The sequence below is a fragment of the Williamsia sp. Y853 genome (assembly GCF_056786495.1).
The window spans coordinates 682,705-798,047 of record NZ_JBXCJC010000004.1; the positions used below are offsets into that span (position 1 = coordinate 682,705).

General features: G+C 64.4%; 92 protein-coding genes and 1 riboswitch (2 of these 93 only partly in view). Of the genes, 39 read left to right on the forward strand and 53 right to left on the reverse strand.

All coding sequences use genetic code 11. The features are described from left to right. Together AC1TPF_RS23775 and AC1TPF_RS23780 are read right to left on the reverse strand one after the other, a co-directional pair. Positions 1 to 844, reverse strand: partial view of an ABC transporter substrate-binding protein gene (locus tag AC1TPF_RS23775; RefSeq protein ID WP_482145465.1) — the 5' portion only. The gene continues 188 nt to the left of window position 1, outside the view; 844 of the gene's 1,032 nt are visible here — the first part of the coding sequence; it begins with the start codon at positions 842 to 844; the stop codon falls past the left edge of the window. Between the two features lie 87 nt (positions 845 to 931). Continuing rightward, on the reverse strand, positions 932 to 2,287 hold the full coding sequence (locus AC1TPF_RS23780) for an 8-oxoguanine deaminase (RefSeq protein ID WP_482145466.1): 1,356 nt from the start codon (positions 2,285 to 2,287) through the stop codon (positions 932 to 934). A gap of 367 nt (positions 2,288 to 2,654) precedes the next feature. On the opposite strand from AC1TPF_RS23780, the gene AC1TPF_RS23785 reads away from it, so the two are divergent. Together AC1TPF_RS23785 and AC1TPF_RS23790 are read left to right on the forward strand one after the other, a co-directional pair. Next, complete coding sequence (locus AC1TPF_RS23785; RefSeq protein WP_482145467.1) at positions 2,655 to 3,812, forward strand: DUF222 domain-containing protein; 1,158 nt, start codon at positions 2,655 to 2,657, stop codon at positions 3,810 to 3,812. Beyond that, entirely contained in the window at positions 3,809 to 4,084 is a 276-nt protein-coding gene (locus AC1TPF_RS23790) for a hypothetical protein (protein WP_482145468.1), read from the forward strand. Before AC1TPF_RS23785 ends, AC1TPF_RS23790 begins: the two co-directional genes overlap by 4 nt. 72 nt (positions 4,085 to 4,156) lie before the next feature. On the opposite strand, the gene AC1TPF_RS23795 is transcribed toward AC1TPF_RS23790, so the two are convergent. Then, the gene (locus AC1TPF_RS23795; protein WP_482145469.1) at positions 4,157 to 4,792 is read right to left on the reverse strand and encodes an alpha-ketoglutarate-dependent dioxygenase AlkB; all 636 of its coding nucleotides are present in this window, start codon (positions 4,790 to 4,792) and stop codon (positions 4,157 to 4,159) included. 213 nt (positions 4,793 to 5,005) lie between these two features. On the opposite strand from AC1TPF_RS23795, the gene AC1TPF_RS23800 reads away from it, so the two are divergent. Together AC1TPF_RS23800 and AC1TPF_RS23805 are read left to right on the forward strand one after the other, a co-directional pair. Then, positions 5,006 to 6,367 carry a hemolysin family protein gene (locus AC1TPF_RS23800; protein WP_482145470.1) on the forward strand — a complete coding sequence of 454 codons (1,362 nt, stop codon included), beginning with the start codon at positions 5,006 to 5,008 and terminating at the stop codon, positions 6,365 to 6,367. Then, positions 6,360 to 7,379: a CNNM domain-containing protein gene (locus tag AC1TPF_RS23805; protein ID WP_482145471.1), complete on the forward strand. Its 1,020-nt coding sequence runs from the start codon at positions 6,360 to 6,362 to the stop codon at positions 7,377 to 7,379. Before AC1TPF_RS23800 ends, AC1TPF_RS23805 begins: the two co-directional genes overlap by 8 nt. 1 nt (position 7,380) lies before the next feature. Here AC1TPF_RS23805 and AC1TPF_RS23810 read toward each other — a convergent pair whose 3' ends face one another. Beyond that, positions 7,381 to 8,409, reverse strand: coding sequence for a zinc-binding dehydrogenase (locus AC1TPF_RS23810; RefSeq protein WP_482145472.1), 1,029 nt, complete (start codon positions 8,407 to 8,409; stop codon positions 7,381 to 7,383). Between the two features lie 68 nt (positions 8,410 to 8,477). Beyond that, positions 8,478 to 9,635, reverse strand: coding sequence for a pyridoxal phosphate-dependent aminotransferase (locus AC1TPF_RS23815; RefSeq protein ID WP_482145473.1), 1,158 nt, complete (start codon positions 9,633 to 9,635; stop codon positions 8,478 to 8,480). Between the two features lie 144 nt (positions 9,636 to 9,779). Between AC1TPF_RS23815 and AC1TPF_RS23820 the strand changes: the two genes are divergently transcribed. Continuing rightward, positions 9,780 to 10,625, forward strand: a complete 846-nt coding sequence (locus AC1TPF_RS23820; protein ID WP_482140215.1) for an LppU/SCO3897 family protein — start codon at positions 9,780 to 9,782, stop codon at positions 10,623 to 10,625. Between the two features lie 39 nt (positions 10,626 to 10,664). On the opposite strand, the gene AC1TPF_RS23825 is transcribed toward AC1TPF_RS23820, so the two are convergent. Together AC1TPF_RS23825 and AC1TPF_RS23830 are read right to left on the reverse strand one after the other, a co-directional pair. Beyond that, positions 10,665 to 12,317 carry a DNA repair helicase XPB gene (locus tag AC1TPF_RS23825; RefSeq protein ID WP_482140213.1) on the reverse strand — a complete coding sequence of 551 codons (1,653 nt, stop codon included), beginning with the start codon at positions 12,315 to 12,317 and terminating at the stop codon, positions 10,665 to 10,667. 73 nt (positions 12,318 to 12,390) lie between these two features. Continuing rightward, on the reverse strand, positions 12,391 to 14,733 hold the full coding sequence (locus AC1TPF_RS23830; RefSeq protein ID WP_482145474.1) for a helicase-associated domain-containing protein: 2,343 nt from the start codon (positions 14,731 to 14,733) through the stop codon (positions 12,391 to 12,393). Between the two features lie 6 nt (positions 14,734 to 14,739). On the opposite strand from AC1TPF_RS23830, the gene AC1TPF_RS23835 reads away from it, so the two are divergent. The 4 genes from AC1TPF_RS23835 to AC1TPF_RS23850 are packed head-to-tail and all read left to right on the forward strand — an operon-like array spanning position 14,740 to position 16,386. Continuing rightward, positions 14,740 to 14,928: a hypothetical protein gene (locus AC1TPF_RS23835; RefSeq protein WP_482140209.1), complete on the forward strand. Its 189-nt coding sequence runs from the start codon at positions 14,740 to 14,742 to the stop codon at positions 14,926 to 14,928. Between the two features lie 3 nt (positions 14,929 to 14,931). Next, positions 14,932 to 15,426, forward strand: a complete 495-nt coding sequence (moaC, locus tag AC1TPF_RS23840) for a cyclic pyranopterin monophosphate synthase MoaC (RefSeq protein WP_482140207.1) — start codon at positions 14,932 to 14,934, stop codon at positions 15,424 to 15,426. Beyond that, entirely contained in the window at positions 15,419 to 15,949 is a 531-nt protein-coding gene (locus tag AC1TPF_RS23845) for a MogA/MoaB family molybdenum cofactor biosynthesis protein (RefSeq protein ID WP_482140205.1), read from the forward strand. Before moaC ends, AC1TPF_RS23845 begins: the two co-directional genes overlap by 8 nt. After that, entirely contained in the window at positions 15,949 to 16,386 is a 438-nt protein-coding gene (locus tag AC1TPF_RS23850) for a molybdenum cofactor biosynthesis protein MoaE (protein ID WP_482140204.1), read from the forward strand. Before AC1TPF_RS23845 ends, AC1TPF_RS23850 begins: the two co-directional genes overlap by 1 nt. 140 nt (positions 16,387 to 16,526) lie before the next feature. Here the strand turns inward: AC1TPF_RS23850 and AC1TPF_RS23855 are convergent, their stop codons facing one another. Further along, complete coding sequence (locus AC1TPF_RS23855) at positions 16,527 to 17,609, reverse strand: iron-siderophore ABC transporter substrate-binding protein (protein ID WP_482140202.1); 1,083 nt, start codon at positions 17,607 to 17,609, stop codon at positions 16,527 to 16,529. Positions 17,610 to 17,659: 50 nt separating this feature from the next. Further along, a complete protein-coding gene (entS, locus tag AC1TPF_RS23860; RefSeq protein WP_482140200.1) occupies positions 17,660 to 18,937 on the reverse strand; it encodes an enterobactin transporter EntS in 1,278 nt (425 codons plus the stop codon). A 146-nt stretch (positions 18,938 to 19,083) separates the two neighbouring features. Between entS and AC1TPF_RS23865 the strand changes: the two genes are divergently transcribed. The 12 genes from AC1TPF_RS23865 to AC1TPF_RS23920 all read left to right on the forward strand — a co-directional run bounded on the left by AC1TPF_RS23865 (position 19,084) and on the right by AC1TPF_RS23920 (position 52,089). Then, a complete protein-coding gene (locus AC1TPF_RS23865) occupies positions 19,084 to 19,953 on the forward strand; it encodes a siderophore-interacting protein (protein ID WP_482140199.1) in 870 nt (289 codons plus the stop codon). 90 nt (positions 19,954 to 20,043) lie between these two features. After that, entirely contained in the window at positions 20,044 to 23,259 is a 3,216-nt protein-coding gene (locus tag AC1TPF_RS23870; RefSeq protein WP_482140197.1) for an amino acid adenylation domain-containing protein, read from the forward strand. A 41-nt stretch (positions 23,260 to 23,300) separates the two neighbouring features. Next, positions 23,301 to 30,944 (forward strand): amino acid adenylation domain-containing protein, encoded by a 7,644-nt coding sequence (locus tag AC1TPF_RS23875; RefSeq protein WP_482140195.1) that lies wholly within the window; start codon positions 23,301 to 23,303, stop codon positions 30,942 to 30,944. Then, positions 30,941 to 44,002, forward strand: a complete 13,062-nt coding sequence (locus tag AC1TPF_RS23880; RefSeq protein ID WP_482145475.1) for an amino acid adenylation domain-containing protein — start codon at positions 30,941 to 30,943, stop codon at positions 44,000 to 44,002. Before AC1TPF_RS23875 ends, AC1TPF_RS23880 begins: the two co-directional genes overlap by 4 nt. Positions 44,003 to 44,049: 47 nt before the next feature. Continuing rightward, on the forward strand, positions 44,050 to 44,811 hold the full coding sequence (locus AC1TPF_RS23885) for an SDR family oxidoreductase (RefSeq protein WP_482140191.1): 762 nt from the start codon (positions 44,050 to 44,052) through the stop codon (positions 44,809 to 44,811). Between the two features lie 97 nt (positions 44,812 to 44,908). Beyond that, positions 44,909 to 45,556, forward strand: a complete 648-nt coding sequence (locus AC1TPF_RS23890) for an isochorismatase family protein (protein WP_482140189.1) — start codon at positions 44,909 to 44,911, stop codon at positions 45,554 to 45,556. After that, positions 45,540 to 47,189, forward strand: a complete 1,650-nt coding sequence (locus AC1TPF_RS23895; RefSeq protein WP_482140187.1) for a (2,3-dihydroxybenzoyl)adenylate synthase — start codon at positions 45,540 to 45,542, stop codon at positions 47,187 to 47,189. The genes AC1TPF_RS23890 and AC1TPF_RS23895 overlap by 17 nt, the downstream gene beginning before the upstream one ends. A 51-nt stretch (positions 47,190 to 47,240) precedes the next feature. Beyond that, positions 47,241 to 47,507, forward strand: coding sequence for a phosphopantetheine-binding protein (locus tag AC1TPF_RS23900; RefSeq protein WP_482140185.1), 267 nt, complete (start codon positions 47,241 to 47,243; stop codon positions 47,505 to 47,507). Positions 47,508 to 47,593: 86 nt separating this feature from the next. After that, positions 47,594 to 48,868: a lysine N(6)-hydroxylase/L-ornithine N(5)-oxygenase family protein gene (locus AC1TPF_RS23905; protein WP_482140183.1), complete on the forward strand. Its 1,275-nt coding sequence runs from the start codon at positions 47,594 to 47,596 to the stop codon at positions 48,866 to 48,868. Between the two features lie 292 nt (positions 48,869 to 49,160). Beyond that, positions 49,161 to 50,141, forward strand: coding sequence for a FecCD family ABC transporter permease (locus AC1TPF_RS23910; protein WP_482141411.1), 981 nt, complete (start codon positions 49,161 to 49,163; stop codon positions 50,139 to 50,141). After that, entirely contained in the window at positions 50,138 to 51,235 is a 1,098-nt protein-coding gene (locus tag AC1TPF_RS23915; RefSeq protein WP_482140181.1) for a FecCD family ABC transporter permease, read from the forward strand. Before AC1TPF_RS23910 ends, AC1TPF_RS23915 begins: the two co-directional genes overlap by 4 nt. Positions 51,236 to 51,255: 20 nt before the next feature. Then, positions 51,256 to 52,089 (forward strand): ABC transporter ATP-binding protein, encoded by an 834-nt coding sequence (locus AC1TPF_RS23920; RefSeq protein WP_482140180.1) that lies wholly within the window; start codon positions 51,256 to 51,258, stop codon positions 52,087 to 52,089. An 82-nt stretch (positions 52,090 to 52,171) separates the two neighbouring features. Here the strand turns inward: AC1TPF_RS23920 and AC1TPF_RS23925 are convergent, their stop codons facing one another. The 8 genes from AC1TPF_RS23925 to AC1TPF_RS23960 all read right to left on the reverse strand — a co-directional run bounded on the left by AC1TPF_RS23925 (position 52,172) and on the right by AC1TPF_RS23960 (position 59,079). Further along, entirely contained in the window at positions 52,172 to 52,603 is a 432-nt protein-coding gene (locus AC1TPF_RS23925; protein WP_482140178.1) for a RidA family protein, read from the reverse strand. Then, entirely contained in the window at positions 52,593 to 54,185 is a 1,593-nt protein-coding gene (locus AC1TPF_RS23930; RefSeq protein WP_482140176.1) for a gamma-glutamyltransferase family protein, read from the reverse strand. Before AC1TPF_RS23930 ends, AC1TPF_RS23925 begins: the two co-directional genes overlap by 11 nt. After that, positions 54,182 to 54,538 (reverse strand): Rieske (2Fe-2S) protein, encoded by a 357-nt coding sequence (locus AC1TPF_RS23935; RefSeq protein WP_482140174.1) that lies wholly within the window; start codon positions 54,536 to 54,538, stop codon positions 54,182 to 54,184. Before AC1TPF_RS23935 ends, AC1TPF_RS23930 begins: the two co-directional genes overlap by 4 nt. Positions 54,539 to 54,569: 31 nt before the next feature. Beyond that, positions 54,570 to 56,024: an aldehyde dehydrogenase family protein gene (locus tag AC1TPF_RS23940; RefSeq protein ID WP_482140172.1), complete on the reverse strand. Its 1,455-nt coding sequence runs from the start codon at positions 56,022 to 56,024 to the stop codon at positions 54,570 to 54,572. A gap of 1 nt (position 56,025) precedes the next feature. Continuing rightward, positions 56,026 to 57,246: an NAD(P)/FAD-dependent oxidoreductase gene (locus AC1TPF_RS23945; RefSeq protein WP_482141409.1), complete on the reverse strand. Its 1,221-nt coding sequence runs from the start codon at positions 57,244 to 57,246 to the stop codon at positions 56,026 to 56,028. Further along, positions 57,240 to 57,626 carry a Rieske (2Fe-2S) protein gene (locus AC1TPF_RS23950; RefSeq protein ID WP_482140170.1) on the reverse strand — a complete coding sequence of 129 codons (387 nt, stop codon included), beginning with the start codon at positions 57,624 to 57,626 and terminating at the stop codon, positions 57,240 to 57,242. The genes AC1TPF_RS23945 and AC1TPF_RS23950 overlap by 7 nt, the downstream gene beginning before the upstream one ends. 93 nt (positions 57,627 to 57,719) lie before the next feature. Next, entirely contained in the window at positions 57,720 to 58,439 is a 720-nt protein-coding gene (locus AC1TPF_RS23955; protein WP_482140168.1) for an iron-containing redox enzyme family protein, read from the reverse strand. Positions 58,440 to 58,629: 190 nt separating this feature from the next. After that, on the reverse strand, positions 58,630 to 59,079 hold the full coding sequence (locus AC1TPF_RS23960; RefSeq protein WP_482141408.1) for a GlcG/HbpS family heme-binding protein: 450 nt from the start codon (positions 59,077 to 59,079) through the stop codon (positions 58,630 to 58,632). Between the two features lie 255 nt (positions 59,080 to 59,334). Between AC1TPF_RS23960 and AC1TPF_RS23965 the strand changes: the two genes are divergently transcribed. After that, on the forward strand, positions 59,335 to 61,014 hold the full coding sequence (locus AC1TPF_RS23965; protein ID WP_482145476.1) for a PucR family transcriptional regulator: 1,680 nt from the start codon (positions 59,335 to 59,337) through the stop codon (positions 61,012 to 61,014). Here AC1TPF_RS23965 and AC1TPF_RS23970 read toward each other — a convergent pair. The 8 genes from AC1TPF_RS23970 to AC1TPF_RS24005 form a co-directional block, all read right to left on the reverse strand. Further along, positions 61,005 to 62,402: an MFS transporter gene (locus AC1TPF_RS23970; RefSeq protein ID WP_482145477.1), complete on the reverse strand. Its 1,398-nt coding sequence runs from the start codon at positions 62,400 to 62,402 to the stop codon at positions 61,005 to 61,007. The two genes, AC1TPF_RS23965 and AC1TPF_RS23970, sit on opposite strands and share 10 nt — an antisense overlap. A gap of 163 nt (positions 62,403 to 62,565) precedes the next feature. Further along, complete coding sequence (locus tag AC1TPF_RS23975; RefSeq protein ID WP_482140164.1) at positions 62,566 to 63,273, reverse strand: YoaK family protein; 708 nt, start codon at positions 63,271 to 63,273, stop codon at positions 62,566 to 62,568. Positions 63,274 to 63,378: 105 nt separating this feature from the next. Then, entirely contained in the window at positions 63,379 to 64,965 is a 1,587-nt protein-coding gene (locus AC1TPF_RS23980) for a TRAP transporter large permease (protein WP_482140162.1), read from the reverse strand. A gap of 274 nt (positions 64,966 to 65,239) precedes the next feature. Further along, complete coding sequence (locus tag AC1TPF_RS23985; protein ID WP_482140160.1) at positions 65,240 to 65,836, reverse strand: transglycosylase family protein; 597 nt, start codon at positions 65,834 to 65,836, stop codon at positions 65,240 to 65,242. A gap of 7 nt (positions 65,837 to 65,843) precedes the next feature. Next, positions 65,844 to 66,042, reverse strand: a riboswitch (cyclic di-AMP (ydaO/yuaA leader). A gap of 303 nt (positions 66,043 to 66,345) precedes the next feature. Then, positions 66,346 to 66,594, reverse strand: a complete 249-nt coding sequence (locus AC1TPF_RS23990; protein ID WP_482140158.1) for a MoaD/ThiS family protein — start codon at positions 66,592 to 66,594, stop codon at positions 66,346 to 66,348. A 1-nt stretch (position 66,595) separates the two neighbouring features. Continuing rightward, positions 66,596 to 67,681, reverse strand: coding sequence for a GTP 3',8-cyclase MoaA (moaA, locus tag AC1TPF_RS23995; protein WP_482145478.1), 1,086 nt, complete (start codon positions 67,679 to 67,681; stop codon positions 66,596 to 66,598). A 76-nt stretch (positions 67,682 to 67,757) separates the two neighbouring features. Next, the gene (locus AC1TPF_RS24000; protein ID WP_482140155.1) at positions 67,758 to 68,270 is read right to left on the reverse strand and encodes a flavin reductase family protein; all 513 of its coding nucleotides are present in this window, start codon (positions 68,268 to 68,270) and stop codon (positions 67,758 to 67,760) included. An 8-nt stretch (positions 68,271 to 68,278) separates the two neighbouring features. Next, positions 68,279 to 68,530, reverse strand: coding sequence for a hypothetical protein (locus AC1TPF_RS24005; RefSeq protein ID WP_482145479.1), 252 nt, complete (start codon positions 68,528 to 68,530; stop codon positions 68,279 to 68,281). Positions 68,531 to 68,789: 259 nt separating this feature from the next. On the opposite strand from AC1TPF_RS24005, the gene AC1TPF_RS24010 reads away from it, so the two are divergent. Next, positions 68,790 to 69,203 carry a cold-shock protein gene (locus AC1TPF_RS24010; protein ID WP_482140151.1) on the forward strand — a complete coding sequence of 138 codons (414 nt, stop codon included), beginning with the start codon at positions 68,790 to 68,792 and terminating at the stop codon, positions 69,201 to 69,203. 22 nt (positions 69,204 to 69,225) lie between these two features. Here AC1TPF_RS24010 and AC1TPF_RS24015 read toward each other — a convergent pair whose 3' ends face one another. Both AC1TPF_RS24015 and AC1TPF_RS24020 read right to left on the reverse strand, forming a co-directional pair. Continuing rightward, positions 69,226 to 69,759: a DUF2771 family protein gene (locus tag AC1TPF_RS24015; RefSeq protein ID WP_482140149.1), complete on the reverse strand. Its 534-nt coding sequence runs from the start codon at positions 69,757 to 69,759 to the stop codon at positions 69,226 to 69,228. Next, entirely contained in the window at positions 69,756 to 71,528 is a 1,773-nt protein-coding gene (locus AC1TPF_RS24020; protein WP_482145480.1) for an MFS transporter, read from the reverse strand. Before AC1TPF_RS24020 ends, AC1TPF_RS24015 begins: the two co-directional genes overlap by 4 nt. Before the next feature lie 288 nt (positions 71,529 to 71,816). Between AC1TPF_RS24020 and AC1TPF_RS24025 the strand changes: the two genes are divergently transcribed. Genes AC1TPF_RS24025 through AC1TPF_RS24035 form a run of 3 tightly spaced genes read left to right on the forward strand, consistent with a single transcriptional unit; the run spans position 71,817 to position 76,047 of the window. Continuing rightward, the gene (locus AC1TPF_RS24025) at positions 71,817 to 72,608 is read left to right on the forward strand and encodes a DUF3027 domain-containing protein (protein WP_482145481.1); all 792 of its coding nucleotides are present in this window, start codon (positions 71,817 to 71,819) and stop codon (positions 72,606 to 72,608) included. Between the two features lie 36 nt (positions 72,609 to 72,644). Next, entirely contained in the window at positions 72,645 to 75,371 is a 2,727-nt protein-coding gene (locus AC1TPF_RS24030) for a sacsin N-terminal ATP-binding-like domain-containing protein (protein ID WP_482145482.1), read from the forward strand. Continuing rightward, entirely contained in the window at positions 75,337 to 76,047 is a 711-nt protein-coding gene (locus AC1TPF_RS24035; RefSeq protein WP_482140141.1) for a phosphatase PAP2 family protein, read from the forward strand. The genes AC1TPF_RS24030 and AC1TPF_RS24035 overlap by 35 nt, the downstream gene beginning before the upstream one ends. On the opposite strand, the gene AC1TPF_RS24040 is transcribed toward AC1TPF_RS24035, so the two are convergent. Beyond that, the gene (locus AC1TPF_RS24040; RefSeq protein WP_482140139.1) at positions 75,935 to 76,177 is read right to left on the reverse strand and encodes a DUF2530 domain-containing protein; all 243 of its coding nucleotides are present in this window, start codon (positions 76,175 to 76,177) and stop codon (positions 75,935 to 75,937) included. The genes AC1TPF_RS24035 and AC1TPF_RS24040 overlap by 113 nt on opposite strands. 147 nt (positions 76,178 to 76,324) lie before the next feature. On the opposite strand from AC1TPF_RS24040, the gene AC1TPF_RS24045 reads away from it, so the two are divergent. Then, on the forward strand, positions 76,325 to 76,777 hold the full coding sequence (locus AC1TPF_RS24045; RefSeq protein WP_482141407.1) for an Rv0880 family HTH-type transcriptional regulator: 453 nt from the start codon (positions 76,325 to 76,327) through the stop codon (positions 76,775 to 76,777). Between the two features lie 28 nt (positions 76,778 to 76,805). Here the strand turns inward: AC1TPF_RS24045 and AC1TPF_RS24050 are convergent, their stop codons facing one another. After that, on the reverse strand, positions 76,806 to 78,032 hold the full coding sequence (locus tag AC1TPF_RS24050) for a GNAT family N-acetyltransferase (RefSeq protein ID WP_482140137.1): 1,227 nt from the start codon (positions 78,030 to 78,032) through the stop codon (positions 76,806 to 76,808). 74 nt (positions 78,033 to 78,106) lie between these two features. Here AC1TPF_RS24050 and AC1TPF_RS24055 point away from each other — a divergent pair, with 74 nt between their 5' ends. Continuing rightward, the gene (locus tag AC1TPF_RS24055) at positions 78,107 to 78,943 is read left to right on the forward strand and encodes a TrmH family RNA methyltransferase (protein WP_482145483.1); all 837 of its coding nucleotides are present in this window, start codon (positions 78,107 to 78,109) and stop codon (positions 78,941 to 78,943) included. Positions 78,944 to 78,995: 52 nt separating this feature from the next. On the opposite strand, the gene AC1TPF_RS24060 is transcribed toward AC1TPF_RS24055, so the two are convergent. The 4 genes from AC1TPF_RS24060 to AC1TPF_RS24075 all read right to left on the reverse strand — a co-directional run bounded on the left by AC1TPF_RS24060 (position 78,996) and on the right by AC1TPF_RS24075 (position 83,487). After that, positions 78,996 to 79,814: a DUF6928 family protein gene (locus AC1TPF_RS24060; protein ID WP_482145484.1), complete on the reverse strand. Its 819-nt coding sequence runs from the start codon at positions 79,812 to 79,814 to the stop codon at positions 78,996 to 78,998. Between the two features lie 56 nt (positions 79,815 to 79,870). Further along, positions 79,871 to 80,983: a septation protein SepH gene (sepH, locus tag AC1TPF_RS24065; protein WP_482140131.1), complete on the reverse strand. Its 1,113-nt coding sequence runs from the start codon at positions 80,981 to 80,983 to the stop codon at positions 79,871 to 79,873. A gap of 145 nt (positions 80,984 to 81,128) precedes the next feature. Next, positions 81,129 to 82,262 carry a phosphoserine transaminase gene (gene serC, locus AC1TPF_RS24070; RefSeq protein WP_482145485.1) on the reverse strand — a complete coding sequence of 378 codons (1,134 nt, stop codon included), beginning with the start codon at positions 82,260 to 82,262 and terminating at the stop codon, positions 81,129 to 81,131. Between the two features lie 97 nt (positions 82,263 to 82,359). Continuing rightward, on the reverse strand, positions 82,360 to 83,487 hold the full coding sequence (locus AC1TPF_RS24075) for a citrate synthase 2 (protein ID WP_482140127.1): 1,128 nt from the start codon (positions 83,485 to 83,487) through the stop codon (positions 82,360 to 82,362). A gap of 94 nt (positions 83,488 to 83,581) precedes the next feature. Between AC1TPF_RS24075 and pdxH the strand changes: the two genes are divergently transcribed. Both pdxH and AC1TPF_RS24085 read left to right on the forward strand, forming a co-directional pair. Continuing rightward, positions 83,582 to 84,301, forward strand: coding sequence for a pyridoxamine 5'-phosphate oxidase (pdxH, locus tag AC1TPF_RS24080; protein WP_482140125.1), 720 nt, complete (start codon positions 83,582 to 83,584; stop codon positions 84,299 to 84,301). 29 nt (positions 84,302 to 84,330) lie between these two features. Further along, complete coding sequence (locus AC1TPF_RS24085; RefSeq protein WP_482145486.1) at positions 84,331 to 85,599, forward strand: MFS transporter; 1,269 nt, start codon at positions 84,331 to 84,333, stop codon at positions 85,597 to 85,599. A gap of 51 nt (positions 85,600 to 85,650) precedes the next feature. On the opposite strand, the gene AC1TPF_RS24090 is transcribed toward AC1TPF_RS24085, so the two are convergent. Continuing rightward, positions 85,651 to 86,985, reverse strand: a complete 1,335-nt coding sequence (locus tag AC1TPF_RS24090; protein ID WP_482145487.1) for an ABC1 kinase family protein — start codon at positions 86,983 to 86,985, stop codon at positions 85,651 to 85,653. A gap of 231 nt (positions 86,986 to 87,216) precedes the next feature. Between AC1TPF_RS24090 and AC1TPF_RS24095 the strand changes: the two genes are divergently transcribed. After that, the gene (locus AC1TPF_RS24095; RefSeq protein ID WP_482140121.1) at positions 87,217 to 87,642 is read left to right on the forward strand and encodes a pyridoxamine 5'-phosphate oxidase family protein; all 426 of its coding nucleotides are present in this window, start codon (positions 87,217 to 87,219) and stop codon (positions 87,640 to 87,642) included. Positions 87,643 to 87,685: 43 nt separating this feature from the next. Here AC1TPF_RS24095 and AC1TPF_RS24100 read toward each other — a convergent pair whose 3' ends face one another. The 11 genes from AC1TPF_RS24100 to AC1TPF_RS24150 form a co-directional block, all read right to left on the reverse strand. Then, complete coding sequence (locus AC1TPF_RS24100; protein ID WP_482145488.1) at positions 87,686 to 88,714, reverse strand: oxygenase MpaB family protein; 1,029 nt, start codon at positions 88,712 to 88,714, stop codon at positions 87,686 to 87,688. Positions 88,715 to 88,945: 231 nt separating this feature from the next. After that, positions 88,946 to 89,962 (reverse strand): ABC transporter substrate-binding protein, encoded by a 1,017-nt coding sequence (locus tag AC1TPF_RS24105; RefSeq protein ID WP_482145489.1) that lies wholly within the window; start codon positions 89,960 to 89,962, stop codon positions 88,946 to 88,948. Between the two features lie 16 nt (positions 89,963 to 89,978). After that, entirely contained in the window at positions 89,979 to 90,458 is a 480-nt protein-coding gene (locus AC1TPF_RS24110) for a cupin domain-containing protein (protein ID WP_482145490.1), read from the reverse strand. Beyond that, positions 90,455 to 91,561 (reverse strand): Rrf2 family transcriptional regulator, encoded by a 1,107-nt coding sequence (locus AC1TPF_RS24115; protein ID WP_482145491.1) that lies wholly within the window; start codon positions 91,559 to 91,561, stop codon positions 90,455 to 90,457. Before AC1TPF_RS24115 ends, AC1TPF_RS24110 begins: the two co-directional genes overlap by 4 nt. Then, complete coding sequence (locus AC1TPF_RS24120) at positions 91,558 to 92,676, reverse strand: LLM class flavin-dependent oxidoreductase (protein ID WP_482140111.1); 1,119 nt, start codon at positions 92,674 to 92,676, stop codon at positions 91,558 to 91,560. Before AC1TPF_RS24120 ends, AC1TPF_RS24115 begins: the two co-directional genes overlap by 4 nt. Further along, positions 92,673 to 93,488 (reverse strand): ABC transporter ATP-binding protein, encoded by an 816-nt coding sequence (locus tag AC1TPF_RS24125; RefSeq protein ID WP_482145492.1) that lies wholly within the window; start codon positions 93,486 to 93,488, stop codon positions 92,673 to 92,675. The genes AC1TPF_RS24120 and AC1TPF_RS24125 overlap by 4 nt, the downstream gene beginning before the upstream one ends. After that, positions 93,461 to 94,309 (reverse strand): ABC transporter permease, encoded by an 849-nt coding sequence (locus tag AC1TPF_RS24130; RefSeq protein ID WP_482140108.1) that lies wholly within the window; start codon positions 94,307 to 94,309, stop codon positions 93,461 to 93,463. Before AC1TPF_RS24130 ends, AC1TPF_RS24125 begins: the two co-directional genes overlap by 28 nt. Positions 94,310 to 94,504: 195 nt before the next feature. Next, complete coding sequence (locus tag AC1TPF_RS24135; RefSeq protein WP_482145493.1) at positions 94,505 to 95,365, reverse strand: 5-oxoprolinase subunit C family protein; 861 nt, start codon at positions 95,363 to 95,365, stop codon at positions 94,505 to 94,507. Next, entirely contained in the window at positions 95,362 to 96,033 is a 672-nt protein-coding gene (locus AC1TPF_RS24140) for a 5-oxoprolinase subunit B family protein (RefSeq protein WP_482145494.1), read from the reverse strand. The genes AC1TPF_RS24135 and AC1TPF_RS24140 overlap by 4 nt, the downstream gene beginning before the upstream one ends. A gap of 28 nt (positions 96,034 to 96,061) precedes the next feature. Beyond that, positions 96,062 to 96,283 (reverse strand): hypothetical protein, encoded by a 222-nt coding sequence (locus AC1TPF_RS24145; RefSeq protein ID WP_482145495.1) that lies wholly within the window; start codon positions 96,281 to 96,283, stop codon positions 96,062 to 96,064. Then, on the reverse strand, positions 96,280 to 96,570 hold the full coding sequence (locus AC1TPF_RS24150) for a hypothetical protein (RefSeq protein ID WP_482145496.1): 291 nt from the start codon (positions 96,568 to 96,570) through the stop codon (positions 96,280 to 96,282). Before AC1TPF_RS24150 ends, AC1TPF_RS24145 begins: the two co-directional genes overlap by 4 nt. 470 nt (positions 96,571 to 97,040) lie before the next feature. Here AC1TPF_RS24150 and AC1TPF_RS24155 point away from each other — a divergent pair, with 470 nt between their 5' ends. The 7 genes from AC1TPF_RS24155 (at position 97,041) to AC1TPF_RS24185 (ending at position 106,367) form a co-directional block, all read left to right on the forward strand. Beyond that, complete coding sequence (locus AC1TPF_RS24155; protein ID WP_482140103.1) at positions 97,041 to 97,982, forward strand: aldose 1-epimerase family protein; 942 nt, start codon at positions 97,041 to 97,043, stop codon at positions 97,980 to 97,982. After that, a complete protein-coding gene (locus tag AC1TPF_RS24160; protein WP_482145497.1) occupies positions 97,979 to 98,899 on the forward strand; it encodes a carbohydrate kinase family protein in 921 nt (306 codons plus the stop codon). The genes AC1TPF_RS24155 and AC1TPF_RS24160 overlap by 4 nt, the downstream gene beginning before the upstream one ends. A gap of 117 nt (positions 98,900 to 99,016) precedes the next feature. After that, complete coding sequence (locus AC1TPF_RS24165) at positions 99,017 to 100,339, forward strand: citrate synthase (protein ID WP_482140100.1); 1,323 nt, start codon at positions 99,017 to 99,019, stop codon at positions 100,337 to 100,339. A 3-nt stretch (positions 100,340 to 100,342) separates the two neighbouring features. Beyond that, positions 100,343 to 100,702, forward strand: coding sequence for an FKBP-type peptidyl-prolyl cis-trans isomerase (locus AC1TPF_RS24170; protein ID WP_482140098.1), 360 nt, complete (start codon positions 100,343 to 100,345; stop codon positions 100,700 to 100,702). Between the two features lie 136 nt (positions 100,703 to 100,838). Beyond that, complete coding sequence (locus tag AC1TPF_RS24175; RefSeq protein WP_482145498.1) at positions 100,839 to 102,311, forward strand: alpha-amylase family glycosyl hydrolase; 1,473 nt, start codon at positions 100,839 to 100,841, stop codon at positions 102,309 to 102,311. Beyond that, a complete protein-coding gene (locus AC1TPF_RS24180; RefSeq protein WP_482145572.1) occupies positions 102,311 to 104,983 on the forward strand; it encodes an MGH1-like glycoside hydrolase domain-containing protein in 2,673 nt (890 codons plus the stop codon). The genes AC1TPF_RS24175 and AC1TPF_RS24180 overlap by 1 nt, the downstream gene beginning before the upstream one ends. A 34-nt stretch (positions 104,984 to 105,017) precedes the next feature. Next, on the forward strand, positions 105,018 to 106,367 hold the full coding sequence (locus tag AC1TPF_RS24185) for a cryptochrome/photolyase family protein (RefSeq protein ID WP_482145499.1): 1,350 nt from the start codon (positions 105,018 to 105,020) through the stop codon (positions 106,365 to 106,367). A gap of 16 nt (positions 106,368 to 106,383) precedes the next feature. Here AC1TPF_RS24185 and AC1TPF_RS24190 read toward each other — a convergent pair whose 3' ends face one another. The 6 genes from AC1TPF_RS24190 to AC1TPF_RS24215 form a co-directional block, all read right to left on the reverse strand. Beyond that, complete coding sequence (locus AC1TPF_RS24190) at positions 106,384 to 107,133, reverse strand: enoyl-CoA hydratase-related protein (protein ID WP_482140090.1); 750 nt, start codon at positions 107,131 to 107,133, stop codon at positions 106,384 to 106,386. 94 nt (positions 107,134 to 107,227) lie between these two features. Beyond that, entirely contained in the window at positions 107,228 to 108,286 is a 1,059-nt protein-coding gene (locus tag AC1TPF_RS24195) for an ABC transporter substrate-binding protein (protein ID WP_482140088.1), read from the reverse strand. Positions 108,287 to 108,397: 111 nt separating this feature from the next. Further along, positions 108,398 to 109,267 (reverse strand): ABC transporter permease, encoded by an 870-nt coding sequence (locus AC1TPF_RS24200; RefSeq protein ID WP_482145500.1) that lies wholly within the window; start codon positions 109,265 to 109,267, stop codon positions 108,398 to 108,400. Next, positions 109,264 to 109,965: an ABC transporter permease gene (locus tag AC1TPF_RS24205; RefSeq protein WP_482141405.1), complete on the reverse strand. Its 702-nt coding sequence runs from the start codon at positions 109,963 to 109,965 to the stop codon at positions 109,264 to 109,266. The genes AC1TPF_RS24200 and AC1TPF_RS24205 overlap by 4 nt, the downstream gene beginning before the upstream one ends. A gap of 119 nt (positions 109,966 to 110,084) precedes the next feature. Beyond that, positions 110,085 to 110,933 carry an ABC transporter ATP-binding protein gene (locus tag AC1TPF_RS24210; RefSeq protein WP_482141403.1) on the reverse strand — a complete coding sequence of 283 codons (849 nt, stop codon included), beginning with the start codon at positions 110,931 to 110,933 and terminating at the stop codon, positions 110,085 to 110,087. Between the two features lie 120 nt (positions 110,934 to 111,053). After that, on the reverse strand, positions 111,054 to 111,698 hold the full coding sequence (locus AC1TPF_RS24215) for a TetR/AcrR family transcriptional regulator (protein WP_482145501.1): 645 nt from the start codon (positions 111,696 to 111,698) through the stop codon (positions 111,054 to 111,056). A 208-nt stretch (positions 111,699 to 111,906) separates the two neighbouring features. Between AC1TPF_RS24215 and AC1TPF_RS24220 the strand changes: the two genes are divergently transcribed. After that, a complete protein-coding gene (locus tag AC1TPF_RS24220) occupies positions 111,907 to 113,412 on the forward strand; it encodes a flavin-containing monooxygenase (protein ID WP_482145502.1) in 1,506 nt (501 codons plus the stop codon). A 34-nt stretch (positions 113,413 to 113,446) separates the two neighbouring features. On the opposite strand, the gene AC1TPF_RS24225 is transcribed toward AC1TPF_RS24220, so the two are convergent. Together AC1TPF_RS24225 and AC1TPF_RS24230 are read right to left on the reverse strand one after the other, a co-directional pair. Continuing rightward, positions 113,447 to 114,676 (reverse strand): ABC transporter permease, encoded by a 1,230-nt coding sequence (locus AC1TPF_RS24225; protein ID WP_482140080.1) that lies wholly within the window; start codon positions 114,674 to 114,676, stop codon positions 113,447 to 113,449. Beyond that, positions 114,673 to 115,343, reverse strand: the 3' portion of a protein-coding gene (locus tag AC1TPF_RS24230; protein ID WP_482140078.1) for an ABC transporter ATP-binding protein. The gene runs 226 nt beyond the window's last position; 671 of the gene's 897 nt are visible here — the last part of the coding sequence; the start codon falls outside the window, past its right edge; its stop codon occupies positions 114,673 to 114,675. Before AC1TPF_RS24230 ends, AC1TPF_RS24225 begins: the two co-directional genes overlap by 4 nt.

A 115,343-nucleotide genomic window follows, 5' to 3' on the forward strand; every position in this document is an offset into this window, starting at 1 on the left:
CGAAGCCCTGGTCTTTGCCGAAGACGTTGAGGGTCAGATCGGTGCCGAGAGCAGGATCGGCCACATTTGCCTGCCATCCGAGTCGTTCCGACCGAAGGAATCCGGCGAGCATCTCGGGATTCGTCTCGACGGTCTCGGTCTTGGCGAAGTAGACACCCGAGAACACCGCATAGCCGAAGTCGGCGAACAGGAAGGTGTTGGTGGCAATGCCTTTGGCCTCGAGTTGGGTGGGCTCGTTGATGACAAAGACGACCTGGCCGTCCACCTCCCTGTTGACCACGGGCGCGGGATCGAACTGAACCGGAACGACCTCGATACTGTCCGGGTCGATGTTGTTGATCTGCAACAACAGGTTGAACGACGTCTCATTGAGTGCGGCAACACCGATCTTCTTCCCGATCATCTCCTGCGGGGAATTGATGGGAGAGTCCGCGAGAGACAGGATGCAGAAGGGACTCTTCTGGAAACGGGTGCCGAAGACCTTGAGATCGGCGCCCTGGGTGATCGCGTTGGCGACCACATCGGCGTTGCTTCCACCGACCGCTGCCTTGCCGGACATCACCACGGTGTCAGGACTGACGTTGGGGCCACCGTTGAGGAAACCCACCTTGAGCTTGTTGTTCGCGTACAGGCCGGTGTCAGAGGCGATCCAGCTACCCGAGTGTTCGGTGGTCGGCAGCCAGCTGAGCTGGTAGTCGATGGAGGTGGTGCCGTCGGCCGCCACCGAAGTCGACGAATCGGAGCAGGCCGTGAGCAGCGTGGGCCCGCCGAGGGCGATTGCTCCGAGACCGAGACCGCCCTTGAGCAGACTGCGGCGGGACAGCGAGAATCCTGCGTGGGACATGGGGTTCTCCTTGTGGTGAAGACGTGTGCGGGGAGGGGCACTTGCGGTTGGCATTGGGAAGTGTGTGGCGAGACCGAGAGACCGGTCTCAGGTCAGGACGGCCGTTTGCATTCGCGTGGCGATACGGCGATGTTCACGCAACATATCGGGCAAGGCAGCAGATACCGGTTGTCCCTCGTCGACAACAACTTTGCCGTTCACGACGGTTGTCCATGCACGTGCGGGACCGCAGCGAAGTAATGCCTCAACGGGATCGGAGAGCGCTCCGGCCAAGGACACCGGGTCGAGGTGCCACGCGACCAGATCGGCGAGGGATCCCACTGTGAGCCGCCCCAGTTCGTCGTCCCATCCGAGGCATCGCGCCGAGCCGACGGTGGCGATGTCGAGGGCATCGCGGGCCGTCATCGCGGTAGGTCCACCCTGGAACCTGGCCAGTAGCAGGGCGGTTCGCGCCTCTAGCCACATCGAGGCGTGATCGGTGGACGCCGAGCCGTCGCAACCGAGACCAACGGCCATGCCGTGCTCACGAAGGGTTCGGACCTTGGCGGTTCCGCCGCCGATCAACATATTCGAACTGGGACAGTGGGCAACGCCGACGCCTGCCGACGCCAACCGCCGGGCCTCGACATCGCTGGGAAAGATGAAGTGCGCCACCCATGACCGAGGTCCGGCCCAGCCCACGTCCTCGAAGTGCTCGACCGGCGTACGGCCGTACTTTTCCAGGCAGTAGGTGTGCTCGTCGGTGTCCTCGGCTAGGTGCGTGTGCATGCGGACATCGTGTTTCTCGGCCAGCTCGGCGGTGGCACGCATGAGCGTGTCATCGACCGAGAAGGGTGAACACGGTGCGAGGCCGATACGTGTCATCGCGCCCGGTTTCGGGTCGTGGTACCGCTTGATCAGGCGTTCGGAGTCCTCGAGGATTGCCTCAGCGGTCTGCGTAACGCTGTCCGGCGGAAGCCCACCGTCCTTGACGGACAACGACATCGATCCGCGAGTCGGGTAGAACCGGAAGCCGATGTCATTGGCCGCGCGGATCTGGGCATCGATCAGATTGGGTCGTGGGTGCACATAGAGGTGATCGGTGGACGTGGTGCAGCCGCCGAGCAGCAACTCGGTGAGCCCGATGTACGTCGACACGTACACCGCTTCCTCATCGAGCATCGACCAGATCGGATAAAGACCCGTAAGCCAGTCGAACAGCGAACCGTTTACCACAGGACCGTAGGAACGGGTCAGATTCTGATAGATGTGATGATGGGTGTTGATCAGGCCAGGAGTCACCAATCGTCCGCCCAGAGATCGGATTTCGATCGCTTCGGGCTCGGTCCCGGCGGATCCGAAGGCGGCTACGCGGCCGTCCGACACCGCTAGCCAGGCGTCAGTGAGTTCGTTACCCGGCTCCAGCATGAGATGTCCGATATCACGAAAAAGCAGGTCGTACATTCAATCCTCCAGTGTGCCAGACAACTTTCGTCTGTGATGGCCCTCGCGCCCACCACTGGAGGTGAATGTCCTCTTCTGGAGGGGAGCTCCAGATCGTGTCCGGCGATGCCGGGCGGACTGTTCCGGCTCAATCGTTCTGGCCGGTAGTTCCTGAAGTTACGGTTGCCGTTTGTCTTTGGTGAAACGGCGATGTTAACGCTGCGTAACCGGTTTGGGCACAGGGTGGCGGTTAAGCGGAACCGGTTGATGGGTTGTACGCCCTTCGCTGCCCGCGCCTAGGCCTCCACGCGATTCGAACAAACATTCGACACATCGCGTTCTCCAGGGTATCCTGGTTGAAAGCTGGCGATCAGATGTGCTGGGGGGCATGATGACTGACGATCCGTCTGATGAAGTTACTGTTGGTTCTTCTTCGGTTCCGGTGTTGGTGCGCAAATATCTCGAGTTGGAGTTACTGGTTGCCGATATCGTGGACTGCACTGATTCCGATATGTCCGATGCGGAAGTCAATGAGCTTGTGCGGGTGCATGAACGGATCGCCCGTAAGCTCGAGCTCACCGGGTTGCGACACCTATTGGTGGTCTCGGATCGGTCGTCGTTTTCGAAGGCCGGGTATTCATCACTGTTTGGTTTCACCCGTGGCGAGTTGCGGCTGACCAAAGGCCAAACCATGTCCAGGATCCGCGGCCTGGAAGCTGTCGGCCGATTCCACACGATGCAGGGCGAAGAGCTGGCACCGAAATGCCCTGCCGCCGAACAAGCCTGGTCCCAAGGGTTAATCGGCGCCTCGCATATGGATGTGATGCTGGATGTACGCAAACAGATCCCCTCAGCTGCTGATCCGGCCGTGTATGACGTGGTCGATCAGTGGATGACCGAAGAAGCCGTCGAGTCCGATCCGACCCGCCTGGCTGCTGCGGGCCGTCAAGTGTTGGCCCGGGTCGATCCCGATGGCCGACTGACCGACGACAGTGATCGGGCCCGCAGACGCTCGGTGAGTATCGGCGATCAAGGTGTGGATCTGATGGCCAAAATCTCAGGCACCCTCGATCCAGAAACATTGGCATTGCTGACCACCGTGATGGATGTGTGGGCCGCACCGGGGATGAACAACCCTGCCGACCCCAACTCGCCCACCGGCGCGAGCGATGACCCCAAGCAAGATAAAGAGTTGATGAAGGCAGCCGCCGAACGTGACACCCGTTCGCGGGGCCAGATGCGTCACGACGCGCTCAAGGCAATCCTGAAGACCATTCTGGAATGCAACCTAATCGGCAAGTCCCATCGGGGATTGCCCGCGCAGATCATCATCACAATGACCAAACAACAACTCGAAGAGTGCGCCGGGATCGCGAAAACCGCTTCCGGGGTGGATATCCCGATCGGGGACGCACTGGAGTTGGCGGCCCGCTCCGACAAATATCTCGCGGTATTCGCCGACCACTCCGCTGAAGCCCTGTATCTGGGCCGGGCCAAACGGACCGCGCAGAAAGGTCAACGCCTGGCCCGCCGCATCACAAAATGATCGGTGATGGTCCGGATCAGTGGCAGACCATCATGATCACCGAGGGCCCCGACAAAGGACGGGTGGGGTGGATACCGCCGGTATCGGTGGACCCGGAACGCAAACCGCGGGTCAACCGCGCCCATCACGCCAACGAAACCGTCGCAGCGGCCTGGCAGAAGACGCTGGCCGACCGCCAGGTGGCGCTGACGCAACACCTAGAGAAACTCACCCGAGATCATGGCAACGAACCCGAACCCGAACCCGAACCCGACGCCGACGATCCCCAGTAAGTCGAATAGCGGCTATGGCGGATTTGTTCGGTGCTTCGTGGAGATGCGCCGCAAGTAGATCGCAGTCCCGGGCTACCAGACGCCTGGGGGACGGAACTGCACACTCACTCGAGGGCCGACGCCCGTGGTTTTCGGTACAGCGTGCTGCCAGGTGCGCTGACAGCTGCCGCCCATCACCAGCAGGTCGCCGTGGCCGAGTGTGAACTTCAGAGATGCGCCGCCGCCGATCGGGCGCAACAACAGTGCGCGTGGAGAACCCAGCGAGAGGATCGCAACCATGGTGTCTTCGGATTTGCCCCGGCCGATGGTGTCGCCATGCCAGGCGACGCTGTCATTGCCGTTGCGGTACAGGCACAATCCGGCCGAGGCGAATCCCTCCGGCAACTCTGCGCGGTAGTGGTCCGTCAGAGAGTCGCGGCACGTGCCGAGCATCGGATGTGGACCATCGCCGGCGTCGCGGTATTGGTGGACCAGGCGGGGGACATCGAGGACGCGGTCGTACATCTGCCGTCTTTCGGCGCGCCACGGAACCTCTGCGTGCAGTCGGTCGAAGACCTCGTCGGCGCCGCTGACCCAGGCCGGTCGCAGATCGACCCAGGCGCCATCGGAGAGCTCGCGGCGGATCACGTTCCCCGGCAGCGGATTCAGTGTGGGTTTGGAGGTGTCGCTCAGATCCTCGAACAGCGACACCTGACGTCCGGGACTCATGGGTCGACTCTACCGCGATTAGAACATATGTACGACAAAATTCCGTATCCGGTATGCTAGAGCGCAGTTTATTTACGAACCCATTACCATTGGTGCCCGTCCGGGCGCAGTGGTATTGACCCGCTTAACCGCAGAAAGAGCCATGGCCAGCGCACCGCGCACAGATAGACCCTTCGACATTGACCTGACGGCCGAAGCGGGGTCGACTCCGCGTTGACGCTCGTGTCCATCGCTCTCGGCATCCTCGTTGTATTTCTCATCTCCGCGCTCACCGGCTATTTCGTTGCCCAAGAGTTCGCATATATGTCAGTTGACCGGTCGCGCCTCAAGGCGCGCGCCGAGGCCGGCGACATCAGTGCCGCTCGTGCGCTCACCGTTACGCGGCGCACGTCATTCATGCTCTCCGGAGCGCAGCTGGGCATCACTGTCACCGGCCTGCTCGTCGGCTACGTCGCCGAACCCCTCATCGGCAAGGGCGTGGGTGAACTGCTGGGTGGGGTGGGCATCCCGACCGGTGTCGGCATCGCGATCGGCGCGATCATCGCCGTCGCCTTCTCGACGCTGGTGCAGATGTTGTTCGGTGAACTGTTCCCGAAGAACCTCGCCATCGCGCGCCCGGAACCGGTCGCACGGTGGTTGGCGGTATCGACAACGCTGTACCTCCGGCTGTTCGGTTGGCTGATCTGGCTGTTCGACCAATCGTCGAATCTGCTTCTGCGTGCATTGCGGATCGAGCCGGTTCACGACGTCGAACACTCGGCGACCGCACGCGACCTCGAACACATCGTCGCGAACTCCCGGGATGCAGGCGAATTGCCTGCCGAGTTGTCGACATTGCTCGACCGGATCCTCGACTTCCCCACGCAGACAGCCGAACACGCGATGATCCCGCGGTCCAGGGTGGGCACGGTGCATGCCGACCTGCCGGTAGCCGATGTGGTGGAACTGATGGGTACCGGCCACACCCGGTATCCGGTGATCGGTTCGACGTCGGACGACCTGTTGGGTGTGATCCACCTGCACGATCTGCTCGAGGACCCGACAACGGGGACCGCTTTGTCGCGTTCACGCCCGGCGGTGGTCGTGCCGACCACGTTGCCGCTCCCGCAGGTGCTGGCCCACCTGACCGAGGAATCCGATGCGATGGCACTGGTCGTCGACGAATACGGCGGTTTCTCCGGAATCATCACCGTCGAAGACATCGCCGAGGAGCTGGTCGGTGAGATCGCCGACGAGCACGATCCCGAAGGCGGTGCAGTCGTGGCGGGTAACGCCGAGGACGGCTGGACGATGCCCGGTGAACTGCACGTCGACGAGGTCGAGCGGATCGTTGGATACAGCCTGCCCGAAGGTGACTTCGAGACGCTGGCCGGTGCGGTTGTCGCCCAGTATGCCGGGCTGCCCGAGGTCGGAGAGCTCATCGAGATCGAACTCCAACCGGACCCGGCCGATCTGGCCAGTGATTCCGATGCTCCGGTACGCAAGCTGATCGCGGAAGTGACATCGATCGAATCGCATGTTCCCGCAACGCTCTTCGTGACGTTGACGGTGACGAAGGGAGTCGACGATGAGTAACCCCTGGGTCATCGTGGCCATCACGGTGGCGCTGATCGCCGCATCGGCATTTTTTGTCGCGGTGGAGTTCGCGTTGATCGCCGCCCGACGGCATCGACTCGAGGATGCGGCGCCGGACAGTCGAGCGGCGCGGGCGGCGTTGCGCAGTGCATCGGAGCTGTCGGTGCTTCTGGCCGGCTCGCAGCTGGGCATCACCGTCTGCACCCTCGCGTTGGGAGCGGTGACCAAACCGGCTGTGCACCATTGGCTCACCCCGATGTTCGACGGCTGGGGTGCCCCGCTGTGGCTCGCCGATGTTCTGGGATTCGTTCTCGCACTGCTCATCGTCACTTTCCTGCATCTTGTGGTGGGGGAGATGGCACCGAAATCATGGGCGATCGCACATCCCGAGAAGTCTGCAACCATGCTCGCGTTGCCGATGCGAGGATTCATGTGGCTCACGCGGCCGCTGCTGCTCACCCTGAACAGAATGGCGAACTGGCTCCTGGTGAAGGTTGGTGTAACGCCGGTGGATCAGGTTGACACAGGTCAGGATTCGGACGCGCTACGGCATCTCGTGGAACATTCGGCGACGGTGGGCACACTCGACGAGCGGTACCACGGCCAACTGGCGGTGGCTCTGGAACTCGAGAATCTGACCGTCGGTGAGCTGGTGAACCGAGGCGTGGCGCCGAGTTCCATCGATGTGGACGCTACTGCCGCCGACATTCGGGCGGCCGGATACGCCACCGGACACCTGCGGCTGCTGGTCAGCGGCAGTACCGGAATCGAAGGCGTGGTGCACGTTCGGGACAGCCTGACCGTGCCACCGATCACCACCGCCGGGGAGCTGATGCGGCCGGTGCTGACGCTGGATGCGGCTACCCCGGTCTACGAGGCACTGCAGACGATGCGTGAAACCCGCGGGCATCTGGCCGTGGTGACCGACGGGGCGCAGACCTGTGGCCTGCTGACCATGAACGACGTGGTGAAGAAACTGCTGCCGGCGCGGGGTGCCATCGCTGGCGCCTGACCTACGGGGTCATCAAGAGCAGTGTGCGTCCGAGGCTGCCGCGAGATTCGATCGTCGTGTGGGCCGCTGCGGCATCGGCGAGCGGAAAGGTCTGTCCGACATGGACCTTCAGTTCGCCGTCCGCGGCGATCCGTACCGCCCGGTGTAGCAACGCTTGCCAATCGATGGACGGATCGATGGCGAGTTGACGCAGCGATGTGACGGTCACGTCCGTCGCGGTGTTCTGGATGTCTGCGAAAGTTCCTGCCGCCGAACCATATCCAAGGAACCGGCCGCCGTGCCGCAGGGTGGCCGCGGCGATGGCTCCGAGCGATCCGCCGACCCCGTCGAACACCACGTCGACCCCGTCTCCACCGGCGACTTGGCGGACCTGCTCCGGCCAGCTGTCGGAGTCGTACCGCACGGTGGCTGTTGCGCCCAGAGCGGTCGACAATTGGGCTTTTGTCGCACTGCTCACGCCTGCGATCACCTCTGCACCCGCGGTGCGGGACAGCTGGGTCAACAGGGTTCCCAATCCGCCTGCCGCTCCGGTGATCAGTACCCGATCGCCGGGGGTGATCCGAGCGGTTTCAAATGCCGCCAAGGCTGTGCGCCCGTCGTGAACCAGGGCCGTGGCGTCCTCGAGGGCGAGGTGGTCGGGGATCGGTACGACCGTGTCGGCGTTGGCGAGCGCGAACTCGGCATAGCCGCCGATCGGTAGCCCGCCGGCAACTCCGCTCGCGGCGGTCCTGCTGATCACCCGCCTGCCGAGCAACGACCGGTCCTCGCCGTCCGCGACGTCGACAATCGTGCCGCCGACGCCGCCGCCGGGTATGTAGGGCAACGGCATCTCGAAGTGGTCGGTACCCCAGCCGCTGCGAAGGCGGGCATCGAGGAACATCACATCCGCAGCAGCCACCTTGATCAGGACTTGCCCGGCTGTCGGCGAGGGGACTGGGGCGTCGCCGAGGTGAAGCACATGTGGGTCACCGAATTCCTGAACTTCGATTGCGCGCATGGTCTTTCGGGACGTCGTATCGGTTGTATCCATGTACCAGACCGTAGAACTTCAAGCGCGCATGAAGTCAAGCCGAATGGTCGTCGTGGCGGTGGTCGACTTCAGGCCAGGGCGCGCAACCGTTCTGCGGCCTGTTCGATCACATTGTCGCGCTTGGCAAAAGCGAACCTGACCAGGTGGCTCCACTGGTCCTGGTGATCGACGAAGGCGCTGACCGGGACCGCCGCGACACCGATCCGCTCGGGTAGGTCGCGGCAGAACGCCGCGCCGTCGTGATAACCCAGCGGACGGGGATCGGCACAGACGAAGTAGGTGCCCTCACTGCGGTGGACATCGAAACCGACATCGGTCAGGGCGCTGGTGATGAGATCGCGGCTGCGCTGCAGGCGGGCCGCGGACTGGCGAACCCAGTCCATTTCGGTGTTCAGCGCCGAGGCCACAGCCGGCTGGAACGGTCCGCTGCCGACGTAACTCATGAACTGTTTGGCGGTCCGGGCCGCGGCGACGAGCTCGGCCGGACCACTGATCCAGCCGACCTTCCATCCGGTGCAGTTGAACGTCTTACCGGCCGAGCTGACCCGCAGCGTCCGTTCCCTCATGCCAGGCAGCGTTGCCAGCGGAGTGTGCGTGCGGTTGTCGAACAACAGGTGCTCGTAGACCTCGTCGGTCAACGCCACCACGTCGTTCTCGATGCAGGCGTTGGCGATGGCCTGCAGATCGTCGTCGGAAAGGACCGTACCGGTGGGGTTGTGCGGCGAGTTGACGATCACCAGCGCGGTATCGGACGTGATCGCACGGTCCAGTGCGTCGCGGTCGAGGGTGAAGCCGTCGCCGTCCGGAACCAGTGGGACGGTGACCCGGTTGGCGCCTGCCATCGCGGTGGCGGCGGCATAGCAGTCGTAGTACGGCTCGATCATCACCACATCGGTGCCCGCCTCGACCAGGCCGACAATGGCACCGGTGATGGCCTCGGTCGCGCCGACGGTGATCAGGACCTCGGTGTCGGGATCGTAGTGCAGGCCATAGTGGTCGAGTTGATGCTGGGCGACTGCCGTCCGCAGCGCCGGGATCCCGGCGCCGGGCGGGTACTGGTTGTGTCCGGTCGCGATCGCATCCTGCGCGACCATGAGCATGGTTTCCGGGCCGTCGGTGTCCGGGAAGCCCTGCCCGAGATTGATGGCATCGTGTTGGATGGCCAACTGGGACATCTCGGCGAAGATTGTCGACGAGAACGGTTGTAGCCGCTTGACGGTCCGCATGTCTGTTGGCCTCCTGGGATGTCAGATGCTCGCAGTCTCCAACGCTACCGCGGCGCGGGCGGCCGGAGCTGCTTCACCTCGGTGGCGCGGTCGTCAGCGGTTACGCTGATGAACCTCAGCATTTCGGTCATCGGAAGGTATCGCGTGTCAGATCAAGGTCCCTATCCCGGCGCGCCGGGTCCCAATGGTCCGGGTGGGTACAACCCGTATGGGGAGCAGAATCCCTATGGACAGCAGTACCCCGGTGGCACGCCCGGCCAACCGGGACCGGGTCAGTCATATCCACCGCCGCAGCCGGGTTATGGTCCCCCGTCCGGTCCGGCCTATCCGCCGCCGACGTTCCCCGGTCAGCCCTACCCGCAGCAGCCTGGCCAGGCCAATCCGCAGTATGGCCAGCCCTATCCGCAGCAGCCCCTCGCCCAGCCGTATGGCGCGGTCCCGCAGTACGGCAACTACCAGCAGCCCCCACCCCGCAAGAAGCGCACGTTGTGGGTGGTTCTGGCGGTGGTCGCGGCTGTTCTGGTCGCAGGCGTGATCGCTGTGGTGGCGCTGGCGGTTGTCCTCGCCGACGACATCGACGACGTCAAAGCCGGCGACTGCATCACCGTGACCGGCGCCAACTCGGATGCGGACTTCGACATCGTCGACTGCGGCAAGACCTCGCCGCTGAATTTCATCGTCGCGGAGAACCTTGATTCGCGGACCGAATCCTGTGGGGGAGAGCAGTATTCGGAGCTGACGCAGGCCGGTGAGGACGAAACGAAACTCTGTCTGGTCCCCAACTTCCAGGAAGGCAGCTGTTACGAGGTCCCGGTCGCGTCACTGACCGGGATGAAAGAGGTGCCCTGTGAAGTCGGGAGCAGCCAGATCAACACGGTGCTCAAGGTGCTGACCAGGGTCGACTCGACCACCGTCCCCGGTTGCCCCAGCGCGATAACGTTCGATCGTCCGAAGCCGCTCGGGTTCTGCTTCGGCAGTCCCGCCGACTGATCGCCCGACAACGCGTGCGGCAGATGAGCCGGTTGCCGATCAGCCGATGGCAGGGCCGAGCAGGTCGTCGGCGTCGGTGATCCGGTAGGCGTAACCCTGTTCGGCGAGGAAGCGTTGCCGGTGGGCCGCATAGTCGGCATCGACGGTATCGCGGGACACCACCGAGTAGAAGTGTGCCTGTCCGCCATCGGCTTTCGGCCGCAGCAGGCGGCCGAGGCGCTGGGCCTCTTCCTGTCGGGATCCGAACGTTCCCGAAACCTGGACCGCGACGGACGCCTCGGGCAGATCGATGGAGAAGTTGGCCACCTTCGACACCACCAAGATCTGTATCTCACCGGTGCGGAACTGCTGGAAGAGCACCTCACGTTCCTGGTTCTTGGTGGAACCCTTGATCACCGGCGCATTCAATGCTTCACCCAGTTCGTCGAGCTGATCGAGATACGCGCCGATCACCAGCGTCTGAGAACCCTGGTGCTGCGCGAGAATCGACTTCACCACATTGATCTTGGTGTGCGCGGTGGAGCAGAGTTTGTATTTCTCCTCCGGCTCGGCGACGGCGTATTCGAGGCGTTCGTTGTCGGTCAGGGTCACGCGCACCTCGATGCATTCGGCAGGCGCGATCCAACCCTGTGCCTCGATGTCCTTCCACGGTGCGTCGTAACGTTTCGGACCGATCAGGCTGAACACGTCGCCCTCGCGACCGTCCTCGCGCACGAGGGTGGCGGTGAGGCCGAGCCGGCGTCGCGACTGGAGGTCGGCGGTCATCCGGAACACCGGAGCGGGCAGCAGATGGACCTCGTCATAGATGATCAGGCCCCAGTCCCGGGAGTCGAAGAGGTCGAGGTTGCGGTACTCGCCCTTCGTCTTGCGGGTCATCACCTGATAGGTCGCGATGGTGACCGGACGGATCTCTTTGCGTTCGCCGGAGTACTCGCCGATCTCTTCCTCCGTGAGTGACGTCCGGGCGATCAGCTCGCGTTTCCACTGGCGTCCGGCCACGGTGTTGGTGACCATGATCAATGTGGTCGCCTGAGCCTTGGCCATGGCGGCTGCGCCGACCATCGTCTTGCCTGCGCCACAGGGCAGGACCACCACACCGGAACCGCCTGCCCAGAACGAATCGGCAGCCAACTGCTGGTAGTCACGCAGCTCCCAGCCGTTCTCGTCAAGCGAAATCGCATGGGCTTCGCCATCGACGTATCCGGCGAGGTCTTCGGCAGGCCAGCCGACCTTGAGCAGTACTTGCTTGAGCCGTCCACGTTCGGACGGATGCACGATGACGGTGTCGTCGTCGACGCGGTCCCCGAGCATGGGAGCGATCTTTTTGTTGCGCATGATCTCCACGAGAACCGCGCGATCGAAGCTCACCAGGGTCAATCCGTGGACCGGACTCTTGACCAATTGCAGCCGTCCGAAGCGGCCCATGGTGTCGACGACGTCCATGAGCAGCGGCTGCGGTACGGCGTAGCGCGAGAAGCTGACCAGCGCGTCTACCACCTGTTCGGCGTCGTGGCCTGCCGCGCGGGCGTTCCACAGCGCCAGCGGCGTCACCCGGTAGGTGTGCACGTGTTCGGGTGCGCGTTCGAGCTCCGCGAACGGCGCGATGGCGGCGCGCGCTTCGGCCGCTCGGGGATGGTCGACCTCGAGAAGCAGGGTCTTGTCGGATTGCACGATCAGGGGTCCGTCGGTCACAAGGATTCATTGTCCTGGGAAGTGCGCGTTTGTGCCACGTAGGGGTGACGTGGCTCTCTTTGCAGGCCGAAGGTCAATCGACCATTTCGACGGTGGTGATGCGGTGCAGCGAGAACCGGTGCTCGTCGTCGGTGCCGGGCTCGGTCGCGATCACCTGCCCGGCGCCGATCAATCGGGGGACCACTACGTGACGGCTCGCAAAGCCCTCCGCGTTGACGTATCCCAGCCGCACCGTGCTCTTGGAGTTCAGCGCTTTCTGCAGCAGTGCGGTGGCGGGCAGTCCGCCGCCGGTCACCGACGAGCCGCCCTTCCCGGGACGGACCAGAGTTGCGGAGTTGGCGGCATCCTGCGAACGCATGTGCGTGACCACTGCGCCGAGCCGATCCCGGCTGGGCAGAGACAGCGACGGTTTGCGGGCGCTCTGCCGTTCGCGTGGTGTCGGTAGCCGGGCGCCTCGGAACCGTAGGTCGACGAGTTCGCCAGTGGCGTCCTCGCCTGCCGGGGCGAACCCGGCTGCCCGGAGGTGATCGAGCACGCCGATCAACGGTTCCGATGTCACGGCGACGGTCGGGGCCAACGCACGTAGCGAGAGTTCCTCGGCTACCGGGGAGCTGAGCACCGCGGCCAGCGTCGTCGGATCCTCACATCGGATGAACGTGCTGGCGACGCCAACCCGGAGCTGTCCGTGTTTGCGGGCGACATCGTCGATCAGATAGGAGATCGACTGCGGCACCGGTGTTTTCGAATGAGAGGTGAAGAAGGTGAGCAACTCGGTGCCGGTACGTCCGGCGTCGAGTGCACGTCGGACGGTTGCTTCCGAGACCCGATACACCGATGCGGCGCCACCGGATTCGAGATCTGCGACCAGGCTGAGGTCGGCCATCAGTTCGGGTGTCAGCGGACCGGGTGCGGTGATCGTCTGATCTGCCTGGGCCAGGAAGTAGTCGATGGGGGCCGGAATGGACCGTGCCATTGCGGCCAGCGTCTGCGGCTCGATGTCCTCGGCCGGTCCGGCGGCGACGATCTCGCGACCCGCGGATGTCAGGGCGCCGTGGGCGACCAGGCCCAATGCCTGTGCTTCAGAGAGTGTCTCGGCAATTGTTGTCTGTGACAGTCGACGTATCCAGCGAGGATGGCGCCAGGCGATCTGTCGTCCGACCGATGTGGGACTGACAGCGGCACCGGGCTTGGCCTCGGCCAATGCCTGCAGCACCAGCATTCGTTCGGCGCGTGCGGCGCCCTCCGAAATCGAGCCGACCAACGCACCGATGGTCGTGCCTTCGGGGGTTCGGTCGCCGATCTGCCATGGGCGACGATGTAGATCGATCCACGCCGACGCGATCGAGAACCAGCGTCGTTCGGTGCTCTGATGGATCCAGCTGTCGGCGGAAGTTGTTGGTGCCCACGACGGTTCCAGACCGTCGGACAGGTCGGGCTCGGGGAAGCCGGAGTCGATCAGGCGCAGGCCCGCCAGCACTTCGAGCACCAGCCCCATCCGTTTCTCGTCCACGCCCACCGCTTTGGTCAGGCGGCGGATCTCGCGGACTCCCATCCCTCCTGCGCGCAGGACCGTGGCCGGCTGCGCTCCGAGGGTCTCGAGCACATCTGCGCTGTGCCGCAAGAACTCCATGGCCTCGCCCGCGGCCGCGGCGTCGACCTCGCCGAGACCGATCTTGCGGCCGCCCCCGCCGGTCAGTTCCGGTGGGCGCAGAGTCTTGGGCTCGGCCGGATCCTCGCCGCGCAGCAGCTGCCCGACCACCACCGGCAATTCGACGGTCTGATCGTCCACCACAACAAGCAGATCCTGGTGAACGAGTTGGGGAACCGGTCGGTCCGAGTCCGGTCCGAGTGCGGCGTCACGGGTTCGGCCGAGGCCGGGGCCGGTGGACAGCGTGGTCAACAGTTCGCGTTCGCGCTCACCGAGCGCGTCGATCGTCTTCCGGATCTCCTCGAGGCCGCGCATGTTGATTGGCGCGGTGGCCAGCGGTGCGCGCCAGGGCCACGCGGCCGGCATGTGCGGTCCGGTACGTAGTGCCACGCGTGGACCCCAGATCAGCGCCAGCGCGATCAGTGAATCGATCCGAGCGCTGATCGCGGCCGGATCGCCGCGCTGTGACAGGGCTTCGACGATGGCAGCGGCGGCGACGGGCTCGCCGCCGGACTCGCGTCGCAATGTGCTCAGGGTTTCGAGAACGGCCACCGCGAGCAGGTCCAGATCTTCGCCGGATCGGTTGATCGAGGCCGCCGACAACGCCCGCTGGGCGAGGACCACAACACCCGGAGGAGGTGGGCTTGCCAGGTCGGGCCGCGCCTGCAACAGATCAAGCAGTTGTTCGTCGCTGCGCGAGGCGAGGTCGTCGGCCAGGCTGATTGGCTGGTCGGGGCTCATCCAGTAGATGATATGCGCGCCGCTCATGGCACAATGACCGCCGTGGCTGAAAAGAAGAAGTACGTGGACAATGGTTGGCCTGAGGTTCCGGACGGCGAGCACGCCGTGAGTGAATTCACGTCCAATCGTTCCGGATCGCTGTCACCCTTTGGCGACATCACATTCCCGGTGGATCCGAGCGATCTTCCTTACCTCCATCCCCGCACCACGGTCAATCGCTGATCGGTGGATCCCTCATCGGATTCGGGGCGCCTGACTCATCTCGATGAGTCCGGGGCAGCGAAGATGGTCGATGTCGGAGGCAAGCCCGCGACCACCCGAAAAGCTGTGGCAACGGGCACTTTTGTGACCACCGCCGAAGTGATCGGGCTGCTGTCGTCTGGTGGTTTGCCCAAGGGTGATGCGTTGGCCACGGCCCGGATCGCCGGGATCATGGCGGCCAAGAAGACCCCTGAACTGATCCCGCTCTGTCATCAGGTGGCGCTCAGTTCCGTCGGCGTCGACTTCGAACTCGGTGAGAGCACCATCGGGGTGCGGGCCACGGCCGTCACCACCGATCGCACCGGCGTCGAGATGGAAGCGCTGACCGCTGTCGCCGTTACCGGTCTCACACTTCACGACATGGTCAAAGGGGTCGACCCCCGCGCGCAGATGACCGACATCGGACTTGCCGAGAAGACCGGCGGCAAGAAAGGTCATTGGAAGCGCGACGATGCATAGCGCCGATTCACCGGGGAATAGCGCCGGTTCACCGGGGTCTGAACACGCCGCGCCGCGCACTGCGGCGATCGTGGTGGCCTCGACACGGGCTGCAACCGGCGTGTATCCGGACCGCTGTGGGCCGATCATCGCCGGGTGGCTCAGTGAGCGTGGTTATGAGGTCGGGCAGCCGCAGGTAGTGCCTGACGGCGACCCGGTGGGTGAGGCGCTGCGTGGTGCTGTTGCCGCCGGAGTTGCCCTCATCATCACCACCGGGGGAACCGGGCTCACACCCACCGACCACACTCCCGAACAAACCGCAGCCGTGATCGACCGCGCCATACCCGGTCTGGCCGACGCCATCCGGCGCAGCGGACTTCCGAAGGTGCCCACCGCGGTCCTCTCGCGTGGCATCGTCGGTACTGCGGGACGCACACTGATCGTCAACCTCCCGGGCTCCAGCGGAGGTGTGCGGGACGGACTCGAGGTTCTCGAGCCGGTTCTGGACCACGCGATCGATCAGATCAACGGAGGTGATCACTGATGGCAGCCGTGGTGGCGTTGGCCGCCGTGACCGAGGAACCGTTGTCGACCGCTGTGCACGAACAACTTGCCGGTGACGCCGCCGATGGTGCTGCCGGGGCAATCGTGAGTTTTGTTGGTGCCGTGCGTAATCACGATGGTGGCCGAGACGTGACCGCTCTGAACTACAGTGCCCATCCGACCGCCGCCGAGGTGGTGGCAAGGGTCGTCGCCGAGATCGCAGCGGCCGCGGAAGGTGTACGTGCCGTGGCGGTGTCGCATCGCGTCGGCAACCTCGCCATCGGCGACGCCGCACTGGTGGTCGCCGTTGCAGCCGACCACCGGCAGGCAGCGTTCGCCACGTGTGCGCTCCTGGTCGACGAGGTCAAAGCCCAGCTGCCGGTGTGGAAACACCAGATCTTCGCCGACGGCACCGACGAATGGGTTGGTTCGGCCTGAGGGCTTGCCGGCTTCGGGTCGGCTCGGATATCGCAACAGTTCGGGATACAGCAATCGGCGCGGCGGTGAGATGTTCACCGCCGCGCCGATTCAACTTGTGGGCCCAGTTGTTTGTGGGCCGGTTGGCCTTACGTGTCCAGCTACTTCGCCGCAGCTTCCACGATCTTCGGGGTCATCTGATCTACGGCCCATTCGAGGCTGGGCGCTGACGGGAACGCCAGTGCGGCCGGGACCGACTCGGTCTTCGGGATCTCCACGACGGCACCACGTTTGACGGCAGGCATGTTGGTCCACAGCTGCTGATCACTGAGCAGACTCATCTGGTCCGAGGTGTCCGGGAAGACGATCAGCACATCGGCGTCGAGTTTCTCCAGGCTTTCGTAGCTGACCTGGGTCCGGCCATTGGTGCACGGGACGCTCTGTGCGTAGTCGGACAGCACCATGCCGAACTCCTTCATGACGCGGCCCAGGTTGTCGTCGGCCGAGCACAGGATGTAGACGTCGGATGCCGACGGCGAGATGAGGACGTTGAACGTCTTGCCCTTGAGCTGCGGGTTGGCCGCCGCGGCGTCGGAGAGCGTCGAATCTGCCGAGGCGATGACCTCTTCACCCTTGGCCTCGAGGCCAAGGGCTTTCGCGACCTTTCGGGTCGAGTCCTGCCAGGAATCGCCGTTCGCCTGGGTCGTGTACGACACGATCGGTGCCACGTCGGCGAGTGCGGCATTCGTCTGGTCGACCAGGCCGTAGAACGCGGTGCCGACCATGACGTCGGGCTCGAGGGCCAGAATTGCTTCGAGAGTGGACGACTGGGCGGTGCTCAGGTCCAACTTGGGTGTCCCGGCCGGGTACTTGCCCTGCGCCCAGGGGAACAGGCCGGTGCCGTTGGTTGTCGAGTCGGTCTGTGCGCTGGTGGGTATGGCGATCGGGGTCACGCCGAGTGAGAGGACGATGTCTGCGTCGGTCGGACTCAGTGCCAGGACCCGCTCGGGCTTCGATTCGATGGTGACGTCGCCGAACGCACCGCTCACGGTCACCGGGAACGAACCGGATGTCGACTCCGAGGAGGCCGCGGTGTCCGTTGCCTTCCGGGCATCGTTCGTCTGGTTGCCATCGCTGTCAGACCCGCAGGCCGCAAGGAGCGGAAGGAGTACCGTACCCGCGGCGACAACGCCGATCAGGCGGTTGCGCCACTGTATGTTCTTCGACCGTCGCTCCGACGTCATTCTTGTCTTCCTGTCGCTCAACGTGTTTCCACGAACATCTTAAGGAAGGCTCACCTTATCACCGGGGAATTCGGCGGTGAATACGTCCGCAGCGGACGCAACACCACCGCTCCGCAGAGTGAGATGACAAGCAGGATGCCGCTGTAGACGGTGACTGCGCTCGATGCCGCCATGAAACTGCCGACGGCACCGGCCAGCAGGGCGCCAACCGAGAGGCCTGCGACTTCCTGTGCGGCCCAGAGGCTGTTGACGCGGCCGAGTAGCGGGGCCGGGGTATTGGTTTGGATCAGGTTGTAGCGCAGCACTTCCTGGATCGTCGTCGCCGCTCCGAACGCGATCAGCAGTGGCACCGCAAGCAAGACGGTGGTGGTGAGGCCAACCGCACCCTGGAGGACAAAGCCAATGGTCAGTGCGGTCACCAGCACCAATCCGGGCCTGCGCAGGTAGGACAGCCAGCCACTCGTGAACGACGCGATCACCGCCCCGATCGCACCGGCGGCATAAAGCAAGCCGGTGGTCCGTGAATCTCCGGAGAATCGCTCGTCGACAAATGCCGGGATCAGTGCGAGCAGTCCGCCGCCGAGCATCGCGATCACACCGACCGCGATCACACCGCCGACAAGACGGTCACGACGCAGGAACTGGACGGCGGATTCGCGGGCGGCGGCAGCCTTGCCCTCGACTGGTTCCGTCGGCTCGTGGGTCGGCGCCGGAAGGCGGGGGAGCCCGGACAGGATGATGATCGTGATCACCGTTCCGATGGTGGTGATCCAGTAGTTCCACGACACCGACCAGGTCGCCACGATCACGCCGGCCAGGAGCGGGGACAGAACCGCGCCGAGTCGGACCGTCAGTGCATTGAGGGCGCCGACACCGATCATCTGGTCGGACGGGATCAGGCTGGGGATCACCGACAGCAGCGCGGCAACGCTGATCGATCCGAATGCCCCGTTGAGCACCGTCAGCACCGCGATTGCGGTGACCGACGGTGCCGGGAGTATCGCGTTGATGCCGAGCCCGATGAATGTCAGGCCCGCCATCGTCCGGGAGAACAGGATCAGGGTTCGGCGATCGTATCGGTCGGCGAGCACACCGCCTGCGAGCATGCCGCCGATCGTGGCGACACCGCCCAATGCTGACACCAGGCCGACGAGGAACGTCGATCCGCTGAGGTTGTACGTCTGGATCGGCACCGACACCGTCAGCATCCCGATCCCGAGCAGGGAAATCGTCCGAGCGATGAAGATCCGACGGAAGTTCACACTCTCGCGCAGTGGTCGAAGATCGAGGAGGACCCGGCGTTTGCTGGTGGTTCGTTCCGCTGTCACAGGTCAATACCTCTCGGGTGGCCCACGCCGGCGTAGCGCGTTCGGTGGTCCAGTGGTCATCGATGAATCATGTTTGGCTACCCTAAGGCGATCAGATCGTATCGCAGTGTTGTGTGCCACAACCCAATCGAAGGGGCCGCGCAGTCGTGACCACCGAACGACACGTCCCGCCGGAGCGGATGTCGCTGCCGATTGTGTTGCGGCACCTACACGTTGTCCGGGTTGTCGATGTGACTCCACATATGCGGCGCGTCACCCTGGGCGGTGAACAGCTCGGCGCGTTCAGTGCAGGCGGCTACGACCTCACGCCGTTCGCGACGCACAATCCGGACGACTACGTGAAACTCTTCTTCTCGGACCCTGAAACGAACGTGCTCACACTGCCCGAGCAGGACGACGGCCACCTCGACTGGCCGAAGCGTCCGGCGCCGACCTCGCGGTCCTACACGGTTCGCAGTTATGACGAGGTCGCAGGCGAGCTGGATATCGATTTCGTGCTGCACGGTCACGGTGTTGCGGGTGAGTGGGCCCGCGCGGTGCGGCCGGGCGACAGCATTCATCTCGCGGGACCGAAGGTGACGACCTCGCCGCCTGCTGGTGCGCCATGGTGGATCTTGGCAGGCGACGAAACCGCATTACCTGCGATCGCGCACTACCTCGATGCACCGCCGGCCGGTAGGCCGGTTCATGCGTTTGCGGTGGTGCCCGATGCTGCCGATGAGCAGGCCGATATCAACGGGATCACCTGGTTGCGGCGCCGCAACGACGTCACCGACGGTCAGCAGCTGGCCGCGGCGATCAACGAATTGTCGCTTCCCGACGGAGATGGCTGGATGTGGATTGCCGGCGAGGCCGGGACCGTTCGCGAGCTTCGCGCAGTGGCGAAATCACTGGGTGTCGGCAAGGCGATGCTCGATGCGAGTGGTTACTGGCGCCGGCCCGTCACCGGTGGTGTCCTCGAGCGGGTCCGCACGCTCCGTGCTCAGGCGACCGAAACTCTGGCCGGCAGACTGTAAGCAGTCCGAACGAGATCCCGATTGACCGGGCGTGCCTTGGTCAGGCTAACCTAAGGCTCGGTTGTCGTTTCGGGAAAGAGAAGTCGCATCGTGCAGCTCCGTCAGCAGGTTCTGCGCACCTCCAGCGCCTCGCAGAACGTCCTCTTGGCTCAGGCACTTGCTCCGGGGAATCCGACCTTTGTGGTTGGACAGTTCTTGCGGATGAGCGGCCCGCTCGACGTCGAGCGGCTCGTGCGGGCAACGGATTCCACACTGGCCGTCCTGGACGTGGCGACGGCCAGGTTCACGGTCGATGCCGATGGTGCGGCGATGACTCTGGGTTACCAGGCGCCCCCTACCGAGGTCGTGGATCTAGCGGCGGAGCAGTCACCGGAATCGGCAGTGCAGGAATGGGCGCGCCGTCGGCATTCGGTCGCCATTGATCCGGCATCCGAACCCTGTGTGCGGGCAACCGTGCTCATCCTGGGCTCGCAGACCCATCTTCTTCACCTGGCCGCCCACCATGCGGCCCTCGATGCCTTCGGTATCGCGTTGCTGATGCGCAAGGTCTCTGCGGTGTACGACGGCGCCGAACCCCTTGTGCCCTCCGTCGGGGATGTGGTCGACGACGACCTGCGGTACCGCGCGAGCGAGCAGTTCGACATCGATCGAGAGTTCTGGGCGCAGGAAGTGATCGGTTCAGATCCCGCTGCCTCGCTTGCACATCCGGATGCCGGTCCGGCCGCTATTGCGACATCGGTGCGGACCGAACGGATCATGGTGGCACCGCAGACCGTCGATGCGATGACCGGTTCGGGGTCGGGCGGCGGCACCTGGATCGAGGCACTGGCGGCAGGTGTTGCCGGTTTTGTGGCCCGCGTGACCGATCGCGATGACGTGATCCTGGGATTCCCGATGATGGCGCGGATGGGGACGTCTGCGACCCGGGTGCCGACGACGTCGGTGAATGTTGTTCCGCTGCGGATACATACCGCTCGGACAAGCAGCGCCCGCGAGATCATGGAGTTCTTTGCGCAGACCAGGTCGCGGATCGGTGCACACGCGAGATACCGCGGAGAAGACATCGCGCGGACGGTGAGGTCGGCCGGATCATCGCCGATCGTCGGACCGTCGATCAATATCAAACCGTTCGGCGACCGGATCCGCTTTGCCGGACTGGACGCATCGGTCGAATCCCTGGCTCGTGGGCCGGTGACCGATCTGAGCATCACCGCACAGCGCGTCGAACGTACCGGGGCGGTGGAGTTGTGCATCGACGCCGACTCCGAGCGGTACACAGAATCCGAACTCGCTGCGCTCGGCGTGCGTCTGGTCGCGTTCATCGACCGATTCTTTGCACCCGGACCACAGACCCGCCTCGGTCAGATACCGGTCGCGACGCCGCGTGAGGTCGACGCACTGCCGATCGCGGGGCGCAGTGTTGAGTCCGATTCGAATACAGATGTGCTGCAACTGATTCGAAGTGCGGCGAAGCGCACGCCGGATGCCATCGCGATCATCTCGGGTGATGATGCGATGCGCTACGACGATCTGGTCAACGCCACCGACCGCTTGGCCGACCGCCTGCGGCAGCAGGGTGTCGGTGCCGGCGACACAGTTGCGATCCTGTTGCCCCGCACGCCGAAGCTCGTTGTCGCCCTGCTGGCGACATTGGCAGCGGGTGCGGCCTACGTGCCACTCGATCCGCGCTTCCCGGCCGACCGGGTGGAATACATGCTCGGGCACAGCAATCCGCGGACCATCCTCACCACGACCGACTGCGCCGGGGTCTTGTCCGACCAGCAGCTCGCGCGCACGCTTGTCCTCGATGCGCCGGGCGGAGACGTTCGCCCGGATTCGGCCGGGTCGCAGCGGCGGTCGGGCACCGCCCGCCGGACACCGCATTCGGTGGCCTACGTGATCTACACGTCGGGTTCGACCGGATTGCCCAAAGGGGTTGCCATTAGCGACCGGGCGATGGCAAACCTGGTGCGCGACATGAGTGATCGATTCGGATTCGGCCCACAGACCGTGATGTTGGCGGTCACGACGATCTCGTTCGACATCGCGGTGCTCGAATTGTTCTCACCCTTGATCTCGGGTGGTTCGGTGGTACTGGCCGGCAATACCGAGATCCAGGATCCGCAGGCACTCGCGGACCGGATCTGTTCGAGCGGTGTGAATGTCATGCAGGCGACGCCTGCGCTGTGGGCCGGGTTGCTCACGCTCGGCCCGGCTCTGGATCTGAGCGGAGTCGATGTTCTGGTGGGCGGCGAACCGTTGCCCGAATCCGTTGCCGAAGAACTCGGTGCTGCAGCGCGAACTGTCTGGAACATGTACGGCCCCACAGAGACAACAGTGTGGTCGACGGTGGCCGCGGTGAGCTCCGGTGCCGACATCACCATCGGCAGGCCCATCGCCAACACCCGTGCATACGTCCTCGACAGAGCACTGCAACCGGTCCCGGTTGGCGCGGTCGGGGAGCTCTATCTCGCCGGTGACGGCGTCGCAACGGGATACTTCGGGCAGGTCGATCTGACGGCGGCCCGATTTGTTGCCGATCCAGATCAGCAGGGATGCCGGATGTACCGGACCGGTGATCTCGCGCGGTGGGGGACCGATGGTCGACTCGTCTGTCTCGGACGCACCGATGATCAGGTCAAGGTCCGCGGGTTCCGGGTCGAGCTCGGAGATGTGGAAACCGCGGTTGCCTCGATGAAGGGCGTGGATCGATGTGTCGCGCGGGTGATTCCGAGCGCCACCGGTGGGCAGTTGGTGGCGTACGTCCGCGTGATTGCCGGCGCGGCGGTCGACCGGGCGAAGATACGCGATGAACTGCGACTGATACTGCCCGAATACATGATCCCGGCAGCGATACTCGAAGTGGCCGGGTTCCCGCAGACGCCCAACGGGAAGCTCGATCGTAAAGCATTGCCTGAACCGGATTTCTCGTTGATGGTCACGGACTCCAGAGAACCCGAGAACGAGGTCGAGTCGGCGCTGTGTGCTGTCTTTGCACAGGTGCTCGGTGTGGCGCAGGTGGGCGTCGAGGACGACTTCTTCGGCCTCGGCGGCGACAGCATCACCGCGGTCCGGGTGGTCGGTGCCGCCGCCCGGGTGGGATTGAAGCTGACGGCGGCGCACGTGTTCGAATCGAGAACCGTTGCGGTACTCGCGCCGCTGGCCACATCGGTGACGGCTGCGACGCCCGTATCGGCTCCTCCGCAGGCCCACACGCGGCAGCGGGTGGCACCTGACACCGCAGTGTTCACCGGGCTCTCACAAGAAGAGCTCGACGAGTTCGAAGGCGAAGGCAACCTACTGTGACGACTGGCTCGCGACCCGCTACATCGTCCACGCTCGAAAACGTGGTGCCGCTGACCCCGTTGCAGGAATCGTTGGTCTATAAGTCCACGAATGCGGTTGGGACCGATCCGTATTCGATCGTCCTGTCGGTGCCTTTGCAGGGTGTGGTCGACGCGCAGCGGCTGCGGTCGGCGATTGCAGCGGTGATCGATCGGCATCCCGGTTTGCGCACCGGTTTCGCCCGCCGCAAGACCGGCGAGCCCGTGGGCCTGGTCCGGTCGTCGACCGAGTTCGGGTGGCAGGAGTTCGACGACTCCGACCGGCCCGAGCCCGAGCAGATCGAGCATCTCGCCCGCCTGGTCGCCGCCGAACGCACACACCGGTTCGACCTCACCGCACCGCCACTGTTGCGCGCGGCCCTGGTACGCACCGCCCCGCAGCAGTGCACCCTGGTGCTGACCGTGCACCACCTGATCGTGGACGGGTGGTCGCTGTATCTGCTGCTGGCCGATGTATTGCGTTCTTACGGAGACGATCTCACCGAGCCGTCAGACGGCACGAGCGCCTACTGGGGTTTCCTCAAATGGCTCGCGGCTGACCAGCAGTCGGGTGGGCAACGCCTGGAACAGTTCTGGAAGCCGGAGCTGGCCGAACTAGACGGTGGCACCTTGCTCGCCGAGCCGCGATCACCGGGCGCACGGTCGGAACTGCCGACCGAGTTCGAGGTGTCGGTGGAATCCGAGGTGGTCACCCGGCTTCGCGAAACGCTCGGTGCGGCAGGTCTGACGCTCAACACCGCATTGTCACTGGTGTGGGCGACTGTTCTCGGGAAACATCTCGGACGCAGCGATGTGGTGTTCGGCGCAACGGTCTCGGGGCGCCCGCCGGAGATCGAAGGCATCGAGTCGTCCATCGGAACCTTTGTCGACACCGTGCCCGTCCGGGTGCGGTTGTCGCCGTCATGCAGCCTGATCGACAACGCAATCACGCTGCAGCGAAAGCAGATTGCGCTGATGCCCGCGATGCACGTGGGTCTGGGTGTGCTGCAGCGCGCTGCCGGGGTCGGCGACCTCTTCGACACCATGCTGGTGGTCGAGAACTTCTTGATCGACTCCGCGGTGATCGACGAGGCACAACGCAGTGCGGGCCTGGATATGGGTGAGCCGGCCATCGCGGACGCCACCGAATTCCCACTGTCCCTCACCGTGGTCCCTTCACCGGCGTCCGGGATCCGGATCCTCGTCAAGTTCTCGCCGAGCCGGGTCGCCGAACAGGTGGTCCGGTCGTTGGTCGACCGGATGTGCATGGGGCTGAGCCTCTTTGCCGAAGCACCTGGGCGCTCGCTGGGCAGCATCGATTTCACGCTGTCTGGAGAGCGCGAGCAACTCGAGACGTGGTCGGCGATCACCCCCGGCGGGCCCACGCCGTCGGTGCCGGAGCAGATTCGAACCCGCGCGGCAGCCGGCCCTGACGCGACCGCGCTGGTGACCGAATCCGCAACGCTCACCTATGAAGACCTGCTTGCCCGCGTCGACGACTTCGCGCACGAGTTCGTCTCGCGTGGAATCGGCTGCGAGAGTGTCGTTGCGATTGCGGTGCCGCGTGGCATCGACGCGGTGGTGTCGATGCTGGCCGCACTAGAGGTGGGTGCGGCGTATCTGCCCATCGACCTGGAGTACCCGGCCGAGCGGATTTCCTACATGGTCTCCGATGCCGTACCCGCGCTGGTGGTCACCGACGATCCGCGAGTTGGTGCCTTCGCGGGCTGCCCGGTTGTCGATCCGGTGACGATCGAATCCCGAAACAGGCGCACCCCGAGAGCGGCCGGGACGTACATCCCGGCCGCGATTGCCTACGTCATCTACACATCCGGGTCGACCGGCACGCCCAAGGCGGTGCTGGGAACAGCAGGTGCGCTTGCCAACCGAATCGCGTGGGCGGCGCGGGACTGGTCGTTGCCCGCTGCCGATGTCCGGCTCGCGAAGAGCTCGTTCAGTTTCATCGACGGATCCACAGAACTACTCGGTGCGCTGGCATCCGGGGCACAGGTGGTCATGGCCGATTCCGGGAAGGCCAAAGACCCACAAGCCCTGGGACGGCTCATCGGTGACCATGTGGTCAGCCAGCTGACGGCGATCGGCGGACTGGCCACGACGCTGGTGGACACCACGCCGGTGCCATCGCTGCGCCGATGGATCCTGAGCGGTGAACCGCTCACCACCGATGCGGTGAATCGGATCAGCCGCGCGACGCCCGGTGCACAGCTGGTCAACTCGTACGGTTCGTCGGAGGTCGCCGGTGACGTGACCACTGCGGTGGTGACTCCGGGCGACCGGGTACTGGTCGGCTCTGCGGTACCCGGCACCGGGATCGCTCTGCTCGACATGTTCCTGCAGCCGGCCGCGCCGGGTGCGGTCGGCGAGGTGTACGTACGTGGTGCCCAGTTGGCGCGCGGCTACCGCGGTCGACCGGGCGCCACCGCGCAGGCCTTTGTAGCGGATCCTGCCGGGCACGGCACCAGGCTCTATCGCACCGGTGACCTCGGCCGCTTCGACGAGAACGGCCGATTGGAACTACTGGGCCGCAGCGACAGCCAGGTGACCATCCGGGGTCACCGCGTCGAACTGGCCGAGGTCGAGGCGGTCCTGGCGGCGTTGCCCGAGGTCCGGGCGGGTGCTGTTGCGGTCCGTGCCGACGCGCACGGCGACAACCTGCTGGCCGGGTACGTTGTGCCCGAACATGGTGGCGTGACAGGGCAGACGCTGCGCCAGGCGATGTCCCAGCGGCTGCCGGGACACCTGATCCCCACCGCGTGGACCCTGGTCGAGGACCTTCCGGTCCTCCCGAACGGCAAGCTCGATCGTGGGAGGTTGCCGGAACCCGTTGTCACCGGTGAGGGTGGTGGGCGCAGCGAACCGCGCACCCGGGCGGAGGCGCAGTTGTGCACCCTGTTCGCCGAGGTCCTGGGCGTTTCGATGATCGGACCCGAGGACAACTTCTTCGATCTCGGTGGGCATTCGCTGTCGGCCACCCGCCTGATCACCCGGTTGCGCGCGGCACTCGGCTCAGCGCTCACCGTCGCCGACATCTTCGAACGACCCACACCCGCACAACTGGCGGAACTTGTCGAGTCCGATGCCGGCACGGCCACCGAACCTCTTGTGGCGCAGACCCGGCCCGCACCGCTGCCTTTGTCGTTCGCGCAGCAGCGCCTTCGGTTCCTGCACCGGATCGAAGAAACCCGGTCGGCCTACACCCTGCGCTTCGCATTGCGGCTGCGTGGTCACCTCGACCGGGATACGCTGCGGCGGGCCCTGGCAGCGGTGGTGGACCGGCATGAGGCACTGCGAACGATCTTCCCGGAAGACGCCGAGACCGGTCACGCCATGCAGGTCATCCTTCCTGTCGGAACCGAGGTGGCGTGGAACGAGAGTTCCTGTGGCGACGGCGATGTGGCCGACAAGTTGCAGTCTCTCGGTGAGCAGACCTTTGATCTGACCTCGGAACTCCCGATCCGCGGCGAGCTGATCGACATCGGTCCGCAACACTGCGTGCTGGTGCTGCTGGTCCATCACATCGTCGCCGACGAATGGTCCGCGACGGCGTTGATGAATGACCTGGCCCGGGCCTATCAGGGTGAGTCACTGCCGATGCTGCCGGTGCAATACGCGGACTACGCGCTGTGGCAACGTCACGTCCTCGGGGAACCGGATCAGCCGACCGAACTCACCCGTGGGCAACTCGACTATTGGCGGGACCGGCTTGCGGGGATACCCGTTGAGCTGCCGTTGCCCTACGACCGGGCGCGTCCGGTACATGCGACGTATCGCGGCGGCACAGTCGAGTTCAGCATGGGTGCGGAAGAACTCGCTGCCCTGCGGCAGGTTGCGCGGGTCACCGGATCGACGATGTTCATGATGGTCCACGCGGCGACGGCCATTGCGCTGTCGGCGTCGGGCGCAGGCACCGACATCGTGGTCGGAACACCGGTTGCGGGTCGCACCGACAACGCTCTCGATGAATTGGTCGGGTTCTTTGTCAACACGCTGGTACTGCGCACGGACCTCGGTGGTGACCCGACCCTGGCCGAGGTGATCGCGACCATTCGCACCACCGACCTCGAAGCGTATGTGCATCAAGATGTTCCGTTCGAGCGAATCGTCGACGATCTGGATCCGGAGCGCTCGCTGGCGCGTCAACCGTTGTTCCAGACCCTGGTGCAGTACCGGAACGCGATTGTCGCCCCGAAGTTCCGGGGCACGGTCGCTGAACCGGTCTTTGCCGATTCCCGGACTGCAAAGTTCGATCTGACGTGTGAGTTCCGCGAATCGGCGCAGGGCCGCGGATTGACCGGAACATTCGAGTACGCAACCGATCTCTACGATCGATCGACCGTGGCGACGATGGCAGGACGGGTGCGGGCCGTACTCACGGCCATGGCCGAAGACCTGACCACCCAGGTGTCCTCGTTGCGATTGATCACCGCCACCGAATCGCAGTTGGTGCTGGCAGGCGCGCACCCCTGCACTCCGGTGGCGTCGTCGCTGACAGATGTGTTCGCGCAGTCCGTGCGCAACCATCCGGAATCGGTTGCGGTGCAGGACGCGAACGCGGCCCTGACCTACTCCGAGCTCGACCAACGGTCACGAACACTGGCGGCGACACTGGTGGCAGCCGGAGTCGGACGCGGCTGCTTTGTGGCGTTGATGATCCCGCGGACAACGGATCTGGTGGTGGCGGTACTCGCCACCCTGCGCGCAGGTGCGGCATATGTCCCGATCGATCCCGACTACCCGGCCGATCGAATCAGAATGATTGTGCAGGACTGTGCTCCGAGCGTCGTCGTGGTTGCCGGTGGCACCCGCCCACCTACCGGATTGCCGCCGCAGGCAACCGTGGTGGACCTCGAGACAGCCTGGCAGACCGTCGATTCGGCTGCGCCCATGCCGCTGGTGGTGCTGACAGAACAGGATCCGGCCTATGTGATCTACACGTCGGGCAGCACCGGTCGGCCCAAGGGTGTGGTCGTCTCGCACGGCAATGTGTGCGCCTTGCTCGGTGCCACCGCAGGTCGGTTCGAGTTCGGCCCGAGCGACGTATGGTCGCTCTTTCACTCCTACGCGTTCGACTTCTCTGTGTGGGAATTGTGGGGGGCACTTGCCTACGGGGGCCGGATCCAGGTTCTCGGTCGCGACGAGGCCCGATCGCCCCGGGCGCTGCTCGAGACGATCAACCGTGCCGGTGTGACCGTCCTGAACCAAACCCCTACCGCCTTCCGGCAGTTCGATGCGGCCGACACCGAAACGCCGGGTATGGCAGAGTCGTTGCGGTACATCATTTTCGGCGGCGAAGCCCTGGAACTCCCGGCGCTTTCCGGGTGGTTTGCACGGCACCGCCGCGTATCCGGTGACGCGCAGGCAGGTCCGGCTCTGATCAACATGTACGGCATCACCGAGACCACCGTCCACGCGAGTTGGCTCCAGATCACGGAGAACGACACCCGGGTGCCGTCGAGTTTGATCGGCGCCCCGCTTGCCGGATTCCGGGCGCGCGTACTCGACCACCTGCTGCGCCCCGTCGGTGTGGGCGTGAGCGGTGAGCTGTACCTCTCGGGGCCACAGGTCACCGCCGGGTATCTGCGGCGCGCCGGTCTCAGCAGCGTGCGTTTCGTCGCCGACCCCTGGGGCGCGGAAGGGGAGCGGATGTACCGCTCCGGAGATGTGGTCCGGTGGACCGATCGGGGCGCCCTCGACTACGTGGGACGCGCCGACCAGCAGGTCAAGATCCGCGGATTCCGTATCGAACTCGGTGAGATCGGGGCGGCGATCCGCGACGTCGAGGGCGTCCGCGACGCTGTCGTGGTCGACCGTGAGGGCCCCTCGGGTGCAACCATTTTGGTGGGTTACGTGGTTGCTGCGAGCAAACCCGATTCGGCTGATCCGGAATCAGCGGTCCTCACTTCTCGTGACCGCATATTCAGTGAGTTGAACTTCAGGCTTCCCGATTATATGGTGCCGTCGGCGTTGGTGTTCTTGCCCGACTTCCCGATGACACCGCACGGCAAGCTCGATCGCGGCGCACTTCCCGATCCGGACTTCACCACGAGTGTTACCTCGCGGGAGCCGGAGACCGACAACGAGCGGATCCTGTGTGAGGTGTTTGCCGAAACGCTTGGACTCGAACAGGTTTCGGTCGACGACGACTTCTTCGCGTTCGGCGGTGACAGTATCGTGTCGATCCAGCTCGTGAACCGGGCGCAGCGCCGAGGTCTGACCTTGGCGACACGGGATATCTTCACCCACCGAACCGTCGCCGCACTCGCGGCGGTGGCGACAAACGAGTCGCAGGACCAAGCCGATATCGATGCCGCGGTCGGCCCGGTTGCATTGCTGCCGATCATGTCTCGTCTACGTGAGCTGGGCGGATCGAGTACCCACATCAATCAGTCGATGGTGGTGCAGGTTCCGGTATCGGCCGACGGTGAGGTCATTCGCTCGATCGTGTCGGCCATGGTCGATCATCACGACGCCTTGCGCCTGCAGCTCACCGATATTGCAGGCATCCTGTGGTCGCTCGAGATCAGGCCACGGGGCGCGGTGTCGGGCGCAGACTGCGTGGAAGTGGTGCGAGTGTCCGATGACGCCGACCTCGGCGATGCGGTGGCCCACGCTTCCTCGGCCGCCCGCGATCGCCTCGATCCTGAAGCCGGCCGGATGCTGGCCGCGGTCTACCTCGACCGGCCCAGCACCCCGGGCCGGCTGGTTCTTGTCATCCACCACCTGGCCATCGACGGTGTGTCCCGTCGGATCATCCTCGAAGACCTGGAACAGGCGTGGGCGGACGTCCAGGCCGGCAGGCCGATCGATCTGCTGCCCGCGCGAACCACGTTGACGGAGTTCGCGGACCGGGTTTCGGCTGCGGCGCTCGACTCCGGTCGGCAGCGTGAGCTCTCGTATTGGCAAGATGTGCTGGCGCCCGGCGGCGAACTGGTTTCGGGTCCGGTGGCCGGGACGGTGGGCGAGCAGCGCATGGTCGAGGTCGCACTCGATACCGAGACCAGCGCTGCGCTGCTCACGTCGGTGCCGGCACTGTCCGGAGTCGAGGTGACCGCGGTCCTGCTCGGATCGGTTCGAGCGGTTCTCGGCGAGAGTGAACGTGAAATCGTCGTCGATGTCGAGCGTCATGGCCGTGAAGATCCCGATTCGGGTCCGTCGGTGGAACTGACGCGAACACTCGGCTGGTTCACCGCGATGGCACCGGTTCGGTTGCCCGCCTTCACATCTGTTGACGACGCGGTGGCGCAGACGGCGGCAGCGCTGGCCGCGGTACCGGGATCCGGACTCGGATATGGAATGCTTCGCCACCTCGATCCCCAGACCAGTGCGATTCTGTCTGAAACAGGCAGTGCCCAAGTGCTGTTCAACTACTTGGGGCGTATCCCGGTCGGCAAGGGTGGTGATTGGCTGCCGTCTGAAGAGTCACAGGCACTTGTTACCCCACCGGATACGGATCTTGGTGTCCCGTATGCGTTGGAGATCGAGATCGTGTGCATCGATGGGCCCGATGGCCCGGTACTGCGTGGCAGGTTCACCTACCTGCCGAGTGTCCTGGCCGAGGACGAAGTGGTGAGTGTGGCGCGGCGATGGATGTCGGTCAGTGGGCAATTGGCGGATCCCGCCACGAATTCGGTGGAGGTAGCACGGTGACCGACGTCAAGGAGTCTTACGGCAACGTGGACGAGACCGCAGCGCAGGGTCCGGTGACGCTGCCTGCCACGGCTGCTCAGCGGGATGTGTTCCTCGGCGCGCAGACCGCGCAGGACGCCACCCTCTACAACACCGGACTCTATGGAGAGGTGACGTCGGGTCCGCTCGACATCGATCGCCTCACCACTGCGATCGGCAGCGTGGTCGCCAAAGCTCCCACCCTGCACGTTCGGTTCACCATGGCGTCTGACGGAGAACTCCGGCAAATCGTCACGCCGCCGGGGAACACCATTCCCGACGTTGTCGATCTGCGCGCGGACGCAGATCCGCGTGCTGCCGCGATGGCGTGGATGCGAGCTGAGCTCGACCGGCCCCACGACGTCGCCACCGACGATCTGTTCGGGACCGCAGTCCTGCTGTTGTCGGACTCTGTGACCATCTGGTTCCTGCACGCACACCACATCGTCTGCGACGGTGTCGGACTGATGCAGCTCGGCCTCTCTGTGCGTCGTGCCTACCCCGCACCTGCCGAGTTCGATCCGGGACCGCGATGGTCGATAGAGGGCTACGTCAAGGCAGATCAGGACTATCGGAACTCCGATCAGTTCGACGCAGACCGGGCGTATTGGGTCGGGCAGATGGCCGACCTGCCGCCTGCCCCGCGTCTGTTGAATCGCTTTCTGCCGGCCGCGCAGGGGACCGAGCATGCTGCGGTGATCCTGAACACCGACCGCACGAAGGTCCTGCAGGACCTGGGCAAGGATCACGGTCTGTCGTTGGCGCAGGTGCTGATCGGTGTGCTCGCCGCGTTCACCCATCGAAGGACCGGTCTGTCCGACATCGTCTTCGCGCTGCCGACCACCGCGCGTGGGGTCAGTGAACTGCGAACCGTTCCGGCGATGGTGACCAGTGTCTTGCCACTGCGAATTCCCGTCGACGGTCGCGACACACTCACCGACATCGCCCGCAGAGTCGCCGACCGTCTCGCCGAGATGTTGAAGCACAGTCGGTTTCGGGGTGAAGACCTCGGCCGGGAACTACGCGGCCTCGACCCCGGGTACCGCATGTTCGGCGCCGGTATCAACGTCCTGTCCGCCTCCTCGAACGCGACCGTCGGAGGTTTGCCTGCGCAGTTCGTCCCGCTCGCATCAGGTCCGGTCGGAGACGTCGAGTTCCTCGCCGTGATTCAGCGGGGTCTCGAACCGATCCGCATCGCGTTGCGTGGTGTGGCCGACGCCAAAAATGATGTGCTCGAGATCAGCCGCGAACTGGAGGCGTTCTTCGAGGAACTGTTTGTCGACCCGACCGCCAGGCTGCAGGCACTGGGGTCGAGCGCTGTGGCGGTGTCCGGCGGCGAACCGCAAGCACTGCCACTGCTTCCGTCCCTGCACCGGGCGCGGCACCAGCCTGAGACCGTCGCAGCATTGCGGACCCGGACGGTGACCTTGCCCGCCGGATCCACCGCCGAGGTCGTCCGCGACGCGGCGTATTCACTGGTGAGCGCCCATCCGATCCTGCACAGCCGGTTGGCCGAACCCGCTGCGGGACTGTGGTCCCTGGAACCGGTCGATCCCGAAACCGCATCTTCTGGAGACGAGATCGACGTCCGCGCCGGCCGGATCCTGTGCGCGCACTGGCGATCCGACGAACTCACAGCACATCTGACGGTTGCCGCATTGTTCGTCGATGAGGTGTCGCTGGACGTACTGGCGGTCGAGCTGGAACAGGCCGCTTCGGACGCGCTTGCCGGACGGGCGATTCGAATCGATCCTCCCGCAACACACATCGCAGCGCTGGCCCGCGAACTCTCGGCCCGATCGCGCTCACCCCAACTGCTCGCCGAATTGCCCCGCTGGCTTGCGGTCCATGCCCCGGGCGGTCGGGTGGCGGCCGGGGTGACCCACCAGGGGGATTCGGATCAGACGGCGCAGACCGGATACGAGTCCGAATCACCCGTTGGCGCACCCGATGAGCTCGCACCCGAAGAACTCACCGCGGTGTTGTCAGCCGCGGCGGCTGCGACGATCGCGCGTTGGGATGCCGCCCGCGGTATCGACCGGACCGAGGTCGTCTTCGAAGTCGGCCAGGACATCCATCACAAGACCCCGTTCGGCCTGGACCTGTCCGGGACCGTCGGCCCGCTCCGTTCGGTGGCGCCCATCCGGTTGTCGACAGGTTCGGGGGCCGAGTCGGCGCAGCTCATCGAGACCGCCCGCGAGTTCTGGTCCGACGCAGCGGATGTGCGCTACGAGATTCTTCGTCACCTGCAGCCGCAGGCAGGCGCCGCCCTGGCGGCCTTACCACCGGTCGACTTGCGGGTCGAACGACTGGACACCGACGAACCGTTGCCTGCGCAGACGGCGATCAGACTGGCCCTGCGTCGCGGTGCTGACGGCTGGTCGGCGCATGTGCAGGGAAGGTTCTCGGCGGCCAGTGAACTCGAGTTCGAACAGCTTTCGACGATCTGGTCGCAGACCCTGACAGCTCTGTTGCCCGCGGCAGCGGCGCGGACGTCGCGCTACCTGGTACGGGTGACCCCCGAGCAGGACGAGGCCCTGATTTCACTGGCCGGAGAACACATTTCTGATGTGTGGCCACTGTCGCCGCTACAGGAGGGCCTGTTCTATCAGGCCCAGGTGGACAGCGGAAACGACATCTACACGGCACAGTTCTGGCTGGACGTCGATCACCAGCTCGACGCGGACCGGTTGCGGGTCGCCGCCACCGAGCTGATGAAACGCAATCCCGCAATCCGTGCGGGATTCACCGTCGACGGTTTTGATGCGCCGGTCCAATTCGTGGTCGACGATCTTGAACCCGCATTGGTCGAAGTCGATCTGTCGGGATACCCGGCTGCCGATCGCGAGGCGATGCTCGAAGCAGAGCTGCTCCGGGACCGGCGAACCCCGTTCACGCTCGATGCACCGCCGCTGTGGCGGATGACGCTTGTCCATCTCGACTCAGGTCATGACCGACTCGTGATCAATCGTCAGTTCATGCTGTGGGACGGCTGGTCGGGTGGCCCCTTTGTCTCCCAGCTGCTGGCACTTTATGCCGCAACGGATTGCGGCACCGTCGAAGCTCCGCATGCGACGTTCGGCGATTACCTTGCCTGGCTGGGTGGACAGGACCAGCAGGCCGCGCACGACGCGTGGGCGCAGATCCTCTCCGGTGTCGAAGAACCGTCGCTGCTCGCGCCGCGTGCGGCGGGTACGGTGACCGCGGCACCGGCGCGCATCGAACGCACTCTCGGAGCGGATCTTTCAGTCGCCCTCCGTGGGGCATCTCGTCTGGCGGGCGTCACGCTCAACGCAACACTCAATTCCGCTCTGGCGCTGGTGCTCTCACGTCACCTCGGTCGGGCCGATGTGATTTTTGGTTCCACCGTGTCGGGTCGCCCGACCGAGGTCCCCGGTCTCGAAGGAGTCATCGGGCTGTTCTTGAACACGATTCCGGTCAGGGTGGGGCTGCGGCCCGGGGAGACACTCACCGAACTTGTGCGCAGGGTGCAGACCGACCGGGTGGACTCGATGGCATACGACCATTTGGGACTCGCCGGAATCCAGCGCGCCGCCGGCGTCTCGACGCTGTTCGACGTCCTGTACGTGCTGCAGAACTTCCGCACCGAGGACGAAGAGGCCGAACAATCGCAGCGGCACGGACTGCTCGGTGAGGGCAGCCTCGATCACACCCACTACCCGGTCACCATCGTGGTGACGCCGAGCGAGGACATCCGCTTCCGGATCGAGTACCGGAAAGACCTGATCAGCGACAACCTCGCCGCCACGATCGCCGACGAGTTCCGTTCGGTCCTCGCGACGTTCGTAGATGCTCCCGGCACCGTCGCTGCTGCCGCGCTGCCCGTTGCGCTCCCGGCGGAACGACGGGAACCGCGCCAGGACGGCCTCGACCTCCAGGACCTCCCCGACACCACGATCTCCGAGATGCTCGCCGAGCGCGCGGCACTGATCCCGGCGGAAATCGCGCTCGTATTCGGGCAGCAGCGCGTCACCTACGCAGAACTCGACGCCCGGATCAATCGATTGGCCCGACTCCTGGCGGGCCAGGGTGCCGGTCCCGAGTCGATCGTGGCCATCGCGCTACCCCGCAGCATCGACACGGTGGTTGCGCTGTTCTCAGTACTCCGTTGCGGTGCAGCCTATCTGCCCCTGGAGCTCGATCATCCCGACGACCGTCTCGCGGCCATCCTCGACCAGGGCGATCCGATGGTGGTACTCACCGTCGCGGGCACGGCGCAGCGACTCGGCGGGCGAAATCTGCTGGTCCTCGACGACGCCAAGACCCGTGGACATCTGGCCGATCTGCCTGAATCACCGTTGACCGACGTCGAACTCGGGATGTTCGCGCCCGGAACACCCGGCCGCCTTCGGCATCCGGCCTATGTCATCTTCACCTCGGGTTCGACGGGTCTGCCCAAGGGTGTGTCGACGCCCTATCTCGGGCTGACGAACATGCAGCTCAACCATCGCAGTGCAATTTTCGATCCGACGGTTCAGGCTGTCGCTGAGTCCGGCAGGAGCGGGCGGCTTCGCATCGCCCACACCGTGTCGTTCGCGTTCGACATGTCGTGGGAAGAGCTGTTGTGGCTGGTCGAAGGCCACGAAGTCCATGTCTGCGACGAAGAACTCCGCCGCGATGCCGCCGGGCTGGTGGACTACTGCCGTCAGCACCTCATCGACGTCGTCAATGTCACCCCGACGTACGCCCACCATCTGTTCGAGGCCGGACTTCTCGCCGGACCGGAGGACGTCAGAACCCCGTATCCCGGGCATCGCCCGCCCCTGGTCCTGCTCGGCGGCGAAGCGGTTCCCGAGAACATCTGGCAACAGCTACGCGAAACCCCGGATGTGCTGGGCTACAACCTGTACGGACCCACCGAGTACACGATCAACACACTCGGCGCGGGCACCGACGAGTGTGACAAACCCACCGTCGGACATCCGATCAGCCGCACGCAGGCCCACCTACTCGATGCGTGGCTCCGGCCCGTACCCGAGGGCGTGGTCGGCGAGCTGTATGTGACCGGCGCCGGTTTGGCGCGTGGTTACCTCAATCGGGCCTCACTGACCGCTGAGCGATTTGTGGCCGACCCGTTCGCGGCGGCCGGGCAGCGGATGTACCGCACGGGTGACCTGATGCGATGGCGGGCCGACGGGAACCTGGAGTTCCTGGGACGCACCGATGATCAGGTGAAGATCCGTGGCTATCGGGTTGAGGTCGGTGAGGTCGAGGCGGTACTCGACGCCCATCACGACATCGTGCGGGCTGCCGTGATCGCTGCCCCGGATCCGTCGGTTCCCGGTACCAAACGCCTCGTCGCGTACGTGGTGCCCGCGACGGGCTTCGATGGCGATCTGGCCGCGTTGCGGGCGTACCTGGGAGGATTGTTGCCCGATTACATGGTCCCGGCGTTGTTCTCGGCGGTGGACAGCCTGCCGATGACCGTGAACGGCAAGCTGGACATCGCCGCGCTGCCCAAGCCGGAACTGGCCGTCGGTGGCGTGCGACGTGCGCCGCGGACCGACACCGAACGTGCATTGTGTGAGGCATTTGCCTCGATCCTCGACGTCGACGAGGTCGGTATCGACGATGACTTCTTCTCACTCGGCGGACACTCGATGTCGGCGATGCAGTTGGTCGGCAGAGTGGAGGTCGACGGACGCAAGCTTGCGGTCCGTGATCTGTTCGAGGCGCGGACTCCGGCCGCCCTGGCCGCACGTCTGCAGGGTGGAGATGTCCGGGCCGATCCGCAAACCTCCTCGTTGAGCGCCGTCGCGAACACGCCACGGCCCGAACTGGTTCCGCTGTCTCCGGCCCAGGAACGCCTGTGGCTCCTGAACTCACTCGATGGTGACGACCTGGCGTATCACTACGCGCATGTCGCGCGTGTCGGTGGAGTTGTCGACGAGAATGCGCTGCGCGCGGCACTTCTCGACGTGCTGGACCGGCACGAGGCGTTGCGCACGGTGGTTCGTATCGTGGACGGACAACCCACCCAACACGTCGTTGCGGCCGCCGATGCACTGGCATTCGATGTACTCGAGCACCGCGGCGCCGATGACACGGCTATCCGCACCAGTGTCGCAGCACATCTGACCCGGCCTTTCGATCTCGAACGCGGGCCGGTTCTGCGGACCTGCCTGGTCCGGGTTGGGGAGGCAGGCGAACACTCGGTGATCGCTTTGGCCCTGCACCATATGGTCACCGACGAGTGGTCGGACCGCCCGCTGCTGACCGATCTGACCATCGCATATCTGGCCCGGTTGTCCGGTACCGCACCTGAATTCGCCGACCTGCCGGTGCAATACGCCGACTACACCCTCTGGCAGCTCGAGCGGCTGGGATCGGTGTCGGATCCCGGGTCTCGCGCGGCGCGCCAGTTGGACTACTGGGAACAGACGCTGGCCGGCCTGCCCGATGAGATCGAGCTGCCACGCGATCGGCGTCGCCCGACGGTCCCGAACGGGGCCGGTGACATGGTCACCGCGCAGGTCGGACCCGAGGTCCGCGACGCGCTGCTGGCAGTGGGACGCAAGGTCAACGCCAGCATGTTCATGGTCACCCAGGCTGCGGTTGCCGCGCTGCTGAGTCGTCTCGGCGCCGGGACCGACCTGGCCCTCGGTTCGCCGATCTCCGGTCGAGGCGATCCGGCTCTGGCCGACCTGGTGGGTTTCTTCGTCTCGACGCAGGTGCTGCGGATGGACGTCTCGGGTAACCCGACGTTCACCGACCTGCTGGAGCGGACGCGTGAGGTCGATCTGGCCGCTTTCGAGAATCAGGATCTGCCGTTCCAACAGATCGTAGAAGCTCTGAGCCCGTCGCGTATCGCCGGTCGTAACCCACTCTTCCAGGTGATGGTCAGCTACCTGCAGATCGGTGGTGGCAACCCTGATTTCCTGGGTATGCCAACCGAATTCGAGAACCTGCAGGCGCAGCACGCCAAGTTCGACCTCGCGTTCACCTTTGTCGACGCCGACGCGTCGATGACCATCGGCGTCGAGTACTCGACTGAACAGTTCGACCGCTCCACAGCAGAGGGTTTCGTCCGCAGGCTGGTTGGTGTCCTCGAACAGATCGCCGCGCGTCCGGCCATCACAGTCGGCGATCTGACGGTGATCGACGCAGCCGACAACGAGGTGCTGGCCGCACTCCGGGGTGCTCGGGTTCCGGCACCGCCGACCTTGGCGGACCTGTTGGTCGCCCGCCCGCCGCAGCCGCAGCCGGCCTTGCTGACCCCCGGCGGCGGATCGGTGTCGCATGGCGATTTCCGCGGCTCCGTCGCACGTTTGTCGCGTCATCTCATCGCCTCCGGAGTTGGTCCTGAGTCCGTTGTCGCCGTGGCGATTCCACGCTCGGAAGAATTGCTGAGGACCATTCACGCCGTCGTCATGGCGGGCGCCGCCTACTTGCCGCTCGATGTGGATTATCCGGCGGACCGGTTGCAATACATGGTCGACGCCGCGACACCGGTCGTCGCGATCACGGTTGCCGACTGGGTGGGCAACATGCCCGCGGGCATCCCGGTCGTCGTTCTCGATGATTCGCTTGTGTCCGAAGCGCTCTCCGAACTGTCGGGTGATCCGATCACGGACGGCGAACGCACCGAACGGCTGTTGCCGGAACACCCCGCCTACGTGTTGTTCACCTCGGGGTCGACCGGTCGACCGAAGGGTGTTGTGGTCTCGCACCGGGCGATCGTCAACCGGCTGGTGTGGATGCAGAGTGTCTACGGCGTCGGGGCCGGTGACCGAGTTCTGCACAAGACGCCGATCAGCTTCGATGTCTCGGTGTGGGAGCTCTTCTGGCCGTTGGCATATGGTGCCACCCTGGTGATCGCCGAACCGGAAGCACATCGCGATCCGGCGTATCTGGCGCGGCTGATCGACGAGCAGCGAATCAGGTACGCACACTTCGTTCCGTCGATGCTCGAGGTTTTCTTGGCGTCCCCGGCGGTGACAGCGGTGCCGAATCTGGCCGAGCGTGGACTCGAGGCGATCATCGCCAGTGGGGAAGCGTTGCGGGCGGATGTCGCGCAGACGCTTCGTAACCGACTGCCGGGTGTGCGCCTGGACAACCTTTACGGACCCACCGAGGCAGCGGTGGACGTGAGTGCAGCAATCGGTGTGGGTGACGGAACCTTCGAGGATCCTGATCTGGTGAGTGCTTCACTGTCGCTGGGTGGACCGGTCTGGGGCACCGACCTGTTCGTCCTCGACACATTCCTCCGGCAGGTTCCCGAAGGCGTGATCGGGGAACTGTACCTCGGTGGCGTGCAGTTGGCCCGCGGCTATCACGCGGACCCGCGGCGCACGGCGGAACGTTTTGTGGCACACCCATTTGTGGTCGGTGAGCGTCTGTACCGGACAGGTGACCTCGTATGTGTGCGCCGTGACGGCGAGGGCCGGATCGGGCTCGATTATCGTGGCCGCTCCGATCAGCAGGTCAAACTGCGTGGTTTGCGTATCGAACTCGGTGAGATCGAAACGTCGATACTCGAAACCGGAGGATTGTCGGCAGCTGCGGTTGCCGTGCACGCGGATGACCTCGTGGGTTACTACGTGCTCGACCCGTCGTCGACGGAACATCCTGACGTCGAAACGATACGCAGCGCCATCGCATCTCGGCTGCCGCGCTACATGGTTCCAACGCACATGATCGAACTCGACGTTCTTCCACTGGGGCCGAGCGGCAAACTCGACAGGCGGTCACTGCCGGTTCCGGTCAGTGCGGCGCGTACCTCACGAGCTCCCGAAGGTGAGCTCGAGACGGTGCTCGGTGAGATCTTCGGCGACGTGCTGGGCTGGGACCCGGAGCAGGGACCGGTCGGTGCAGAGGATGACTTCTTCGCACTCGGCGGACACTCGCTGCTCGCGATCCGGGTCTGCAACGCGCTCGGCGAGAGGCTTGGCGTCTCGGTGGGGATGCGGGACCTCTTCGAGAAGCCCACGATCGCCCAGTTGGCCGAGCACCTGAAGGACAGTCGGGCCACGCAGACGCGTCCGCAGTTGGTGGCCCGTACCCGCTCTGATCGGCTTCCGCTGTCGTCCGGGCAGGCCCAGATGTGGACCATGTACGCCGTCAGTGGCGCCGACCCCACGTACAACGTGCCGGTGTTCTGGTCTCACCCCGGTCCGATCGACGAACAGGTTCTGGCGCAGGCGCTCGCCGATGTTGTTGCCCGGCACGAGGTTTTGCGCACGGTCTACCCCGAGGTCGATGGAGAACCGGTCCAGGTCATCAAACCGGCCGGGACGGTCACCGTGCCCGTCGAGTCGATTGCGGTCGGTGAGGCCGAGGTGGTCGCTGCGGTCATGTCGGCGGTGTCATACGGTTTTGAGCTCGATCGCGAGGTGCCGTTGCGGGCAACCGTTCTCAAGACCGGTGCCGGAGCAGATCTGGTGCTGCTGGTGCTGCACCACATCGCGACCGACGAGTGGTCGGTGGCGCCGTTGCAGCGAGACCTGACGGAGGCCTATCGGGCTCGATCGGCCGATGCTGCACCGGACTGGACCCCGCTCCCGTTGCAGTACGCCGACTATGTGCTGTGGCAACGTGATCTACTCGGTGACCCGAACGACGAACGCTCCAGGAGCTCAGTCGCCCTGGACTATTGGCGTACCCGGTTGGCAGGGGTTCCCGAAGAGCTTGCATTGCCCTACGACCATCCACGACCGGATCGGATGAGCAATCGCGGCGGCACCGTCTTCCGCCGGATCGATGCCGGGATCACCAGGCCGCTCCGAGAACTCGGAGCTCAGACCGGCGCCAGCATGTTCATGGTCATGCAGGCCGCGGTCGCAACAATGCTGCACCGCATGGGCGCCGGTACCGACATCGCGATCGGATCACCGATCTCCGGGCGTAGCGACGCGCAGCTCGACGACATGGTCGGCTACTTCCTGAATACGGTTGTGCTGCGCACGGATCTGTCCGGGCAGCCGTCATTCATCGAGTTGCTCGGAAGGGTGCGGGAGAGCGATCTTGCCGCTTTCGATCATCGCGACGTGCCGTTCGAGCAGGTTGTCGAGACGGTGGCGCCGAACCGTTCCCCGGCGATCCACCCGCTGTTCCAGGTGATGATCGTCTACCTGACCGGGACGCTGCCGGATACGTCGTCGTCCGGTATCGGTGCACCGGAACAACTTTCCGGCAACGGCACGGCGAAGTTCGAGCTCTCCTTCGATTTCACCGAAGACCAGGCCACCGGCGTTGTCGGCTGCGCGTTGCAGTACAGCAGCGATCTGTTCGAGCGGTCTACGGTGGAGGCGCTCGCGGAGCGCCTGATCGCGGTGCTGCGTACGGTTGCCGGGCGCATGGATGTGCCACTGCGTGAGATCGATGTCTTGTCGGCCACAGAGTCGGACAATGTGGCGGCATGGTCGACGGGTGAGCAAGTGGACCTGCCGCCGGGCACGATCAACGAACTGCTGGCCGACGCGGCATACCGGCATCCGGCTGCGGAGGCCGTCGCGTTCGGTGACCAGAGTTTGAACTATGCGCAGTTCGACATGCAGACGAACGCGTTGAGTCGCCTGCTCCTGCGCCGCGGTGTGCGCCCGGGGGATCGGGTTGCGGTGGCGTTGCCACGCAGTCTGGAATTGCCCGCGGTACTGACCGCGATCATGCGTACCGGCGCTGCCTATGTGCCGATCGATGCCGATTATCCACTCGATCGCATCGAGTACATCCGGGAAAACAGTGCGGTGGCACTGACAATCGCCGATTCCACGACGGTGTCGGCACTCGGTGATGCCGCCGATGTGGTGCTACTCGACGACGCCGCGCTGCGCGCCGAACTGGCCGAACTGTCGACAGAGCCGGTCAGAGATGACGAACGGGGCCGGGCAATCCTGCTCGGCGACGCCGCCTACACGATCTACACCTCGGGTTCGACAGGACGCCCGAAGGGGGTGGTCATCGATCATCGGGGCCTGGTCAACTTCCTGGTCTGGAAGCAACGGGCCACCGGAATCGATGCCAGCGACCGGATCTTGCAGAAGACCCCGTTCTCGTTCGACGCCTCGGTGTGGGAGTTCTTCGTCCCATTGATGATCGGCGGCACGGTCGTGATGGCCGAACCGGGTGGACATCGGGACCCGCAGTACCTGCTCGACGAGATCGAGCGGGCACAGCTGACAACGGTCGAGTTCGTGCCGTCGATGCTCAATGCTCTTCTGCAGTACGACTTCCCGAAAGAGGCCACCGCATCGGTGCGGCGGGTGTTCTGCGGTGGTGAGGCACTGTCTGCGGCAACCGCGGCCGCGGCACTGGCCCGGTTCGATGCAGATCTGTACAACCTGTACGGACCCACCGAGACCACGGTCGGTATCACCGGTGAACTGGTGACCGCGCAGGTCGTCGCCGGCGGACAGGGTTCGGGGGCGGGTCTGTCGATCGGGAGCCCGGCCTTCAACTCGGCGGCGCGAGTGCTCGACAACTCGCTACGGCCGGTGGCCGTCGGCGTCGTCGGCGAACTGTATCTCGGTGGTCCCCAGGTCGCGCTGGGTTATCACGGTCAGCCGGGCCTGACCGCAACCCGCTTTGTTGCCGATCCCTTCAGTGCAGTCGGCGAACGCCTGTACCGCACCGGCGATGTCGTCCGCTGGACCGAGCACGGTTCGATCCAGTATCTGGGCCGGATCGATGATCAGGTCAAGATTCGCGGCTTCCGTGTCGAGACCGAAGAGATCAGGTTTGTGCTGGAATCGCACCGGGACGTGCGAACGGCGGCAGTTGTTGTGCGCAGGCGTGGTTCCCTCGCAGAGCCCTACCTGGCGGCCTACGTCACGCGTACCGCTGCCGGGTCCGGCCGGGCAATCGAAGACGGGCTCATCACCCGGTTGCGGGACTTCCTGGCAGAGCGGCTTCCCGACTACATGGTGCCGGTTGCGTTCGCCGAACTGGACGAATTGCCGGTCACCGTCAACGGCAAGTTCGACGCCAGTGGCCTGCCGGAACCGGTGCCGTTCGCGGCGATCGATCACCGGGACCCGGCGACGGCGACCGAGATCCTTGTTGCCGAGGTGCTGCGAGAGGTCTTGGAGATCGGCCAGGAGGTGTCGATTTCGTCGAACGACGACTTCTTCGGTCTCGGCGGTCAATCACTGTCGGCGACAAGGTTTGCCAATGCTCTGCGCAGCAGGACCGGACTACCGCTGGCCCTACGGACCATCTTCGACCGGCGGACCGTCACCGGGATCGCCGCGGCGATCGACGCGGGAGTCCAGAGTGGACAAGGCCATCCGATCGCGGTGGAACTCGCACCGTCGGCACGGGGTCGCTACGTCTTTTGTGTGCACGCCATATCCGGGGTGGGGACCGTGTATTCGAGTTTGGTGCCGCATCTACCCGAAGGCCATGGCCTGATCGCGCTGCAGGATCCGGCCCATGGCGGATCGTCGCAGGACTTCGAGACCCTCGACGAGCTGGTGGCGACCTACACCGAGGTGATCCGCGAGCACCAGCCCGAGGGTCCCTATGAGCTGCTGGGCTTTTCGTACGGTGGACATATCGCCTTCGGGATCGCCCGCGAGTTGGAGGCTGCCGGTGCCACCGTCAGCGGCCTGACCATCCTCGACACTCCACCGGTCGCCGCTGACACGGTGAATACCTCCCCGGATCCAGATCAGCTCGAGCGCGAGGTGATTCGGATCTTTGCGCACTATGCCGCACTGTCGGCCGCGGACGTCGATGCGGTGGCCGGGTTGCCCCGGGATGAGGCACGAGCCCAGATCGCCTGTCGTAGTGCAGAATCGGGTGGACCGATGGCGGATTACAGCCTCGACGACGCCCGTGCGTTCATGGCTTCGTACGCACGCTGCCTGCGGCTGATGAAGCAGGCGCCGACACATGGTGAGGTCTCGGTGCCGATCGATCTGGTGTTGGGTTATCTGCACTTCGAGACCCAGGATGCGACCCGCGAACTCTGGCAGGGGCATTGCCGCAGCGTTGTGCGATCCTCGCACGTACCGGCGATGCACGACGACATGCTGACTCCGGACATCGTGGGGCAGTGGTACCGCGGGCCGGTTGAATGATCGTTGGTGATGGGTTCTCGATGCCCACGAAGAGAGGTTGGACTCGCATGTCTGTGCCAGGCGTCAGTGGCAAGACGGTCCTGATCACCGGTGCCGCCGGTGGTATCGGAACAGCAACAGCTCGAGCGTTTACAGAGGCCGGGGCCAATGTGGTTCTCACGGATATCGGCCCGGCGCCGATCGAATCGCCGTGGGATGCCGCAAGCGTCTATGTCCGGGCCGACGTCACGGACCCGGATGCCGTTGCGGGCTTGTTCGACCACGTCAAGGAACTCCATGGTCAGGTGGACGCGGTGGTCCATGCGGCAGGCGTGCTCACCACCGGGCCGGTGTCGGAATTGACTGATTCGGAATGGGATCGGGTCCTGACCGTCAACGCGACCGGGACGATGGTCGTGACACGGGCCGCTTCCCGCGTTCTGCGTGGCCCGGCCTCGATCACGGTTGTCTCCTCCAATGCCGGGGCTGCGCCCCGTGCGGGGATGGCGGCCTACGCGGCATCCAAGGCTGCTGCAACCGCATTCGTCCGATCTCTGGGGCTGGAGTTGGCGCCGCTGGGCATCCGCTGCAATGTCATCTCGCCGGGCTCGACCGATACCGCGATGCTTCGGGGAATGTGGGACACACCCGATGGGTCGGCGACCACCATCGCAGGCTCGCCGGAGAGTTTCCGGTTGGGGATCCCGCTCGGCCGCCTGGCGGATCCGAGTGAGATCGCCGGGTGTGCAGTATTTCTCGCCTCCGCTGCCGCCCGACACATCACCCTGCATGACCTGCGGGTCGACGGCGGGGCCACCTTGGATCAGTGAGCAGTGAGGTGTCTGACTGGTGCATTCAAGTTAAGTGTGCCTACACTAACTTTTGGCCAGTGTTTCGTGACCACATATAGAAAGTGGAGGACCGTCTGTGGCAATTCCGGCGATTGATCCGTATGAACTGCCGAGTGCATCGGTGATTCCGGAGAACAAGGCACCCTGGGTGCTGGCGCCGGAGCGCGCAGCTCTGCTCATACACGACATGCAGAACTATTTCATCGATGCCTATCAGGTCGATGCCGAACCGATGGCCACGGTCATGCCCAACATCGCGGTGATCAGGCAATGGTGTGCGCGACTGCAGATCCCGGTGATCTTCACCATGCAACCGGGCGACCAGCATCCTTCTCGTCGGGGCCTGTTGGCCGATCTGTGGGGTCCGGGACTGACCGTCGGCCGCGACACCGAGGTGGTCTCCGAGCTGGCACCGCTGAGCACCGACATCCAGGTGACGAAGTGGCGTTACTCCGCGTTCCAGCGCACGGACCTGCGTGAGCTGCTCTCACACCACGGTCGAGATCAGCTGTTGGTCACCGGCGTCTACGCGCACATGGGCTGCATGCTGTCCGCCGCCGAGGCCTTCATGACCGACATCCAGCCGTTCTTCATCGCCGACGCCACCGCCGACTTCAGCCGGGATGAGCACGAGATGGCGTTGTCCTATGCGGCCAAACGCTGCGCCGTGGTCACCACCACCGACGACGTGATCAGCGTCCTGCGCCATGCCGCCGCTGCCTGAGTCCGGCGGGAGTGCCTCCCTGTCAACCGAGTTGGACGGAGTGGTTCCGTATCCGCCGGAGGTGGCTCAGGGTTACCGCGACCGCGGGTTCTGGACGGGCGAAACCCACTGGGAGATGCTGGAAAGCTCTGTTGCCCGCAATGCCGGCATCGTTGCCGTGCGCGACGAACGCCGAACCGTGACGTACGGCGAACTGCGCGACAACGCACTCTCGCACGCCGACACCCTGTCCGCGATGGGGATCGGGCGCGGGGACCGGGTGGTCGTCCATTTCCCCAATGTCGTCGAGTTCGTCGAGATCACGTTCGCGCTGTTCGCAATCGGCGCGGTGCCGATCTTTGCGTTGCCCGCACACCGCCGTAGCGAGATCCGGTACTTCATCGAATTCGCCGAGGCTGCAGCGTATGTGACTGTCGACAAGGCGGCCGGATTCGACTACGGACGCCTTGCCGGTGAATTGAAGAGCGAGTTCGGTGACCTGCAGACGGTGGTGCTGCCCCACGGTGCGGAGAATCCGGCAGTCGGAGAACGCAATCCGTACCGGTGCGCTGCGTTGCCCTCGGATCTGGCTTTTCTGCAATTGTCCGGCGGGACCACCGGGCGTCCGAAGCTGATCCCACGCACACATGACGACTACCTCTATTCGGTACGCGAGAGCAACCGCATCTGCGGCGTCACCTCGGACACGGTGCTGCTGGTGGTCCTGCCGGTGTCGCACAACTTCACGATGAGTTCGCCGGGAATACTCGGTGCGTTCCACGCCGGCGCCACGGTGATCCTGGCCCCGAACCCCAGTCCGGACACCGCATTCGAACTGATCGAACGGCACCGGGTCACCATGGTCTCCCTCGTTCCGCCGGTTGCGCTGGCCTGGATGAACTCGTCGCTGCGGGAAACCCGTGACCTGTCGAGTCTGCAGACGATCCAGGTCGGTGGGGCCAAGTTCAGCCAAAGCGCGGCCGAGCGAATCGAAACCGACCTGGGCGCACGTCTGCAACAGGTGTTCGGAATGGCCGAGGGTTTGGTCAATTACACACGCCTCGACGACGACATCACCACGGTGACCACGACCCAGGGCCGTCCGATCTCGCAGGCCGACGAGGTCCGGGTTGTCGACGACAATGACCGCGACCTGCCGCGGGGGCAGGCCGGGCACCTGCTGACCCGGGGGCCGTACACGATCCGCGGTTATTTTCGGGCAGCCGAACACAACGCGAAATCCTTTACCGCCGACGGTTTCTACCGCACCGGAGACATCGTCACGCAAGACGAACGCGGCTATCTCACGGTCGTGGGCCGAGCGAAGGATCAGATCAATCGCGGGGGCGAGAAGATCGCACCCGAAGAGGTCGAGAACCATCTCCTGGCACACGAGTGGATCCACGACGTCTCGGTTGTCGGCATCCCCGACGACCATCTCGGCGAGCGCAGCAAAGCGTATGTGGTGTTGCGCGCCGAATATGCCTCCACACCACCGACTTCGCTCGCGATCAGGAAGTTTCTGCGAGAGCGTGATCTGGCGGCCTACAAGATCCCCGACGTTGTCGAGTTCGTGACGGAGTTCCCGCGCACCTCGGTGGGCAAGATCTCGAAGAACGATCAACGAACACCACGGCCGGAGCCGGCGCGTTGAAACGCCGGGCACCGAGAAGTGCACTGACAGAAATGGACAAGGGTGAGTGATGTGAGCGGTTCCACCGTGCTGTCGAGGCAGCGCATCGTCTCGGATATCGCCGAACTACTCGATGTGGCACCGGAAGAGCTGACCGAGGACACGAATCTACTTGATGCCGGACTGGATTCGATCCGCTTGATGTCGCTGGTCGAGAAGTGGCGCACGGCAGGCTCTCCCGGTGCCGATTTCGTGAATCTGGCTTCCGAGCCGGTGGTCGGTGTGTGGCTCGACGCGGTGGCCGTCGAAGAAGAACCCGGGTCAGCCCAGACCTGTTGAGCTCGATCAACCAAAGCAATGTGGTTGGGCCGGCGTGGTTGCAGATCAGTCGACCACCGGCGATGACCGGCGAGGAAGGAATGACAATGGCCATCGGCGATGGTTCTCCCGCGGACGTGGTGGGTGTGGGCTTCGGCCCGTCGAACCTCGCGTTGGCGATCGCGATCGATGAGCACAACCGATCGGTTGACTCGGATCGCCGGATCGTGGCGAAGTTTGTGGAGAAGCAACCACGTTTCGGCTGGCATCGGGGAATGTTGTTGCCCGGCACGACGATGCAGATCTCATTCCTCAAAGACCTGGTCACACAGCGCAATGCCTGCAGTGAGTACTCGTTTCTCAACTACCTGACGCAGCAAGGGCGGTTGTCCCACTTCATCAATCATCAGAGTTTCTTCCCGACCCGGGTCGAGTTCAGCGATTACCTGACCTGGGCGGCCCAGAAGGTCGACGCCGATGTGGCCTACGGCGCGCAGGCCAGTGGTGTGGAATGGGACGGCGAGTTCTTCGAGGTCAAGGTCGCCGGTCGGCCTTCCATTCGGGGACGCAATCTTGTTGTCGCAGCGGGTCTGACGGCGAGTCTGCCCGACGGCATACAACCGAGCCCGCGGGTGTTCCACAATCATCGGCTTCTCGATCATCTGGCCGCATTGCCGGAACAGAAGCACCACCGGTTTGTCGTGGTCGGAGCCGGGCAGAGCGCCGCGGAAGTCACCGCCTACCTCCACGACACGTATCCGGGGTCCGAGGTTCATGCGGTCTTCGGGAAGTACGGGTACACCCCGGCCGACGACAGTCCCTACGCCAACCGGATCTTCGATCCCGAAGCGGTGGTGGACTTCCATCAGGCCTCGGCCGGTCTCCGTCAGCAGTTGCTCGACTACCACCGCGGCACCAACTATTCGGCGGTCGACCTCCCGTTGATCGAAGAGCTGTACCGGCGGGAGTACCAGGAGCGGGTCAGCGGCAATCGGCGGCTGTTCGTCCGGGGCGCCTCCGAAGTCGGCAAGGTCATCGACTCCGAATCCGGGGTGTCGGTGCGGATCTGTCATCGTCCGAGTCAGGCGATCGAGGAGATCGATTGCGACGCAATCATCTTCTCGACCGGCTTCCGTCCGACGGGACTTGTCGACCTGCTGGGTCCGCTGGGCGATGAATGTGCGGCCGACGAACACGGACGGCCGGTTGTGGCCCGGGATTACCGGGTGATGACCAGCGATCGGGTCGGCGGTGCAATCTATCTGCAGGGCAACACCGAGCACACGCATGGACTGACGTCGTCGTTGTTGTCGAACCTCGCGGTGCGGTCCGGTGAACTCGTCACGTCGCTGGCCGGGGCCGGCGTCCCGAGCATGATCTAGTGCCCCGACACCGGTTCCTCCGCGGTCCGCTCGGACCGGCCGAGGAATGCACATGGAATGGTCATGACTAAGGTGAGCGTAACCAATTGTGACGTAGGTAATCCATGTGCGGAGAGGGTCGTGAGGTCGGCGGCGAAATGAAGGCAGAACACAACATCGGCCGGTTACCCCGGTGAATCTCCGTTCCGGTGCCATACCTCGGTCCGACCTCCGTAAAAGCAGTGAAGCCACCAGTGGGACGGACGTGGCGAAGAAGCGGCCGGACGGACTGGCCGCGACCAACACACGTCGAATGCTGGGCGCCCTTGTCGCCCTTGCCGTGCTGGCGGTGGTGTGTCTGCTCAGCGTTGCGATCGGATCCAGGGACATCCCGCTGGGAACCGTTTGGCAAGCGCTGTTCTCGCCTGAGAACTCCAACGATCACATCGTGATCCGTGAACTGCGCATCCCGCGAACGGTCCTCGGCCTCGTTGTCGGGATGGCGTTGGGGGTCTCGGGCGCACTCATCCAGGCAACCACCCGAAACCCGCTGGCCGACACCGGCATCCTCGGTATCAACGCGGGTGCGGCGTTTTCGGTCGCACTGGCGGTCAGCGTTTTCGGTCTGAGCGGCCTCATGTCGAACGTGTGGTTTGCCTTCATCGGCGTGATCGTCGTGATGGTGGTCGTCTACATCGTGGGATCCTCTGGGCGCGGGGGCGCCACGCCGATTCGGTTGACGCTTGCCGGCGTCGCGGTCGGAGCGGTGTTCCAGGGCGTCACCACCGGAATGATCCTGCTCGATCCGGCTGCCTTCGACCAGATGCGCAACTGGATCGCCGGATCGATCTCCGGGCGCGGCCTCGATGTCACCTATTCGATTCTCCCGTTTGTCGTGATCGGGCTGATCATGGCCGTGAGCGTGGCCCGATCGCTGAATGCGGTGGCACTCGGCGACGATCTCGCCCGTTCCCTTGGCGCCAACATCGTGCGGACGAGGATCATCGGTTTTGCGGCGGTGACCCTGTTGTGTGGTGCCGCGACCGCAGCGGCCGGACCGATCGGATTCGTCGGGCTGATGGTGCCTCACGTCGCACGCTGGATCGTGGGACCCGATCAACGTTGGATACTCGCGTACACCCTGATCGGCGGCCCGATTCTGATCTTGCTGTCCGACGTCGTCGGACGTCTGGTGATCCGTCCGGGGGAGATGCCGGTGGGTATCGTCACCGCGTTCGTCGGTGCTCCCGTGCTGATCTTCCTGGTCCGTCGCACGAAGGTGAGTGGGCTGTGAGCATCGATGTCCGCAAAACGCCGACCGCGACGGTGACAACCTCGAAGATCGACTTCGGCCGCCGCCTCGTGGTTGTGCGACTACCTGGCACCGGCCTGTCCGGAAGGTTCGATGTACGCGCCATCTCGGTGGTTGCCGTCCTGGCCGCGCTGGCACTCGTGGCGGCTGTGATCGCGCTCGGTACCGGCGACTATCCGGTCGCGCCCGGCCGTGTCGTCAACGCGATCTTCTCGGACGGCACCCGGCTCGAAGAGCTGGTGGTGATGAAGTGGCGGATGCCCCGGGTCTTGCTGGCCCTGGTTCTCGGTGCGGCGCTGGGCATCAGCGGCGCAATCTTCCAGTCGATCACCCACAACCCGCTGGGCAGCCCGGACATCATCGGGTTCAACACCGGCGCGTACAGCGGTGCCCTGGTGGTCCTGCTCGTGGTCGGCGGTACGGGTTACTACGGCACCGCGGCCGGCGCACTCGTGGGCGGGGTGGTCACCGCGTTGCTCGTGTACGTCCTTGCCTTCAAACGCGGGGTCCAGGGGTTCCGGTTGATCATCGTGGGAATCGCGATCAGCGCGATCCTGCAATCGGTGAACACCTGGCTGATTCTCAAGGCGGATCTGGAGGCAGCGATGTCGGCCGCGACGTGGGGTGCCGGCTCGCTCAACGGGCTCGGCTGGAGTCAGGCCGTACCGGTGTTCGTCATCCTCGGGGTTCTGATCGTGCCGACCGTCTGGGCCGCGTATCGGATGCCGGTCCTCGGCATGGGCGACGACGCCGCGAAAGCGCTGGGGATCCGCACCGAACGGACCAGACTCGGCCTGATCGTGCTGGGGGTCTCGCTGACCGCGGTGGCCACCGCCGCAGCGGGCCCCATCGCATTTGTGTCCCTGGCAGCGCCGCAACTGGCCCGGCGACTCACCCGTAGCGCCGGGGTGGCGCTGGTGCCTGCGGCCGCGATGGGTGCGCTGCTGCTCATCGTGAGCGACCTGATCGCCCAGCGGGCCTTCGCGCCGAACCAACTTCCGGTGGGAGTTGTCACCGTGTCGGTGGGCGGGCTGTACCTGGTGTGGTTGCTCGCCCGGGAAGCCCGACGACAATGACCCCCTCGACGAGGAGTGAGATGGACAAGGTTGACATGGCGGCGGCGGGTGGCGAGGCGGCGGTGGCGACATCTGACCGGCTACAGGCCCGCGACATCACCATCGGCTACGACAAACGGGTCATCAGTGAATCGCTGAGCGTCCAGATTCCGGACGGCGCGTTCACCGTGATCGTCGGGCCGAATGCCTGTGGCAAATCGACGTTGCTGCGGGCTCTCTCCCGCCTGCTGACGCCGACCAGCGGCTCGGTGTTGTTGGACGGCAAGGCGATCAACTCGTATCCGGCCAAAGAAGTGGCCCGCAAGCTCGGACTTCTGCCGCAGGCGTCCATCGCCCCTGACGGCATCCGGGTCGCCGACCTGGTGGCCCGTGGCCGGTATCCGCACCAGAAGCTGATCCGGCAGTGGTCGAACGACGACGAAACCGCCGTTGTCGATGCGATGGAGGCAACCGGTGTCACCGAACTGTCCGGACGCCTGGTCGACGAACTCTCCGGTGGGCAGCGACAGCGGGTCTGGGTCGCGATGGTGCTCGCCCAGCAGACACCGTTGATGCTGCTGGACGAACCGACGACATTCCTCGACATCGCCTATCAGATAGACCTTCTCGAGTTGTGCAGCGACCTCAACCGCAATCAGGGACACACCCTCGTCGCGGTCTTGCACGACCTGAACCACGCCTGCCGGTACGCCGACCACATCATCGTGATGAAGGACGGCCGGATCGTTGCCGAAGGGCGGCCCACCGAGATCGTGACAGCCGAACTCGTCCATGACGTGTTCGGGCTGCCCTGTCGGATCATCGATGACCCCGAGTCACATACGCCGCTGATCATTCCGCTCGTCAGGCGCTGACTGCCGTTGTATCCGATCCGGCCACGATCTCGAAGGCGGTGGTCGGATGAACACGTTGTCTCGCACCCACCGCCGGCCGACGCTACGGCGAGGCGGGGGTGATGTCGGCGGTGAGCGCGATCTCGACGGGCGCTCCGCCCGGCAGGACGTAGACACCGATGGCACTGCGCGCGGGTAGTCCGGCCGGGCCGAATCGCTCGACCAAGACCTCCGTGGCACCGTCGGCGACCCGGGACAGGTCGGTGAAATCCGGTGCGCAGGCAATGTAGACGACCATCTCGACGCATCGGAAACACTCGGTCTCGTCGATCATCGACGACACCGCGGTCAGGGCGTTGCCGACTGCGACCGCGGCCGCGTCGCGGGCGGCGGTCAATCCGACCTCCGCGCCCACGCGGCCGGTGATCAGCAGGATTCCGTCGCGACGCGGTGTCATGCCGGCGGTCCGGATCGTGTTGCCGGAGCGGGTCGCCGCCACGTACAGCCCTTGGGGGCGGGGAGCTTCAGCCGACACCGAGCGCCACCCCCTCTTGTCGCGGATCGCTGCCGCCGCTGAGGATCCCGCGTGGATCGAGCGAGATGATCTGGGCACTTCCGTCGGCACCCATCGGTGGCAACACCTTCACCTGATGTCCGGCGCGGGAGAGTTGTTCTCGGACACCGACATCGATCGACGCTTCGACACGAAGCTCCGGCGGTGCGCCGATGACATCGGCGTCGGAACCGGGATAGACGGTGAACCGTGGCGCCTCGACGGATTCCTGCGGGTCGAGTCCGTGGTCGAGAAGGTGGGACAGCAACTGCATGTTCCACTGCACCTGCCCGTCGCCGCCTGGCGTGTTGCCCACGTGCATCAGTTCGCCGGAGCGGCCGGTGACCACCCAGGCGTTGAGGGTGTGCAGTGGTTTACGCCGGGGTGCCACCTCATTGGGGTGCCCGTCGATCAGGTAGGCACCGCGGCCCAACCGATTGTTGAGCACGATGCCGGTGCCGGGAACCGTCATCTTCGCGCCGAAGGTGAAGGCGAGCGAGTGGATGAAGCTCACCGCCCGCCCATCGGAATCGACAGTCACCAATGACGTGGTGTCACCACCGCCGACCGCGAACTGCTGCGAGGGGGTCGTCAGCATGCGGGCCCGACCGGCAGAGATGTTGTCCGGGTGCAGAATTCGCGTCACTGCATCATTGTCGGATGCACTCCAGCGGAACCGGTCCTCGAACGCTATCCGCGCGGCGTTCGCGAACTGATCGATCGCGGCCGCACTCAGCAGGGGAGAGGCGCCGACATCGGAACACAATGCTGCCTGCTGCAGGACCATCCACCCGGGTGTGGGAAGTGGTGTCTGGTGGATCGTCGCCCCGGCGTAGTCGCCAGAGATGGCGGCCTCCGGATGCACGTCCCATCCCTGCGCCCACTCGTCGCCGGAAAACGGTGCGCCACCGTCCCGCAGGGTGCGGACGCACCGCTGTGCCAGGTCGCCCCGATAGAACGCGCGCGGATCGGCGGCGAGCTCCCGGATGGTCTTGGCGAGATCGGGCTGAGGTAGTCGTGTGCCCACCAGTGGTACCTGCCCGGCATCGGTGAACCGGCTGCTCAGGTCCCGGTCGCGCTGGATTGCGCCCAGTGCGGTGTGGACGTCGTTGCGGGTCTTGGCCGAACAGGGGAGTCCGCCGTTGGCCAGGACTGCCGCAGGTTCCCACAGTTCGGCGAGACTGCGGGTGGCGCCGTGTCGGTGCAGGGCGGCCAGCGCCGCGGGTGCGCCCGGCACGGAGACGGCGAGGGCTCCGTCGAGGGGGATGGCGCTCAGACCCCGTTCGCGATAGAACTCCGGGGTACCCCCGTCCGGACCGAAACCGCTTCCGCCGACCGTCCACACCCGACCGTCGGGTTCGGCGACCACGGCGAATGCGTCACCGCCGATGCCACATTGGCCGGGGAGCGTCAACCAGGTCACCGCGGCCATCGCGAGCGCGGCATCGATCGCATTTCCACCGTCGGCGAGGACCGAGGCACCGGCCTGGCTGGCCAAGGGGTGGCTCGACGAGACCATGGCACCGGCGGCCAGTGTCGGTGGCCGGAGCGACCTGGTGGTCATGACTTGCGGAGCTTGCGCCGGCGGGGCCCCTCCGGGGGCTCGTTGGGATCGATGCCGACGAAGATCTCCCCGTCGCGTTCCTGGACGGGATAGGTCTTGATCGGCTCGGTGGCCGGTGGACAGATGGGTTCGCCGGTCTCGAGGTCGAATGCGCTTCCGTGGCAGGAGCAACCGATGCCGTCCTGGACGAGCTTTCCCGACGACAACAGGCAGTCGAGATGCGAACAGTAGTTGGACGTGGCGTAGGCCTTCCCGTCCAGACGTGACACGGCGACCTCGTAGTCGTCGGCATAGAACCGACGCACGATGCCTTCTGGTACCTGTCCCGAGCGGGCAACTCTCTTGAATTCCAAGGTTTCCTCCAGTGCGTGGGACCGCAACGGGTCAGGGTGTGGGATTGAGATAGATGGTCTTTTCCGACTGGTAGAACTGCATCAGCGTCGGTCCGGCCTGTTCTTTGAACGTCTGGGTGCTCGAGTCCTTGTACCCGCCGAAGGGTGCGTTCATCGCCATACCGGTTGTCGGCTGGTTGATCTTGACCAAGCCGGTGCGCGAGCGGTTGGCAAAACTGTTGGCGTGGGCCAGGTTCTGCGTGACGATCGAGGCGGTCAGGCCGAACTCCGTTGCGTTGGCAAGCGTGAGCGCCTCCTCGAACGACGTCACCCGCTGGAATGCCAACAGGGGACCGAACACCTCTTCGGTCACGATGCGCATGTCCGGTGCGGTGTCCGTAAAAACTGCCGGGCGGACAAAGAAGCCGTCGCGCAGTTGTTCGTCGGCGCAACGGGTTCCGCCGGATACGAGGTGCGCGCCCTCGTCCGTTCCGATTTGGACGTAGTGCAGGTACTTGGCCAGCTGGGCCTCGCTGGCGAGGGGTCCCATGGCGACACCGGGTACGGTGCCTGCGCCGACGACGAGGTCCTCGGCCAATCCGACCACCCGCTCCAGGAGAGCGTCGTGGATGGTGGTGTCGGCGATCACCCGACTGGTGCCGGTGCAGGCCTGGCCCGAAAGGCCGAAGGCGCCTTTGACGATGAGGGCGGCGGCCTTGTCCAAGTCCGCGTCGGCCAGGACCACAACCGGGTTCTTGCCGCCCATCTCGAGTTGCACCCGCCGGGCCGGCCCGACCTCGCGGTGGATCACTCGCCCTACGTCCGTGGATCCGGTGAAGGTCACCGCATCGACCCGTTCGTCGGCGACGACTGCGGCACCGGCCTTTCCGTCGCCCTGGATCAGGGCGATCGCCTGCGGTGGCAGGCCCGCGTCGAGCAGTGCCTCGACCAGTCGTTGCCCCATCAGCGGCGTCAGTTCAGATGGCTTGAACAAGACCGCGTTTCCGGCGGCCAGGGCGGGCCCGATCTTGCGGGACGGGATGTTGAGTGGAAAGTTCCATGGGGTGATGGCGCCGATGACCCCGAATGGTTCCCGAACCGTGTAGACGAGACCTTCGCCCGGTGACGGATAGGTGGCGCCGGTCGCGCGTGTTGCCTCGCCCGCGTAGAAACGCAGGTTCATCGGGGTCCGGCTCACCTCCATCCGGGCCTCGGCGGCGGTTTTGCCCTCTTCCCGGATCAATTCCGAGACCAATGAGTCGGCGCGCTGCTCCAAGAGCGTGGCGGCGGCCTCCAGGATCGTCGCCCGGCGTTCGGGAGGGCTCTGTGACCACTCGGAGAAGCCGGCGACCAGGCCGTCGACGGCTGCGCGTACGTCGTCGGAGTCGGAGTCGGGGAACGAACCGATCACATCGGCCGGATCCGCCGGATTGCATCTGGAGAACCGTTTTCCGGACGTAGACGGAATCCATTGTCCTGCTACGAAGTTCATGCCTTCGATACTCATGTCAATTCACCATCTGTTCGTCGATTTCCCACAGATCCGCGTCTTCGTCGGCGAGGATCCGACGATCGACGGGTTGTCCTATCAGTTCCCGTGCGGCCATGATGTCCTCGCCACGATCGATCGCGAACGCCGCACGCAGGACACCTTCCTGCAGGTAGAAGGCGGCGAACTCGCCGGAATCCTGGTCTCCCCGGATGACGAGGTCGGTGGCGCCCTGGGTGCTGCCGGTCAATTGGATGTTCATCCCGTACTGATCGGACCAGAACCAGTGGGGATCGTCAGAGGCGGTTTCCCGGCCCAGGATCGCGTTGGCGACGACACCGGCCTGGCGGTTGGCGTTGTCGAAATGCTCGACCCGGCTCGAGCCGGCCTCGGACACGCGGCACGCGACGTCCCCGGCAGCGTAGATGTTGGGGATACCGGTGCGGCCGGATTCGTCCACGACGATTCCGCCTGCGGTCGAGAGCCCGCTGGCGGCCGCCACCTCGACGTTGGGTTCGATCCCGATCCCGACCACGACGGCGTCCGCTTCGACGATGTGCCCATCGGACAGGGTGATCCGGACTCCCGCATCCGAGGTCGTCACCTCGCGCACCAGCGCGTCGGTTCGGATCTCGACGCCGCGTTCGCGGTGCAAACCGGTGCAGAACTGCGCCATCTCAGATCCGAGGACCGCGACCAGTGGAAGCGGTCCGCGCTCGAGAACCGTGACCGAAACACCAAGACCGACTGCGGTCGAAGCGATCTCGAGTCCGATGAAGCCGCCGCCGATGATCGCGAGCCGAGCGCCCGGAACGAGACGCTGCGCCAGCGACATCGAGTCGTCGAGCGTTCGTAGATGGTGGACGAGATCAGGCCGGCTGCCGGTGGTCTCGATGGTGCGGGGACGTCCACCGGTCGCGAACACCACGGCATCGACGTCCAGGAGTTCTCCGGTATCGAGTTCGATGCTGCGGTCGGAAGGACTCACCCGCCGCACAGTTGTCCCGGTCCTCAGTTCGATCGCGTTCTCCGAGAGCCACTTCGGGGTCAGCAATGCAAGTGATTCGGCTGACTCGCGGCCCGAGAGGAACTCCTTGGACAGCGGAGGGCGCTGGTAGGGCGCATGCGGTTCGGCGCCGAGCAGGACGATGCGCCCGTCGAATCCGCGCCGGCGTAAGGTCCTGGCGACGACGGCGGCGACTTGACCTGCACCAACGGTCGCAACGGTGGTCGTCATGATGGATCATCCTCACGGGAGTCGTTGTGGCCGCGCCGGATGCGCGGCGTCGGATCGAGATAGACGGTGTCGTCGTAGATCGCGACACCGTAGGTGGGCTGGCAGAGGTCCTGGTCTTCCTCGTAGCCGGTTTCCAGGTCGAAACGCCATTGATGTCCGGGACAGATCACCCTCCCGTGGAGCAGGGTGCCCTTGATCAGCGAGCGGTCCTGGTGGACGCAGAGGTCGGCAAAGGCGTAGATCTTCTCGCCCGTACTGAAGAGGGCGATTCCGATACCGTCGACCTCGATGCGTAGCTTCCGGCGTCGCGTGACTTCTTTGGTGGTGGCCACCGCCACCCAGTGCTGGGGCGGCGCAGTGGACTGGGGTGCGTCGTCGAGCATGGGGGTTTTCCGTTTCTCCCGAGGTGGTCGAGTCCGTGGTGGTGGTCCGGCCCGCGCGAGGATCCGCGGGCCGGACCACAATTCGGCCGGGGATCAGGCCGACGCGAGCTCCAGGTCTGGCGCGACGTAGGTGTCGTACAGGCCCTTGGTGTAGGAGAAGCGCATCTCCGCGCCCCACCGCACCAGCTGCAGGCAACGCTGCTGCAACTGCGGGGTGTCCGCGCAGTCGAGAACGATCTGATATCCACGTTCGCCGTGAACCACGTCCGAGGTGATGTGCAGATCGAAGAACTCGATCTCGTCCTCGGTGAACCCGTAGACCTCACGCAGCGGGACGATCTGCTTCTTGTAGATGCTGGGCACCTGCGACTCCAGTCCGACCACCAGCGCAGCGGTCGCCACCACAAAATTCTCGCGAGACGACACCGCGTAGCACCACGACTGCAGGCCACGGGTGATGGCACTCATGTTGCTGGGATCCTCGATGCGTTCCTTGGTGGTGCCGCAGGCTTCACCGAACTTGATGAGGAGGTCGGTGTGCCGGATGTCGGCGAGTTCTTCCTCGTACATGTTCTGCAGGGTGAAATCTTTGGCATCGGTGTAATGGTCGGGGGTGTTGGAGTAGATGTTCGCCAGGTAGTCGGAGAACGGTCCGACGTAGTGGTAGTGGTTCTCGGCCCACCGGGCGAAGTGGTGCTTTTCGAGTTTGCCCTCCGCCCAGGCCTTGCTGAAGGAAGCGTTCTTGGCCTCACGGCCTTTGATCGCACCTTCCAGCGCGGTGCGGAACTCATCGCGTCCGAGCAATTCGGTCATGGTATTACCTCTCGAGGATGTTCGATTCGTGTGCAGGGCGCAATCGCGGGCAGCTCCGTTGCGGCCTTTGATGAGCGAAAACTGGTGATTTACACCTGGATTCGGTGCTATCGACGCTATCGGCGACCACTTCGCCAGGCCAGGTTCACAGTGGCCGGATCTGCAGGGCGATCACGGTCTATGTGCACAATCAGCTGGTCGCGACAGATGTGAGGGACTCGAACTCGGCCAGCATCGCGGCGCCGACGGCCTTGTCCTGTTCGCCGTTGCCGCCGCTGATCCCGACTGCGCCGACGATCTGGCCGTCGTAGATCAATGGAAAGCCGCCGACGAAGATGGCGAACTTCCCGGGCAGCATGTGGCTGATACCGAAGGCCTCGTTACCGGGGAGCGCGGGGCCGTTCGGCGGCTCGTTGAACAGATGCGTCGCCCGTTCGTGTCCTGCCGCGGTGAATGCCTTGGCGATCGCGATATCGACCCCGGTCAGCCGCGCTCCGGGAAGTCGGTGCAGGGCAATGACATTTGCGCTCTCATCACAGACGCAGAGCGTCTGTTTGACGCCGATCTCATCGGCCTTTGCGCGGCCGGCCATGAGAAGGGGCAGCGCGTCGTCGAGTGTGATCCGGTGTATTTGATGCATTGGGTCGCTCTCTTCGAGGGGGGTCCACCGAACGTCACGGTGGTAGGTGTGGTGTCCGATCGTGGCGGTCGCCATCGGGACATCTCATTTTTAGCAGCGCCGGAGCTCGGACGGCGTGGTGAAAGTGGCCTAGGATCAACACAATATGTGGGCATTGTGCACATCGTTTGAGTGCGAGTGACCCCGATAATGGGTGGATGCAGTGTGTCCGGCAACCGCCGGCGTCAAATTCCCTGTGGAAGAAGGCAGACCGTCATGGAACCCAGCCCTCGACTCACCGGCCGCGGCCTCCTGGATGAAACGCTGATGGCCGGTGCAACGGTGATCTCCGGAACCGGTAGCCTGGATCGTCCGCTGACATGGGCACTTCCGTTCAGTGAGGTCATGGGACGCTACGACAACCTCGACGCGGTTGCGGTGTACGCCCGCCCGGAGGCGATCGGGGGTAATCCGCAGGCATTGACCGCGCTCGCCGCGCGCGGTGCTGCGGCCTTGATCATCGACGGCTCGATCCCCTCGGCGATCGCCGCCATGGTCCTGCCTGAGGATATGGCTGTGGTCGAACTGTCGTTCCCGATCGGTTTCGCCGACCTGAATCGTCTTCTGGCAGAACGGTCACTGAATCAAGAAGTGCATGTCATGCGGTACTCGTCCCACGTGCACAGCACGCTCGCCGGGCTGCTGCATCGAGGTGCCGGGATGGCGATCCTGATCCGAGAGGTCTCGACGCTTGCCCAGTGTCCGGCGCTCGCGCTCGATGCCCGCGGTACCGTCGTCGCCCAACACGGCATGCCTGGGGACGAAACCGCATCAGTGTACGAACGACTGCGAAACAATCTGGTGGACCGGCAGAGTCGTACTTCTGGCCGGTCCGCACACGGCGCTACCACCTGCGTGGTCGAACTCGACGATGAGGAGCACCGGTATACCTGTACCGCGAGCTCCATCATGCTCGGAAAATGGTTCGAGGGCTGGGTTGTCGTACTGGCCGGTGGACCGTCGTCTCCTGGCCTGCACGATCTCGCTCAGCATGCGGTGGTCACAGAACAGGCGACAGCGATCGTCGGATCAGAGATGTTGCGACAACGCAGCGTCGACGAAGCCGAGGAACGTGCACGGGGCGACTTCGTACAGGCGCTTGTGCACGGCAGTTTTGCGAGCGAACACGACCTGCAGACACGTGCGGACTACCATGACGTCGACCTCACATCGACGTTCGGTGTCTTCGTGGTGCCGGTGCCGGTGCCCGCGCCGAAGGCGAACTCGTCCGATTCCGACCGGAGCGGGAGTCTGGTGAAGATCGCGCGTCACGTCGCGGGAGTACTTCCGGATCCGGCAGTCCGCTCGTACGTCACGGTGATCGGCGATGTGCTGGTGGTGGTTCGGACATTGAAGTCCCGCGACGACCGGGAGATCGAAGTCGAGATGGCCGAATACGCGGAGGCGATGGCTTTCGATGCTCAACGTCGCGGCAGACGCACCACAAGGGTGGCACACGGCGCTTCGGCTCTGGGTGTCGATCAGATCCGGGAGAGCTATCGGCAGGCACGGGTCGCGCTGGGTATCGGTCAGCGATTGCAGATGACCGGGTCGATCGCGTATCGCGACCTGCGTGGCTTCGGGGTCCTCGAACTCGTCTCCGGCACCGATCGTGGCCGACAACTCGTCCGAGATGTGTTGGGGCCGTTGCGCCCGGGCTCGGACCTCTACGACACCCTGGTCACATATCTCCGCGTCGGCGGCAACGTGAACGCTGCCGCGCGTGACCTCAATGTCCACCGGAACACGATGCTGTCCAAGCTGGACAGGATCACCCGGGCCCTGCGTATCGATGTCCGGGTGCCGGAGAACCAGTTCACGGTCTGGTTGGCAATCCGGCTGGAGTTGCTCGAACAGATCCACCATGCGGTGGACGGCGAGATCAATTACCGCTGAGGTTCTTTCAACGGCCGGGCCCCGACGTCTTCCGGATCGTGCCCGAGGAAGGTGGCGCCGAGACCGGCCGCTGCCACGATGGCACACACCCCGAAGAGTGCCGGATACGACCAGCTGTCGATCGCGATGGCGACCCACGCGGCGCCGAGTGCCGAGCCACCGAACCGGATGAGGTTGAACAGGCCCAGTCCGGTGCCCTGCGCGCCTGCGGGGGATCGTGTCGACCCTGCGGCGGCCGGTGTCTGGACCATCGCGATCCCGATACCTGTGGTGATCAACGCCCCGACCATGGCCGGGCGGTTGCCGTCAGATCCCCAGACCACCAACACCATCGCGACCTGGGCGAGAATCAGCACGCACAACCCGGCCCTCATCATCCGGCGAGCGCCGAGTGAGTCGGACGTGCGCCCGACCACTGGTCCGAGCAGGGCCATCGCCGTCGGCAGGGCGAACAGGATCAGGCCCGCTGCGGCCGTGGACTCACCGTGGTCGTTGAGATAGAGCGGCACGGCCAGCAGAGCTGAACCCAGACAGAACATTTGGGCGCACGCTGCGACGGCGCTACGGACGAAACGGGATTCGGCGGCCAACCGGACGTCGACGAAGGGTGCCGCGGCCCGACGCGCGTGCCAGATGAACCAACCGAGTAGGGCGCCCGCCGCACCGATCAAGCCGAGCACGACGGCCACGTGTACACGCGGCTGGGGCACCAGGGTCAGGCCCAGAACCAAGACTCCGGCCCCCAGCGTCAACGCGATGGCACCGGTCACATCCAGGCGCATGACACGTCCCGGATAGGCGGGTATCCAACGCATCGTGCCGGCAAATCCGATGAGCGCCACCGGGATCAGCGGGACGAAAACCCAACGCCAGCCCCATGTCCCGGCGATCAGGCCGCCCATCGACGGGCCGACGGCCTGCCCGATCCCGTTCACGCTCGCCCAGGCGCCGACTGCCCTGGCCCGCCGCTGCGGGCCGAATAGCCAGGCGATCAAGCCCATCACGGCGGGCGCGAACGCGGCGGCTGCGACACCACCGAGTGACCGCCACGCGATCAGAGCGGCCAGGCTCGGCGCGGTGGCAGCACCGGCGGAGCAGACGGCAGTGGCCAGCAGGGCACCGCAGTACACCCGGCGCCTGCCGAAACGGTCCCCGACATACCCGGCGAGCGGCATTGCCGCGGCAAAGGTGAGCAAGAAGCCAACGGCGACGAGAACCCCGTCTTCGAGAGGGGCGTTGAAGTCGGAAAGTATTTCCGCGAGTGGGACATTGACGATGTTGTTGCTGACCGTACCGACCAGCGTCCCGGCAAGCAGTGCCGAGAGGGCCAACGGGGTACCGGCGTCGTCTGTGTTTGTCGTCTTGGCCGGGCCGGCAGTGGTGGTCATCGGTTCCTCATCCCAGTCTCCCGGGCCGGGTGGCCGGCGCCGCACCCTACCTTCTCACCGCGTGGGGTGGTGAGCACTACCGCGAATGCTGCATCGTGCACATCATTTTCGTACATTCCTGTGCATACTGCACCGACCGGTTCGTGTGATGCCACGTCCGGATTCAGGCCGCGGAGACGCTGGGAACCGCTGCTTCGCGACGTTGTTCCCGTACCGCGAGATGACCGATGATCGCGGCGGTGATCATCAGGACCGCGGCCAGTGCCATCGGGACCGCAACGTGCAGGCGCAGCAGCAGTGCCCCGGCCACGGCGCCGAGGAAGATCGTGAGAATGGCGGCGAGCCGCCGGTTTGCGAGGCTGTGCCTGCTGCCCAGCATGAACGACTCACCGGCGAGCTGGGTGAGGGTGGAGGTGACGACCACCGTCGTCATGTCGGTCACTGCCAGTTTCCGGGCGACGGCCGCCTGGGAGCCCATCACGGCCGCTGTGGTTGCGGCGACCGCGATCTGGACAGGTTCGGCGTGCGAGTCGGCGAGGGCAAGGACCAGGGCACAGCCGGCGAGCGCGCTGCCCCCGGCGACCAGCAGGCCGGTGGTGCGGCGCAGGTGCCAGGTCTTCTCGTGACCCCGTAGAAGCAGGCCGGCCACGTACGCACCCGCCATGAACGCCAGCACCGCGAGCAATGGCCCGAGAATCGGTAGTCCGTCGGCTCCGGCCAATCCCATACCGAGGATGACGATGTTGCCGGTCATGTTGCCGGTGAACACCCGATCCAGGGCGAGGTAGCCGACCGCGTCGACGATGCCGGTGACGAATGTCAGGACGATGACGGGTATGAAGGCTGGTTCGAGACGGAAGCGCGGCGGCATGGTGTGTGGGCTCCTCGGTGAGCGTGGACGGGGGACGAGCGGACCGGTCGACACCGAATGCCCGCCACGGATACTCCGCGGCGGGGCACTCGAGACGGATCGGTGTCAGAGGAACAAGATGGCAAACAGCGTGCAGAGGACCAGGCCGCTGACGACGGGCAGGAAGCACTTGCGGGCCAGGTCGAGCACCGGAACGCGGGCGAATCCGGCCACGGCGACGAGTGATGACCAGGCAACGAGCGTGCCACCGCCCGACCAGATGTTGCCCATCTGACCGATCGCCGCAAGGGTCGAGGGATCCATGTCGACGGCTGGACCCAAAGCCCCGGAGAGTGAACCGGTCAGCGGCAGGCCACTGAAACCGGAGCCCTCCAGACCCGCGACCATGCCGATGAACAGGATGCCGAACGCCGTCACGAACGAGTTCTGCGGGAGGTGCGACTGGGCGGAGTTCACCAGATCGAACAGGATTGCCGGACCCGCCTGGTCGTCGGAGTAGCCGAGAATCGCGCCGGAGAAGTCGGCGTTTCCGATGAAGAAGAAGCCGGCGATGGGGAGCACGATGCCCATCGCTTTGAAGGCGAAGACCAGGCCGTCGATGAGGTGCTCGGACGTGGTCTCGAGAAAGTTGCCCTTGTCGGAGACCGCGGCGGCCGCGAAGAGCACGAGAGTGGCAATACCTCCGACGATGGCGGCTGCATCGCCGCCCTTCAGGGCCGGGACGACACCCACCTTCCCCAAGATGAGATAGACCACGAGGGCCAGATACACCAGTGGTACCAGCATCGCGAAGGTGCGAGCCATCGCCGACTTCGCAGGCGGTTGGTCGTCCACGACTGTTTTGCGCTCGATGACGGCAGTCGCAGTGGAGGGTGTGGCGGTGGCCGCGATCGCCACCGGTTCTGCGCCGTCCGGCCGTGGTCCAGCGGGTCCGCCGGCGGGCTCGGAGCCCGGTCCGCCGACACCACCGTCTTCGCCCAGCTCATCACGCAGGTCGTCGGCACCACGGTCCGCCTCGGCCTCCCATTCGACGAGCAGGTCCGGTGACGGGGAGCGCCAGTGTTTGCGCTGCATGACGAACGTGATGATGAGGGCGGTCAGGCCGACGATGAGCGAGAGGATCATCGCCTTGTCGGCCACCGTGTCGGTGTCCACACCCGCGCTTGTTGCAGAGATTCCGGGCGCGACCTTGATGATGTAGTCCGACGACAGTGCCATACCCTGACCGCAGATGGCGATGACCATACCCACCGACAGTGGCGACAGACCCGCGCGGATGGCCACCGGGATGAGCACTGCGCCCACGAGTGGAACCGCAGGTGTGGGCCAGAAGAACAACGAGATCACGTAGGTGACGACCGCCAGAACGATGAAACTGCTTGTGCCGGTACGCATCACGCGCCTGAATGGAGCGACCATCAGGCGGTCGGCTCCCATGTGACGAAGTGCGCCCAACATTGCCGTGACCATGGCGATGATGAGGAAGATGTTGAAAAGCTCTTTGGCGGCAACAAGACTGGCATTGAAGATCGATGCGAGACCGGTGATGATGCTGCCGGAGAAGACGAAAGCGGTCAGAAATGTGGCGATTACAGCAGGTACGACGATGTTCTTGCGCATTGCCATCGTGATGAGGATGACGATGATCCCGACGAGATACACCCAATGGGCGGCAGTGAGATGAGCGTTCAATGTGGCTCCTCCGGAAAACGCACCTGGGCCGATATGGTGCGGGGCTGTGCGACTTGAGTTTTCCGCCTGCACCGGTGCCCGGCAACGCGAACGTTGCACAGTCGTTCACGTCATAGATGTGCAATCTTCACGCATTGTTACGGGCGTGTTACTTCCATGTCTGCCCGGTAACGCCGGGTCATCTCCCCGGCCTGCTCCTGAATTTGGAAAAGGACCCCACACGGACGTTGCGTCGCGTGTGGGGTCCTTCGTCTAGGGGCTTCCTGAGGGTGGATCAGGAAGCGGGGAGGTAGCCTTTGTACTCGTTGAACAGTGCGACCTGATCAGGGGTGAGGTCGCCCTGGGCGTTGGCCTGATCGAGCAGGTCGTGCAGCGCGGGATCATCGATGGTGGCCTTGAGCTGAGCGACGATGTCGTCGGTCGCCTGTGACAGGTTCGGGAGCTCGGGCACGGCCGGGATTTCCAGGTTCGGAGCCGCGGTGGGAGCTTCGCGCTCGGTGGCGCCGCTCAGGCCGGTGCCGCAAGTGGGCCATGCGCCCTTGCCCTGCGAAGCGAGGACACGCTCGGCAACAGCGATCTGCTGCTCCTTGGAGGCCTGGTCTGCGGACGGGGCGAATTCGCCGCCGCCGTGGCCGGTCCAGGTGCTCGGGGAGAATTGCAGGCCACCCTGGTAACCGTTTCCGGTGTTGATGGCCCAGTTGCCGCCCGACTCACACTGTGCGACGCGGTCCCACTCTGAGTCGGTGGCCGCTCCGGCGTTGCCGCCGCCTGCGAAGGCGAGGCTGGCGCCGCCGCCGATGACGGCAGAGGTGAGGGCGATCTTGGCAACGGTGCGACCGGTGTTGGTCGGCTGACGATGACGTCCGGACATAAGGTTTACTTCCTCTCTCCACGCGCCTACGAAGTCAGCTGTCGGGTTCGAGCGAGAGGTTGCTCGGTTCCGCTGCGCGGAACTGCACCCCAAGGATTTCGTCGGTGTCGGGCGTTGCCGCCATCGACCGTCGGAATCCGGTGATCTCCAGGAGATGTTTGGGTCCCCCGCCCTCGTCCCTGAATTACGTTTGGAGTTTCTCGGAACGCGGGACGAGGTTGGGCGCGGCGATCCGAGAATATTCAGTTGCAATGTGGCCGATCAGTTCGACCGAGTGAGACGCTACGTGTTAATTCGCGCTTGCACACGCCTATCTGAGGCGCCCCAACTGTGCATCCCGAGGGGACTTTTGGCCCGGATTTGGCATATTTGCTGCTCACCGCTATGAGTGTCGTCCCGTGTCCGATCCGTGATCTAACCGTTATGTGAGTAACATCACAGCATCATTCAAAGGGAGGAAGCGCTCAAGTGGGTCAAATGACCCGATGTGCGGGCGGGTGTCCGGTTGCTCAACCGCCCGCGAACGGCGGGAGAACGTCAATTGTGTCGCCTCCGGCGAGGGTGCGCGACCGGTCTCGGACCGCTATCGACTCATGCAGATATGAGCATCGTTGCAACACTTCGGCCAATTGCGGATTCGCTTGGCCCAATTCATTTTCCAGATCGGCAAGAGTCGCTTTGTCAGTGAGGTGTATCACCATTTGTTCGACACCGGCAGCGGCTTGCGCGGCTGCGAAAAACCTGACGCAGATCTCCATGTCAGCCACCGATCGCAGACATGGGCCGAGAGGGCTGCAGAAAGCCTGGGTCATTGACCCCGTGGCCTGGCAATTTGCCCCAGGTTGCTTCTCGCCACCGCAAGGCAATGTGCTGATCTGAATTCTCAGTTGATCTCAGTAAACCTCGGATGTCGGTCTCCGAAGTGGCGAACAGGCAGTTGCGGAGCTGTCCGTCGGCCGTCAGGCGCGTCCGGTCGCAGTCACCGCAGAACGGACGTGTCACCGAGGCGATGATGCCGACCCTGGCCGGTTTGCCGTCCGGGGTGTGGTGACCTTCGACGAGCCACCGCTGCGCAGGCGCGGCCCCTCTGGGTGCGGTGTCCGGACGTAGTTCGAAGTCGGCTTGCAAGGTGTCGAGTATCTGATCGGCGGTGACCATCTTCGTGCGTGACCAGTGATGCTCGGCGTCCAATGGCATCTGTTCGATGATGCGCAACTCGTATCCTTCGGCCAGGCAGAACCGCAGGAGTTCGGGCGCATCGGCGAGACCGGTGTCGGGATCGAGGACGGCGTTCACCTTGACCGGCTGTAGACCGGCAGCGCTCGCCGCAGCCAGGCCCGCGAGGACGTCGGGGAGGCGATCACGGCGGGTGATCGAGGCGAAGCGTGCCGCGTCGACGGTGTCGAGGGAGACGTTGACCCGATCGAGTCCGGCCGCGGCGAGAGTCTCGGCGCTGCGGGCCAGACTCAGGCCGTTGGTGGTCAGCGCGATCTCGGGACGAGGCTCCAGAGCTGCCACAGCACTGATGATCTCGGTCAGGTCCTTGCGTAGTAACGGTTCACCACCGGTGAATCGGACCGCGCGGATACCCAGGTCGCGGACTGCGATACCGACGAGCCGGACGATTTCGTCGGAGGTGAGGACGTCGGCTCTGTCGAGCCAGTCGAGGCCCTCGGCCGGCATGCAGTACGTGCACCGGAGGTTGCAGCGGTCGGTCACCGATACCCGTAGATCCCGTACTGCCCGCCCGAAAGTGTCGATCATCGGTCCGGAAGTGGGCGTCACGGCGTCGGTCACCGGTCGCGCGTTGGGACCGGTCGGCATACCGAGGGCGATGGCTGTCACAGTCCCCAGCCTACGGTTTGCTGCACCTGCGTGGTGAGCACAGGCGGACACCGGGCGGTGTCGGAAGGAAAATCCGTCAGGAGCGACGCTGTAGAGCGCGGAATGCGCTTGCGTGGAACACCAGCGGCTCGTGGTCGGTGTCGGCGCGCAAGGCCAGCACCTTGAGGAGTACGAGGCTGTGATCGCCTGCCGGGATCTCGTTGTAGATCTCGCACGCGAGTTGGGCGACCGCGCCGCCGATGAACAGCGCACCGTCGGCAGTTGTTTCGAGGTTGAGTCCGTCGAACCTCTTTGCCGCCGGGCCCGCCAACTGCTTGCACTCGGCGTCCTGGTCGTGTGCGAACACCGACACTCCGAGGACGGCAGCGGAGTGCAGCTTCGGCCACGTCGTCGACTCGTTCTGCACACACAGCGATACCAGTGGCGGATCGAGGGAAACGGTGGCGAAGGAACTCGCCGCGATACCGATCGGGTCACCGTCGCCCTGATGGCATACGGCGACCACGCCGGTCGGAAAACAACTGTAGGCACGCCGCAGGGCCGAACCATCGCTGGTGGGCGTCAGGGCTCCGTCAATATGAAGGCTCATCTCGAGCGTCACTCTAGTGGGGGGCTGTTGTTGTCGCCGGACTGGTCGGCCTGCTGTTTCGCCCGGCGCCCTGATCGGAGGGCAAAAATCAGCCCGAACAAAAATCCCAAGGGCGCACACATGATGAGCAGATAGACGAACAGGGGAGCGGTTTCGCCGGTGATCGGCTCGGCGAGAAACAGTGCGATCAGGGCGATGAGCCCAATCGCGAACAACCCCACCGCAACCCGTAGCAGTCCGGCGCCTTCGGCTTTGCGCATGTGGTCAACGGTAGTGCAGTGCCGCATATGCAGCTGAAGGCGAGGTCGCTCACCTGCCAGACGAAGCCGAAGGCGGAGCTCGCTCACCTGCCGGACGAAGCCGAAGGCGGAGCTCGCTGTCACGGTTGCGCGATGGGGGAAACCATGGTGTTGGGAGCCTGGTCGAGGGGCTAGACTGATCAAACGCGTCTGGCTGGACCGCACTTGTCACAGCGGGCGCTTTCGTTTTGGGTCACGCGAACAGATGAGGGTGAGCACAGTGCCTACCGGCAAGGTGAAATGGTACGACGCGGAGAAGGGCTTCGGCTTTCTCTCGCAAGATGATGGCGAAGACGTCTATGTACGTTCGTCAGCGCTCCCCGCTGGAACCGAGGCGCTCAAGCCCGGCCAGAAGGTCGAGTTCGGCATGGCTGCGGGTCGTCGCGGTCCGCAGGCGCTCACGGTCAAGATTCTCGACCCCGCGCCGAGCGTTGCCAAGAACACCCGGGAAGCCCGCAAGGAGCAGCCCAAGCGGCATAGCCCCGACGAGCTCCACGGCATGGTCGCCGATCTGATCACCTTGCTCGAAGGCAAGGTGCAGCCCGATCTGCGCATTGGTCGCTACCCCGATCGCAAGACTTCACAACGTATTTCAGAGGTTGTCCGGGCCGTGGCCCGCGAACTCGAATCCTGATTCCACCCTCGGCGGGGCCGACCTACCCGGAAGCGGGTACGTCGACGCCGTCGGGGAGTGTGTCGATACCCCAGATGCCTCGTTGGATGAAGACGCCTGGTTCGGTCTCGATCTGCGACGGCTGGGTGATCTGGACAACGGCCAGAATCTTGTCCTCGGTCGATGGCAACGTGATGGTGCGTTTGGAATCGCTGAGGTAGATGGTCTCGGTTCCATTGTCGAAACCTTCGGCGGTCAGATACTGCACCACCAGGATCCACGGTCCGACAGCCAGTTCATGGGACAACGACACCATGAGCGTGTCCCCGACGGCAACGGGAACCCGCGTGGGCGGATTCGTCGCCGAGCCCTCACATTTGGACAGATCGATGGTGCAGTAGGCCAGCGGTTCGACGCGGACCAATGTGCTGCCGGAGGCCACCTGGAGGTACGGGATGTCGTCGCTCTTGTGGCCCGCGGTCAGTGCGGCAACCGAGCCGCCGACGATGGCTACGAACAGGACGGCAACAATCGCCGCGATGGTGGCGAACTTCTTTTCGCCTGCGGTCAAACTCATTCTTCGCGAGCACCCTTTTTCCGTGTGTTCTTGTTCCACGACTCCCGCACGGTGGGATCGACGTGGATTGCGCCGGTCGGCATTGTCATGTCAGGTCGCTTGCCGCCGAAACCGGGTACCAGGGTCGATCCCCGGTTGGTGACAAAGGTCTGGGCGAAGCCCAGGACCAGCAGAACGGTGACCACACCGAATCCGATGGACAGATTGGTCGGCAGCAACACGCCAAGGGAGGCCCCGAACACCCAGCCCATCTGCAGCACGGTCTCGGAGCGACCGAATGCGGACGCTCTGGACGCGTCTGGCAGATCGTCCTGGATGGACGAGTCCAGGCAGACCTTGCCGATTGCGCTGGTTCCGGATGCGATCAACGCGGCGATGATGACAAAGATGAGGTTGCCGAAGACCGCGGCGAGCAGCGCGACGAGTGCACACGAACCGGTGACGATCACAACGATGCGCTGAGGATTCGGGAGCTCGAGCCGGGTTCCGGTGGCATTGCCGATGAAGTTGCCGATACCGGCTGCCGCACCCACCGCGCCGAGCATCGCGACCTGCGCCCAACCGCTGCCGCCACCCTGCTGCGACTTTGCGTAGAAGGCGATGAACAGCGTCAGGAACCCGGTGAGGATGCGGATCGTCCCGTTGCCCCACAGTCCCACCAGGACATTGCGGCCCAACGGTTGCCGGATCGTTGCCGTCAGCGCTTTGACCGTCGACTTCTTGGTTTCGTCGGGTGACGGCATCTGGGTTCGGGCCGGCTCACCGTGGTACGTCAGCGTCGTCGGCACCTCACCCTCGGTGACCTCGACCCACGACGGGATCCGCATACACAGCACCGCACCGACGACGGTGATGATCGCCAGCCACACCATCGCGCCCGGAATGTGCAGCGGCAGAACCTTGCCGAGCGTCATCTCGAAGAAGGCGGCCACGCCGCCACCGACGATGGTGCCACCGACCAGGCCGAACGTGGTCAACCGCGAATTCACCCTCGGCAGGTCGATGGTCGGCGGGAGGACGCGTGGCGTCACCGCGGATTTGAGAACGCCAAAGGATTTGGACAACACCAACATTCCCAGGGCACAGGGGTAGAGCACCCATGGGTCGTATGTGAGTTGGCTCGAGGCCGCATCCCATCCGGAGTTGGCCATCACGAGCAGCGCCAGGATGGTCCGGCCGAGAAATGTTCCGGCCATGGCGATCCGGCGACCGCGTTGCAGTTTGTCGAGCAGTGGTCCGATCAGTGGCGCGATGATGGCGAACGGGGCGATGGTCAGCGCGAGATAGAGCCCGACCTTGCCCTTGGATTCGGCACTGGCCGCGGCGAAGAACAGGGTGTTGGCGAGCGCGATCGTCATCGCGGCGTCGACGGCGAAGTTGACGACCGTCGGGTACGTGAGCGCGGTCAGTCCGGATCGATCGGCGCCGTCCGCCGTGGCGGCCTGATGGATTTTCCCCAGGCCCTTGGACGTCAGTTCGCGACCGCGCATGGCCGCCACCCGTGTGACGGTGAGTTTGCGCGGCATGGCGCGGGCTTTGTCGTCGCTGTGGTAGTCGGTCTCGTCGAGCGGGGGCAGGTGCCGGTTCTGCGACGTCTGCTGTCGGGTGTCGTGGCGACCGGGTGCACCGGGTGGCGGGTATGCCCCGGACGGATCTTGTCGTGGGGGGTTGTTCCGCGGCGGTTGGTTCCGGGGCTGTTGCCTCGTTGGCTGTTGATTCGGGGGTGGCTGGTTTTGGGGCGGTTGGTTCTGGGGCGGTGGTTTCCGCATCCCGGGGCCTGCAGGCGGGGGACCGGGATGCGGTGCGCGCGGGGATCCGCCGTCCGCCGGGTAATTGGCAGAGCCCGGATGTGCGGTGGGCGTTTGGCGCGGACGCTCCCGGGGGTCGTGACCGGATGCACCAGCATGGCCGCGCGCGTCTCCGCCCCGGTCCGAGGGGGTCGCACGAGGATCAGGTGGTGGATTTCCTCGGTTCACTTTCCTGATTCTTCCCTATCTCGTGACCGCCGACCAACCCTCGTGCACTCCGGGCGGGTTGCGATACGGCACACTAGAGGGGTGAACGCGGTTACTGAACAGCCAGAAACAGCGACCGATGGTGCGCAGCCCGACAAACAGCGGGTTTCGTCGCTCCTGACCTCGGCCGTCGATCAGGCGCGGGCCGCCATCGACGCCGACGAACGGGAAATCGGGGAACACCTCGACGCGGTGACCGAGGCCGACTACACGGTGACCCACTACTTTGCGGCGAACGTGCCCGGATATCGCGGGTGGCAGTGGTGTGTGGTGTTGGCCGGGTGCCCCGACAGTGACGACGTCACCATCAACGAGGTCGCTTTGCTGCCCGGGTCTTCGGCACTGACCGCACCGGTCTGGGTGCCGTGGGATCAGCGGGTCCGGCCCGGCGATCTGCATCCAGGTGATCTGCTCGCCACGCCCGCCGACGATCCGCGGCTGGTGCCCGGCTACGTCGACAACGGTGATTTTGATCTCGTCGACGAAGAAGCGGCGGTCGGCGAGGCGATCGGGCTCGGCCGCAAGCGCTTGTTGAGCTACGAGGGCCGTATCGAGGCCGCGCAGCGTTGGGTCGACGGCGACCACGGTCCGGCCGCCGAGATGGCCCGCACCGCGAAGCACAACTGCGTCTCGTGCGCGTTCTATCTTCCGGTGGTGGGCTCCTTGCGTGCGGCGTTCGGCGTCTGCGCCAACGAGTTCTCTGCCGATGGGCATGTGGTCCACGCCGACTACGGCTGCGGGGCGCACTCGGATGTGAAGGCACCCGAGGGTGCAGGCAGTCCGGCTTACGACGCCTACGACGATGGCGCGGTCGAAATCCACGCGAATACCTGAGCTGCGCGTGATGGCGCACTCCTGCGGGTGCCGGTGATGACCGGGCCGGATCCGTTTGGTGTTGATCGGTTGCGGGATTCGATCCTGCAGTCGTGGTTGGCCTCGCCCACTCGTTTGCGTGAGGACACCGCTGCCGAATCCGATCTGGTCGGGGTCGGGTACCGCGATCGCCTGCTGACCGAGCTTGTTGCCAACGCCGCCGATGCTGCCACCGAAGCCGGTGTCGAGGGCCGGGTGGCGGTGTGGATCGACGGTGAAGATCTTCACGTGGCGAACACCGGGTCCCCACTCGACCGGTCGGGCGTGCAGGCGCTGACCGCGTTGCGGTCCTCGAGCAAGACCGGTCACGGTCTGGTCGGGCGTTTCGGGGTCGGATTCAGTGCGGTGGCCGCGGTCACCGACCACGTCCAGATCCGTTCTCGCACCGGATCCATCGAGTTCTCGGCGACGCGCACCAGGGCGCAGCTCGCCGGAACCGACTTGGCCGGGCATCCGGTGCCAACTCTGCGGCTGGCGTGGCCGATCGACACCCAACCGGCTCCTGGCTTCGACACCGAGATCGTGCTGGAACTCGATGGCGCGGTCGACGCGGTTGCCATGCTCACCGATTTTCGCGCCGAGAGTGTCGAGCTGCTGCTGGAACTGCCTGCCGTCGAGACGATTTCGGTTGGCGACAAGAACTTCACGCGGACCCGCGACGGCGATGTTGTCACCATCGGCGCCGAGCACTGGCGTGAATACGTCGCGCCACATGCCCGTTGGCTACTCCCGGTGCAGGGCGATCACGTTGTTCCGGTGTCATCCGGGGTGCTCCGGGCACCGACCCGGACCGATGTCGAACTCACGGTGCCTGCGATCTGTGTCGGCGACGTCCGTCTGACGGCAGATCGTCGCGGACTACATCCGGATGCCGATATCGCGACGCTCGCAACGGGCTACGCCGATTTCGCTGTTGCTCTGCCTGCGGTGGATCGGCTTGTGTTGGTTCCGGCGCCGGGTTTTGCCGCCGGTCACGAGGACGAGCGGTTGCGGACCGCGGTGATCGATGAACTGCGCGAGCATCGGTGGTTGCCCGGCGCCGACGGGAACGATCTGATTCCCTCCCGTTCCGAGGTGTTGGTCGACCTGACCCCGGGTCTCGCTGCGCTGATCGGCGAGATCGTCGCCACGTTGGTACATCCGGATCTGTCCGAACGGTCTGCGTTGAGTCGGTTGCGTTCGGTGGGGGTCACCGAGATCGGACTGGCCGACATCGCGGCGCGGCTGACCGGTGTGGTGCGCGAACCACGGTGGTGGGGAGAGCTCTACGCCGAGCTGTCGGTACTCGCGCAGGGGCAGGTGGACGAACTCGGAGCATTGCCGGTGCCACTGGTCGATGGCCGGACGATGCCCGGTGCTCGCGGCACCGTGTTGCCGCCGTACGCATCTGCCGACGCCGACGCCGACGACACACAGACGGCAGCACCGTCGTGGCTGCCCACCATTCACCCCGATGCGGTCCACGAACTGCTCGAGCGCCTCGGAGCCCGGCGGATCTCGGTGGGGGAGATGCTCGCCGACCCCGCGCTGCAGGCCGAGATCGAATCCGATCCGGGCAGTGAACAACTCGCCCGAAGTGTGCTGGGTCTTCTTCGCAGCGCCCCGGATTCGTCGGTCCCGGGATGGCTGGGCTCGCTGGAGCTGCCGACCATCGATGACGAACCCCGTCCGGCGGACGAACTCTTGCTGCCGGACAGTCCGTTGGCCGCTGTGCTGGTTGATGATTCACCGTTCGGAGTGGTCAGTCCGGAATGGGTGCAACAGTACGGGGCAGCGGCCCTGCGGGCACTTGGAGTCGGCTGGGACTTCACATTGGCCCGCGAGGAATATCCGACCGGTCCCGACCACGACCTGCCCGACGAATCGCAGTGGTGGGACACGCTGACCGATGCACCTCAAACATTGACTGCGGTCCGTGATCTCGACCTGGTCGACCCCGAGAAGTGGTCGCAGGCGCTCACGCTGCTGGCCGAATCGCCCGACGTCGCCGTGTTGCTCGCCGAACGCCGCGGCTATACGGCCTGGTGGCTACGACATTTCGCCGTGATCGACGGGATTCGGTTGGGCGGGTGGCGGGCGCCGAGCGACCGGGCCGCCCGGGGTCTGCTCGATCCACTGGAGCACCCACAGGCCGACGGTCTGGCAGGCGCCCTCGGCAGCATCGACGTGGAAGACACAGAGCAGGCACGGATGATGTTGCAGCACTTGGCCGATGTGGATCGAAGCATCACGCCATCGGTGGCGGCGGCGGTTCATACCGAAATGGCGCGTGCATTGCGCGATGGTCGTATCCGTCTCGATGACCTCGAACCGCCGGCGGGGTATCGCACCCTGGCCGGATCAGTGGCGCCGGAGGCGGTTGTACTCGACGCGCCGTGGATGGTGGCCGCACTGGACCCGGCCGTGGCCGTGTCGGTGCTGCCTGGCGAATACGCTCTGGCCGCCAATCTCGCTGATCTGCTTGATATCCCGACCGCAAGCGAGGAGTTCGTCGGAGGGCCGGTCGAGGCTGGGTCGGAATCGACCTGGGATGCGCAGCCCTGGGCCTTGGAGACGGCCCTGTCGCAAAACCGCGAGTTGCCCGTCGGACCCATCAGGGTGCACTCGGAACTGACCGTTGTGTTGCGTCGAGGGGGCAGCAGTGCCGAGTACCGGGTGCCGTGGTGGCGTGACGAGGATGGACTGATCCATGTTGATACAGAGTCCCGCGTCGTACCCGGCTGATCTGCCGGACAGCAGCGGTCTGGTGGCCGCGACCGACCGGGAGACATCGTTCGGTCCGGACCAGCACGTCCTGGACTGGATGGTCGATCACCGCACAGATACCTGGACCACGGTGATGAAGGCGATCACCACGTTGGGCAACACCTTGACGCTGTTCCTGGTCGCGATCGCTGTCACCGCTTTCTTCGCTCTCCGCAGCCAGTGGCGACTCGCACTCTTCGTCGGCCTCGGCTCGGCCGTGGGTTCACTGATGATGGTCGCCCTGAAGGAACTGTTCTCCCGCGATCGGCCGCCCATGCCAGAACGTTTGGTGGATCTTTCGACCCACTCGTTCCCGTCAGGTCATGCCATGTCGTCGACCGTGGTCTACGGATTGACAGCAGTGGCCATCTACCGGTTCAGCCCCTGGGTTCGGGCACACATGTGGGTCTTGTTGTTCGCGCCGTTGCTGGCGCTGGCCATCGGCGTCACCCGTGTGTACCTCGGAGCGCATTGGATGACTGATGTCGTCGCAGGATGGACGCTGGGGGCGCTCTTTGTGGCAGCTGCGACCTGGATGACCTTCAGGACAGGCCCTGTTGAGCCGCCGGGCTCCCGCGCCGCACCGCAAGCTTCTGCAGATACACAACAAAGCACCCGAACAGACCCACACCAAGGCCCACCAGACAGATCGTGAGTGTGGTGTCGGTGCCGAGGTCCCAGATCGCCACGACGAGGGTGGCGATCAGCCAGGCCGTCATCCCGACGACGATCACCGGACCGGGCGCGGTCCACCGGGCGGGGAGTTCGGGGATCTCTGCGTGCATGAAGTCAGGTTAAACCGCATTCGACCACACACGAATTCGTGCCGCCGTCGAGCGGTGCGCGAATTGCAGTTTCTGCAATTAAAGTCGACAGCTGCTCACTTGTGAGGTGAACAAATGAATATCGGCAGTTCAGCGCGCATTTCGATCATGCTCACCTATCCTCGAACCGTGGAGCAGAATGACGAGAAGTTGCCAAGTGATCTGGCGATAGCTGTAGTGCGGCTGACCAGGCATTTACGTGGACGCAGGGCGTCATCTGTCGTGTCGCTTACGCAGCTGTCGGCTCTGTCCACACTCAAGCGCGAGGGATCGATGACCCCGGGTGCCATCGCCGCACGCGAACGCGTCCAGCCGCCGTCGATGACGCGCGTGATCGCCTCGCTGGCAGACCTGGGAATGGTCAAGCGTGAGCCGCATCCGACCGACGGCCGGCAGGTGATCGTGACCCTGACATCGGCAGGGGACGCGCTGGTGGTCGACGAGGCGAACGCACGTGAGGAATGGTTGCGGGCTCAGCTCAAACGGCTCGACGACCAGCAGTTGGCCACCCTCCGCGGTGCGGTCGGCATCATCGAGTCGATCGTCACCGAAAGCGACTGAGCGTCGCCACCGGCGGTGGCCGGTGTTCTCAGAAGGACGTGCCGGCAACCGGTCGGCGGTCCGTGCTGAACGCCTGATCGATTGCGTGCAGGGTGGCGCCATCGACGGTCCACAGTCTTTCCGCGGCAGCGAAGTCGACTGCACGGTACGCACCGAGATAGAGACTGCCCAGCACCGAGATGTCCATTCGGACAGTGGGTTCGGCGTCGGTGGCACTGACCGTGGCTTTGCTGTCGGTGATCGACACATTCCAGCGCCCACCGGAGTCACGGAACGAATCGTTCACCTCGAGCACGAAGTCCGTGTCGTGACCGTAGTCGCGCAGCGAAAGGGCTTGCTCGACATCGAGTATGCGGAGCCACATGCTGTCGTGGATACCGGTGACCGTCGGTGCACGCAGATCGGTGAGTTTGAGGGGGAGAGGATCGTCCACCGGAGTCGTTGCAGTGAGCGCCGGTATCAGATCGAGTCCTGACAGGACCCGCCACAGCTCGGTGTGGGCCTCGTCGGTGACGGTGAAGAGCTCGGAAACCTCTGCGATGGAAACGGTTTCGGACTCGTGATGGATCCGGTAGCTGGCGTAACCGTCGGGGTGCACCAAGTAGTGGAGTCCGCTGCGCCCGTTACGGAGGATGGGGCGGTCGGCGAAGATCATGTTCCACCACACCGGCGTTCGGACGATCGCGCCGGGCCGGGTCGAAACCCAACGGTTGTGGATCTCGGGAACTGATGCGCGGACCTGGTCGGCGTCGGCAAACCGAATCCGCGAGTCTGCAGGCGCCGGTGCCCGCAGGGAGGCCTTCCGCAGGTCCAGACGCAACGTGTGGTCGAAAGCCGCGGGCCCGTATCCGAATCGTTCGTAGATCGTTCCCTCAGAGGCCGTCAGGATCGAGAATATCGACTGCTCGCGTTCCCACTGCTCGAACATCTCGGTGATCATCAGCCGGAGGATTCCGCGTCGACGGTGCGTAGCTGCGACCGACACCCAGGACAATCCGGGCAGGTCGACCTGGAGACCACCGGGGATCGACATCTTCATCCGGAAGAACATCGCCACACCCACGAGGACGGGACGTTCCGGATCGGAGGTGTCGTGGACCACGATGGCGTCGCCATCGGTGACCTTGGATCGGATGTCGGCCAGGGCTTCGTCGTCGAGCGGTTCGACAAATGCGAACGCCCGCGCATCGGCGATGGCGATGTCGGACCAGTCGGATTCGATTGCGCGACGAAGCGTCAGATTACCGTTGCTCACCCTTTCAACCTGTCACATCGACGGTCGGGCAGACTAGCCGGATGGTCGGATCGCACACTCACCCAGGCGGCGTCATGTCGGATCTCACAGTCGACGTGATCGACATCGACGACCCCACCGATCCGCGGGTCGATGACTTTCGAGACTTGAACTCCGCCGACCGACGACCTGACCTGCCCGTTCTGCCCGGCGGCCTGCCGGGTAAGGGGTTCGTCATCGCCGAGGGTGTGCTGGTCGCCCAGCGAATGGTTGCCTCCCGGTTCGCGCCGCATGCGTTCCTGGGCGTCGACAAGCGCCTGCAGGAATTGGCTCCCACCCTCTCCGCCGACGCGGTGGCCGGGGTGCCTTTCTATCGGGTCGGTGCCACCGTCATGGCGCAGGTGGTCGGATTTCATCTGAACCGCGGCGTCCTCGCCGTCGCCCGCCGTCCTGAGCCGATCACGCTCACCGATGTGCTCGTCGGCGCCCGGACGGTGGCCGTCCTCGAAGGTGTCAACGATCACGAGAACATCGGCAGCATCTTCCGGAACGCCGCGGGACTGGGGGTCGACGCGGTGATCTTCGGTGGCGCCTGCGCGGACCCGCTCTATCGGAGGTCGGTCCGGGTGTCGATGGGACATGTGCTGCTGGTTCCCTTTGCCCACGTCGAAAGCTGGCCGTCGGATCTGGAAGTGCTCCGCGACAACAACTTCCGGATAATCTCGCTCACGCCCGACAAAGCTGCCGTCCCGTTGTCAGAAGCAGTGGACGCCGAGCGGGTTGCCTTCATGGTCGGGGCCGAGGGTCCGGGTCTGTCGGAGACGGCGATGCGTTCCGGCGATGTGCGAGCACGTATCCCGATGGCGAGGGGGACCGACTCGCTCAATGTGGCGACGGCCGCGGCGCTCGCCTTCTACGAGCGGGCACGCTGAGCCCTCGCGTGACCTGATGCCGGGGTGCCGGGAGTCAGGGCTTCGCGCCTGCTCAGTGCTTGGGGCCGAACCCGAACCAGCGGGCGACCCGGCCCGGCTTGTGCTCGCTCGACTCGTGGTTGTCACCGCCGTCTGTCACCACGTTGCCGGTGGACCCGCTGCTGGTGGGCCCGCTGTTGGTGGACCCGTTGCCGGTGGACAATCCCAATTCGACATCGGCCTCTGTCGGTACATATCCCTTTGGCCGAATCGCGAAGCCTGAGACGACGATGTTCGCCGGATCGGAGTCCTCGTCGCCCAGTGGCGTGGTGAAGCGAAAGCCGAGCCATTCGCGGATCGCTTGTTCGGCGAACTCCTGTGGGTGAAATGGCAGTGCCTGTGGATCTGGTTGGGCGCCATCGGCGTACATCAGGGGATGCTCGCCGGCCCAGAACGCACCCTCGAATATGAAAGGCAGCCCGATGTTTTCGTGGATGGTGACCGGGTCTGCCGAGAACGAGCGGCGCAGTGTGCCGTTCTCCCAGCGGGCGAAGGCTCCCAGCGACGATTCCGGTTCGGTGTGCAGGACAATCACCTCGTCCGACGGGACCGCAGTGATCCAGGCCTCGGGCAGAGTGGACGGAGTGGTCGTCGAGAGCACCGGGCTGGTGACCACCACAAGCGAGCCGTAGACGCCGACGAACAGCTGATCATCGGCCGGAGTCGCGGCGGACGCAAGGTCTGTCTCACCGATGGGCAGAGCGGTGAGGTCCGGGCACAACGCGCCGGCAAGGCTGGCCGCCGCGGCGGGATCGTGTCGCAGGCCTTGCCTGATCTCGGCTACCGGATCGCTTGAGTTGATGAACCAGAGCATCGACGCCTTCGCTGCCAACTCAAGTCCTTTCGTCGGTGCCGACCTGTCTCACGTACGGAACAATTAAACGCCCTTCACGGGTTGCCGCTGCTGCGGACCCCGAGAAGTACATCCTCCCAGGCGGGTAGCGAAGGCTTGCGATTCCCGCGTCCGCGCTTGCGGTTCGGCTCCGACTTGTCCCCGGTCTCAGGGTTTTTGGGACCGGTCGTTGTGACCGGGCTCTGCGGTGCTTCGGGCTTTTCGGTGGTTACCGACGCCTCGGTCTGCTCCTCGGGCGTCTGCTCCTCCGGCGTTTGCTCGTCGGTGATCGCCTCGGGCAGATCGTCGGCTTCGTCAACCGGGTCGATCTGGGCGGCTGTCGGTTGGGGACGGGGCTCGGGCGTGGCCGGACGAGGTGCTCGGCGGGCCGTCTGCTCACCGGTGACCGAATCGGCGTCCACGGTGACCTCGCCAGACCCGTCGGACTTCACGGTCAGGCGCGCCGAACGCGAAATCGGTGATACCCGAGCCGCTTTCGGCGGTGTGTAGTCGAAGGCGAGTTCGGTTTCGTCGGAACCGGTGTCGTCGACGGTGGGCGAGAGCGCGGTCACGCTACGCAACGGCCGGCTCAGATCCGGATCGATCAACTCGTCGGCGACCTCGTCGATTGCTTCCACCGTGCCCGAGTTCGACCCGGGCAGATAACGCCAATGAGCGCGATTGACAGAGCGTCCGACGTGCCAGCTGACCTGGACGACCCAGCGGTTGTCCTCGGCTTTCCAGGCGTCCCATTCGGTGTTCTCGGGGTTGTGCCCGCGGGCACCGAGGGCAGCTGCAACAACCTCGCCGAGGGTGGACAGTGCAGGCCCGTCGTAGCGCAACGGGTGTGCCGCCGCCGCCAGTTCGGTCGCACGTGCGCGCTCGAGCAGCACCGGATGGGCAAAACGTTCAACACGACTCATCGACACCCCGGCGGCCGTAGCCACCTGTTCGACCGTGGCGCCCGCGCGGATCCTGGCCTGGATCTCACGGGGCCGCAGAGTGCTTTCCATCTCGATCTCGATCTGCCCCAGCCGGGTCAGATCGCCACGGGCAGCCGCACGCAGGGTGTCATCAGCAGGGATACGGAACTTCTCGCCCGACTCGGTGTCCTGACAGATCACCTTCTTGCCGTCCGGCTCAAGGCCGATGACTCGAAGCTCACGCATCTGCTTCTCCTTCACGACTCGGAGCCAGCCTCAACATCTGTGTCGGTGTGCATTGGCGTCAGCGTAATGCAGTCAAGCCCCAAAGGCGGGCATGACACGCATAAAAATGCCAGCTCAGCAGGGGTGGGCTGAGTGCGGGTGGCCGCTACAGTGCGCCGACGACGTAGTCGATGCACTGGGTCAGGCGACTCACGTCGTCGGGCTCGACGGCCGGGAACATGCCGATCCGAAGCTGGTTGCGGCCGAGCTTGCGGTAGGGCTCGGTGTCGACCACTCCGTTGGCGCGCAACACCTTAGCGACCGCTGCGGCGTCGACGTCATCGTTGAAATCGATGGTTCCGACGACCTGGCTGCGGTATGCGGCGTCCTTCACGAACGGGGTGGCGTACTCGCTTGCCAACGCCCAATCGTAGAGTCGCGAGCTGCTGTCCGCGGTCCGCGCGGTGCACCAGTCGAGGCCGCCGTTCGAGTTCATCCACTCGATCTGGTTGGCCAGCAACAGCAGCGATGCGACGGCCGGGGTGTTGTATGTCTGGTTCTTGCTGCTGTTCTCGACGGCGGTCGGCAGTGACAGGAAATCGGGGCACCAGCGGTCGGAGGCACCGATGGTGGCGACTCGTTCGAGCGCGGCCGGGCTCATCAGGGCGATCCACAGTCCACCGTCGGATGCGAAGGACTTCTGCGGCGCGAAGTAGTACACGTCGGTGTCGGCGACGTTGACGGGCAGGCCGCCTGCGCCGGAGGTGGCGTCGATGGCGATCAGGGCGTCGCAGGCCACCGCAGGGCGGCTGACGGGCACTGCCACACCGGTCGAGGTCTCGTTGTGGGCCCAGCCCACGAGGTCGACGCCGTCGAACTTGTCGGCCGCGATCGCGCTCACGCTCGGCGCGGTACCGGGTTCGGTCGAGATGACCACCGGGTCTTCGAGGAACGGAGCGTTTTTCGAGACGGTGGCGAACTTGTTGGAGAACTCGCCGTAGGTCAGGTTGAGCGAACGCTTGGAGATCAGGCCGAATGCGGCGGCGTCCCAGAAGGCGGTGGTGCCGCCGTTGGAGAGGACGACCTCGTAGCCGTCTGGGAGCGAGAACAGGTCGGACAGTCCGCTGCGGATCGCACCGACGACGTTCTTGACCGGGGCCTGCCGGTGGCTGGTACCGAATACCGATGCGCCGGTGTCGACCAGCGACTGCAGCTGCTCGGGGCGAACCTTGGACGGGCCACAACCAAAACGGCCGTCGCTGGGCAAGAGGTTGGCCGGAATGGAGATCGTTTCGCTCATGCGATCAGTCTAGAGTCCCGCCCTGCGCCCGATGATGGTGGGTTTTGGTGAGCGCGACCTGCGGGTTTACGCGCCAATAGCCACCATCATCGGAAAGCTACTTCGGTGCGATGACGTCCCAGCCGTCGACATCCTCGGGACGACGTGGGGCGGCGCCCACGTAGAGCGCGGCCGGACGGACCAGTTTGCCCAGACGCTTCTGCTCCATGATGTGCGCGCACCAGCCTGCGGTCCGCCCGCAGGTGAACATCGCAGGCATCATGTGGGTCGGGACCTCGGCGAAGTCGAGGATGACCGCGGCCCAGAACTCGACGTTGGTCTCGATCGCCCGGTCGGGGCGTCGTTCGCGGAGTTCGGTGAGCGCAGCCTGTTCCAGTGCCGAGGCGACCTCGTATCGCGGGGCATTGAGTTCTTTTGCGGTGCGGCGCAACACCCGGGCCCGGGGGTCTTCGGCGCGGTACACCCGGTGTCCGAATCCCATCAGTTTTTCTTTGCGGTCGAGGATGCCCTTGACCAGGCCGCGGGCGTCGCCGGTCCGGTCGACTTCTTCGATCATCGGCAGCACGCGGGCGGGCGCGCCGCCGTGTAGCGGTCCCGACATCGCGCCGATGGCGCCGGAGAGGGCGGCCGCGACGTCGGCGCCGGTGGAGGCGATGACGCGGGCGGTGAAGGTCGAGGCATTCATGCCGTGTTCGGCGGCGCTGACCCAGTAGGCATCGATCGCACGGATGTGTGCGGGGTCGGGTTCGCCCTTCCAGCGGGTCATGAATCGCGCTGTGACGGTGTCACATTCGTCGATGACCTTCTGTGGGACGGCGGGTTGATGGATGCCGCGGGCCGATTGCGCGACGTAGGACAGTGCCATCACCGAGGCACGTGCCAGGTTGTCGCGGGCGGTCTGGTCGTCGATGTCGAGGAGTGGTTGATAGCCCCAGATCGGTGCGAGCATGGCCAGGCCTGCCTGCACGTCCACGCGAACGTCGCCGGTGTGGATGGGCAGTGGGAACGGCTCGGCAGGCGGCAGTCCGTCACCGAAACGTCCGTCCACGAGCAGTGCCCAGACGTCGGAGAACGTGACGTTGTTCTCTACGAGGTCTTCGATGTCGACGCCGCGGTACCGGAGGTTGCCACCGTTCTTGTCGGGTTCTGCGATCTCGGTGGTGAATGCGGTGACACCCTCGAGACCTTCGACGAATCCTTCGGGTATTTCAACGTTGACTGCCATCGCTCGAGCTCCCTTGCCATTGCCCTGTATGCGTACTGATTAGGACTGTAGTGCCCGAGGCATTCTGGACGACCCGGGAGTAGCGTTATCGGCCGTGGAACGCAAACCGATCGACTTGGCCAACATGCGGATGGCCTATGCAGCCTCCGGCGGTGTCGGGCGCCCCGGATCCGGGGATGACGCAGCCGGTGCCGACGGGGTCAAGGACAACCTCGACCCGCTCTGGCTCGCAGGTGACCCGCCGTGGCTGGAGTTGTTCGGTAAATGGCTACGCGAAGCCGTCGATGCGATGATCCCGGAACCGAATGCCATGGTGCTCGGGACGGTCGATGCCGCCGGTCACCCGTCGACCCGCACGGTGCTCTGCAAAGGTGTGGACGCCGACGGGGTCACGTTCTTCACCAGTTACGAATCCGACAAGGGACGGCACCTCGACGGCGTGCCGTATGGGGCGGTGACGTTCCCCTGGATCGCGATGGAGCGCCAGGTCCATTTCCGTGGACCGGTGACGAAGGTGCCGGAAGGCCACACTGCGGACTACTGGTCCAAGCGGCCACGTGGTTCGCAGCTGTCAGCGTTCGCGTCGCAGCAGTCGGCGCCGATCGAGTCGCGGGAAGCGTTGGAGGACAAGGCCGCCGCCATCGAGGCACGGTTCGACGGCGAGCAACCGGTTCCGGTGCCGCCGCATTGGGGCGGTTACGTGATCGCCCCCGTCGAGGTCGAGTTCTGGCAAGGCCGCGCGAACCGGTTGCACAACCGGGTGCGGGCGTCGCTGGTAGACGGCCGGTGGAACGTCACGAGGTTGCAGCCGTAGATGTTTGACCACCTTCCGGTTCGCAGCAGGTGACCCGCCGGTTCCTGGCCGACACCACCCCGCTCAAGCACCCCCACTTTCGTCGCCTGTGGTGGGCGAACATTGTCACCGTCATCGGCGCGCAATTGACGGTGGTGGCTGTTCCGGCCCAGATCTACCAACTCACCGGCAACTCGGCGTACGTCGGGTTGACCGGCTTGTTCGGGCTGGTGCCACTGGTGATCTTCGGATTGTGGGGCGGCGCACTCGCCGATGCCATGGACCGTCGAATCCTGTTGATCATCACCACATGTGGGTTGATCGGTACCAGCGCATTCTTCTACGTGCAGTCGGCGATGGGGTTCGGCAACGTGTGGGTCATCCTCACGCTCTTCGCGTTGCAGCAAGCGTTCTTCGCCGTCAATCAGCCAACCCGCACAGCGATTCTCCCGAAGCTGATGTCGAATGCCGAACTGCCTGCTGCCGCTTCGCTGAACATGACGGTGATGCAGGCCGGTGCGATTGCCGGACCACTGGTCGGTGGAGCGCTGATCCCGGTACTCGGATACTCGCTGCTGTATTTGGTCGACACCGTGTTCCTCTTCGCCACGCTGTGGGCCGTCATCAAATTGCCGTCGTTGCGGCCGGGTGGAGGTGATCGGAAACCGACGTCCGCGGGCGTGCGCTCGATCATCGAGGGATTCGTGTTCCTGCGAGGCCAACCGGTCCTGATGGCGTCCTTCGTGGTCGACCTGATCGCCATGATCTTCGGAATGCCCCGGGCGTTGTTCCCGCAGATGGCACACGAGAGTTTCGGTGGACCTGAAAGTGGCGGAGTCGCATTTGCCCTGTTGTTCTCCGCAATTGCGCTCGGCGCGCTGGCAGGCGGCATCTTCTCCGGGTGGGTGTCACGGGTGCGCAGGCAGGGCCTTGCCGTCATCGTCTGCGTGATCATCTGGGGTGTGGCCATCATCGGGGTCGGGATCTGTGTCGGATTCGCCAACCACACCGCGCTTCCGATGCTGCCGATCGTGGTCGCGTTGCTCATGATCGGTGGTGCGGCCGACATGGCGTCGTCGGCGTTTCGGCAGTCGATTCTGCTGGCCGCTGCGAGCGACGAGATGCGTGGCCGTTTGCAGGGTGTGTTCACCGTGGTCGTCGCCGGTGGCCCCCGCATCGCCGATGTCCTGCACGGTGCTGCGGCCGTTTCGGTGGGGACCGCGGCCGCCACCGCCGGTGGCGGCGTCCTCGTCGTTGTCGGAACAGGGATTGCCGCCCTGGCGATTCCGGCCTTCGTCCGCTACCGAATCACCCGATGATGTGCTGTTTTGGTTGTCCTCACCTGGGGTTTTGTTCGCCAGAAGGGCACATTATCGGGTGCGGGCGGAGTCTTTGAGGAGTCCGGCGGTGTAGCCGACGACCTGGGGATCGGACATGGCTTTCCAGCTGGGCGCCAAAAGCTTCATATACCGCTCGACGTAGAGCAGTTGCTTGCCGACGAGGACCAGTTCTCGGGGTAGTCGGGCGTCGTAGGTCTTGGCCAGATTGGCGAGTTGCCTGCCCAGGTCGGCATACGACATGTCACCGAGATTGGTGCCACCGATGGGTGCGGCAACCCGGCGCAGATCCTTTGCGGTCTCGCGCACCGAACCCGGTTTGCCGAACGTTCCCAGCGCGGACAGTGCCTGCCCGGCCGCCTCATAGTTGCTGCGCATCAGGTTGCCGAGCAGTTCACGCACGATCAGCCGAGACCGGTCGTCGAAGCGGCCGACGATTCCCCAGTCCAAGAGGACGATTCGACCCTGTGGATCCACCAATACGTTCCCGGCGTGCAGATCGCCGTGAAAAATCCCGTCGGTGAAGGCGGATTCGAGCAGGGAGAGCAACAACGTCTTGACGATCTTGGTGCCGTCATGGCCGGCCTCACGGATGGCCTTCGCATTGTCGATGCGGATGGCATCGACGAACTCGAGCGTGATCACTCGCTCGGTGGTGTAGTCCCAGAAGACTTTTGGCACCCGGACCTGATCGGCGAAACGCGACCCGGAGATCGCGTCGGTCCATTCCTCCATCGCGGCGGCTTCGGTCCGGAAGTCGAGTTCGGAGTTGAGGTTTGCGGTGAAGTCTTCGATCACGGCCTTGGCACTGAGCATGCGGCCATACGGCGAGAACTCGACCACAGCCGCGGCCCGCTGCAGGATCTGCAGATCGGCCGCCAATCTCGCTTTGATCCCGGGCCGCTGGATCTTCACCACCACATGCTCGCCGGTGGACAGAACCGCGTTGTGCACCTGCGAGATTGACGCCGACGCGATTGGTTCGGGGTCGAATTGCGCAAACACCTCATCCGGGTCGCGGCCGAGCTGGTCGGTGAGTAGGCGGCGAACCTGATCCGGGTCGGCCGGTGGAACCCGGTCGAGCAACGTGCGGAACTCATCGGACAACACCCGGGGGAACACCCCGGGGCTCGATGCGATCAGCTGCCCGAGCTTGACGTAGGTGGGTCCGAGCGCGGCGAAGGTGTTGCGCGTTTCACCGGCTCCGGCTGCGGCCAGATCGTCGGATCCGACGGCGCGTGCGGCAAACCGGGCCCCACCGCAGACCGCCTGCCAGGCGGTTGCTCCGATCCGTGCTGCCTCGCTGGTCAGCGAAACCTTTTGAAGCGTCAGGGGCGCGGTTGGTGTTGTTGGTGTCGTGGCTGTCATGTGTCCTCCGCAGGTGAGGAGGTGCGGCTCGCTGTGCCCTCCCCAGACTTCAGGTGGTCAGGATGCTTCGGGGCCATGGTAGGGCATTTCTCCCCTAGCAGTAGAGGCGTCGACATGCGACGCTACAGAGGTGACCACGTTCGGTGGCCGGGCGGACGATCGCCCCGGCGGCGAGATCGAAGCGGTTGGCACAGTGCCGACCGGTCAGGTGGTAGGCGAGGAGATGAGTCGATGTTATTGGGTGGTCCGGTCCAAGAGATGACCGTCGACGAGTGCTGGGAGAAGTTGGCAGAGATCGAATTGGGACGGGTTGTCGTCTCTGTCGACGACGAGATCGACATCTTTCCCGTCAACTATGTTGCGAGCGAAGGTCGGATCTACTTTCGCACCGCACCGGGAAGCAAACTCCTGAAATTGACCATCAATTCGTCGGTTCTGTTCGAGGTCGACGCGTCCTCGCCCGCCGACGGCTGGGCATGGAGTGTGATCATCCGTGGAACCGCCCGGAACCTGGTGTCGGCCAGCGAGATTCTCGAGGCAGACAAGCTGGCGCTGACGCCGTGGATCGCGACGTTGAAGTACGAGTACGTCGAGATCACCCCCGGTCAGGTCACTGGTCGCAGCTTCGTTCTGGGCCCGGAGCCCGAGCGGTACTGATCCCCAAACCTGTTGGCATCGAAGGCTTTGATGTCAACAGGTCTCAGTGCGCGACCGGACATTCTCCGGTTTCATCGGATTGCCAGGGGAGTTGGGCCCGACGGGCCGCGGTCACCGGGCAGTAATGCATCGGCTTGTCGCGTACGGCCTCCGGTGGCAGGTTGCGTAGCGGTGTTTCGAGCAGTGGGGCGTCGGCCGGGACCCTGCCCGACAACCGATCCCACGCGTCGCGACAACGCGGATGCCGGCGGTAGCGCTCCGGTAGGGCTTGCATGAAGGCGTTGACCCCCTTGCCGAAAAGCCGGAACCGTTTCTCATCCTTCTCGGACCACGTGAAGCCCATCATCTCGCGCACCGCCGGGTGGTAGAGCCCGGTGGTCAGCCAGGTGAAGAACCGTTCCGTCGGCCGGACCATCAGTTTCCAGATCGGCAGTGGCATCGCCGACATCCACGGTGGCGGCGGGAGCTGGGAGATGTCGAGGACGGTGCGCACCGCGGGATGGTCCTCGAGGACGTTGCGGCACATGTGATCCCAATACTCGAGGAACTCTTCGTAGGTATCGGGGCAGGGGCGGGTGCTCACGCCGTACATCGCGTACCAGGTGAGTGATTCTTCGAACAACGCGCGCTTCTCGGCTTCGGTGATCGGCGGGCCGAACACTTCCGCGCACCTGATGTTGCCGTACCAGAACGTGGCATGCGCCCAATAGAAGACGTCGGGATCGAGTGCGTGATACCGGCTGCCATCGGGCATCGCGCCCTTGATCTCACGGTGGTAGTCGCGGACCTCGTGTCCGGTGTCGGTGGTGCCGTCGAACACAACCCCGATGATCGGATACAGCGACCGGTTCAGGCGCTGCCAACGCTCGCCGAAGAAGTCGGAGTGCTCCCAGACCGCGGCGCCGAGTTTCGGATGCATATTCTGCATCGACCCCGACCACAGGCCGATCAGCATGCCGTGCCAACCGCCGAAGAACTTCCAGGTCACGGAATCGGGGCCGAGTGGGTTCACCTCGGGCGTGGTCTGTGCGGACCTCTCGGCAGCCAACTCGGGCTCATGCACGTCGGTCATTGACGGCCTCTCGTCGCCGGTGCAGAACACCACACCTCTTGAGACGAAAGTTTAGAACCGTCTCATTGGGGTGTCAACGTGCCGGCTGGCGGTGAGGGACCGCCCGGCCGGAGCATTCGGACCATCAATTCGGTGGTGCGCTCGATCGGGCGGCTTCTGGCGCACCAGAATGCAGCTGTCCCCGCGCCGAATGTCGGCGCGGGGACAGCTTGCTTGGGGTGTGGACAGGCTCTAGCCGGTGGCGACGGGCACCGCAGCAAGATCCTGAACGTTGTCGGCAATGACGACCTGGTTCTTGAGGACCCCGAACTGCAGGTAGTTGTCGGCGACGGTCTGCAACTTCGCGACCTGCTCCGCGTCGAGTGCCGTTGGCACACGCTGCGACCGCTTGGCGACGAGCGCAGCGATGTTCTCCGGCCGTTTGGTCAGCTTGCTGTAGATCTGCACGTACTCGTCTTCGTTGTCGTTCGCCCACAGCAACGCCGTGTTGAAGCGGCCGACGAAGTCTTCCATTGCGGCCTTGGTGGCGGGGTCGGCGAGCGACTCGTTGTTCGCACTGAGGAGGCCGAGTTTGGATGAAATCCCTTCGGCGTCGCGGATGACGCGCGCGTTGTCGTCGATCTCGACCGCAGCGGTGTAGGGGTCCCAGGTGGCCCAGGCATCGATGGAGCCGGACTTGAGTGCGGCCGCGGCGTTGACCGGATCGAGGAAGCTGACCGTCACGTCGTCCGCGGTCAATCCTGCTTCTTTGAGAGCCGACAGGAGTTCGTAGTGTCCGATGCTGCCCTGGGTCGTGGGCGAAACAGTCTTGCCCTTCAGGTCGGCAACCGACTGAATGGACGAATCCTCGGGGACGATGAGCGCCAGGCCATTTGCGCCCTCGTTGACACTGGCGGCGACGACCGAGACGTCGGCGCCGGCCGCGAGTGCGTTGATCAGGGGAGCGTCGCCGGTGTAGCCGATGTCGATCGCTCCTGCCTTCTCGGCTTCGAGCAGCGGTGCGGCGGCCGGGAACTGCGCCCATTCCACCTGGTACTCGGCTCCATCGAGTGCGCCGGAGGCCTCGAGGATGGCCTGCTGGATTCCGGCTTGATCGCCGACCTTGAGCGTTACGGCCGAGAGATTGACGCTGCCATCGGAATTGGTGGTCGACTCGTCATCCGAGCATGCGGCCATGGACAGCGTCAGCGCTGCGGCGACACCTGCCGCGGTGGCCGAGAGTCGCAGTTTTCTGGTGATGTTCTTCATGGTGTGGCTGTTGCCTTCACTTCTCGTCTTCGAGGGGGTACAAGTCGGGCAGGTTGACGACGATCGCCTCCTGGGTGCTGCGGGCGATCACCACCACTGCGGGGTTCTTCGGGTCCGGATTCTCTTCGCGATGGGGTACGAACGGCGGGACGAAGATGTAGTCGCCGGCGGTCGTTGCGATCCGGACTTCTTCGACGCCATCGTGGAAAACAAACTCGGGGTTGCCGCTCCGAATGAAGATGGCGGTCTCGGATTCACCGTGGTGATGATTGTCCGAAGCCGTGTCTGGAGCGACGTGGGTTTCGCCCATCCAGATCTTCTCGGAGCCGACCGTGGTGCCACTGATCGCGGCAAAGCGCTGCATGCCTTCGGTTTGCGTCGTGTTGTCGTTGACGTCCGAGGCCTTCACATGGTGCAGGCGGGCGCGCAACGATTGCTTCCCGTAGTCGCTGCTCGTGGTGTGGAGATCCGGATGAAAACCGTCGTGCGTACTCATGAATGAATTGCTTCCTTTGGTGCTTGTACTCCGGGCAGCTGGCCCAGGTTCCACTGTTGGAGAAGATCGGTGACGTGGGTCTCGAGGGTCGACCAGACAGCCTGCCCCGCGTCGGCGACGCTCTGTGTCACCACCGCCCCTTCGATCGCCTGGACCACCTCGGCGACCGAGATCTCGGTGGCCGGACGTGCCAGTTGATAGCCGCCGTCACAGCCGCGCTGGCTGGTCACGATTCCGGCGCGTCGCAGTTGGCCCATGATGTTGACCAGGGAATTCAGCGGCAGATCCCAGGTGCGGGCGAGGGTTTCGCATTTGACCGGTCCGTCATCGTCGGACGCCAGCGTGGCGAGGGCCTTGAGGGTGTAGTTCAGGCGGGCCGAAATGTGGACCGGCGCAGTTCGTCTTGATCTCAGAGGTGCCTCCGCGGCAGTCGCGGCCGTGTCGGTGGTCCGGATGCCCTTGCAGACGTCCTCGAGGAACAACATGATGGTGGCGGCCACACTGCGATGCATCTTGTCGTTGAGGACGTCGTGACGACCGTCTTCGAATACCGAGATGCGGTATGAATCCGACTGGGTTGCAAGCGATGTGGCACGAGCCACGTCTGCGACGAGGTCCTTTTCGCCGTGGACGAACAGTACCGGTGCCGACGGTCCGTCGGTGTTGTAGGCGACCGGGATGGCGCCCAGGTGGCCCCAGCCGAAAGCCTCATCGGAATCGAGCCGGGCCCGGTGCACGGGGCAGGCCGACCGCAGATCCAGCTCCTCGGTGTGATCAGAAGTTGTTGGAGCGGCCTGGGATTCGGGGCCGGCGCCGCTGATCACCACGGCGTCCGCGTTCAGTGAGTCAGCAAGGTTCCAGGCGAGGGCCGCGCCGTTGTCGTGGCCAACGAGGATGCGCCCGCCTTCGGTGTACGGGGCGAACAGCGCCGCCACATCCAGCGCATCGGTGACGGGCGGTACCACCACGCGGTAGCCATCGAAAGCGATACGCGTGCTGAAGCGTTCGTACACTCCTGGATGCTCACCCCGACCGTGCAGCACCACAACGGTGCCGCGGACCGCGGCGGTGGGCTCGTAGACGAGGGGGTCGTTGTTGCTCAATGTGCTCCTGCCAATGCGGATTCCTGGCGCGCGGCAACACCGCGGCGTACCAGTGGGATCAGTTCTTTGCCCCACTCGATCACGTCGTCGTAGGGGTCGTAGCCGCGGATCAGCAGTGCATGCACACCGATGTCCACGTAGTCGAGCAGTGCGGCCGCAACGGTTTCGGGCGTGCCGACCAGGGCGGTGGAGTTGCCCTTCGCGCCGGAAGCCGCCGCCGTGGCAGTCCACAGGGCGCGATCGTGGCGATCGCCGGCAGCGGCCGCCTCGAGAAGGCGTTGCGAACCGACGTTGCTGGTGCCGTTCTTGTCGTAGCGGGCGCCGGTGAAGGAGTGACCGTTCGTGGATTTGATGCTCTCGAGGATGCGGTGGGCGCGCGCCCAGGCCTCTTCTTCTGTGCGCCCGATGATCGGACGGAAGGAGACGCTGAACTTGATGTCGTCGGTGCGGCCTGCTGCTGCCGCGGCTTCGCGGACCGAGTCGATCTGTTCTTTGGTCTGCGCCAGCGGTTCGCCCCACAGGGCGAAGACATCGGCGTGTGTTCCGCCGACCCGGTAGGCATCGGCCGACGACCCGCCGAAGTAGATCGGGATCCGGGGCGCTTGGACGGGGAAGACCTCCGACCGAACGTCGTTGACCTGGTAGTGATCTCCGCTGTAGTCGAACGGTTCGGTACTGGTCCAGACGAGTTTGAGCAGTTCGATGAATTCGGCGCTGCGTGCGTAACGCTCTGTCTTGGAGAGGAAGTCGCCGTCACGCTGTTGATCGGCGTCACTGCCACCCGAGATGATGTGCACGGAGGTGCGACCACCGCTGAACTGGTCGAGGGTGGCCAGGGCCCTGGCCGCGACCGTGGGCGCGACAAATCCGGGACGATGTGCGATCAGGAACTTGAGCCGCTCGGTGTGTGCCGCAGCGTATGCGGCCACCTGCAGGCCGTCGGGAGTGCTCGAACTGTGCCCGATGAGCACGCGATCGAATCCGGCTTCCTCGTGGACTTTGGCGAACCGGGCGACAAAGCCCGGATCAACGGCATCTGTCGTCGGCGCGTGGATCTCCGAGACGTGTTGAGTTCCGATCATGCCGATGATCTCGACGGCGGCGTCGTTGCTCACGAGTTGGCTCCCTGTTTGTTGGTGTCGCGTGTGTTGGCACCGAGTGTGTTGGTACCGGGGTCATCAGTGCCGAATGCGGTGGTGTGTACGCCCAGCCAGCCGAGAAGCTGGACGCGAAGCGCGGCGAGGTCGGGTGCGGCGATGTCGCGCGGGCGTGCGGTGTCGAGGGTCAGGTCGTGGGCGATCTGACCGTCTTTCATCACCAGTACCCGATCGGCGAGGATCAGGGCCTCTTCGACATCGTGGGTGACCAGCAGGATCGCGCAATCATGTTTGCGCCACAGCTGTTCGACGAGATCCTGCATCTTCAGCCGGGTCAGGGCGTCGAGCGCCGAGAAGGGTTCGTCGAGTAGCAGCAGATCAGGTGAGCGGACCAGAGCCCGGGCCAGCGAGGCTCGCTGTGCTTCGCCACCGGAGAGAACCTTCGGCCACACCGTTGCCCGGTGGCTCAGTCCGACCTCGTCGAGTGCGGCGAGTGCGGTCGCCTTGTTCGCGCCTTTGAGACCGAGAATGATGTTGCGCCAGACCTTCTTCCACGGCATCAACCGTGGAGCCTGGAACGCGACTGCCCGCGCCTGCGCCACGGTCACATCGCCGGAGATGTCGGCGTCGAGTCCGGCGAGAATACGCAGCAGTGTGCTCTTTCCGCAGCCGCTGGCACCGAGGAGGGCAACGAACTGACCGGGCTCGATGTCTAGATCGAGGTTGTCGATGACGTCCTTGTCACCGAAGGTTCGGGTCAACCCACGGACCGTGACCGGTAGTTCGTCGGTCCGGTCCGGGGTCACGCTCCGCTGAACGCCGGTCGCCATGACAGGAGGGTCCTTTCGAGGAATCGAACGATGAAGTCGGCCACCAGGCCCAAGAGCGCGTAGAGCACCAGACAGACGATGATGGCGTCGGTGCGGAAGAACTCACGGGCCGTGTTCATCTCGTAGCCGATGCCCGCGGTGGCGTTGATGGTCTCGCCGAACACCAGCGCCAACCAGGCCGATCCGAGCGAGTAGCGAAGGCCGGTCAGTGCATTGGGCAGGGCCGCGGGCAGTACGACGTTGCGCACCTGACCGAACCAGCTCAGGCCGAGGGTTCGTGCGGCCTCGATGAGGTTGGAGTCGACACCGCGGATACCGGCGTAGATGTTCAGGTACAGCGGGAAGGTCACTGCGAGCGCGATGAGCAGGATCTTGGGCTCTTCGCCGATGCCGAACCAGACGATCAGCAGTGGGATGAGTCCGATGACCGGAACGGTCCGGAGCATCTGGATGGGTGCATCGATGATGTCTTCGCCGAGGCGGAACAGACCGGAGATGGTGGCCAGCACGGTGGCGACCGCCAAACCGATGACCAGACCGAACAGGACGCGTTGCAGCGATGTGGTCACCGCGTCCTGCAGGCTTCCGTCTTCCCACATGTCACGCGCGGTCTGGAACACCTGCCACGGGGTGGCCAGTGTGTCCTCGTCCAGAACGCCGGTGTCTCCGAGGATCTGCCACAACACCACGATGGCGACGGGGCTCAGCGTCTTGATCGCCCAACGCGGAACCTTGCGCCTGCGCTTCGATCCACCTTCAGGTGTGAGGCGCGTTGTCGCGACCTTCCGGGTCGGTGAGACGGGTGGCGCATCTACGGTCATGACGTCTCCGTCCGCGCTGTCGTGGTGCAAGGCATACGGGAACGGTAATCCTGGCGTTGAAGGTTGGGAAAGACAAAGATTCACGGTGAGCAAAAGACCCGCGCCGGATTTTGAGCCGGGTCGTTGCGTATGCTAAACGGCATCGCAGCCTCGCGTCAGATGGCATCCAGGCCGCGAAAACCGATGTCACGGCCGCTAATCCGCGACGAATCGAACCTGCCTGCCCGGTACCAGCTGCGCTGCAGCGTCGATCGACTCCGCCACCAGGACCGCGACCACCGGATAGCCGCCGGTGGTGGGATGATCGGCCAGGAAGACGACCGGTTGCCCACCAGGCGGTATCTGCACCGAGCCGAGCGCAACCGGTTCCGACCGCAGTTCACCGGCGTCGCTGCGCAACCGCAACTCCTGATTCCCGTCGAGGCGTACACCGACACGGTCGGAGTTGGCGTTGACCGTCCAGATGCCCGTGTAGAGGCCGGCCGGATGTTCCAAGTGGGTGAGCCGTGGGCCTGCAGATGCATACAGCGGCACCGGACGGTGGGGATCGAGCACATCCCACGGTGCTTCGGTTGCCGGCGGCCAGGGCCCGGCCAAGACTCCGACGGCGAGTTCGTCGCCGGCGCGTAGCGGGGCCGGGCCCAGCCCCGACAACAGATCGGTCGACCTCGACCCCAGCACCGGTTCGACGTCGATGCCACCCCGTACCGCCACATAGGTCCGCAGGCCACTGCGTGGGGGCGGCACGAACAACTCCGCGCCTGCGAGAAGTACTGTCGCGTTGTGGTGTCCACGGTCGACGCCGTCGATCTGGGCGTCGGCGGGTGCCCCGGTGACCGCGATCAGCAGTTGGCGCCGGGCTGAAAGTCGCAAGCCGCCCAGCGTCACCTCGAGGCCGGCGGCGCGTTCGGTGTTGCCCACCAGCCGGTTTGCCAACTTGAGTGCCCGCCGGTCGGCAGCGCCGGACAGTGGGACGCCGAGGTCGCCGTAGCCCGGGCGGCCCAGATCCTGGACCGTGGTCAGTGGTCCCGGCGCGATCACCACGAGGTCGGTCATGAGCCCACACCCGCATCGGCGAACCGGACCACTGCGCCCGGGTTCAGTAGTGCCGGACGTTCGGAGTCGTTGTCCCACAACGTGATATCGGTGGTACCGAGAAGCCACCACCCGCCGGGACTCTCGCGTGGATAGACGGCGCTGTAACCGGCCGCGACCGCAACGGAACCGGATGGGACACGCGGCCGGGACTGCGCCCGACGGGGCAGGGATGTCAGGGCTGTTGCGGTCGAATTATGTTGCGGCACCAGGTAACCGAACCCAGGCGCGAATCCCATGAATTGCACTCGCCACAGGGTCTGGGAATGCGCGGCGATGACGTCGGCGACGGACAGTGCGCACCGCTCGGCTGCTTCGTCCAGGTCGATGCCGTTGTAGTGCACCGGAATCGCAATCGAATCGACGTGCTCTGTGGGGCCGGTGGAGCCTTCGGCGAAGTCGACGTGACGCAGCGCGCGCCGGATCGACAGTTCGTCAAGGCCTGCTCCGGGCTCGGCCTGCACCAGGACGGTCTCGGCAGCCGGGATCACGTCGAGGACGCCGGGCAGCAGCCCCACGGACATCGCGGCTTTCAGGACCGAATGCGCCTTGAGTGTCGCGATCGACGGGTGCGGCTCACCGCTGAAGTCGAGCAATACGGCATCACGCCCGGCGGGTAGTTCACGCATCCCGGGCCCTTCTGTCGATCCGTCGCTGTCATGTCGAGTAAATCAGCAGAGCGATCAGCGGGACCAGCAGGAACACGAGAATGCCGCAGCCGATTTGGGTGATGGATGGTCTTTTTGAGTTCAATCCGATCATCGCCACGAACAGGCCACACCAGATAAAGGGTGACACGAAGTAACCGGCGAAACAGATGGCGAGACCCAGGATCAGTCCGGTCGCGGTCCAGGGGCCGAAGAAGTGTCGCAGACTCATCGAGCGCCCATGATCAGATCAATGGCGGGAATCGTTGCGAGAAGGACACCCGCAACTGCAACCCCGTGCACTACAGCCAGTGCCGGCTTGATGCCGCGACGACGTATCAGTAGTAGTGCCGCACCGTCCGCCACAATGAACAGGATGATTGCGATGAGTGGGTTTGGCAGCGACTCGAAATCCGTACGGTGGCGCGACCACTTTTCCCACGACCCCATCACCGTCCCTGTCACAACAATCGTCAGGGAGGTTGACAGCAACCAGAAGTGGGCATCTCGTTCAGCCATGGACCGCTTGATCACCGTTCCCTGACCACGACAGTTGTAGGTGGATCCGATGCCGCCCCGGACGAGGTACCGTCGACGCGGGGCTGGGGGACCACTGCTCGACTTCCCGGTCCGGCTTTGTCCTCGAATAGATCATCGAAACCGTCGGGTTCTCGCCGACCAAGTGGTAGCTGCCGAGTTCGAGTATTGGCCCGCGCGGTCGGGTGTTGTCGGCTTGATCGAGCAGCAGTGTACGAGTGGCTCGCGTGATCGTTCCGAATACGATTCCGCCGAACTCACCTTCGCGGCGAAGTTCGATGGAATGACGAGACATGGACGTGTTCGTCTGCTTCGAGCTCACAATTGTTACCCACCGTTGCCCCCAGTGTTCAATGGATTGGCGAGACGCTACCAGGCAGCATGGCCGAGTATCTTGCCAACGGATTTGATGACACGGCAAAGAACGACGGCGGTGATGGCAGACTTCAGGCGTGGCTGGATACAGCATTGAATCGGACGGGTACAGCGCCGAGATCGCAACAGCGGGTGCCGGACTGCGCGCGGTGCGTTGCGGTGATCGGCTCCTCACCGAGACCTGGGAGATCGAACCGGGGGTCAAACCGCCGATGTCCGCCGGCTTGGTCCTCTCTCCGTGGCCCAATCGGACCGCCGACGGCACGTACACCTTTGACGGGGTGACCCATCACCTGCCGATCACCGAGGCCGGGCGCAACAACGCAAACCACGGCTTCGTTCGCATGGTCGACTGGAACATCCTCGACCAGACCGCGTCATCGGTGAAGCTGGGTGTTTCGGTGGGACAACATCCGGGATGGCCGTACGACCTCTATCTGACCGCCGACCATGTCGTCGGCGCCGACGGATTGGTCGTCACCCACACCGCCACCAACATCGGCGCCGAGTCGGCCCCATATGCCTTGGGGCAGCACACATTTGTCCGAGTGGGGGACGACCCGGCCGATGACTGTTCGCTGCAACTGGCAGCGCAGCAGTACCAGCCGCTCGACCCGGAGCGGCAGCTCCCGAGCGGAGATCCGCGCGATGTCGCCGGTACCGACTACGACTACCGGACCCCGCGGCCGCTTGCCGGGCAATGGCTGGACACCCCGTTCACCGCAATGGTCGCCGACGACGGCATCATCACGCACCGGCTGATCGGTCCGACCGGCACCACAGAGTTGTGGACAGACCTCAACTTCGGCTGGGTTCAGGCGTTCACCGCCGATCCCGCAAATGATCAGGCCTATCCCGGACGCGGGCGTGCCGTCGCGATCGAACCGATGACCGCACCTCCTAATACGCTGGCGTCGGGAATCGATCTGATCGTTCTGGAACCGGGGCAGGTCTGGACCGGACGCTGGGGCCTGCGGTATCAGGCTCCGGGTCGACATCGGGGAGTGGAGCAGGCGTGAAAGAGATCGTCGTATGCGGTGAGGGGTTGGTTGATCTTGTTCCGGGAGGTGATGATCCGCTCGCTCCACTGAAACCGGCGCTCGGCGGTGGCCCGTTCAACGTGGCCATCACGCTCGGGCGCCTGGGATCGGCGGTGTCGCTGTGTTCGCGATTGTCGACCGACGGATACGGGCAGGCGCTGACGGAGGCGCTGCGCGGCGCGGGGGTGAATCTGTCGCTGCTACAACGTGGCCCGGAACCGACAACCCTGGCGCTGGCGAGCATCGGGGCCGACGGATCGGCGCAGTACTCCTTCTATCTCGAGGGCACCGCCGATCGGCTGGTGACCGATCCGGGTCCGCTGCCCGGAACCGTCGGCGCACTGGCATTCGGGACCCTGTCGATGGTGCTGGAGCCGGGTGCGAGCGTCTACGAACAACTGTTGCGTCGCAGCCATGCGGAGGGACGGCTGACACTCCTCGACCCGAACATCCGGTCCGGTGTCATCGATGACCCGGATGGCTATCGCCGCCGTTTCGCCAGTTGGCTGCCCGACCTCGACATCGTGAAGGTCTCCGACGACGATGCGGCCTGGTTGGCCCTCGGCCCGGCCGGAACCGGCCCGGCGCAGTGGCTGGCGGCCGGCGTGGGCGCGGTGCTGATCACCCGCGGCGGCGACGGCCTGACCGCCATGACGACCGATTTCACTGTTGATGTCGAGGCCCCACCGGTCGCCGTCATCGACACGATCGGAGCGGGCGACACGATTTGCGGTGCGGTGCTCCACCAGCTGGGGGTCCGGCGCATGCTCGACCCGACGTTGATGCGTACGATGAGCCGTAATGACTGGTCAGAGGCGCTGGAGTTCGCTGCGAAGGCAGCCTCGGTGACCATCTCACGGTCTGGGGCGGACCCTCCATGGGCGGGCGAGCTGTAAACCGACTAAGTTGTTAACGGGTTGCACGGCCGGTTCGACCGGTTCGACGACTCTGGATTCAAAACATCTGTATCCGGTCCACAAGACCGGTCAGCCCGTCGAAAAGGGGAAGACCCAGTGTCCGCCGAAACAGTGTCCGCCAATGGAGCCGCAGCGGAGGCAAACGCCACGTTCAGCTATCCGGGCGGAGAGATCAAACTTCCCATCGTCAAGGCCACCGAAGGCAGTGACGGGGTCGGGTTGGGCAAGTTCCTTTCCGACACCGGGCTCACCACCTTCGACGGCGGGTTTGTCAACACCGCTTCGACAAAGTCCGCGATCACCTACATCGATGGCGATGCCGGAATCCTGCGTTACCGGGGGTATCCGATCGAGCAGCTCGCAAAGGGTTCGAGTTTCATGGAGGTCAGCTACCTGCTGATCAACGGTGAGCTCCCGACGCCGACCGAGCTCGACGGCTTCACCAACAAGATCAGCCGGCACACCCTGCTGCACGAAGACCTCAAGCGCTTCTTCGACGGCTTCCCGCGCAACGCGCACCCGATGCCCGTCCTGTCGAGCGCCGTCAACGCCTTGAGCGCGTACTACCAGGACTCGCTGGATCCGAAGGATCCCGAGCAGGTCGAACTCTCGACGGTCCGTCTGCTGGCCAAGCTGCCGACCATCGCGGCCTACGCCTACAAGAAGTCGGTCGGCCAGCCGTTCCTGTACCCGGACAACTCGCTGAGCCTGGTCGAGAACTTCCTGCGGATGACCTTCGGCCTGCCCGCCGAGCCCTACGTGGTCAACCCGGACATCGTCAAAGCCCTCGATATGCTCTTCATCCTGCATGCCGATCACGAACAGAACTGTTCGACGTCGACCGTGCGTCTGGTCGGGTCGTCGCAGGCCAACCTGTTCACGTCGATCTCGGGCGGCATCAACGCGCTGTGGGGCCCGCTCCACGGTGGCGCCAACCAGGCGGTCCTGGAGATGCTCGACGAGATCAAGGCGTCCGGTGGCGACACCAAGGCGTTCATGAACAAGGTCAAGAACAAAGAAGACGGCGTCAAGCTCATGGGCTTCGGACACCGCGTCTACAAGAACTACGACCCGCGCGCCGCGATCGTCAAAGAGACCGCGGACCAGATCCTGCAGCTCCTCGGCGTCAACGACGACCTGTTGGACATCGCAAAGGGTCTGGAAGAGGTCGCCCTCTCGGACGACTACTTCATCTCCCGCAAGCTGTACCCGAACGTGGACTTCTACACGGGTTTGATTTACCGTGCGATGGGGTTCCCGACCCGGATGTTCACCGTGCTGTTCGCTCTGGGCCGTTTGCCCGGATGGATCGCACACTGGCGTGAAATGAACGCCGACCCGACCGGAAAGATCGGCCGTCCGCGGCAGATCTACACCGGATACACCGAACGTGACTACTTGAAGATGGATCAGCGCTGAGCCATGAGTAAACCTGAGATTGAAATGCCGGAAGGCCCCGCACCCGCCGAACTGGTGACCACCGACCTGGTGATCGGAGACGGCCCCGAGGCTGTCGCCGGTGGCGTTGTCGACGTGCACTATGTCGGTGTCGAATACGAGACGGGCGACGAGTTCGACTCATCCTGGAACCGCGGTCAGTCTGCGAACTTCCCGCTCGACCGGTTGATCCCGGGCTGGCAAGAAGGCATTCCGGGCATGAAGGTCGGCGGACGCCGTCAGCTCATCGTCCCGCCGCTGCTGGCGTACGGCCCCGAAGGTGCCGGCCACCGGTTGTCGGGCAAGACCTTGATTTTCGTGATCGACTTGCTGGGTGTCGGCTAACCCGTTACCCAACTGTTCTTCTGAAAACCCTGCACGGTTCACGTGCAGGGTTTTCTCTTGTCTGCAGCACTTGCTACACCTGTACTTTCGACCGAACCCCTGCACGATGCCTCGTCACCGCGGATAGGTAGGCACAGTGATCGCACAGCCCTTCATCTACGAGATCAATACGTGGCCGTGGTTGGAGAATCTCGGCACCGACCTGGCCGGCGTACCCCACGACGTATGGGACACGATCGCCGACCTGGGCTTCGATGCGGTGTGGCTGATGGGGGTGTGGCAGCGTAGCCCGGCCGGTCGTTCCATCGCACTGGCGGACGCAGCGCTCGTGCAGACCTTCGAGGATGTCCTCCCGGACTTCACCGCCGATGACGTCGTCGGATCCGCCTATTGCATCTGTGACTATCGAGTTGATGACCGCCTGGGCGGAGCAGAAGGTCTGGCCGCAGCCCGGCGCGCGCTGGCCAAGCGGGGTCTATCCCTGATTCTCGACTTCGTCCCGAATCACGTCGCATCCGATCATCCCTGGGCCCACAGCAATCCCGACTATTTCATCACCGGCACCGAGGACGACCTACGTGATGATCCGACGTCGTTCGTGGAGGTCGATGGAACGATTTTCGCGAACGGACGGGATCCATACTTTCCGGCCTGGCGTGATGTGTTGCAACTCAACACATTTTCTCCGGAACTACGGGCTCAGACCGTTTCGACCTTGATGTCGATCGCCGAGCAATGCGACGGAGTCCGCTGCGATATGGCGATGCTGCCGCTTGACGATGTGGTGACCCGGACCTGGGGTGAGCGCGCGGGCGACCCGCCTGGCGACGAATACTGGACGACGACGATCGCCGCGGTGCGCCGGGTTCATCCGGACTTCACGTTCATCGCGGAGGCCTACTGGGACCTCGAATCTCAGCTTCAGGAGCAGGGATTCGACTACTGCTACGACAAGCGTCTCTACGATGCTGTCGCCGAACACGAGGGCGCTGAAGCTGTTCGGCAACAACTCCTCGCCGATACCGGCTATCAGCGCGGGCTACTCCGGTTCCTGGAGAATCATGACGAACCGCGCGCCGCGGCAACCTTTGGTGTGGACGAAGAAAAGGCAGTGGCCGTGGCGACATTCACTGCGCTCGGCGCCAAGCTGATCTACGACGGCCAACTCTCCGGTGCGGCCACGCGGTTGCCGGTGCAACTCGGTCGAGGCCCGGTTGTAGAGCCGAACAAGGATCTGGCCGAGTTCTATCACTCCTTGCTCAGGTCGCTGCGGGAGAAGGTTTGGCGCACCGGCGACCTGGCGCCGTGTGCCGTGGCCGGGTGGGAGGGTAATGATTCCTTCGGGGATCTGCTGGCGTGGACCCGCAGTGGCCAGAGTCGATGGCTGGTGGTGGTCAACGTCGGCGACAAACCGGCCACCGGCAAGGTGGCGACCCACTGGGATGATCTGCGCGGAAGTCAGTTCCGGCTGGTCGACAGCACCCGGGACATCGAGTATCTGCGCAGCGGTGACGACCTGAGTGATGAATTGTTCGTCGAGCTCGATCCGTGGCTGTGGCACCTATTTCGGATCGAACCCGCCGAACCTGTGACCGAGGAGCGTTCGTGATGGAGCATCGCCAGCCGCCCGGCGGAACGCGTGAACACGATCGACTCGCAGAGGCGACCGGTCGGCTCGAAGACGGCCTGCACGAGGCGAACCCGTGGTACGAGTGGGGTCCGTATCTCTCGGAGAGAGCCTGGGGCACAGTCCGGGAGGACTACAGCGACAACGGCGACGCCTGGTCGTACTTTCCGCATGAACATGCCCGATCGCGTGCCTATCGGTGGAATGAAGACGGCATGGCAGGCGTCTCGGACATCGGCCACGAGTTCTGCCTGGCGCTCGCGCTGTGGAACGGTGCCGACCCGATCCTCAAGGAGCGGATGTTCGGTCTCACCGGACCGCAGGGCAACCACGGTGAAGACGTCAAAGAATACTGGTGGTATCTGCAGGGATTGCCGAGTCATGCACTGCTGCAATGGCGTTACCACTATCCGCAGGCCGCGTTTCCCTATCAGGATCTGATCGACGAGAACGCCCGGCGTGGTCGGGAGGAGTTCGAATACGAACTCCTCGACACCGGTGTCTTTGATGACAACCGGTTTTGGATCGTCGATGTCACCTATGCCAAGGCGAGTCCCACGGACCTGATGATGCGGATCGACATCACCAACAACGGACCCGACGAACAGACCATCGAGGTATTGCCCACCGGCTGGTTTCGCAACACCTGGAGTCCGGACGGCAACGGTGACCTACCGGATCTGGCGATGCAGGACGGTGCGGTGGTGCTGGAACATCATCGGCTCGGCGGCTATCGGCTGCAGGCGGCGCTCGCCGGCGACGGTACCGAACCGCAGGTGTTGTTCTGCAACAACGAAACCAATATCCCGAAGATCTTCGGTGGCGAGCCGATCACGGCGTATCCCAAAGACGGGATCAACGACCACGTCGTCGCCGGTGCTGACACCGTGAATCCGGATCAGCGTGGGACGAAGGTGTCGTGGCGGTATCGGCTGTCTGTACCGGCGGGGCAGAGCGTCCAGTTGCGCCTTCGGCTCGCAGATGCCGAATCGGCTGTGAGCAAGGCCGATTGGTCCGGCTCGTTCTTCGTTGACACATTTGCCGATCGACAGCGGGAGGCCGATGAGTTCTACACCGCGCTGGCGCCCGCCGACATCGACACCGAACGCATGCGCATCCTCACCCAGGCCAGTGCCGGCCTGATCTGGAGTAAGCAGATGTACTCCTACGACGTGAGCCGGTGGCTCGACGGAGATTCCGCGCAGCCGTCGCCACCGCCAGGGCATCGGACCGGCCGCAACACCGGATGGTGTCACCTCGACGCCAACGACATCCTGGCCATGCCCGACCCCTGGGAATACCCCTGGTTTGCCGCCTGGGACTTGGCATTCCACGCGGTTCCCTGGGCCCATCTGGACCCGGCTTTCGCGAAGTACCAGCTGGTTGTGTTGCTGCGCGAATGGTTCCAGCACCCCAACGGCGCACTGCCGGCATATGAATGGAGCTTCGACGATGTGAACCCGCCGGTTCATGCGTTGGCCGCGCTCCGGGTCTTCGTCATCGACGGTGCCAAAGATGTTCAATTCCTCGAACGCGTCTTCCAGAAGTTGTTGCTCAACTTCACCTGGTGGCTCAACCGGGAAGATCCCGAGGGCAACAACATATTCGGCGGGGGATTCCTCGGCCTGGACAACATCAGTCCGGTTGACCGATCCCATCTGCCGCCCGGCAGCACGCTGGAACAATCCGATGGCACCGGCTGGATGGCGTATTACTCGAGTGCGATGCTTGGCATCGCCCAGCATCTCGCCGATTTCGATCCGGTCTACGAGGACATGGTCACCAAGTTCCTCGAACAGTTCGCATTGATCGGGGAGGCACTTGACCGGTCGGGCTTGTACGACCAGGAGGACGGTTTCTTCTACGACCGCCTCACCGACGCCACCGGAAACTGTTCGGCCATCAAGGTGAAGTCGCTGGTCGGGGTGATACCGGCCCTGGCCGCGGCGACGGTCTCGATCGACGACGCCAGCCGTGCCCAACGTCTCCGCAAACGTTTTCGGCGCCGATTCAGTGATGTGGAGGCGCAGAACCGTCGATCCTGGCGGATTCGGTCGGACGGGACGGGGCACACCAAGGTTCTGCTCTCCGTGCTCAACGCCGATCAGTTGCGCCGACTTCTGAACACGGTCTTCGACGAGGACGCATTGCTCTCGCCGTATGGGCTGCGGTCGTTGTCGAAGGCATACTCCGTGCCCTACGAACTACCGAATGCGGACGGGGCGATCATCGATTACGAGCCGGCGGAGTCGCGGACCGCGATGTATGGCGGCAATTCGAACTGGCGTGGACCGGTGTGGTTCCCGGTCAACTATCTGGCGATCCGCGCGTTGGTGCAGTACGGACGGTTCTTCGGGGAAGAAACCAGGATTCCGTTTCCCACCGGGAGCGATACCGAACACACCTTCTTCGAGATCGCCCACGAGATGGCCGAACGCCTGATCGCCATCTGGTTGCCCGACGCGAACGGCAGGCGTCCGGTCTACGGCGGGACGGAGATCTTCCAGAGCGATCCGGCCTGGAAAGACAACCTGCAGTTCAGCGAGTATTTTCACGGCGACAACGGTGCCGGCCTCGGAGCCACCCACCAGACCGGGTGGACGGCGTTGGTGATCGATCTACTGCTGCGTCCGCCGAACCACTCCCACCACTGACGCGTCGAGCGCACGCAACGTGCACGATGGAGGGATGAGCGAGCAACCGATTGTGCTGTGGCTGCGTCGGGACCTGCGGCTGAGTGACCTACCACCGCTGCTGGCCGCGCAGGGGCGGGAAGTGCTGGCCTGCTTTGTGCTCGACCCGACGCTCGAGGCGTCGTCGGGTGAGCGCCGGCTGTCGTTTCTCTACGATTCGTTGCGCGACATCCACGATCAGCTCGACGGTTCGGTGCTGGTCGTGCGAGGTGCCCCGGAGACGGTGATTCCGAAGATTGCCCGGTCGATCGACGCGGAGGCCGTGCATGTCAGTGCCGACTTCGCGCCGTACGGTATCCGGCGCGACGACAGGGTTCGAACGGCATTGGGGGACATACCGATGCGGGCGGAAGGCTCACCGTACGCGGTGGCTCCCGGGCGAGTCCTGAAAGACGATGGCGAACCCTATCGGGTGTTCACACCGTACTTTCGGCGGTGGCGCGATCACGGTTGGCGCGCACCGGCAGATAGCGGTGTCGGCAGTGCAACGTGGATCAACCCGGACGACGTGTCCGGAGTTCGTGGGATCAAGATACCGAAAGCCCAGGCCGAGTTGGACTTTCCCGCCGGTGAACGAGCCGCATACGAGCGCTTCGCGGAGTTCATGGCCGACGACATCGTGGACTACAACACCCACCGCGACCGGCCGGACCTGGCATCGACCAGTCGGATGTCGGCGTATCTGAAGTTCGGCAACATCCATCCACGCGCGATGCTCGCCGACCTCGACGCACGCGAAGGCGAAGGCCGCGCGGCATACGTTCGCGAACTGGCCTTTCGTGACTTCTATGCCGACGTACTGCATCAGCGTCCGGACAGCAGCTGGTGGAATCTGAACAAGAAATTCGATGCGATGGAACATGATTCGGGCGCTGACGCCGACGCGGATTTCGCCGCGTGGAGCGAGGGCAAGACCGGATTCCCGATCGTCGATGCCGGAATGCGGCAGCTGCTGGGTAGCGGTTTCATGCACAACCGGGTCCGGATGATTGTCGGATCGTTTCTGGTCAAGGACCTCCATCTGCCCTGGCAACGCGGCGCCGCCTGGTTCCTCGAACAGCTCGTCGACGGTGACATGGCCAGCAATCAGCATGGCTGGCAATGGGTGGCGGGGTGCGGCACCGATGCTGCCCCGTACTTCCGCGTGTTCAATCCGACCACGCAAGGCAAGAAATTCGACCCGTCGGGGGACTACGTGCGGCGCTGGATTCCGGAACTACGAGGGATCAGCGGAGCCGCGGTCCATGAGCCCGGCGCGCTACGTCCCGACGACTATCCCGAGCCGATCGTCGACCACAAACTGCAGCGCCAGGTGGCACTCGACCGCTACAAGAGCCTCCCCTGAACCGACGGGAAATCGGCTAGCGCGCTTTCCATTCGGGAAGGCGCCTGCTGAAGAACGCCTCGACGCCTTCGCGCATGTCATCGGAGGCGACGATGGTCTTTTTGGCGCGCTCGGTGGCCTGCCACCCCGCGGCATCGGCGCCGGTGTTCAGTTCGGCCAATGCTGCAAGGGTCGCCCGCACCGCAACCGGCCCGGACGCGTTGATGTCGTCGGCCAGGGTCAGCGCATCGGTCAGAGCCTGCCCGGGCTCGCTGACGATGTTGACCAGACCCAGATCGAAAGCCCGCTGCGCGGTCAATCCGGTGCCGGTGATCAGCAACTGCTTGGCGATGTTCGGTGGCAGTGCCCGGGTGACCCGGAACAGCGCACCCGACGTCGCAACCAGCCCGCGACGACTTTCCGGTAGTGCCATCTTTGCGGTGGTCGCAGCGACGATGAGGTCACACGCCAGCGCGATCTCCAGACCGCCGCCCATGCACGGACCTTCGACGGCCGCGATCAATGGCTTGATCCGTTTGCGTCTGATCACGCCGTACTCGCCGCCGCGGTCGGTGTGGGCGCCGACGCCCTCGCGCAGATCGGTACCCGCACAGAAGACCTTGGGGGTGCCGGTGATGATCCCGGTCCACAAGTCGTGGTCATCGTCGAGACGGTCGAGGGCCGCACTGATTCCGAGCGCCATCTCGACATTGATCGCGTTGCGCTTCTCTTCGCGCTCGAGGTGAACGATCAGCGTTCGTCCGTGGACTTCTTCGCGAATGGGCATGCACAGAACCTATCAACCCGGCAGAGGCTGAACACGAGATCGCCGGTGCACCCGAATATCTGGGCGCGCCGGCGATGTCGGTGATGTGGTGTTGTCAGACCCGCTTGTTGAGGTCCGGGCTCTCCGCGTAGACCTCGGTGATGAGCGACATGTCGAACATCTGGTCGGCGCTGACGTCGTACCCGGCCTTGGCCAGTGCCTCGATGTTGAGATCGATCATTGCCGGGGAAATGGTGAGCAGGCCATTGACTTTGGTCTCGTCGGAGACGATCAGCAGATTCTGGGCCTGCGCTTCCAGGGTCTGCTCAGCGACCTCGAGTCCGAGGTCCTTGCCGTACTTGGTCACTGCCAGCTCGGCAGATTTTGCCGGGTCGGCAACTGCGTCGTACCAACCCTGGATATCGGCTTTGAGGAAGGCCTTGAGCTTGTCGCGCTCGTTGTCGATTGTTTCCTGGCGCACCACAAGCGTTTCCGCGACGAGCGGCAGATTGAAGTCCGCGAACAGGAAGTTGGAGTTCGGGAAGCCACCCGCAGCCAACGTGATCGGTTCGTTGGTCACATACGAGACCCAGCCGTCCACCTCACCGGTGGTCAGTGGCGTGGGGTCGTACTGGACGGTGATCTTCTGGACATCGGACTCGGTCATCCCGTTGGCGGTGAGCAGTGCTTTGAAGACGTTCTCGTTGGAGGCCTGCACGCCGATCTTCTTGCCCTTCATGTCTTCCGGCGACAGAATGGGCGTCTTCTCACTGGACACGATGCAGAAGGGGTTCTTCTGGAACGTTGCGGCGATGGACTTGAGCTTGGCACCTTGCAGCACCACCGGTGCGGTCAACTGCGGTGAGGACATACCGATCCACACCTTGTTGGCCGTCAGTCCGGTCTCGATGCCGGTACCCGGGCCGCCGCCGGTGATCAGTTCTGGCGTTCCGAGTCCGGCTGCCTCGTAGTAGCCGTTCTCGATTGCGAAGTACTCACCGGCGAACTCGATGTTCTTCTGCCACGACAGCTGGACTTTGGGGTTGGTGGTGCTGCTTCCGTTGCTGTCACTGCCGCCGGAGCTGCAGGCGGCCAGCACGCTGGCACTGCCCACAGCGCCGCCGGCGATCATGGAGTACCGAAGAAACGATCGGCGGTCGAACGTGTAGGCCATGTGTTGACTCCTTGGTTGTGATTGCTCGACGCTGACGTTAGGGCGGTTCGGTTTCCGCAGTATTTCCGGCGCGAATTAGATTGTTACGAAGGAGCTTTGCCCGAACTGATGTCAGGTTGTCTTGGTGCCCATCTGCGCGAGGACGAGTTTTTCGGCGACACCGACCAGTGCGTACAACACAATCGACGCGACCGTGATGACCAGGACCGATGCCCATAGCTCGTTGTAGGCGGCCGCAGGCAGCGCTTGCTGCAGCGTCGCGCCGAGGCCCTTGTTGGTGCCCAGCCACTCGGCCACGGTGGCACCGATCATGGCGCCGGGCACCGAGACCTTCGCAGCGGCGAACAGTGCCGGTACCGCTGAGGGCAGCGACGCCATCCGCATCGCGGTCAAACGCGTTCCCCCGTAAGCGATGATCACGTCGTTGATCTGGCGAGGTGCGTTGGCCAGGCCGGTCATGATCATCACCAGTGCGGGGAAGAAGACCACGATGCCGCCCATCACCGCAACCACTGCCACTCCGCGCCCGACCACCAGCGTGATCAGCGGGGTCATCGCCACCAGGGGTACCGACCGCAACAGCATGGCGATGGGCATGAACGTTTGGGCGACGGGCCGGAACATCACGAACAGGGCGGCAGCGATGATCGCCGCACTCATGCCGCAGACGAAGCCGATTCCTGCGTCTTTCAACGTGATCCACAGGTTGTCCATGATCTCGGCGCGGTCGGTCGCCGAGGTCGGTTCGGTGAACAGGTAGTGGAAGACATCGATCGGGGTTTTGCCGATGATCGGTCCGATGTCGGGGAAGGCCAGCAGGAACAGCCACCAGATCACCAGGATCAGGATGAACGAGATCACCAGCGAGCCGATGAACTTTCCGATCTCCCACGTGATCGCCTTGGCGTTGCCCGAGTTCGCCCGTGCCGCAGCGTCGGCGGGGACCGGTGCCGACGGGGGAGCTGTTGTGGTGGCGGTCATTTGGTCCCTGCCATTCCGGTGCTGTAGCGGGTGACGTATACCGAGATGACGGCGACGATGGCGTAGCCGATGCCGGCGATCGCGCCGGTGAGCAGTGCGATCGCCCATACCGCCGGGATGTCACCGGCCTGCTGGGAGATGATCAGCGCAGGGCCGGCACCCTTTTCGGGCATGGCCAGGAACTCGCCGAGCACGGCGCCGAGCACGGCGGCGGGAGCGGCGATCTTCAATGCGGCAAAAGTCGATGGAAGCGCGGAGACGATCCGGACCCGGACGAGTTGGGCGATGGTGCCGCCGCCGTACACCTTGACCAGATCGAGGCTGGCCTGATGGGGTGATCGCAGTCCGGACAACGTGCCGATCATCGTCGTGAAGAACACCGAGATGGCGGCCAGGAAGACGATCATCGTCTGCACCTCGGCAAACGCCACCTGGACGATGGGTGCCACCGCGATGATCGGTGTGCAGTAGCTGATGATCGCCAATTGGGTTGCCACGCCCTCGATCAGCGGGATGACGACCACCAGCAATGCCAGGCCGATGGCCAGCACATTGCCCCACATGAAGCCTCGTAACGACAGTTCGATGGTCGGGCCGAAGTTGTTGACGTAGTAGTCCAAACCCTTGTCGTTGATCTTTTCGATCACGGCCCAGGGAGTGGGGATGGTGCCCTTGAACCACTCGAAGTGCCCGGCCATCGACCAGATGAGCAACACCGCGATGATGCCGATCACGCCTGCACCCCAACGTTTTCCGGCGAGCTGCGCGCGGTCGGCGAACTGTGCTCCCGCGGAACGGTTCTGCGCTGTCAGGGTGCTCACGCCACCCCCGCCGATCCCTTGCTGCCGAACAGGAGACCACTGAGGTGATCGTGCAGGGCGTGGAACTCGGGTGTCCGCATCATGTCCGGAACCCGCGGACGTGGCAGGTCGATCGTGACGGTCTCGAGGATGGTGCCCGGACGCGGACTCATCACGGCCACCACGTCGGAGAGGAAGACCGCTTCGCCGATCCCGTGGGTCACCATCAGCGTGGTCGCCGGCTTCTCGGTCCAGATGCGTAGGAGTTCGATGTTGAGTCGTTGCCGGGTCATGTCATCGAGGGCGCCGAACGGTTCGTCGAGGAGTAGTGCGGTCGGTTTCACGACCAGCGCGCGGGCGATCGACACACGCTGACGCATGCCGCCGGACAGCGTGGCCGGTTTCGCCTTCTCGAAGCCCTTGAGTCCGACTAGCTCGATGAGGTCGTTGATGGCTCCTTTGTCGACAGGCATCCCTGCGACCTGCAAAGGGAGTTTGATGTTCGCTTCCACGCTGCGCCACGGCAGCAGTGCCGAATCCTGAAATGCGATACCGAGTTCGTGCTGGGATTGGAGCTCTTTGGGCGAGAGTCCGTTCATCAGGGCAGTGCCTGCGGTGGACTCCTCGAGTCCGGCAAGGATTCGCAGAACCGTCGACTTGCCACAACCCGACGGGCCCAGCAACGAGAGGAACGCGCCCTCGGAGGTTTGCAGGTCCACATGGTGAAGTGCGGTCACCGATGACCCGCCGCGTAGGCCACTGGACTTGAACTCTTTGGTCAGCCCCGAAATGTCGATTCCGGTCCCCAAAGGGCGGCTCTTCGTGGCGGTGACGGAGGGTTGTGCGTCCGTCTGTGTTGCTCCCATGGAGTCGGCAGGGCTCATATTCGGGGACGGTAGGCGGCTCGGGTTTCTTCTGGATTACGTCGGCGTTACTGCGCTCATGCCTCGTTCAGCGCCTTCGAGAAACGCCGATGCCGGATCGTGTTACTTCTGTTCTGATTCGAGGATCGGAGCCAGGCCCGTCAAGATGGAGAACACACCGCGGATGGCTTCGGAAGCGGGTTGCGCGGACACCGAAGGATCGACAGCGCGCTGAATACCGAGTCCGATTCCGGTACTGAGCAAGAGGTTCGCGATGCTGTCCAGCGGGACCGGGAGGTGTTCGAGGCCGGTATCACCGATTCCGACGCCGGAAAGAAATGACCTCAATACGGCGGTGACCATCTCTTGAGCGTCGTTGCGGAGGGTGACCACCATCGCGGCGAGTTCGGGATCGTTACGGGAGAGGACGGCGAATTCCATCTCGAGCATGGTCCATCCGACGTCACCTGCGGTGTTCTCGATCCAGGTGCCCAGCGCGTCGATTCGCTTGTCGACGTCCACGTCTGTGGCGGCGATGTCTGCGATCTCTCCGAGTCTCTCATGATGGATGGCATCGAGAACCGCGCGGCAGAGGTGACGCTTGTCCTGAAAGTTCGAGTAGACGGCGCCCTTTGAGTAGCCTGCGGCCTCTGCGACATCGTCAACGCTGGTACCGGCATAGCCGCGGTGCAGGAACAGGCCTTGGGCGGCTGCGACCAACTCGGTACGAGTCTGGGCCTGTCGTTCGGCGCGGGTCAGTCGCGGCATGGTTGAACCTTAGCCGGGCATTGCGAGGTGATTGACGTACTCACAGTATCTGAATACCTTCGGTACTCGAGGTGGTGTGCGGCAGAGTTCACCACGTTCGTACATGGGGGGAGAAACTGATGGGGACCAGGAACAGAACGCAGCCGGTCGACGGCGCGATCGCGGCCCTTACCGTGCGGCATGCCCTGGCCGACGCGGAGATACGCGCATGACGGCCCCGAAGCGAGACCCCCGCGTGGTGATCATCGGTGCCGGGGTCGCAGGTATCGCGACCGCCTACACCCTGCAAAAGGCCGGGTTCACCAATTTCACGATCCTGGAGAAGGGCACTGACGTCGGTGGCGTCTGGCATTGGAATCGGTACCCGGGGCTGACCTGCGACGTGCCGTCGCAGATCTACCAGTTCTCGTTCGCTCCCAATCCGGACTGGTCGCAGATATGGGCCGGTGGGGACGAGATCCAGCGCTATCACCGTGACGTCGTCGACCGTTTCGGGCTGGACAAGTACCTGCGGTTGAGCACCGAGGTGGTCGGTGCCCGCTACGACGCGTCCGAGGGGCGGTGGCACGTCACGACCGGCGATGGTGCGACTGAGATCGCCGACTTCGTCATCTGTGCCACCGGGGTCCTGCATCATCCTGCGGTTCCGGATATTGCTGGGCTGCAGTCTTTTTCGGGTACGACCGTACATACTGCGCGCTGGGATGACGACCTCGTCACCGCAGGCAGATCGATTGCGGTGATCGGTACCGGATCCACCGGCGTGCAGATCGTGTCCGCCCTGCAGCCTTCTGCCGCCCGGCTGATCCACTTTGTCCGCTCACCCCAATGGATCCTGTGGGCGCCGATGCAATTACCGCAGCCGGCGGCGTTGGCGACAGTCTTGGCGAAATACCCCAGATTCCACGATTCCGTCCATCGGCAATTGCTCTGGGCTTCAGGGATTCTGGCCGATATCGTCACCAAACCGTCGTGGCGACGCCGATTGGTTCAGGCCTATGCCCGGTGGTCGCTGCGAGCGCAGGTAGGCAACCGGCCGTTACGCGAGGACCTGACCCCGGATTATCAACCACTCTGCAAACGGCAGGTCCTGTCGGGCAGCTACTACAAGGCGATCACCGCCGCCAACACGGAATTGGCCTCCGGCGCCATCGCAGAGATCACGCCGGATGGAATCCTCATGGAATCCGGGACACACCACGATGTAGACGTGATCGTTCTCGCCACGGGATTCAAGGCGCACAACTATATGCGGCCCATGCGCATCGAGGGCCGCGACGGCATCACCCTGGACGAAGCGTGGGCCGACGGCCCGCGTGCGTACCGGATGACCGCCATACCGGGGTTTCCCAATCTGTTCACCGTGCTCGGCCCCAACTCACCAACGGGCTCGATATCCCTGCAGTACACGGCCGAACTCACCGCTCGTTACATCACTCGATGGCTGGAGCAGTTCAGGGACAACAAAATCACCGCGGTGGAAGTCACAGAGCCGGCCACCGATCGGTTCAACCGGGAGGTCGCGGACGCGATGGGCCCCACGGTCTGGAACACCGGATGCAATTCCTGGTACTTCACGGACAACGAGACCATCGATCTGTGGCCCTTCGACCGCGCCACATTGACACGGATGCTCACCGCTCCGGACGAGGGCGACTACCTCATCCGCCGACCCCCGAAAGTGGTGGGTTCCGGCGAGCACTCGCCCAGGTGACGTCCATCAGAACCCCACCGCTTTCGGGTTGGGATCAGCCTTTGATCGCTTCGATCCACTTGACCCGCGCACCGGTGCGCAAGACGTTGCGCTGGTAGATCCGGGCGGCAAACCAGGTGGCCACCGCGCAGGCGATGATCATCAAGACCGCGCTACCGATGATCTGGAACATCGACGCATCCCCGGTGGCTATGCGGATCGGCATGATGGACGCCGAGAACGGTGGAATCCAGGCCAGGGTCTGCATCAGCGTGCTGTCGAGGGCGTTGATGCCGAAGATCGCCGCGTAGATGACCGCCATCGCGAGAATCGTCAGCGGCGCCGAACTCGAGCCGAGTTCTTCCTGCCGCGAGACCACTGCGCCGGTGGCGGCGTACAGCGTGGCGAAGAACAGGAATCCGAGGACAAACCAGACGAGCACCGCAACAAACATGGACCCGGCAGCTGAGGGCACGTCGAGCAGTCCTGTAGCGAGCGCGGTGATCAACGCGGCTCCACCGAGAACGATCACCTGCGCAAAGGCCATCGCCCCGATGCCGATGATCTTGCCCCACAGTAGATGCAGGGGCTTGATCGTGGCCAGGAGGATCTCGACGACCCGTGATGTCTTTTCCTCGACCACTCCGCCTGCGACCATGCCGCCGCCCTGCAGTACCGCGAACATCAGTAGCGACATGCCGGTCAGCGCTACTGCGATACGTTGTCCCTCATCGGGTTTGGCCGGTTTGGTCTCAGTGATCGTTAGGGATGAGTCGGCACTGATGGTGGAGAGGTCGACATCTTGCTGTGCCAGAGCCTTACTCAGCCCGTCTTGGCTGACTGCGGTCCGTAAGACGCCTTCGAGGGTGCCGTCGAGATCGTCTTTGGTGATGGCCTCGTAGTTGTTCCCCGAACCGGGGACCAGGGCGACCTTCACGTCTCCGTCTTCGGCCTGCGCGCGGGCGTCGTCAGGGCTGTCGATTGGGACGATCTCGATCTTCTCGCCGGAAGCGTCGCCGATCGCCACGATGGTCTGTGAGATGGCAGGGTCGTCGCCGACAAGACCCACCTTCGTGGGTTTGCTATTGCCTGCGAACATCGAGAGCACGATGATGCCGGCCACGATCACCACCAGCAGCAGAACGTTGGTGATGACAAACGATTTGGTTGCGGCGCGTGTGGTGATCTCACGGCCTGCGACAAGCCGGATCGCGCGCCAGGCACCGAGTCGGTGAGCGTGCGCTGACGTTGAATTGCCATTTGTACGAGGACTATTCGTGGTCACGCGCTTACCACCTCTCGGAACAGTTCGGTCAGGTCGGGTTTGGAGACGGCAAAGTGTGTCACCGGTCCGGTGCTCAATGCGGTCGTGAGCACCGCCTGCTCGTCGCTCTCAGGCGTCATCGTGACTGTGGTTGTGGTGCCGTTGTGGTTGCTGCTCTGCACGCCTGGGATCCGGTCGGCCCATCCGGGAGGAGCCTGCGGCGCAACGACATCGAGGCGGATGTCTCCGACCGAACGCAGTTCGTCCACAGTGCCCAGCGCGCGCATCGTGCCCTTGGTGATGATGCCAACCCGGTCGCAGAGTCGTTGCACGAGCTCGAGTTGGTGACTCGAGAAGATGACCGGAACACCCTGTGCGGCCTTTTCTTCGAGTACCTCACTCATCACGTCGACGGCGACCGGGTCGAGGCCCGAGAAGGGTTCGTCGAGAACGAGTACATCTGGGTCGTGGACCAGCGCCGCAGCCAACTGCACGCGCTGTTGGTTGCCCAGACTCAGGTTGTTGACGTCATCGTTGATCCGCTCGGCGATACCCAGTCGCTCGACCCAACGTCCGACCTGCCTGTCGGCCTCGCGGCGGGACAGCCCGTGCAGCTGGGCGAAGAACGAAAGTTGTTTGCCCACCTTCATCTTCGGGTAGAGACCTCGCTCTTCGGGCATGTATCCGA

Bases quoted from the DNA above. Each gene is read 5' to 3' on its own strand.
- AC1TPF_RS23780 (WP_482145466.1), bottom strand. From the start codon at position 2,287: ATGTACGACCTGCTTTTTCGTGATATCGGACATCTCATGCTGGAGCCG.
- AC1TPF_RS23785 (WP_482145467.1), top strand. From the start codon at position 2,655: ATGATGACTGACGATCCGTCTGATGAAGTTACTGTTGGTTCTTCTTCG.
- AC1TPF_RS23790 (WP_482145468.1), top strand. From the start codon at position 3,809: ATGATCGGTGATGGTCCGGATCAGTGGCAGACCATCATGATCACCGAG.
- AC1TPF_RS23795 (WP_482145469.1), bottom strand. From the start codon at position 4,792: ATGAGTCCCGGACGTCAGGTGTCGCTGTTCGAGGATCTGAGCGACACC.
- AC1TPF_RS23805 (WP_482145471.1), top strand. From the start codon at position 6,360: ATGAGTAACCCCTGGGTCATCGTGGCCATCACGGTGGCGCTGATCGCC.
- AC1TPF_RS23810 (WP_482145472.1), bottom strand. From the start codon at position 8,409: ATGGATACAACCGATACGACGTCCCGAAAGACCATGCGCGCAATCGAA.
- AC1TPF_RS23815 (WP_482145473.1), bottom strand. From the start codon at position 9,635: ATGCGGACCGTCAAGCGGCTACAACCGTTCTCGTCGACAATCTTCGCC.
- AC1TPF_RS23830 (WP_482145474.1), bottom strand. From the start codon at position 14,733: ATGAGCGGCGCGCATATCATCTACTGGATGAGCCCCGACCAGCCAATC.
- AC1TPF_RS23835 (WP_482140209.1), top strand. From the start codon at position 14,740: ATGACCGCCGTGGCTGAAAAGAAGAAGTACGTGGACAATGGTTGGCCT.
- AC1TPF_RS23845 (WP_482140205.1), top strand. From the start codon at position 15,419: ATGCATAGCGCCGATTCACCGGGGAATAGCGCCGGTTCACCGGGGTCT.
- AC1TPF_RS23850 (WP_482140204.1), top strand. From the start codon at position 15,949: ATGGCAGCCGTGGTGGCGTTGGCCGCCGTGACCGAGGAACCGTTGTCG.
- AC1TPF_RS23855 (WP_482140202.1), bottom strand. From the start codon at position 17,609: ATGACGTCGGAGCGACGGTCGAAGAACATACAGTGGCGCAACCGCCTG.
- AC1TPF_RS23885 (WP_482140191.1), top strand. From the start codon at position 44,050: ATGTCTGTGCCAGGCGTCAGTGGCAAGACGGTCCTGATCACCGGTGCC.
- AC1TPF_RS23895 (WP_482140187.1), top strand. From the start codon at position 45,540: ATGCCGCCGCTGCCTGAGTCCGGCGGGAGTGCCTCCCTGTCAACCGAG.
- AC1TPF_RS23905 (WP_482140183.1), top strand. From the start codon at position 47,594: ATGGCCATCGGCGATGGTTCTCCCGCGGACGTGGTGGGTGTGGGCTTC.
- AC1TPF_RS23910 (WP_482141411.1), top strand. From the start codon at position 49,161: ATGCTGGGCGCCCTTGTCGCCCTTGCCGTGCTGGCGGTGGTGTGTCTG.
- AC1TPF_RS23920 (WP_482140180.1), top strand. From the start codon at position 51,256: ATGGACAAGGTTGACATGGCGGCGGCGGGTGGCGAGGCGGCGGTGGCG.
- AC1TPF_RS23930 (WP_482140176.1), bottom strand. From the start codon at position 54,185: ATGACCACCAGGTCGCTCCGGCCACCGACACTGGCCGCCGGTGCCATG.
- AC1TPF_RS23940 (WP_482140172.1), bottom strand. From the start codon at position 56,024: ATGAGTATCGAAGGCATGAACTTCGTAGCAGGACAATGGATTCCGTCT.
- AC1TPF_RS23950 (WP_482140170.1), bottom strand. From the start codon at position 57,626: ATGCTCGACGACGCACCCCAGTCCACTGCGCCGCCCCAGCACTGGGTG.
- AC1TPF_RS23955 (WP_482140168.1), bottom strand. From the start codon at position 58,439: ATGACCGAATTGCTCGGACGCGATGAGTTCCGCACCGCGCTGGAAGGT.
- AC1TPF_RS23960 (WP_482141408.1), bottom strand. From the start codon at position 59,079: ATGCATCAAATACACCGGATCACACTCGACGACGCGCTGCCCCTTCTC.
- AC1TPF_RS23965 (WP_482145476.1), top strand. From the start codon at position 59,335: ATGGAACCCAGCCCTCGACTCACCGGCCGCGGCCTCCTGGATGAAACG.
- AC1TPF_RS23970 (WP_482145477.1), bottom strand. From the start codon at position 62,402: ATGACCACCACTGCCGGCCCGGCCAAGACGACAAACACAGACGACGCC.
- AC1TPF_RS23975 (WP_482140164.1), bottom strand. From the start codon at position 63,273: ATGCCGCCGCGCTTCCGTCTCGAACCAGCCTTCATACCCGTCATCGTC.
- AC1TPF_RS23985 (WP_482140160.1), bottom strand. From the start codon at position 65,836: ATGTCCGGACGTCATCGTCAGCCGACCAACACCGGTCGCACCGTTGCC.
- AC1TPF_RS23990 (WP_482140158.1), bottom strand. From the start codon at position 66,594: ATGGAGATCTGCGTCAGGTTTTTCGCAGCCGCGCAAGCCGCTGCCGGT.
- AC1TPF_RS24000 (WP_482140155.1), bottom strand. From the start codon at position 68,270: ATGAGCCTTCATATTGACGGAGCCCTGACGCCCACCAGCGATGGTTCG.
- AC1TPF_RS24005 (WP_482145479.1), bottom strand. From the start codon at position 68,530: ATGCGCAAAGCCGAAGGCGCCGGACTGCTACGGGTTGCGGTGGGGTTG.
- AC1TPF_RS24015 (WP_482140149.1), bottom strand. From the start codon at position 69,759: ATGAGTTTGACCGCAGGCGAAAAGAAGTTCGCCACCATCGCGGCGATT.
- AC1TPF_RS24020 (WP_482145480.1), bottom strand. From the start codon at position 71,528: ATGCGGAAACCACCGCCCCAGAACCAACCGCCCCAAAACCAGCCACCC.
- AC1TPF_RS24030 (WP_482145482.1), top strand. From the start codon at position 72,645: ATGACCGGGCCGGATCCGTTTGGTGTTGATCGGTTGCGGGATTCGATC.
- AC1TPF_RS24035 (WP_482140141.1), top strand. From the start codon at position 75,337: ATGTTGATACAGAGTCCCGCGTCGTACCCGGCTGATCTGCCGGACAGC.
- AC1TPF_RS24040 (WP_482140139.1), bottom strand. From the start codon at position 76,177: ATGCACGCAGAGATCCCCGAACTCCCCGCCCGGTGGACCGCGCCCGGT.
- AC1TPF_RS24045 (WP_482141407.1), top strand. From the start codon at position 76,325: ATGCTCACCTATCCTCGAACCGTGGAGCAGAATGACGAGAAGTTGCCA.
- AC1TPF_RS24055 (WP_482145483.1), top strand. From the start codon at position 78,107: ATGTCGGATCTCACAGTCGACGTGATCGACATCGACGACCCCACCGAT.
- sepH (WP_482140131.1), bottom strand. From the start codon at position 80,983: ATGCGTGAGCTTCGAGTCATCGGCCTTGAGCCGGACGGCAAGAAGGTG.
- serC (WP_482145485.1), bottom strand. From the start codon at position 82,262: ATGAGCGAAACGATCTCCATTCCGGCCAACCTCTTGCCCAGCGACGGC.
- AC1TPF_RS24075 (WP_482140127.1), bottom strand. From the start codon at position 83,487: ATGGCAGTCAACGTTGAAATACCCGAAGGATTCGTCGAAGGTCTCGAG.
- AC1TPF_RS24090 (WP_482145487.1), bottom strand. From the start codon at position 86,985: ATGACAGCCACGACACCAACAACACCAACCGCGCCCCTGACGCTTCAA.
- AC1TPF_RS24095 (WP_482140121.1), top strand. From the start codon at position 87,217: ATGTTATTGGGTGGTCCGGTCCAAGAGATGACCGTCGACGAGTGCTGG.
- AC1TPF_RS24100 (WP_482145488.1), bottom strand. From the start codon at position 88,714: ATGACCGACGTGCATGAGCCCGAGTTGGCTGCCGAGAGGTCCGCACAG.
- AC1TPF_RS24105 (WP_482145489.1), bottom strand. From the start codon at position 89,962: ATGAAGAACATCACCAGAAAACTGCGACTCTCGGCCACCGCGGCAGGT.
- AC1TPF_RS24110 (WP_482145490.1), bottom strand. From the start codon at position 90,458: ATGAGTACGCACGACGGTTTTCATCCGGATCTCCACACCACGAGCAGC.
- AC1TPF_RS24125 (WP_482145492.1), bottom strand. From the start codon at position 93,488: ATGGCGACCGGCGTTCAGCGGAGCGTGACCCCGGACCGGACCGACGAA.
- AC1TPF_RS24130 (WP_482140108.1), bottom strand. From the start codon at position 94,309: ATGACCGTAGATGCGCCACCCGTCTCACCGACCCGGAAGGTCGCGACA.
- AC1TPF_RS24135 (WP_482145493.1), bottom strand. From the start codon at position 95,365: ATGACCGACCTCGTGGTGATCGCGCCGGGACCACTGACCACGGTCCAG.
- AC1TPF_RS24140 (WP_482145494.1), bottom strand. From the start codon at position 96,033: ATGCGTGAACTACCCGCCGGGCGTGATGCCGTATTGCTCGACTTCAGC.
- AC1TPF_RS24145 (WP_482145495.1), bottom strand. From the start codon at position 96,283: ATGAGTCTGCGACACTTCTTCGGCCCCTGGACCGCGACCGGACTGATC.
- AC1TPF_RS24150 (WP_482145496.1), bottom strand. From the start codon at position 96,570: ATGGCTGAACGAGATGCCCACTTCTGGTTGCTGTCAACCTCCCTGACG.
- AC1TPF_RS24170 (WP_482140098.1), top strand. From the start codon at position 100,343: ATGAGTAAACCTGAGATTGAAATGCCGGAAGGCCCCGCACCCGCCGAA.
- AC1TPF_RS24180 (WP_482145572.1), top strand. From the start codon at position 102,311: ATGGAGCATCGCCAGCCGCCCGGCGGAACGCGTGAACACGATCGACTC.
- AC1TPF_RS24185 (WP_482145499.1), top strand. From the start codon at position 105,018: ATGAGCGAGCAACCGATTGTGCTGTGGCTGCGTCGGGACCTGCGGCTG.
- AC1TPF_RS24190 (WP_482140090.1), bottom strand. From the start codon at position 107,133: ATGCCCATTCGCGAAGAAGTCCACGGACGAACGCTGATCGTTCACCTC.
- AC1TPF_RS24195 (WP_482140088.1), bottom strand. From the start codon at position 108,286: ATGGCCTACACGTTCGACCGCCGATCGTTTCTTCGGTACTCCATGATC.
- AC1TPF_RS24200 (WP_482145500.1), bottom strand. From the start codon at position 109,267: ATGACCGCCACCACAACAGCTCCCCCGTCGGCACCGGTCCCCGCCGAC.
- AC1TPF_RS24205 (WP_482141405.1), bottom strand. From the start codon at position 109,965: ATGGCCGGGCACTTCGAGTGGTTCAAGGGCACCATCCCCACTCCCTGG.
- AC1TPF_RS24210 (WP_482141403.1), bottom strand. From the start codon at position 110,933: ATGGGAGCAACACAGACGGACGCACAACCCTCCGTCACCGCCACGAAG.
- AC1TPF_RS24215 (WP_482145501.1), bottom strand. From the start codon at position 111,698: ATGCCGCGACTGACCCGCGCCGAACGACAGGCCCAGACTCGTACCGAG.
- AC1TPF_RS24220 (WP_482145502.1), top strand. From the start codon at position 111,907: ATGACGGCCCCGAAGCGAGACCCCCGCGTGGTGATCATCGGTGCCGGG.